Origin of the sequence: Enterobacter sp. ku-bf2, from assembly GCF_001742765.1 — a bacterium.
GTDB classification, from domain to species: Bacteria; Pseudomonadota; Gammaproteobacteria; order Enterobacterales; family Enterobacteriaceae; genus Enterobacter; species Enterobacter quasiroggenkampii.
This window is the reverse complement of record NZ_MDVW01000007.1, coordinates 1-83,125: the sequence shown is the minus strand read 5'-3', so window position 1 is coordinate 83,125 and position 83,125 is coordinate 1. Positions and strand designations below refer to the sequence as shown.

General features: G+C 56.5%; 75 protein-coding genes, 6 tRNA genes and 1 rRNA gene. 61 read left to right on the top strand and 21 right to left on the bottom strand.

Annotation, left to right across the window (positions count from 1 at the left end):
* Positions 1 to 33 precede the first annotated feature (33 nt).
* A tRNA-Asp gene (locus tag BFG58_RS11950) sits at positions 34 to 110 on the top strand.
* Between the two features lie 53 nt (positions 111 to 163).
* A tRNA-Trp gene (locus BFG58_RS11945) sits at positions 164 to 239 on the top strand.
* 97 nt (positions 240 to 336) lie between these two features.
* Here the strand turns inward: BFG58_RS11945 and hdfR are convergent.
* Positions 337 to 1,158: an HTH-type transcriptional regulator HdfR gene (gene hdfR / locus BFG58_RS11940; RefSeq protein ID WP_024907953.1), complete on the bottom strand. Its 822-nt coding sequence runs from the start codon at positions 1,156 to 1,158 to the stop codon at positions 337 to 339.
* Positions 1,159 to 1,276: 118 nt separating this feature from the next.
* Here hdfR and BFG58_RS11935 point away from each other — a divergent pair, with 118 nt between their 5' ends.
* On the top strand, positions 1,277 to 1,615 hold the full coding sequence (locus BFG58_RS11935) for a DUF413 domain-containing protein (RefSeq protein ID WP_008501577.1): 339 nt from the start codon (positions 1,277 to 1,279) through the stop codon (positions 1,613 to 1,615).
* A gap of 30 nt (positions 1,616 to 1,645) precedes the next feature.
* On the opposite strand, the gene BFG58_RS11930 is transcribed toward BFG58_RS11935, so the two are convergent.
* Positions 1,646 to 3,166: a YifB family Mg chelatase-like AAA ATPase gene (locus tag BFG58_RS11930; RefSeq protein WP_069719866.1), complete on the bottom strand. Its 1,521-nt coding sequence runs from the start codon at positions 3,164 to 3,166 to the stop codon at positions 1,646 to 1,648.
* Positions 3,167 to 3,507: 341 nt separating this feature from the next.
* Here BFG58_RS11930 and ilvL point away from each other — a divergent pair, with 341 nt between their 5' ends.
* The 7 genes from ilvL (at position 3,508) to ilvA (ending at position 10,058) form a co-directional block, all read left to right on the top strand.
* The gene (ilvL, locus tag BFG58_RS23215) at positions 3,508 to 3,606 is read left to right on the top strand and encodes an ilv operon leader peptide (RefSeq protein WP_001311244.1); all 99 of its coding nucleotides are present in this window, start codon (positions 3,508 to 3,510) and stop codon (positions 3,604 to 3,606) included.
* 86 nt (positions 3,607 to 3,692) lie between these two features.
* Complete coding sequence (gene ilvX, locus BFG58_RS24180; protein WP_166792073.1) at positions 3,693 to 3,743, top strand: peptide IlvX; 51 nt, start codon at positions 3,693 to 3,695, stop codon at positions 3,741 to 3,743.
* 2 nt (positions 3,744 to 3,745) lie between these two features.
* Positions 3,746 to 5,392 carry an acetolactate synthase 2 catalytic subunit gene (gene ilvG / locus BFG58_RS11925; protein WP_045909249.1) on the top strand — a complete coding sequence of 549 codons (1,647 nt, stop codon included), beginning with the start codon at positions 3,746 to 3,748 and terminating at the stop codon, positions 5,390 to 5,392.
* Complete coding sequence (ilvM, locus tag BFG58_RS11920) at positions 5,389 to 5,652, top strand: acetolactate synthase 2 small subunit (RefSeq protein ID WP_069719865.1); 264 nt, start codon at positions 5,389 to 5,391, stop codon at positions 5,650 to 5,652. Before ilvG ends, ilvM begins: the two co-directional genes overlap by 4 nt.
* 18 nt (positions 5,653 to 5,670) lie before the next feature.
* Complete coding sequence (gene ilvE, locus BFG58_RS11915; protein WP_023309654.1) at positions 5,671 to 6,600, top strand: branched-chain-amino-acid transaminase; 930 nt, start codon at positions 5,671 to 5,673, stop codon at positions 6,598 to 6,600.
* 60 nt (positions 6,601 to 6,660) lie between these two features.
* Positions 6,661 to 8,511, top strand: a complete 1,851-nt coding sequence (ilvD, locus tag BFG58_RS11910) for a dihydroxy-acid dehydratase (RefSeq protein WP_045909248.1) — start codon at positions 6,661 to 6,663, stop codon at positions 8,509 to 8,511.
* A 2-nt stretch (positions 8,512 to 8,513) separates the two neighbouring features.
* On the top strand, positions 8,514 to 10,058 hold the full coding sequence (gene ilvA, locus BFG58_RS11905) for a threonine ammonia-lyase, biosynthetic (RefSeq protein WP_045909247.1): 1,545 nt from the start codon (positions 8,514 to 8,516) through the stop codon (positions 10,056 to 10,058).
* 45 nt (positions 10,059 to 10,103) lie between these two features.
* Here the strand turns inward: ilvA and ilvY are convergent, their stop codons facing one another.
* Positions 10,104 to 10,994, bottom strand: a complete 891-nt coding sequence (gene ilvY / locus BFG58_RS11900) for an HTH-type transcriptional activator IlvY (protein WP_008501572.1) — start codon at positions 10,992 to 10,994, stop codon at positions 10,104 to 10,106.
* A gap of 152 nt (positions 10,995 to 11,146) precedes the next feature.
* Between ilvY and ilvC the strand changes: the two genes are divergently transcribed.
* Entirely contained in the window at positions 11,147 to 12,622 is a 1,476-nt protein-coding gene (gene ilvC / locus BFG58_RS11895; RefSeq protein ID WP_021242831.1) for a ketol-acid reductoisomerase, read from the top strand.
* Between the two features lie 88 nt (positions 12,623 to 12,710).
* Here the strand turns inward: ilvC and ppiC are convergent, their stop codons facing one another.
* Positions 12,711 to 12,992 (bottom strand): peptidylprolyl isomerase PpiC, encoded by a 282-nt coding sequence (gene ppiC / locus BFG58_RS11890; protein ID WP_008501570.1) that lies wholly within the window; start codon positions 12,990 to 12,992, stop codon positions 12,711 to 12,713.
* Positions 12,993 to 13,077: 85 nt separating this feature from the next.
* Between ppiC and rep the strand changes: the two genes are divergently transcribed.
* Positions 13,078 to 15,102, top strand: a complete 2,025-nt coding sequence (rep, locus tag BFG58_RS11885; RefSeq protein ID WP_008501569.1) for a DNA helicase Rep — start codon at positions 13,078 to 13,080, stop codon at positions 15,100 to 15,102.
* Between the two features lie 51 nt (positions 15,103 to 15,153).
* On the opposite strand, the gene gppA is transcribed toward rep, so the two are convergent.
* Positions 15,154 to 16,638, bottom strand: coding sequence for a guanosine-5'-triphosphate,3'-diphosphate diphosphatase (gppA, locus tag BFG58_RS11880; protein WP_063622989.1), 1,485 nt, complete (start codon positions 16,636 to 16,638; stop codon positions 15,154 to 15,156).
* A 6-nt stretch (positions 16,639 to 16,644) separates the two neighbouring features.
* Positions 16,645 to 17,913 (bottom strand): ATP-dependent RNA helicase RhlB, encoded by a 1,269-nt coding sequence (gene rhlB, locus BFG58_RS11875; RefSeq protein WP_021242834.1) that lies wholly within the window; start codon positions 17,911 to 17,913, stop codon positions 16,645 to 16,647.
* Between the two features lie 144 nt (positions 17,914 to 18,057).
* Between rhlB and trxA the strand changes: the two genes are divergently transcribed.
* From trxA to BFG58_RS11790, 17 genes are all read left to right on the top strand, one after another.
* Positions 18,058 to 18,387 (top strand): thioredoxin TrxA, encoded by a 330-nt coding sequence (gene trxA / locus BFG58_RS11870; RefSeq protein ID WP_006179218.1) that lies wholly within the window; start codon positions 18,058 to 18,060, stop codon positions 18,385 to 18,387.
* Positions 18,388 to 18,732: 345 nt separating this feature from the next.
* Positions 18,733 to 19,992, top strand: a complete 1,260-nt coding sequence (rho, locus tag BFG58_RS11865) for a transcription termination factor Rho (RefSeq protein WP_008501566.1) — start codon at positions 18,733 to 18,735, stop codon at positions 19,990 to 19,992.
* A gap of 238 nt (positions 19,993 to 20,230) precedes the next feature.
* On the top strand, positions 20,231 to 21,334 hold the full coding sequence (wecA, locus tag BFG58_RS11860) for a UDP-N-acetylglucosamine--undecaprenyl-phosphate N-acetylglucosaminephosphotransferase (protein WP_045909243.1): 1,104 nt from the start codon (positions 20,231 to 20,233) through the stop codon (positions 21,332 to 21,334).
* 13 nt (positions 21,335 to 21,347) lie between these two features.
* Entirely contained in the window at positions 21,348 to 22,394 is a 1,047-nt protein-coding gene (wzzE, locus tag BFG58_RS11855; protein WP_045909242.1) for an ECA polysaccharide chain length modulation protein, read from the top strand.
* Between the two features lie 56 nt (positions 22,395 to 22,450).
* Positions 22,451 to 23,581 (top strand): non-hydrolyzing UDP-N-acetylglucosamine 2-epimerase, encoded by a 1,131-nt coding sequence (gene wecB, locus BFG58_RS11850; RefSeq protein ID WP_048226919.1) that lies wholly within the window; start codon positions 22,451 to 22,453, stop codon positions 23,579 to 23,581.
* Entirely contained in the window at positions 23,578 to 24,840 is a 1,263-nt protein-coding gene (gene wecC / locus BFG58_RS11845) for a UDP-N-acetyl-D-mannosamine dehydrogenase (RefSeq protein ID WP_069719864.1), read from the top strand. Before wecB ends, wecC begins: the two co-directional genes overlap by 4 nt.
* On the top strand, positions 24,837 to 25,514 hold the full coding sequence (rffC, locus tag BFG58_RS11840; protein ID WP_069719863.1) for a dTDP-4-amino-4,6-dideoxy-D-galactose acyltransferase: 678 nt from the start codon (positions 24,837 to 24,839) through the stop codon (positions 25,512 to 25,514). The genes wecC and rffC overlap by 4 nt, the downstream gene beginning before the upstream one ends.
* Before the next feature lie 4 nt (positions 25,515 to 25,518).
* Positions 25,519 to 26,649: a dTDP-4-amino-4,6-dideoxygalactose transaminase gene (gene rffA / locus BFG58_RS11835; RefSeq protein WP_045909238.1), complete on the top strand. Its 1,131-nt coding sequence runs from the start codon at positions 25,519 to 25,521 to the stop codon at positions 26,647 to 26,649.
* 1 nt (position 26,650) lies between these two features.
* Complete coding sequence (gene wzxE / locus BFG58_RS11830) at positions 26,651 to 27,901, top strand: lipid III flippase WzxE (RefSeq protein WP_069719862.1); 1,251 nt, start codon at positions 26,651 to 26,653, stop codon at positions 27,899 to 27,901.
* Positions 27,898 to 28,977: a TDP-N-acetylfucosamine:lipid II N-acetylfucosaminyltransferase gene (locus BFG58_RS11825; protein WP_063622984.1), complete on the top strand. Its 1,080-nt coding sequence runs from the start codon at positions 27,898 to 27,900 to the stop codon at positions 28,975 to 28,977. Before wzxE ends, BFG58_RS11825 begins: the two co-directional genes overlap by 4 nt.
* Complete coding sequence (wzyE, locus tag BFG58_RS11820) at positions 28,974 to 30,326, top strand: ECA oligosaccharide polymerase (protein ID WP_048226907.1); 1,353 nt, start codon at positions 28,974 to 28,976, stop codon at positions 30,324 to 30,326. The genes BFG58_RS11825 and wzyE overlap by 4 nt, the downstream gene beginning before the upstream one ends.
* 12 nt (positions 30,327 to 30,338) lie before the next feature.
* A complete protein-coding gene (gene wecG, locus BFG58_RS11815; RefSeq protein WP_048226905.1) occupies positions 30,339 to 31,079 on the top strand; it encodes a lipopolysaccharide N-acetylmannosaminouronosyltransferase in 741 nt (246 codons plus the stop codon).
* A gap of 197 nt (positions 31,080 to 31,276) precedes the next feature.
* The gene (locus tag BFG58_RS11810; RefSeq protein WP_045909233.1) at positions 31,277 to 32,662 is read left to right on the top strand and encodes an amino acid permease; all 1,386 of its coding nucleotides are present in this window, start codon (positions 31,277 to 31,279) and stop codon (positions 32,660 to 32,662) included.
* A 102-nt stretch (positions 32,663 to 32,764) separates the two neighbouring features.
* Positions 32,765 to 32,841 (top strand) — tRNA-Arg (locus BFG58_RS11805).
* Positions 32,842 to 32,908: 67 nt separating this feature from the next.
* Positions 32,909 to 32,984, top strand: a tRNA-His gene (locus tag BFG58_RS11800).
* Between the two features lie 21 nt (positions 32,985 to 33,005).
* Positions 33,006 to 33,091 (top strand) — tRNA-Leu (locus BFG58_RS11795).
* Between the two features lie 46 nt (positions 33,092 to 33,137).
* Positions 33,138 to 33,214 (top strand) — tRNA-Pro (locus tag BFG58_RS11790).
* A 505-nt stretch (positions 33,215 to 33,719) separates the two neighbouring features.
* Here the strand turns inward: BFG58_RS11790 and BFG58_RS11785 are convergent.
* From BFG58_RS11785 to hemC, 5 genes are all read right to left on the bottom strand, one after another.
* On the bottom strand, positions 33,720 to 34,931 hold the full coding sequence (locus tag BFG58_RS11785) for an MFS transporter (protein WP_069719861.1): 1,212 nt from the start codon (positions 34,929 to 34,931) through the stop codon (positions 33,720 to 33,722).
* A gap of 172 nt (positions 34,932 to 35,103) precedes the next feature.
* On the bottom strand, positions 35,104 to 36,303 hold the full coding sequence (gene hemY, locus BFG58_RS11780; RefSeq protein WP_069719867.1) for a protoheme IX biogenesis protein HemY: 1,200 nt from the start codon (positions 36,301 to 36,303) through the stop codon (positions 35,104 to 35,106).
* Positions 36,304 to 36,305: 2 nt separating this feature from the next.
* A complete protein-coding gene (hemX, locus tag BFG58_RS11775; protein WP_045417670.1) occupies positions 36,306 to 37,502 on the bottom strand; it encodes a uroporphyrinogen-III C-methyltransferase in 1,197 nt (398 codons plus the stop codon).
* Between the two features lie 20 nt (positions 37,503 to 37,522).
* A complete protein-coding gene (gene hemD, locus BFG58_RS11770) occupies positions 37,523 to 38,263 on the bottom strand; it encodes a uroporphyrinogen-III synthase (protein WP_069719860.1) in 741 nt (246 codons plus the stop codon).
* Positions 38,260 to 39,201: a hydroxymethylbilane synthase gene (gene hemC, locus BFG58_RS11765; protein WP_069719859.1), complete on the bottom strand. Its 942-nt coding sequence runs from the start codon at positions 39,199 to 39,201 to the stop codon at positions 38,260 to 38,262. The genes hemD and hemC overlap by 4 nt, the downstream gene beginning before the upstream one ends.
* 349 nt (positions 39,202 to 39,550) lie before the next feature.
* On the opposite strand from hemC, the gene cyaA reads away from it, so the two are divergent.
* Entirely contained in the window at positions 39,551 to 42,094 is a 2,544-nt protein-coding gene (cyaA, locus tag BFG58_RS11760; RefSeq protein WP_045909229.1) for a class I adenylate cyclase, read from the top strand.
* A 69-nt stretch (positions 42,095 to 42,163) separates the two neighbouring features.
* Here cyaA and cyaY read toward each other — a convergent pair whose 3' ends face one another.
* Entirely contained in the window at positions 42,164 to 42,484 is a 321-nt protein-coding gene (gene cyaY / locus BFG58_RS11755) for an iron donor protein CyaY (protein ID WP_045909228.1), read from the bottom strand.
* A 135-nt stretch (positions 42,485 to 42,619) separates the two neighbouring features.
* Here cyaY and BFG58_RS11750 point away from each other — a divergent pair, with 135 nt between their 5' ends.
* From BFG58_RS11750 to corA, 8 genes are all read left to right on the top strand, one after another.
* Complete coding sequence (locus tag BFG58_RS11750) at positions 42,620 to 42,823, top strand: lipoprotein (RefSeq protein ID WP_032646076.1); 204 nt, start codon at positions 42,620 to 42,622, stop codon at positions 42,821 to 42,823.
* A 35-nt stretch (positions 42,824 to 42,858) separates the two neighbouring features.
* Positions 42,859 to 43,683: a diaminopimelate epimerase gene (dapF, locus tag BFG58_RS11745; protein ID WP_008501545.1), complete on the top strand. Its 825-nt coding sequence runs from the start codon at positions 42,859 to 42,861 to the stop codon at positions 43,681 to 43,683.
* Entirely contained in the window at positions 43,680 to 44,387 is a 708-nt protein-coding gene (locus BFG58_RS11740) for a DUF484 domain-containing protein (RefSeq protein ID WP_032646075.1), read from the top strand. The genes dapF and BFG58_RS11740 overlap by 4 nt, the downstream gene beginning before the upstream one ends.
* Entirely contained in the window at positions 44,384 to 45,286 is a 903-nt protein-coding gene (gene xerC, locus BFG58_RS11735) for a tyrosine recombinase XerC (RefSeq protein ID WP_069719858.1), read from the top strand. Before BFG58_RS11740 ends, xerC begins: the two co-directional genes overlap by 4 nt.
* Positions 45,286 to 46,002 carry a 5-amino-6-(5-phospho-D-ribitylamino)uracil phosphatase YigB gene (gene yigB / locus BFG58_RS11730; protein ID WP_045909227.1) on the top strand — a complete coding sequence of 239 codons (717 nt, stop codon included), beginning with the start codon at positions 45,286 to 45,288 and terminating at the stop codon, positions 46,000 to 46,002. The genes xerC and yigB overlap by 1 nt, the downstream gene beginning before the upstream one ends.
* A gap of 107 nt (positions 46,003 to 46,109) precedes the next feature.
* A complete protein-coding gene (gene uvrD / locus BFG58_RS11725) occupies positions 46,110 to 48,272 on the top strand; it encodes a DNA helicase II (RefSeq protein WP_023333805.1) in 2,163 nt (720 codons plus the stop codon).
* A 149-nt stretch (positions 48,273 to 48,421) separates the two neighbouring features.
* Positions 48,422 to 48,478, top strand: coding sequence for a YsgD/CorL family protein (ysgD, locus tag BFG58_RS24175; protein ID WP_212743980.1), 57 nt, complete (start codon positions 48,422 to 48,424; stop codon positions 48,476 to 48,478).
* Between the two features lie 150 nt (positions 48,479 to 48,628).
* Positions 48,629 to 49,579: a magnesium/cobalt transporter CorA gene (gene corA, locus BFG58_RS11720; RefSeq protein ID WP_008501540.1), complete on the top strand. Its 951-nt coding sequence runs from the start codon at positions 48,629 to 48,631 to the stop codon at positions 49,577 to 49,579.
* Positions 49,580 to 49,663: 84 nt separating this feature from the next.
* Here corA and rarD read toward each other — a convergent pair whose 3' ends face one another.
* A complete protein-coding gene (gene rarD / locus BFG58_RS11715) occupies positions 49,664 to 50,560 on the bottom strand; it encodes an EamA family transporter RarD (protein WP_045909225.1) in 897 nt (298 codons plus the stop codon).
* 51 nt (positions 50,561 to 50,611) lie between these two features.
* The gene (yigI, locus tag BFG58_RS11710) at positions 50,612 to 51,079 is read right to left on the bottom strand and encodes an acyl-CoA thioesterase YigI (RefSeq protein WP_008501538.1); all 468 of its coding nucleotides are present in this window, start codon (positions 51,077 to 51,079) and stop codon (positions 50,612 to 50,614) included.
* Between the two features lie 163 nt (positions 51,080 to 51,242).
* Between yigI and pldA the strand changes: the two genes are divergently transcribed.
* The 3 genes from pldA (at position 51,243) to rhtC (ending at position 54,714) form a co-directional block, all read left to right on the top strand.
* Positions 51,243 to 52,112, top strand: coding sequence for a phospholipase A (gene pldA / locus BFG58_RS11705; RefSeq protein ID WP_023615553.1), 870 nt, complete (start codon positions 51,243 to 51,245; stop codon positions 52,110 to 52,112).
* A gap of 90 nt (positions 52,113 to 52,202) precedes the next feature.
* Positions 52,203 to 54,032, top strand: a complete 1,830-nt coding sequence (recQ, locus tag BFG58_RS11700) for an ATP-dependent DNA helicase RecQ (protein ID WP_032644788.1) — start codon at positions 52,203 to 52,205, stop codon at positions 54,030 to 54,032.
* Positions 54,033 to 54,093: 61 nt separating this feature from the next.
* Positions 54,094 to 54,714 (top strand): threonine export protein RhtC, encoded by a 621-nt coding sequence (gene rhtC, locus BFG58_RS11695; protein ID WP_069719857.1) that lies wholly within the window; start codon positions 54,094 to 54,096, stop codon positions 54,712 to 54,714.
* On the opposite strand, the gene rhtB is transcribed toward rhtC, so the two are convergent.
* A complete protein-coding gene (gene rhtB / locus BFG58_RS11690) occupies positions 54,711 to 55,331 on the bottom strand; it encodes a homoserine/homoserine lactone efflux protein (RefSeq protein WP_008501533.1) in 621 nt (206 codons plus the stop codon). The two genes, rhtC and rhtB, sit on opposite strands and share 4 nt — an antisense overlap.
* 109 nt (positions 55,332 to 55,440) lie before the next feature.
* On the opposite strand from rhtB, the gene pldB reads away from it, so the two are divergent.
* The 3 genes from pldB (at position 55,441) to BFG58_RS11675 (ending at position 58,247) form a co-directional block, all read left to right on the top strand.
* Positions 55,441 to 56,433, top strand: coding sequence for a lysophospholipase L2 (gene pldB, locus BFG58_RS11685; RefSeq protein WP_045417641.1), 993 nt, complete (start codon positions 55,441 to 55,443; stop codon positions 56,431 to 56,433).
* A 31-nt stretch (positions 56,434 to 56,464) separates the two neighbouring features.
* Positions 56,465 to 57,265, top strand: coding sequence for a sugar/pyridoxal phosphate phosphatase YigL (yigL, locus tag BFG58_RS11680; RefSeq protein WP_021242854.1), 801 nt, complete (start codon positions 56,465 to 56,467; stop codon positions 57,263 to 57,265).
* 82 nt (positions 57,266 to 57,347) lie between these two features.
* Positions 57,348 to 58,247: a carboxylate/amino acid/amine transporter gene (locus BFG58_RS11675; RefSeq protein ID WP_045909224.1), complete on the top strand. Its 900-nt coding sequence runs from the start codon at positions 57,348 to 57,350 to the stop codon at positions 58,245 to 58,247.
* Here BFG58_RS11675 and metR read toward each other — a convergent pair.
* Complete coding sequence (gene metR, locus BFG58_RS11670; RefSeq protein ID WP_024907993.1) at positions 58,135 to 59,088, bottom strand: HTH-type transcriptional regulator MetR; 954 nt, start codon at positions 59,086 to 59,088, stop codon at positions 58,135 to 58,137. The genes BFG58_RS11675 and metR overlap by 113 nt on opposite strands.
* 115 nt (positions 59,089 to 59,203) lie before the next feature.
* On the opposite strand from metR, the gene metE reads away from it, so the two are divergent.
* Positions 59,204 to 61,465 carry a 5-methyltetrahydropteroyltriglutamate--homocysteine S-methyltransferase gene (metE, locus tag BFG58_RS11665; protein ID WP_069719856.1) on the top strand — a complete coding sequence of 754 codons (2,262 nt, stop codon included), beginning with the start codon at positions 59,204 to 59,206 and terminating at the stop codon, positions 61,463 to 61,465.
* Positions 61,466 to 61,513: 48 nt separating this feature from the next.
* Here metE and BFG58_RS11660 read toward each other — a convergent pair whose 3' ends face one another.
* Positions 61,514 to 62,977: a glycoside hydrolase family 1 protein gene (locus BFG58_RS11660; RefSeq protein ID WP_069719855.1), complete on the bottom strand. Its 1,464-nt coding sequence runs from the start codon at positions 62,975 to 62,977 to the stop codon at positions 61,514 to 61,516.
* Between the two features lie 38 nt (positions 62,978 to 63,015).
* A complete protein-coding gene (locus BFG58_RS11655; protein WP_048226889.1) occupies positions 63,016 to 63,822 on the bottom strand; it encodes a dienelactone hydrolase family protein in 807 nt (268 codons plus the stop codon).
* A gap of 255 nt (positions 63,823 to 64,077) precedes the next feature.
* Here BFG58_RS11655 and udp point away from each other — a divergent pair, with 255 nt between their 5' ends.
* The 9 genes from udp (at position 64,078) to tatD (ending at position 71,986) form a co-directional block, all read left to right on the top strand.
* A complete protein-coding gene (udp, locus tag BFG58_RS11650) occupies positions 64,078 to 64,839 on the top strand; it encodes a uridine phosphorylase (RefSeq protein ID WP_003860792.1) in 762 nt (253 codons plus the stop codon).
* Between the two features lie 140 nt (positions 64,840 to 64,979).
* Positions 64,980 to 66,437, top strand: coding sequence for a DNA recombination protein RmuC (gene rmuC, locus BFG58_RS11645; protein WP_048030775.1), 1,458 nt, complete (start codon positions 64,980 to 64,982; stop codon positions 66,435 to 66,437).
* 66 nt (positions 66,438 to 66,503) lie between these two features.
* Positions 66,504 to 67,259 (top strand): bifunctional demethylmenaquinone methyltransferase/2-methoxy-6-polyprenyl-1,4-benzoquinol methylase UbiE, encoded by a 756-nt coding sequence (gene ubiE, locus BFG58_RS11640; RefSeq protein WP_023309612.1) that lies wholly within the window; start codon positions 66,504 to 66,506, stop codon positions 67,257 to 67,259.
* Positions 67,260 to 67,272: 13 nt separating this feature from the next.
* Positions 67,273 to 67,878, top strand: a complete 606-nt coding sequence (gene ubiJ / locus BFG58_RS11635; protein ID WP_048030774.1) for a ubiquinone biosynthesis protein UbiJ — start codon at positions 67,273 to 67,275, stop codon at positions 67,876 to 67,878.
* A complete protein-coding gene (ubiB, locus tag BFG58_RS11630; RefSeq protein ID WP_045909219.1) occupies positions 67,875 to 69,515 on the top strand; it encodes a ubiquinone biosynthesis regulatory protein kinase UbiB in 1,641 nt (546 codons plus the stop codon). Before ubiJ ends, ubiB begins: the two co-directional genes overlap by 4 nt.
* Positions 69,516 to 69,591: 76 nt before the next feature.
* Complete coding sequence (gene tatA / locus BFG58_RS11625) at positions 69,592 to 69,846, top strand: Sec-independent protein translocase subunit TatA (RefSeq protein WP_020882874.1); 255 nt, start codon at positions 69,592 to 69,594, stop codon at positions 69,844 to 69,846.
* A 3-nt stretch (positions 69,847 to 69,849) separates the two neighbouring features.
* Positions 69,850 to 70,389, top strand: a complete 540-nt coding sequence (gene tatB, locus BFG58_RS11620; RefSeq protein ID WP_069719854.1) for a Sec-independent protein translocase protein TatB — start codon at positions 69,850 to 69,852, stop codon at positions 70,387 to 70,389.
* A gap of 2 nt (positions 70,390 to 70,391) precedes the next feature.
* Positions 70,392 to 71,162 carry a Sec-independent protein translocase subunit TatC gene (gene tatC, locus BFG58_RS11615; protein ID WP_045909218.1) on the top strand — a complete coding sequence of 257 codons (771 nt, stop codon included), beginning with the start codon at positions 70,392 to 70,394 and terminating at the stop codon, positions 71,160 to 71,162.
* A 41-nt stretch (positions 71,163 to 71,203) separates the two neighbouring features.
* Positions 71,204 to 71,986 carry a 3'-5' ssDNA/RNA exonuclease TatD gene (gene tatD, locus BFG58_RS11610; RefSeq protein ID WP_069719853.1) on the top strand — a complete coding sequence of 261 codons (783 nt, stop codon included), beginning with the start codon at positions 71,204 to 71,206 and terminating at the stop codon, positions 71,984 to 71,986.
* On the opposite strand, the gene rfaH is transcribed toward tatD, so the two are convergent.
* Complete coding sequence (gene rfaH / locus BFG58_RS11605; protein WP_028015881.1) at positions 71,983 to 72,474, bottom strand: transcription/translation regulatory transformer protein RfaH; 492 nt, start codon at positions 72,472 to 72,474, stop codon at positions 71,983 to 71,985. The genes tatD and rfaH overlap by 4 nt on opposite strands.
* Before the next feature lie 170 nt (positions 72,475 to 72,644).
* On the opposite strand from rfaH, the gene ubiD reads away from it, so the two are divergent.
* Together ubiD and fre are read left to right on the top strand one after the other, a co-directional pair.
* A complete protein-coding gene (ubiD, locus tag BFG58_RS11600) occupies positions 72,645 to 74,138 on the top strand; it encodes a 4-hydroxy-3-polyprenylbenzoate decarboxylase (RefSeq protein WP_045909216.1) in 1,494 nt (497 codons plus the stop codon).
* Positions 74,139 to 74,180: 42 nt separating this feature from the next.
* Positions 74,181 to 74,882, top strand: a complete 702-nt coding sequence (fre, locus tag BFG58_RS11595) for an NAD(P)H-flavin reductase (RefSeq protein ID WP_008501516.1) — start codon at positions 74,181 to 74,183, stop codon at positions 74,880 to 74,882.
* 161 nt (positions 74,883 to 75,043) lie between these two features.
* On the opposite strand, the gene fadA is transcribed toward fre, so the two are convergent.
* Positions 75,044 to 76,207 carry an acetyl-CoA C-acyltransferase FadA gene (gene fadA, locus BFG58_RS11590; RefSeq protein ID WP_069719852.1) on the bottom strand — a complete coding sequence of 388 codons (1,164 nt, stop codon included), beginning with the start codon at positions 76,205 to 76,207 and terminating at the stop codon, positions 75,044 to 75,046.
* A gap of 9 nt (positions 76,208 to 76,216) precedes the next feature.
* Positions 76,217 to 78,406, bottom strand: a complete 2,190-nt coding sequence (gene fadB / locus BFG58_RS11585) for a fatty acid oxidation complex subunit alpha FadB (RefSeq protein ID WP_069719851.1) — start codon at positions 78,404 to 78,406, stop codon at positions 76,217 to 76,219.
* 189 nt (positions 78,407 to 78,595) lie between these two features.
* Here fadB and pepQ point away from each other — a divergent pair, with 189 nt between their 5' ends.
* The 5 genes from pepQ to BFG58_RS11560 form a co-directional block, all read left to right on the top strand.
* Positions 78,596 to 79,927 carry a Xaa-Pro dipeptidase gene (gene pepQ, locus BFG58_RS11580; RefSeq protein ID WP_069719850.1) on the top strand — a complete coding sequence of 444 codons (1,332 nt, stop codon included), beginning with the start codon at positions 78,596 to 78,598 and terminating at the stop codon, positions 79,925 to 79,927.
* Positions 79,927 to 80,541, top strand: coding sequence for an IMPACT family protein (locus BFG58_RS11575; RefSeq protein ID WP_024908007.1), 615 nt, complete (start codon positions 79,927 to 79,929; stop codon positions 80,539 to 80,541). The genes pepQ and BFG58_RS11575 overlap by 1 nt, the downstream gene beginning before the upstream one ends.
* A gap of 39 nt (positions 80,542 to 80,580) precedes the next feature.
* Positions 80,581 to 82,032: a Trk system potassium transporter TrkH gene (gene trkH / locus BFG58_RS11570; RefSeq protein ID WP_023309600.1), complete on the top strand. Its 1,452-nt coding sequence runs from the start codon at positions 80,581 to 80,583 to the stop codon at positions 82,030 to 82,032.
* Between the two features lie 10 nt (positions 82,033 to 82,042).
* The gene (gene hemG / locus BFG58_RS11565) at positions 82,043 to 82,588 is read left to right on the top strand and encodes a menaquinone-dependent protoporphyrinogen IX dehydrogenase (RefSeq protein WP_045909212.1); all 546 of its coding nucleotides are present in this window, start codon (positions 82,043 to 82,045) and stop codon (positions 82,586 to 82,588) included.
* Between the two features lie 353 nt (positions 82,589 to 82,941).
* Positions 82,942 to 83,125: ribosomal RNA gene (locus BFG58_RS11560) — 16S ribosomal RNA — on the top strand; the annotation flags it as partial.

The window sequence follows — 83,125 nt, the reverse complement described above, 5'->3', positions numbered from 1 at the left end:
GCATTAATCCGGTGGTTACAAGCAGTCTTCGGTGGAGCGGTAGTTCAGTCGGTTAGAATACCTGCCTGTCACGCAGGGGGTCGCGGGTTCGAGTCCCGTCCGTTCCGCCACTTATTAAGACATTAAGCCTGCCTTACTGGCAGGCTTAATGGCAAAAAACTTTAGGGGCGTAGCTCAGTTGGTAGAGCACCGGTCTCCAAAACCGGGTGTCGCGAGTTCGAGTCTCTCCGCCCCTGCCATATATAATCCTTTGCTTCGGCAAAGGATTTTTTTTGCCTGTAATCCTGTAAAACGCCTCTTCTTACTATTCAGCCAGCATTCCTGCTGGCTGATGTATCAATCCATTACATTGATTTTTAACAGATCTTTTATCTGTGACTGCTTATCACTGTTTTGCAGCCAAATCGCATACAGCGGTCTGGTAAGCGTGGTGGAATCCAGCACCGTATGCAGCCCCGCTTTAGTGTCTGCCCAGCGAACAGGTAACCAGGTACAACCTCTCAGCAAGGGCAGTTGCTGACAGGCGATCTCCGCAGAGCTGGTTGTTAACTGTGGAACATCATCAGGTGCAATCAATCCCGTCTCATGCTGCTGAAAATCTGGCCCCCATTCGAGGCGCAAATAGGTCAGGTCTGCCTTCATCATCGACGGTTCAGAGGCATACAGCGCCAGGCCAAACTGACCGACGATCTGGCTGCTAAATTCGTCCATCTTGGGGGCTTCGGTTGTGATCAGAAGATCAAGCTGACGCTCATGAAGTTGCTTAACCAGCGACTGCCGTTGCGCAATCCTGGCTTCAAATTGCAGGTGGCTATGAGAGTGATAAAGCCGGGTAAGCCACTGACTTAGCATACATTCCCACAGGGAAGCGCTGGCCCCTATCGAGAACTCATTATGCCTCGAAGTATGTGCAACCTCTTTGCGTGCCGCCTGCCAGGTATTCATCAGCGTTTCTGCGTACGGCAGCAGTTTTTCACCGGCGGGCGTGAGGCGAATATTGTTGCGATGGCGGGTAAAAAGATTCACACCCAGTTGATTTTCCAGCTGTCGAATACGAAAACTGACTGCTGACTGCGTCAGGTAAAGGGCTTCCGCTGCTCGCCCAAAGTGGCGTGTTCTGCTCACTTCAAGAAAAGTTTTAAGCAATTCCGTATCCACATCTTTCTCCGCAAAATTATTTGTCGTTATGATTTAAATGTTTTGTTTTACACTCTGTCAAGCGTAACTAATACTCCGCGCCATAAATAGCTCGGCCAAAGAATTAGGAGCGTGTAGGATGGCGGAAAGCTTTACGACGACTAATCGTTTTTTCGACAATAAACATTATCCGCGCGGGTTCTCTCGTCACGGCGATTTCACCATCAAAGAAGCTCAACTGCTTGAGCGCCATGGTTATGCCTTTAACGAGCTGGATCTGGGTAAGCGTGAACCTGCAACCGAAGACGAAAAACAGTTTGTTTCTGTTTGCCGTGGTGAGCGTGAGCCGCAGTCTGAAGCGGAACGTGTGTGGATCAAGTATATGGCACGCATTAAGCGTCCAAAGCGCTTCCATACGCTGTCTGGCGGTAAGCCGCAGATGGAAGGTGCAGAAGACTACACCGAGTCTGATGACTAAGATGATAAGAAGGGGCTACGGCCCCTTTTTTTATGCCAGCAACTTCTGCAGATGCAGCAGCAAACGATCGATAGCGCGATAGCTCAGCGCCTCCTGCAAGTGTTTCCTCTTAATGTCAGTACATCCCTCCACGTCAGCAATGGTTCTGGCCACTTTTAGCAAACGCTGCCACGCACGTATAGATAGCCCAAAGCGCGTCAACGTCTCCTCCAGCCATACCGCATCCTCACTGTTAAGGGCACAAAACTGCCGGATCCCGGCATTATCCAGCCGCGCGTTTAGCCTGTTCTGGCGAGTGTACTGTCGTGCCTGGGCGGCGATCACCCGCTCGCGTACCTTCGCAGAGCTTTCACCCGTGATGCCCGTCTGCCTGAGCAGGCCCGGAGGAGGAAGCGGGATTTCGAGAGATAAATCGAAACGGTCGAGGAACGGACCGGATAACTTTCCCAGATAGCGCAGCGTCTGCTCCGGCGTACAGCGGTTATGGTTGCCCTGGTAGTGGCCCGTCGGGCTGGGATTCATCGCAGCGACCAGTTGAAACTGCGCGGGATAGCTTATTTTGGCCCGAGTGCGCGAGATATGTATTTCGCCAGATTCAATAGGTTCTCTCAGCGCATCAAGCACGCGGCGCTCAAACTCGGGCAGCTCATCGAGAAACAGAATGCCATTGTGCGCCAGTGAGATCTCACCCGGCCCGGGGATAGACCCGCCGCCGACCATCGCCGTCAGTGAAGCGCTATGATGTGGGGAACGAAAAGGACGACGGCGCCACTGTTTTTGCAACGATGCAGAACTGATGAGGCTATATATGGCGGCGCTTTCCAGCGCTTCATGGTTATTGAGCGGTGGAAGTAACCCGCTCAGCCTGCTCGCCAGCATCGTTTTCCCCGTACCTGGCGGGCCAATCAACAGAAGATTGTGTCCACCTGCGGCCGTAATCTCCAGCGCCCGCTTCCCTTGCTCCTGTCCCATAATCTCGCTGAGATCCTCCGGGACGTCGGCTATAACCTCGTCACACTCCTCCGGTTCGGACAGTTCATGTCGTCCTTCCAGCCAGGCACAAACTTCCTGTAAATGTCCCGCGATGAGGCATCCTTTTTCCGCGATAAGACTCACTTCTGATGCGTTTTCATTGGCCACAATGATTTGCCGGCCTGCTCGTAGGGCCTCCAGCGCTCCCGATATCGCGCCGGGAACGCCTCTCAGCGCGCCTGTGAGCGCGAGTTCACCCACGAACTCATACGAGCCTAGCCTTGTCGTATTAAGCTGCTCAGAAGCCGCGAGAAGGGCAATTGCGATAGGTAAATCGTATCGTCCCCCTTCTTTAGGCAGGTCGGCGGGAGCAAGGTTGATGGTGATCTTCTTCGCAGGGAAGGTATAACCGCTATTTATTATTGCGCTACGGACGCGATCCCTGGCTTCTTTAACCGTCGTTTCAGGTAACCCGACAAGCGTGAGTCCGGGCAGCCCATTACTCAAATGCACCTCTACGGAAACAAGCGGTGCCTTTACCCCGAGGGCCGCACGCGTATAAACAACTGACAGTGACATTTGCACTACCTCCTGGTGTGACTATGTCAGTGCTCGTTATGTTTGTTTATTGCCATTTCGTGAATTTACGCCGCTTGTTCAGGGATTTTAATGGCGCATTGCAACAATTTCATAATCGTGGAAAGCTCCTCGCAGAACGAAAAAAATCCTGTTTTGACGGTTAGCACCACAGTAAAAAAATGAAAAATATTCATTTTCTAATTTCCGTATATAAAACAACGCTTTTAAGAAATATGATTCGCGGGCTAACCAAATCCGTCATAAATAAATCTTGTGTTTAATTTGAAAACTGTGATACCTCTTTAGGTATTCCTTCGAACAAGATGCAAAAAGAACTGAAAATGACAGCCCTTCTACGAGTGATTAGCCTGGTCGTGATTAGCGTGGTGGTGATTATTATCCCACCGTGCGGGGCTGCACTTGGACGAGGAAAGGCTTAGAAATCAAGCCTTAACGAACTAAGACCCCCGCACCGAAAGGTCCGGGGGTTTTTTTATGACTAAAAAACGCAATTGAGGAGCAGAGAATGACGACTAGCACAAAATTCTGTTTCTCCCGATTTATGACGGGGAACTAACTATGAATGGGGCACAGTGGGTAGTACATGCGTTGCGCGCGCAGGGAGTCGAGACAGTATTCGGTTATCCAGGTGGCGCAATTATGCCGATTTACGATGCACTGTATGACGGCGGCGTGGAACATCTCTTGTGCCGACACGAGCAGGGCGCAGTGATGGCGGCCATTGGTTACGCCCGCGCGACCGGTAAAACCGGCGTGTGTATGGCGACGTCAGGCCCTGGTGCAACTAACCTGATCACTGGCCTGGCTGACGCGCTGCTGGATTCTGTTCCCGTTGTCGCCATCACCGGGCAGGTGGCGTCTCCGTTCATCGGTACCGACGCTTTTCAGGAGGTCGATGTACTGGGTTTATCGCTGGCCTGCACCAAACACAGTTTCCTCGTTCAGTCTCTGGAAGAGCTGCCGCGCGTCATGGCTGAAGCATTTGAGGTAGCCAGCTCCGGCCGCCCTGGCCCGGTTCTGGTGGATATCCCGAAAGATATCCAGGTCGCACTCGGCGAACTGGAGCCGCACTTCTCCACCGTTCGAAGCGACGACGCGTTTCCGCATGCGGCAGTTGAAGAGGCGCGTCAGATGCTGGCGCAGGCAAAACAGCCGATGCTGTACGTTGGCGGTGGCGTAGGCATGGCGCAGGCCGTTCCCGCCCTGCGTGAATTTATTGCGGTAACGCAAATGCCTGCCACCTGCACGCTGAAAGGGTTGGGTGCGGTAGATGCAGACTACCCGTACTATCTGGGCATGCTCGGGATGCACGGCACTAAAGCGGCAAACCTGGCGGTGCAGGCGTGCGATCTGCTCATCGCCGTCGGTGCCCGTTTTGACGACCGCGTTACCGGCAAGCTGAATACCTTCGCGCCGAACGCCAAAGTGATCCATATGGACATCGACCCGGCGGAGATGAACAAGCTGCGTCAGGCGCACGTCGCGCTGCAGGGCGATCTCAACGCGCTGTTACCGGCATTGCAGCAGCCGCTGGATATCAACGCATGGCGTCAGCACACCGCCGATATGCGCGCTGAACACGCCTGGCGTTACGATCATCCGGGCGAGGCCATCTACGCGCCGCTGCTGTTGAAGCAGTTGTCCGACCGTAAACCGGCAAACAGCGTGGTGACCACCGATGTCGGCCAGCATCAGATGTGGTCAGCCCAGCATATGACCTACACCCGTCCGGAGAACTTCATCACGTCCAGCGGGTTAGGGACGATGGGCTTCGGTCTGCCAGCCGCCGTTGGCGCACAGGTTGCCCGCCCGAACGATACCGTAATCTGTATCTCCGGTGACGGCTCCTTCATGATGAACGTTCAGGAGCTCGGCACCGTTAAGCGCAAGCAGTTGCCGCTGAAAATCGTCTTGCTCGACAACCAGCGTTTAGGGATGGTTCGCCAGTGGCAACAGCTGTTCTTCCAGGAGCGTTACAGCGAAACGACCCTTACCGATAACCCCGATTTCCTCACGCTGGCCAGCGCTTTTGGCATCCCTGGTCAGCACATCACCCGTAAAGATCAGGTTGAAGCGGCGCTCGACACCATGCTGAACAGCGAGGGGCCTTACCTGCTTCATGTCTCAATCGACGAACTCGAGAACGTCTGGCCGCTGGTACCGCCCGGTGCCAGTAACTCACAAATGATGGAGAAATTATCATGATGCAGCATCAGGTCGCCGTACAGGCTCGCTTCAACCCGGAAACCTTAGAGCGCGTTTTGCGTGTGGTGCGTCATCGTGGTTTTCAGATTTGCTCTATGAATATGGAGACGGCCAATGACGCCCAAAACATCAGTATCGAATTAACCGTTGCCAGCCCGCGGTCGGTCGACTTACTGTTTAGTCAGTTATCAAAGCTGGTAGACGTTGCCCATGTTGCCATCTGCCAGAGCACAACCACATCACAACAAATCCGCGCTTAAGCGTGACAGGACGAAAAAATGACGACAAAAAAAGCTGATTACATTTGGTTCAACGGTGAGATGGTTCGCTGGGAGGACGCGAAGGTCCACGTGATGTCCCACGCGCTGCATTACGGTACCTCCGTGTTTGAAGGCATCCGCTGCTACGATTCTCACAAAGGGCCAGTGGTGTTCCGCCATCGCGAACACATGCAGCGTCTGCATGACTCAGCCAAAATTTATCGTTTCCCGGTATCTCAGAGCGTGGATGAGCTGATGGAAGCCTGCCGCGACGTGATCCGTAAGAACAACCTGACCAGCGCCTATATTCGTCCGCTGGTCTTCGTGGGCGACGTCGGTATGGGCGTGAACCCGCCGGCGGGCTATACCACGGATGTGATCATTGCCGCGTTCCCGTGGGGGGCTTATCTGGGTGCAGAAGCCCTGGAACAGGGGATCGACGCAATGGTCTCTTCCTGGAATCGCGTTGCGCCAAACACCATCCCGACCGCGGCTAAAGCGGGCGGTAACTACCTTTCTTCCCTGCTGGTCGGCAGCGAAGCGCGCCGTCACGGCTACCAGGAAGGTATTGCGCTCGACGTGAATGGCTACATCTCCGAAGGCGCAGGTGAAAACCTGTTTGAAGTCAAAGACGGCATTCTGTTTACGCCGCCATTCACCTCGTCCGCGCTGCCGGGCATCACCCGTGACGCCATCATCAAGCTGGCGAAAGACCTCGGTATCGAAGTGCGCGAGCAGGTGCTGTCCCGCGAATCCCTCTATCTGGCCGATGAAGTGTTTATGTCCGGTACTGCGGCTGAAATCACGCCGGTACGCAGCGTAGACGGTATCCAGGTGGGCGAAGGCCGCTGTGGCCCGGTCACCAAACGCATTCAGCAAGCGTTCTTTGGCCTCTTCACCGGCGAAACAGAAGATAAATACGGCTGGTTGGATCAGGTTAATCACTAAATATAAATTTGGGACGGCACGCACCGTCCCATTACATAGTCAGACGGGAGTAAATAAAGCATGCCTAAGTATCGTTCAGCCACCACCACCCACGGCCGTAACATGGCGGGTGCCCGCGCACTGTGGCGCGCCACCGGAATGACCGACGCCGATTTCGGCAAGCCAATTATCGCCGTGGTGAACTCCTTCACCCAGTTCGTACCGGGCCATGTGCACCTGCGCGATCTGGGTAAGCTGGTTGCCGAGCAAATCGAGGCCTCCGGCGGCGTGGCGAAAGAGTTCAACACCATTGCGGTGGATGACGGTATCGCGATGGGCCACGGGGGCATGCTCTATTCACTGCCGTCGCGCGAGCTGATCGCCGACTCGGTGGAGTACATGGTTAACGCCCACTGCGCCGATGCGATGGTCTGTATCTCCAACTGCGACAAAATCACCCCGGGGATGCTGATGGCCTCCCTGCGCCTGAACATTCCTGTGATCTTCGTCTCCGGTGGCCCAATGGAAGCGGGGAAAACCAAGCTCTCCGACAAAATCATCAAGCTCGACCTGGTCGATGCGATGATTCAGGGTGCGGATCCGAAGGTTTCTGACGAGCAGAGCGATCAGGTGGAACGCTCCGCGTGTCCGACCTGCGGCTCCTGTTCCGGTATGTTCACGGCGAACTCCATGAACTGTCTGACCGAAGCGCTGGGTCTGTCTCAGCCGGGCAACGGCTCGCTGCTGGCGACCCATGCCGACCGTAAGCAGCTGTTCCTCAATGCCGGTAAACGTATCGTTGAACTGACTAAGCGCTACTACGAGCAGGACGACGCCAGCGCGCTGCCGCGCAGCATCGCCAGTAAAGCGGCATTCGAGAACGCCATGACCCTGGATATCGCCATGGGCGGTTCCACCAACACCGTTCTGCACCTGCTGGCCGCCGCGCAGGAAGCCGAAATCGACTTCACCATGAGCGACATCGACAAGCTTTCCCGTAAAGTGCCGCAGCTGTGTAAGGTCGCGCCAAGTACGCAGAAGTACCACATGGAAGACGTGCACCGTGCCGGTGGCGTCATCGGTATCCTCGGCGAGCTGGATCGCGCCGGGCTGCTGAACCGTGACGTGAAAAACGTGCTCGGCCTGACGCTGCCGGAATCGCTGGACCAGTACGACGTGATGCTGACCAAAGACGACGCGGTGAAAAAAATGTTCCGCGCCGGTCCTGCCGGTATTCGTACCACGCAGGCATTCTCGCAGGATTGCCGCTGGGACACCCTGGACGATGACCGCGCCGAAGGCTGCATCCGCTCGCTGGAACATGCCTACAGCAAAGACGGTGGCCTGGCCGTGCTGTACGGTAACTTTGCGGAAAATGGCTGCATCGTGAAGACCGCTGGCGTGGACGACAGCATCCTGAAATTCACCGGTCCGGCGAAAGTGTACGAAAGCCAGGATGAAGCGGTAGACGCCATCCTGGGCGGTAAAGTGGTGGAAGGCGACGTGGTGGTCATCCGTTATGAAGGGCCAAAAGGCGGCCCGGGTATGCAGGAGATGCTCTACCCAACCACTTTCCTGAAATCGATGGGCCTCGGTAAAGCCTGCGCGCTGATCACCGACGGGCGTTTCTCCGGCGGGACCTCTGGTCTCTCCATCGGTCACGTTTCGCCGGAAGCGGCAAGCGGCGGCAACATCGCCATCATCGAAGATGGTGACCTGATCGAAATCGACATTCCGAATCGCGGCATTCAGCTCAAGCTGAGCGATCAGGAGATCGCGGCCCGTCGTGAAGCGCAGGAAGCGCGCGGCGACAAAGCCTGGACGCCGAAAGACCGTCAGCGTGAAGTCTCCTTCGCCCTGCGCGCCTACGCGAGCCTTGCCACCAGTGCAGATAAAGGCGCGGTGCGCGATAAATCGAAACTTGGGGGCTAACGATGGCCGAGTCGCAACCCTTATCCGCCGCCCCTGAGGGGGCGGAGTACCTGAGAGCGGTGCTGCGCGCGCCGGTCTATGAAGCCGTGCAGGTCACCCCCCTGCAGAAAATGGAAAAACTCTCTTCGCGCCTCGACAACGTTATCCTGGTGAAGCGCGAAGACCGCCAGCCGGTGCACAGCTTTAAGCTACGCGGCGCCTACGCGATGATGGCCGGGCTGACCGACGAGCAAAAAGCGCGCGGCGTGATTACCGCTTCGGCAGGTAACCATGCGCAAGGCGTGGCGTTCTCGTCTGCTCGCCTGGGTCTGAAAGCGCTGATTGTGATGCCGGTTGCTACCGCAGACATCAAGGTCGACGCGGTGCGCGGTTTCGGCGGCGAAGTCTTACTCCACGGGGCCAACTTTGACGAAGCCAAAGCCAAAGCGATTGAGCTGGCGCAGCAGCAGGGGTTCACCTGGGTGCCGCCGTTCGACCACCCGATGGTGATTGCCGGGCAGGGGACGCTGGCGCTTGAACTGCTGCAGCAGGATGCCCATCTCGACCGCGTTTTTGTCCCGGTGGGCGGTGGCGGTTTAGCCGCAGGCGTGGCGGTGCTGATCAAACAGCTGATGCCGCAGATCAAAGTCATTGCCGTGGAAGCGGAAGACTCCGCCTGCCTGAAAGCGGCGCTGGAGGCCGGGCATCCGGTTGACCTGCCGCGCGTCGGGCTGTTTGCCGAGGGCGTGGCGGTGAAGCGTATTGGCGACGAAACGTTCCGCCTGTGCCGGGAATATCTCGACGATATCGTCACGGTGGATAGCGATGCTATCTGCGCGGCGATGAAAGATCTGTTCGAAGACGTGCGTGCGGTGGCGGAACCGTCCGGCGCGCTGGCGCTGGCGGGGATGAAAAAATACATCGCGCAGCACAACATTCGTGGCGAGCGTCTGGCGCACGTGCTTTCCGGCGCCAACGTTAACTTCCACGGCCTGCGCTATGTTTCCGAGCGCTGCGAGCTGGGCGAACAGCGTGAAGCGCTGCTGGCGGTGACCATTCCGGAAGAGAAGGGCAGCTTCCTGAAGTTCTGTCAGCTGCTGGGCGGTCGTTCGGTGACGGAATTTAACTACCGTTTTGCCGATGCCAAAGATGCCTGCATTTTTGTCGGCGTGCGTCTGAGCCGTGGCGTGGAGGAGCGCAAAGAGATCCTCAACCTGCTGCATGAGGGCGGCTATAGCGTGGTCGATCTCTCCGACGATGAGATGGCGAAGCTGCACGTGCGTTACATGGTCGGTGGCCGTCCTTCGAAGCCGCTCAAAGAACGCCTGTTCAGCTTTGAATTCCCGGAATCGCCGGGCGCGCTGCTCAAGTTCCTGCACACGCTGGGCACGCACTGGAACATCTCTCTGTTCCACTACCGCAGCCACGGCACCGACTACGGGCGCGTGCTGGCGGCGTTTGAACTGGGCGAGCACGAGCCGGATTTCGAAACGCGGCTGAACGAGCTGGGCTATGAGTGTCACGACGAAACCCATAACCCGGCGTTCCGCTTCTTCCTGGCAGGCTAGTGGTAGAGCTGCGCGTAGGCCGGGTAAGCGTAGCGCCACCCGGGTTCAGTGGTTCGGCAATATCGTCCAGAACGCATCAATAAGCGGCTCATGCAGCCGCTTTTTTTGTGCGCATACGCCAAGCTCAAACGGCGTCTTCTCGTCGCTGCGTTCCAGAATCATCACGCGATTGCGCACCGGTTCCGGGCTGTTTTCCAGCACCACTTCCGGCAGCAGCGCCACGCCGCAGCCGAGCGCCACCATCGACACCATCGCCTCATGACCGCTGACGGTGGCGTAAATCGACGGGTTGCTGATTTTCTGGCGGCGGAACCACAGCTCAATGCGACGTCGCACCGGCCCCTGATCGGCCATGATAAACGGCACCGTCGACCAGTCCGGTTTTTCCACCGACACCTGGTTACGCACCGGGCAGGGCAGCGCCGGGGCAATCAGCACCACCGCCAGATTCTCCAGCATCGAGAACGCTACCGCGCCCGGCAGGGTTTCCGGCTTCCCGGCAATGGCGAGATCCGCTTCGCCCGTCACCACTTTTTCCATTGCGTCGGCGGCGTCACCGGTAGTGAGCTTAATTTCAACGGACGGATGCGCCGCGCGGAAGCGGTCAAGGATGGGCGGCAGATGGCTGTAGGCGGCGGTCACGGAGCAAAAAATATGCAGTTCACCAGAGAGTGACGGCCCCTGTTGATCGATAGAGTGCCGCAGCTGCTGGTACTGCAACAGCGTCTGCTGGGCAAAAATGCGCAGCTCTTCGCCCGCTTCCGTGAGGGTGACGGTGCGGTTATCGCGCACGAACAGCGGCTGGCCAAGATCTTCCTCAAGGCGTTGGATCTGGCGTGAAAGCGTGGAGGGGCTGACGTGCATCGCCCGCGCGCTGCGGCCAAAATGACGGCTTTCCGCCAGGTGAAGAAACATTTTCAGATCGCGTAAATCCACCGATTCCACTCCCTCTTTTTACATTGCAAAAATTGCAATGTGATGTTGTGAATATATCAATTTCCGCAATAAATTTCCTGTTGTAATGTGGGTACATTCTCGCTGAAACGCGAACCGAACAATAAGACACACAACATCACGAGGTATCACCCATGGCTAACTACTTTAATACACTGAACTTGCGCCAGCAGCTGGCGCAGCTGGGCAAATGCCGCTTCATGGCGCGCGACGAATTTGCCGATGGCGCAAGCTACCTTCAGGGTAAAAAAGTGGTCATCGTCGGCTGTGGCGCACAGGGTCTGAACCAGGGCCTGAACATGCGTGACTCCGGTCTGGATATCTCCTACGCCCTGCGCAAAGAAGCGATTGCCGAGAAGCGCGCTTCATGGCGTAAAGCGACCGAAAACGGCTTCAAAGTGGGTACCTACGAAGAGCTGATCCCGCAGGCGGATCTGGTGGTTAACCTGACGCCGGACAAGCAGCACTCTGACGTAGTGCGTTCCGTACAGCCGCTGATGAAAGACGGTGCCGCGCTGGGTTACTCCCACGGCTTTAACATCGTTGAAGTGGGCGAGCAGATCCGTAAAGACATCACCGTGGTGATGGTGGCACCGAAGTGCCCGGGTACCGAAGTACGTGAAGAGTACAAGCGTGGTTTCGGCGTGCCGACCCTGATCGCGGTACACCCGGAAAACGATCCGAAAGGCGAAGGTATGGCGATTGCCAAAGCATGGGCAGCGGCGACCGGCGGCCACCGTGCGGGCGTGCTGGAATCTTCCTTCGTTGCCGAAGTGAAATCTGACCTGATGGGCGAGCAGACCATTCTGTGCGGCATGCTGCAGGCCGGTTCTCTGCTGTGCTTCGATAAGCTGGTGGAAGAGGGTACCGACCCGGCATACGCGGAAAAACTGATTCAGTTCGGCTGGGAAACCATCACCGAAGCGCTGAAGCAGGGCGGTATTACGCTGATGATGGACCGTCTGTCCAACCCGGCAAAACTGCGTGCTTACGCGCTGTCTGAACAGCTGAAAACCATCATGGCGCCGCTGTTCCAGAAACATATGGACGACATCATCTCCGGCGAGTTCTCATCCGGCATGATGGCTGACTGGGCGAACGACGATAAGAAACTGCTGACCTGGCGTGAAGAGACCGGTAAAACTGCGTTCGAAACCGCGCCACAGTATGAAGGTAAAATCGGCGAGCAGGAGTACTTCGATAAAGGCGTATTGATGATCGCGATGGTGAAAGCAGGCGTTGAGCTGGCGTTCGAAACCATGGTGGATTCCGGCATCATCGAAGAGTCTGCGTACTACGAATCACTGCACGAGCTGCCGCTGATTGCGAACACCATCGCTCGTAAGCGTCTGTACGAAATGAACGTGGTGATCTCTGATACCGCAGAATACGGTAACTACCTGTTCTCTTACGCCTGCGTACCGCTGCTGAAAGAGTTTATGACCACTCTGCAGACGGGCGATCTGGGTAAAGCGATTGCAGAAGGTGCCGTGGACAACGCGCAGCTGCGCGATGTGAACGAAGCGATTCGCAGCCACCAGATCGAGAAAGTGGGCCACAAACTGCGTGGCTACATGACGGATATGAAGCGTATCGCGGTAGCGGGTTAACAACTTTGTCGGGTGGCGCTTCGCTTACCCGACCTACAAAACCGTAAGATGTAGGCCGGGTAAGGCGTAGCCGCGCCACCCGGCTTTTTTATTTGCGATACAGCACTTTAATCACGTGGTAGCCGAACTGCGTGTGCAGCGGGCCGGTTGGCTCCAGCACCGGGCAGGAGAAGACCACTTTATCGAACGCCGGTACCATCTGACCCTGGCGGAATTCACCCAGATCGCCGCCGCGTTTGCCTGACGGACAGATAGAGTGCTTCTTCGCCAGTTTGCCGAAGTCGGCGCCGTTTTTGATCTGCTCCAGAAGATCCAGAGCCAGTTTCTCTTCTTTAACAAGAATATGCAGTGCTGCTGCTGTTTTTGCCATGATCGTGCCTTGAGTGGTATGGATTAGGCTCGCTATACTACCACGCTGTTATTCTCCCCTCCTGACTTTCATTGAGTGATCATTTATGCGTTTAAACCCCGGACAACAACAAGCCGTCGAATTTGTCACCGGACCGTGTCTGGTGCTGGCGGGGGCTGGATCCGGTAAAACCCGCGTGATCACCAACAAAATTGCGCACCTGATCCGCGGCTGTGGCTATCAGGCCCGGCACATTGCGGCGGTGACGTTTACCAATAAAGCGGCGCGTGAGATGAAAGAGCGTGTCGGCCAGACGCTGGGGCGCAAAGAGGCCCGGGGCCTGATGATCTCCACCTTCCACACGCTGGGGCTGGATATCATCAAGCGCGAGTATGCGGCGCTGGGCATGAAGTCCAACTTCTCCCTCTTTGATGACACCGACCAGGTGGCGCTGCTCAAAGAGCTCACCGAGGGGCTGATCGAAGATGACAAGGTGCTGTTGCAGCAGCTGATCTCGACGATCTCAAACTGGAAAAACGATCTGATGACCCCGGCCCAGGCCGCGGCGATCGCCAAAGGCGAACGGGATCGGATTTTCGCCCACTGCTATGGTCTGTACGATGCGCACATGAAAGCGTGCAACGTGCTGGACTTCGACGACCTGATCCTGCTGCCGACGCTGCTGCTGCAACGTAATGAAGAGGTTCGCGAGCGCTGGCAGAACAAAATCCGTTACCTGCTGGTGGATGAGTATCAGGACACCAACACCAGCCAGTACGAGCTGGTGAAGCTGCTGGTGGGGCAGCGTGCGCGTTTCACCGTGGTCGGCGATGATGACCAGTCAATTTACTCCTGGCGCGGCGCGCGTCCGCAAAACCTGGTGCTGCTGAGCAAAGATTTTCCGGCGCTGCAGGTGATTAAGCTGGAGCAGAACTACCGCTCCTCCGGGCGTATCCTGAAGGCCGCAAACATCCTGATTGCCAATAACCCGCACGTGTTTGAGAAGCGTCTCTTCTCCGAGCTGGGCTACGGGACGGAGCTGAAAGTGCTCAGCGCCAACAACGAAGAGCATGAAGCGGAGCGCGTCACCGGTGAACTGATCGCCCATCACTTCGTCAATAAAACCGAATATAAGGATTACGCGATCCTCTATCGCGGGAATCACCAGTCGCGCGTCTTTGAAAAGATGCTGATGCAGAACCGCATTCCGTACAAAATCTCGGGCGGGACCTCGTTCTTCTCACGGCCAGAGATCAAAGACCTGCTGGCCTATCTGCGCGTGCTCACTAACCCGGATGACGACAGCGCGTTTCTGCGTATTGTGAATACGCCAAAACGCGAGATTGGCCCGGCGACGCTGCAAAAACTCGGCGAGTGGGCGATGACGCGTAACAAAAGCCTGTTTACCGCCAGCTTCGACATGGGGCTAAGCCAGACATTAACCGGTCGCGGCTATGATTCGTTAACGCGATTCACCCACTGGCTCGGCGAAGTGCAGCGTCTCGCGGAGCGCGAGCCAGTGGCGGCGGTGCGCGATCTCATTCACGGCATCGACTATGAGTCCTGGCTGTACGAAACCTCGGCCAGCCCGAAAGCCGCTGAGATGCGCATGAAGAACGTTAACCAGCTCTTCAGCTGGATGACCGAAATGCTGGAGGGCTCTGAAATCGACGAGCCGATGACCCTGACGCAGGTCGTCACCCGCTTTACCCTGCGCGACATGATGGAGCGTGGCGAGAGCGAAGAAGAGGCCGATCAGGTACAGCTGATGACGCTGCACGCGTCAAAAGGTCTGGAGTTCCCGTATGTCTATCTGGTTGGTATGGAAGAGGGGTTGTTACCGCATCAGAGCAGCATTGATGAAGACAACGTCGACGAGGAGCGCCGCCTGGCCTACGTGGGGATCACCCGCGCGCAGAAAGAGCTGACGTTCACACTGTGTAAAGAGCGCCGTCAGTATGGCGAACTTGTCCGCCCGGAGCCGAGCCGTTTCCTGCTGGAACTGCCGCAGGATGACCTAATCTGGGAGCAGGAACGCAAAGTAATTACTGCGGAAGAGCGGATGCACAAGGGGCAGGCTAACGTGGCGAACATTCGCGCCATGCTGGCAAAAGCCAAAGAGAAAGGATAAGGATGAGTAGGCCGGGTAAGGCGAAGCCGCTACCCGGCAATGTTCAGCGTATTACTTCACTTCCAGCACCCAGTGCACATAGCTCTGCCACTGGCACTCCTGCTCGATCATCTCTGCCCCAAGTGGGTGACGTTCAATCCAGTTTTCCGGCAGCGTCAGCGACAGTTTTTCGTCATCGGCCACCAGGCCGATCGCTGGCAGCAAATCATCGCGACGTCGGCTGGCAAACAGAATCGCCAGACGCAGCAGGCGGCACAGATGTTCGGCCACACGCGGCGGTACGGCATTTTGCTGATGCAAAGACGAGAGATCAACGGCATTGGTCTGGTTCAGCAGCAGCGTTGCCAGCAATTTTTTCTGTGCGGGTGTATAGCCCGGTAAATCCAGGTTGCGCACCAGATACGCAGCATGAGCAGGAGCCTGCTTAAAATCAATACTCAGCCCCACTTCATGGAGCGCACAGGCGCTCAGCAGTAAATCGCGGCTCAGTGGTTCAAGATCCCAGACGTTAGCGACCTGATCGGCGAAGCGTGACGCCAGCTGCGATACGCGTCCTGCCTGATCGATATCAACCAGAAAACGACGCTGCACGTTGCGCAGGGTACGGCTGCGGATGTCCTGATCGACCGACAGATGCAGCATCCCGTAGACCAGACCTTCACGCAGCGCGCCGCCAGCCAGGGTCATACACTGGATGTTCAGTTCGGTAAAAATAGCGATCAGAATAGCCAGCCCGCTCGGGAAAACCAGCGCGCGTTCGAGCGTCAGGCCTTCAATTTCCAGCTCTTCAAGGCGTCCGCACTGAATGGCGCGCTGTTTTAGCTGCTGAAGCTTGGCAAGCGTAATCCGCTCGTCCATTCCCTGCGCCATCATGATTTCCTGCAGGGCCTGCACGGTACCCGACGCACCCACGCACACTTTCCAGCCGTGATAGCGCAGCTCGTCCATCACCGGACGTAACACCTCGCGCGCCGCATTTTCTGCCTCGTCGAAGTTCTCTTTACCCAGATTACGATCGGTAAAGTAGCGCTCAAGCCAGGTCACGCAGCCCATCGACAGGCTGAACAGCGAGGTTGCCTGCGCGCCGGTGCCGGTCACCAGCTCGGTACTGGCACCGCCGATATCCACCACCAGGCGGCGATCGTCACCCCCTGTGGTATGTGCAACCCCCTGATAAATCAGGCGAGCTTCTTCTTCACCGCTGATAACCTGAACCGGGCAACCGAGAATTTCCTGCGCTCTGGCAATAAAATCCACGGCGTTAACCGCCAGGCGGAGTGTCGCGGTGGCGACGACGGTGATTTGGGCATGCGGGATATCCTGCAGACGCTCGGCAAAGAGTCGCAGACACTGCCAGCCACGTTCCATGGCTTCAGGTGAGAGGTGATTGTCGCTGCTCAGGCCCGCCGCGAGGCGGACCTTGCGCTTAATGCGCGTCAGCGTTTGTATGCTTCCTGCCACCTCGCGCACAACCAGCATATGAAAACTATTCGAACCGAGATCGATTGCTGCATAAAGCGAGGTGGAGCTGAGCATATTTTCTTAACCTGAACGACGACGATTACGCGGTGCGCCGCCTGAACGACGCGGTCCATTGCCGGAGCGTGGGCGGGTTAGACGCTTAGGCGGCGGCAGTTCGCTTAACAGCGCTTCCGGATTGTATTTGCTCTGCGGAATAGAGTGACCGATGTAGGTCTCAATGGCCGGAAGATTCAGCGCATACTCTTCACACGCAAGGCTAATCGAATGACCGCTTGCGCCCGCACGACCGGTACGACCGATACGGTGTACGTAGTCTTCACAGTCGTCTGGCAGATCGTAGTTAAAGACGTGCGTTACGGCTGGAATGTGTAAACCACGTGCAGCCACGTCGGTGGCGACCAGAATATCGAGATCGCCACGGGTGAACTCTTCGAGAATTCGCAGGCGTTTTTTCTGCGCGACGTCACCGGTCAACAGGCCAACACGGTGGCCGTCTGCAGCCAGATGGCCCCAGATGTCTTCACAGCGGTGTTTGGTGTTCGCGAAGATAATGGCGCGATCTGGCCACTCTTCTTCAATCAGCGTTTGCAGCAGGCGCATCTTCTCTTCATTCGAAGGATAGAAGAGCTCTTCTTTAATGCGGTGACCCGTTTTCTGCTCCGGTTCCACTTCCACGTACTCGGCGTTGTTCATCTGTTCGAACGCCAGTTCGCGCACACGGTAGGAGAGGGTTGCAGAGAACAGCATATTCAGGCGCTGGTTAGCCGGAGGCATACGGCGGAACAGCCAGCGGATGTCTTTAATGAAGCCCAGATCGTACATGCGGTCAGCTTCATCGAGCACCACAACCTGGATGGCACCGAGGTTAATGTGGTTCTGTTTGGCGTAATCGATAAGACGGCCGGTGGTACCGATCAGGATATCCACACCGCTTTCCAGCACTTTCAGCTGTTTATCGTAGCCGTCGCCGCCATAGGCCAGGCCCAGCTTCAGGCCGGTAGCCTGCGCCAGGGGTTCAGCGTCTGCGTGGATCTGTACCGCCAGTTCTCGCGTCGGGGCCATAATTAGCGCGCGCGGCTGGTTAACTTTGCGGTCTGCAATCGCTGGGTGAGAAAGTAAATAATGAAACGTTGACGTTAAAAACGCCATCGTTTTGCCGGTACCGGTTTGCGCCTGCCCGGCAACATCGCGACCGGCCAGCGTCAGCGGCAGCGCGAGGGCCTGAATGGGCGTGCAGTTATGAAACCCTTTATTTTCAAGGGCTTCAATCACCTTCGGGTGCAGCGCGAAGTCGGAAAACTTCTGTTCTGTTAAATGTGTTTTGCTCATAGTGTGGTAGAATATCAGCTTACTATTGCTTTACGAAAGCGTATCCGGTGAAATAAAGTCAACCTTTAGTTGGTTAATGCGACATCAACACGTCGTTGGTGGAGACAAAACCAACGTACCAGGCTTATTCCTGTGGAGTTATATATGAGCGATAAAATTATTCACCTGACTGACGACAGTTTTGACACGGACGTACTTAAGGCTGACGGGCTGATCCTCGTCGATTTCTGGGCTGAATGGTGTGGTCCTTGCAAAATGATCGCCCCGATTCTGGATGAGATCGCCGACGAATATCAGGGCAAACTGACCGTTGCCAAGCTGAACATCGACCAGAACCCGGGCACCGCACCAAAATACGGTATCCGTGGCATTCCGACCCTGCTGCTGTTCAAAAACGGCGAAGTGGCGGCGACCAAAGTGGGCGCGCTGTCCAAAGGTCAACTGAAAGAGTTCCTGGACGCTAACCTGGCGTAAGGTTTCTCCGCTGCGCGTTCAGAGCTCCCGGCTAAATGATCTGGAACTCTGGACGCCCGGCTGAAGTCGTGCTAAGTTAGCTATGACTTCGTTTTAAACATATCTTGTTGTTTGAATCTTGTTTTACCCGATACTTCCCGCTGTTGACATATCCAGTGCGTGAAGTGGCTAAATTCCGGGCTTGTCACTCAATCCGTCTTGTCGTTTCAGTTCTGCGTTCTTTCCCTGTGACCAGACAGCGAACAGACATGAGTTGATGGCCGCTAAACAGGCATGGATGACCCTGCCATACCATTCACAACATTAAGTTCGAGAATCACCCCGAGTTTAAGAACCCACACCATTATGAATCTTACCGAATTAAAGAATACGCCGGTTTCTGAGCTGATCACTCTCGGCGAAAATATGGGGCTGGAAAACCAGGCTCGTATGCGCAAGCAGGACATCATTTTCGCCATCCTGAAGCAGCACGCTAAGAGTGGCGAAGATATCTTTGGCGACGGTGTGCTGGAGATATTGCAAGACGGATTTGGTTTCCTCCGCTCTGCAGACAGCTCCTACCTCGCCGGCCCTGACGACATCTACGTATCCCCCAGCCAAATCCGCCGTTTCAACCTCCGCACTGGTGACACCATTTCAGGTAAGATTCGTCCTCCTAAAGAGGGTGAACGCTACTTTGCGCTGTTGAAAGTCAATGAAGTTAACTTCGACAAACCTGAAAACTCGCGTAATAAGATCCTCTTTGAGAACTTAACGCCGCTGCACGCGAACTCTCGCCTGCGTATGGAACGTGGTAACGGTTCGACCGAAGACTTAACCGCGCGTGTTCTGGATCTGGCATCACCTATTGGTCGCGGCCAGCGTGGTCTGATTGTGGCGCCGCCAAAAGCGGGTAAAACCATGCTGCTGCAGAACATCGCGCAGAGCATCGCCTATAACCACCCAGACTGTGTGCTGATGGTGCTGCTGATTGACGAACGTCCGGAAGAAGTGACCGAGATGCAGCGTCTGGTTAAAGGTGAAGTGGTTGCTTCAACCTTCGATGAGCCAGCATCTCGCCACGTTCAGGTTGCGGAAATGGTTATCGAGAAGGCAAAACGCCTGGTTGAGCACAAGAAAGACGTGATCATCCTGCTCGACTCCATCACCCGTCTCGCGCGTGCCTACAACACCGTGGTGCCAGCGTCTGGTAAAGTGCTGACCGGTGGTGTGGATGCTAACGCCCTGCATCGTCCGAAACGCTTCTTCGGTGCTGCACGTAACGTGGAAGAGGGCGGCAGCCTGACCATCATCGCGACGGCGCTGATCGATACCGGTTCCAAAATGGACGAAGTGATTTACGAAGAGTTTAAAGGTACAGGCAACATGGAACTGCACCTCTCTCGTAAGATCGCTGAAAAACGCGTCTTCCCGGCTATCGACTACAACCGTTCCGGTACCCGTAAAGAAGAGCTGCTCACCACTCAGGAAGAGCTGCAGAAAATGTGGATCCTGCGCAAAATCATCCATCCAATGGGTGAAATCGACGCGATGGAGTTCCTCATTAACAAACTGGCGATGACCAAAACCAACGACGATTTCTTCGACATGATGAAACGCTCGTAACGCAAATAAAGCCAGCGAACGCCACGTTTTTACGTGGCGTTTTTCTTTTATGGACTATACGCTAGTACCACCTACTCCCAATTTTGACGTGTAGGTGTAACAATAAGACGATTCGTAGAGTAAAAACATTAATAGCTTGAATAATATACAAATGAGGTCACAAGAGGTTTACTTTTACCTTCGGGCTATGAGCCTTCATGGTTATACTTCCGAGACTAACATTTGTTGAGAATCCATTGTGAACCTATTCGATACGTTTACTGATCTAACCAGTATTTTTTTATTCACCACCTGTTTTCTGTTTATTGCGCGTAAGGTGGCGAAATACGTGGGGTTAGTGGATAAACCCAACTTCCGGAAACGTCATCAGGGTATGATCCCCCTGGTGGGTGGTATCTCAGTATTTGCGGGTATTTGCTATGCCTTCGCAATTGCTAACTACTATGTCCCACATGTCAAATTATACCTGATGTGTTCAACGGTACTGGTTATCGTCGGCGCGCTTGACGATCGTTATGACATCAGCGTTAAAATTCGCGCCTTTGTGCAGGCGGCAGTTGGCATTGCCATGATGGTCTCAGCAAAACTCTACTTGAGTAGCCTGGGCTATATTTTTGGCTCGTGGGAGATGGTGCTCGGCCCGTTCGGCTATTTTCTGACGCTTTTCGCCGTATGGGTGGCTATAAACGCATTCAACATGGTCGATGGTATTGATGGCTTGCTGGGGGGACTCTCCTGCGTCTCATTTGCCGCGATCGGTTTTATTTTGTGGTTTGACGGACAATATAGTCTTGCTATGTGGTGCTTCGCCATGATTGCCGCCATCCTGCCTTATATCCTGTTAAACCTCGGTGCGCTGGGGCGCCGCTATAAAGTCTTTATGGGTGATGCGGGCAGTACACTCATTGGGTTTACCGTCATCTGGATTTTACTGGAAACGACTCAGGGACAAGTCCATCCTATCAGCCCTGTTACCGCGTTGTGGATTATCGCTATCCCGTTAATGGATATGGTTGCGATAATGTATCGCCGCTTGCGCAAAGGGATGAGTCCCTTCTCAGCCGACCGACAGCATATTCATCATTTGATCATGCGAGCTGGATTCACCTCCAGACAGGCATTTGTTTTGATAACCGTAGCGGCTGCTATCCTTGCGGGAGTGGGTGTTGCCGCGGAGTATGCTCATTTTGTGCCAGAATGGGTCATGTTGGTATTATTCTTGCTAGCATTTTTCCTGTACGGCTACTGCATTAAGCGCGCATGGAAAGTGGCGCGGTTCATTAAACGTATTAAACGCAGGATGCGTCGTAACAGTGGCAAAAACACAACATTAACTAAGTAAAACCGGGACTATGATGACTCAACCGTTGGCGGGAGCGAAATCAGTGGTAACAGAGAATGAACTGGATATTCGGGGTTTGTTTCGCGTGTTATGGGCAGGCAAACTTTGGATTGCGGGGATCGCGCTGGGATTTGCACTGTTAGCGCTGGCCTATACGTTCTTTGCAAAACAGGAATGGAGCGCCACGGCAATCACGGACAAACCAACGGTTAACATGCTTGGGGGATACTATTCCCAGCAGCAATTCCTGCGAAACCTGGATATCAAAGCCAACCTTGCCACGCCAGATCAGGTTTCCGTTATGGATGAGGCCTACAAAGAGTTTGTGATGCAACTGGCTTCGTGGGATACGCGTCGCGACTTCTGGTCCCAGACGGATTACTACAAGCAGCGTCGGGTTGATAACACCAAAGCCGATGCCGCCCTGCTGGACGATCTGATTAACAATATTCAGTTTATGCCGGGCGACGCGCTGCGTAACGTGAATGACAGCGTCAAGCTGATTGCAGAAACCGCGCCGGATGCCAACAACCTGCTGCGTCAATACGTCGCGTTTGCCAGCCAGCGTGCCGCAAGCCATCTTAACGAAGAGCTTAAAGGCGCCTGGGCGGCCCGTACCATCCAGATGAAAGCCCAGGTGAAACGTCAGGAAGAGGTGGCTAAAGCGATTTTTACTCGCCGTGTACACAACATTGAGCAGGCGCTGAAAATTGCGGAACAGCACAATATTTCTCGTAGTGAGACGGACGTGCCGGCTGATGAACTGCCTGACTCTGAAATGTTCCTTCTTGGTCGCCCTATGCTGCAGGCACGCCTGGAAAATCTCCAGGCCGTCGGTCCTGATGTTGACCTCGATTACGATCAAAATCGCGCGATGCTCAATACGCTTAATGTCGGTCCCTCTCTGGACCCGCGTTTTCAGACCTATCGTTATTTGCGAACGCCTGAAGAACCTGTAAAACGCGACAGTCCGCGTCGTGCATTCCTGATGATCATGTGGGGGATTGTCGGTGCACTGGCGGGCGCTGGCGTGGCGTTAACGCGTCGTCGCACAAACTAAGAATGCCGTCTACGATGAAGGCTGCGGCCTTCATCGCCTAATCGAAGAGAATCGATGTGAAAGTACTAACCGTATTTGGCACCAGGCCGGAGGCCATTAAGATGGCACCTCTGGTTCATGCCCTGGCCAGCGATCCTGATATTGAAGCGAAAGTCTGCGTCACGGCCCAGCACCGTGAGATGCTTGACCAGGTCTTAACGCTCTTTTCCATCGTCCCGGATTACGACCTTAATATTATGAAACCGGGGCAAGGGTTGACGGAGATAACCTGTCGCATACTGCAAGATCTCAAGCCGATCCTGGAGTCATTCAAGCCTGACGTGGTGCTGGTACACGGAGATACCACCACGACCGTGGCGACCAGCCTGGCCGCGTTTTATCAACGTATTCCCGTGGGGCATGTCGAGGCGGGTCTGCGTACCGGCAATCTGTATTCGCCGTGGCCGGAGGAAGCCAACCGCACGCTAACGGGCCACCTGGCGATGTACCACTTTGCGCCAACGGAAAACTCGCGTCAGAACCTGCTGCGTGAAAATATCGCCGATAACAAAATCTTTGTGACCGGCAATACGGTCATCGATGCGTTAATTTGGGTACGTGACCGCGTCCTCGCAAACGACGATCTTAAGAAAGAACTCGCTGCCCGCTATCCCTTCCTGCACAACGGTAAAAAAACCATACTGGTGACGGGCCACCGACGCGAAAGCTTTGGCCGGGGCTTTGAGCAAATCTGTCACGCGCTGGCTGAAATCGCCGCGCAGAACGACGATGTGCAGATTGTCTATCCGGTCCATCTCAATCCTAACGTCAGCGAGCCGGTTAACCGCATCCTGGGTCATGTTGAAAATGTCCTTCTGATTGAACCTCAGGACTACCTGCCGTTTGTCTGGCTGATGAACCATGCCTGGCTGATCCTTACCGATTCCGGCGGCATTCAGGAAGAAGCGCCTTCTCTTGGCAAGCCGGTGCTGGTGATGCGTGAAACCACCGAACGTCCGGAAGCGGTGAAAGCCGGGACGGTGCGTCTGGTTGGCACCAACGCGCAGCTCATCGTCGAAGAGGTCACGCGCCTTCTGCATGACGATGAAACGTATCAGGCGATGAGCCGGGCCCATAATCCGTATGGAGACGGGCAGGCTTGTGGCCGTATTTTGCATGCACTTAAAAACAATCGGGTATCGCTATGAGTTTTACTACCATCTCTGTCATTGGTCTTGGCTACATTGGCTTGCCCACCGCGGCGGCGTTTGCCTCTCGTCAGAAACAGGTTGTCGGTGTGGATATCAACGCCCGCGCGGTGGAAACCATTAACCGTGGCGAAATTCATATTGTCGAGCCCGATCTGGATCGTGTAGTGAAAGAGGCGGTGGAGGGCGGCTTCCTGCGTGCCAGCACGACGCCCGTTGAAGCGGATGCCTACCTGATTGCCGTTCCAACGCCCTTTAAAGGCGACCATGAGCCCGACATGGTCTACGTCGAGGCGGCGGCGAAGTCCATTGCCCCGGTGCTGAAGAAAGGGGCGCTGGTGATTCTGGAATCGACCTCTCCCGTCGGCGCTACCGAGCAGATGGCGCAGTGGCTGGCCGACGCTCGCCCTGATTTAAGCTTCCCGCAACAGGCGGGGGAGCAGGCAGATATCAATATCGCCTACTGCCCGGAGCGCGTACTCCCGGGCCAGGTTATGGTCGAACTGATTAAAAACGACCGCGTCATTGGCGGTATGACGCCCGTCTGTTCCGAACGCGCCAGCGCGCTGTACAAGATTTTCCTGGAAGGCGAATGCGTGGTGACCAACTCCCGTACCGCCGAGATGTGTAAGCTGACGGAAAACAGCTTCCGCGACGTCAATATCGCCTTTGCGAACGAACTGTCGCTGATCTGCGCCGATCAGGGGATTAACGTCTGGGAGTTGATTAGCCTGGCGAACCGCCATCCGCGCGTCAACATTCTCCAGCCAGGCCCGGGCGTGGGTGGACACTGTATCGCCGTCGATCCGTGGTTTATTGTGGCGCAGAACCCAGCGCAGGCGCGCCTGATTCGCACCGCGCGTGAAGTCAATGACAGCAAACCTCACTGGGTGCTCAATCAGGTCAAAACCACGGTAGCGGATTGTCTGGCAGAGAGCGGCAAGCGCGCCAGCGAGCTGAAAATTGCCTGCTTTGGTCTGGCCTTCAAACCGAATATTGACGACCTGCGTGAAAGCCCGGCGATGGAAATTGCTCAGATGATTGCCGAATGGCACAAGGGTGAAACGCTGGTGGTTGAGCCGAATATTCATGAACTGCCGGCAAAACTGGCGGGGCACTGCACGCTGACAGCGCTGGATGAGGCGCTGGCGACGGCGGACGTACTGGTGCTGCTGGTGGATCATAAAGCGTTTAAAGCGACGCCTGGTGATGCGGTGCGTCAGCAATATGTGATTGATACCAAAGGCGTCTGGCGTTGAACAGCCTGAACGGGGTACTCGAGCCCCTGCAGTGGGAGAGTGCCTTTTTCGGCCTGCCGTCGGCCATTGTGCGCCTGCGCGATGATGCGCCGGTACTGGCTGAATCAGATTTGAACGCCTGGCAACGGATTCAGGCGAAGATCCCGGCGGACCGTACCGACCTGCTTGACGCGCTCCAGCAACGCGGCTTTCAGCTGGTTGAAGGTGAGGCAGACCTTTCCATAACCCTCACCCGGCACGATGCGCCCGGTGTGGAAATGGCAACCGAACAGGATATTCCCGTGCTGCGTCAGATGGCGGCTCAGGCGTTTGCGCAGAGTCGCTTTCGTACGCCCTGGTATGCTCCTGACGATAGCGGACGTTTCTATGCCCAGTGGATAGAGAATGCGGTTAAAGGCACCTTTGATCACGTCTGCCTGGTTTTCCGCGCAGGGGACGGTCAACTCCAGGGGTTCGTCTCGCTTCGCAAGCTCAACGCGTGCGAGGCGCGTATTGGCTTATTAGCCGGGCGCGGCATGGGTGAGAAGCTCATGCAGGCGGCGCTGCACTGGGCGCAGCAGCAGCAGGTTGAGACGCTGCGGGTGGCGACCCAGGTGGGCAACACCGCCGCGCTTAAACGTTATATTGCGAGTGGTGCCAACATCGACGCCACCGCCTACTGGTTATACAGGTGACAAGATGATTCCATTTAACGCACCACCCGTCGTCGGAACGGAACTCGACTATATGCAGTCTGCCATGGGCAGCGGCAAACTCTGCGGTGACGGCGGTTTTACCCGTCGCTGTCAGCAGTGGATGGAACAGCGTTTTCGCAGCGCCAAAGTGCTGCTGACCCCGTCCTGTACGGCATCGCTGGAAATGGCCGCGCTGCTGCTGGATATCCAGCCCGGCGATGAAGTGATCATGCCGAGCTACACCTTCGTTTCCACGGCGAACGCGTTTGTCCTGCGCGGGGCGAAAATCGTCTTTGTGGATATCCGCCCGGATACCATGAATATTGATGAGACGCTGATTGAAGCGGCGATCACCGACAAAACGCGCGCGATCGTGCCGGTTCACTACGCGGGCGTGGCCTGTGAAATGGACACCATCATGGCCATCGCCAAAAAACATAACCTGTTTGTGGTGGAAGATGCCGCCCAGGGCGTGATGTCGACCTACAAGGGACGCGCGCTGGGTACCATCGGCCATATCGGCTGCTTTAGCTTCCACGAAACCAAAAACTACACGGCTGGCGGAGAAGGTGGCGCGACGCTGATTAACGACCGGGCGCTCGTGGAGCGTGCGGAGGTGATCCGCGAAAAAGGCACCAACCGCAGTCAGTTCTTCCGCGGCCAGGTAGACAAATACACCTGGCGCGATATTGGCTCCAGCTATCTGATGGCGGATCTGCAGGCCGCGTACCTGTGGGCGCAGCTGGAAGCCGCGGATCGCATCAACCTGCAGCGCCTCTCCCTGTGGCAAACCTATTACGATGCGCTTGAGCCTCTGGCCAAAGCCGGGCGTATTGAGCTGCCGACTATCCCGGCAGATTGCGTCCACAACGCGCACATGTTCTACATCAAGCTGCGCGATAACGACGACCGGAGCGAGCTTATCGCCTGGCTGAAAGAAGCCGAAATTATGGCGGTGTTCCACTATATTCCGCTGCACTCCAGCCCGGCGGGCGAAGCGTTTGGAACCTTCGCGGGTGAAGACCGTTACACCACCAAAGAAAGTGAGCGGTTGCTTCGTCTGCCTCTGTTCTACAACCTCGCGCCAGTTAACCAGCGTACGGTGATTAATACCCTTCTGAGCTATTTCGGCTGATATGTCTCTGGCAAAAGCATCGGTGTGGACCGCCGCGTCCACGCTTGTAAAAATTGGCGCCGGGCTGCTGGTCGTCAAGCTGCTGGCTGTCTCATTTGGCCCCTCTGGCGTGGGGCTAGCGGGTAATTTCCGCCAGCTTGTCACCGTCCTTGGGGTGCTGGCCGGTGCCGGTATCTTCAACGGCGTGACCAAATACGTTGCGCAGTATCATGATGATGCGACCCAGCTTCGCAGGGTCGTGGGCACCTCCTCGGCGATGGTCACGGGTTTTTCGACCCTGATGGCGATTATCTTTCTGCTGGCGGCGGCGTCCATCAGCCAGGGATTATTCGGTCACACCCACTATCAGGGGCTGGTGCGTCTGGTCGCATTGGTTCAGATGGGGATTGCCTGGGCTAACCTGCTGCTGGCGCTGATGAAAGGGTTTCGTGATGCGGCCGGAAACGCGATTGCGTTAATCCTGGGCAGCGTTATCGGCGTGATTGCCTATTATTTCTGCTATCGCCTGGGGGGCTACGAAGGCGCACTGCTGGGGCTGGCGCTGGTTCCGGCGCTGGTGGTTGTGCCTGCGGCTTTTATGCTGATGCGTCGGGGCGTCATCCCCCTGAGCTACCTCAAGCCGCAATGGGATAAAGTGCTTGCCAGCCAGCTGGGTAAATTTACCCTGATGGCGCTCATCACCTCCGTCACGCTGCCGGTGGCCTACGTGATGATGCGTAACCTGCTGGCGGCGCATTATAGCTGGGATGAAGTGGGGATCTGGCAGGGCGTAAGCAGTATTTCCGACGCCTATCTCCAGTTTATTACGGCTTCCTTTAGCGTTTATTTGCTGCCAACCTTATCGCGTTTGACCTCCAGACAGGATATTACGCGTGAGATTTTCCGGTCGCTGCGCTTTGTATTGCCGGCTGTTGCGGCTGCCAGCTTTACCGTCTGGCTATTGCGCGATGTCGCCATCTGGCTGCTGTTTTCGGCGAAGTTCATCGCCATGCGCGATCTCTTTGCCTGGCAGCTGGTGGGTGATGTACTGAAAGTGGGGGCTTACGTTTTCGGCTATCTGGTGATAGCAAAAGCCTCCCTGCGGCTGTATATCCTGGCGGAAATTAGCCAGTTTGCATTACTGACCTCGTTCTCGCACTGGCTGATACCCGCGCACGGCGCGCTGGGGGCGGCTCAGGCCTACATGGCAACCTATATCGTTCATTTCGCCGCCTGTTGCGGTGTATTTTTATTGTGGCGTAAACGCGCATGACTGCACTGATTCACATCCTGGGATCGGATATCCCACACCATAACCAGACCGTTTTGCGGTTCTTCAACGACGAGCTGGCATCGGGGGATCCTGATGCGCGTGAGTTTATGGTTGCAGGTCAGGATAAGGGCCTGAGCGAGGCATTTCCGGCGCTGACGATTCGCTTCTGGCCAGATAAGGCAACGCTGGCAAAGGCGGTCGTTGCCAGGGCGAAAGCCGACCGCGAGCAACGATTCTTCTTCCACGGGCAGTTTAACACCGGCCTGTGGCTGGCGCTTCTCAGCGGAGGGATTAAACCCTCCCAGTGCAGCTGGCATATCTGGGGAGCCGATCTTTATGAAGTCTCCCGCGGCTGGAAATTCCGTCTTTTCTATCCATTGCGCCGCATGGCGCAGGGGCGCGTGGGCTGCGTTTTTGCTACCCGCGGCGATCTCAACTATTTTGCTAAACAGCACCCCAACGTGCGCGGCGAGTTGCTTTATTTCCCCACCCGCATGGATCCGGCGCTGAACGCCATGGCCAATGACGCGGTGCGTGAAGGCAAGCTGACGATCCTGGTGGGGAATTCCGGCGATCGCAGTAACGAACATGTCGCGGCGCTCAGGGCGGTGCATCAGCAGTTTGGCGACACGGTGAACGTGGTGGTGCCGATGGGCTATCCCGCCAACAATAACGCCTACATTGACGAGGTTCGCCAGCAGGGACTGGCGCTGTTTAGCGCAGAAAATCTGCACATCCTCAGCGATAAGCTGGAATTTGAGGAATATCTCGCACTGCTGAGAAAATGCGATCTCGGCTATTTCATCTTTGCCCGACAGCAGGGAATTGGCACACTGTGTCTGCTGATTCAGGCGGGGGTACCGTGCGTGCTCAACCGCGACAACCCGTTCTGGCAGGACATGGCCGAGCAGCATATTCCGGTGCTGTTTACCTCAGACACGCTGAACGTCGAGGTGGTACGTGAAGCTCAACGTCAGCTCACGCTGGTGGATAAAAACAGCATCGATTTTTTCAGCCCGAATTATCTCACGCCGTGGCACCGCGCGCTGCGTATCGCTTCAGGAGACAAAGCATGAGTCAGTTGCAATTCAGCGGCTTACTGGTTGTCTGGCTTCTGAGCGCCCTGTTTATCGCCACGCTCACCTGGTTTGAATTCCGCCGGGTGCGCTTCAACTTTAACGTCTTCTTCTCGTTACTGTTCCTGCTGACGTTCTTTTTCGGCTTCCCGCTCACCAGCATTCTGGTCTTCCGTTTTGACGTGAGCGTCGCGCCGCCGGATATTCTGCTCCAGGCGCTTCTGGCGGCGACCTGCTTCTATGCGGTCTACTACGTCACCTATAAAACGCGTCTGCGTTCAGCGCAGACAGCTGCCCCGCGTCGGGCGCTCTTTAACATGAATAGGGTGGAAACCCACCTGACATGGGTGATGCTGATGACCATCGCCCTGGTCAGCGTCGGCATCTTCTTCATGCATAACGGCTTCCTGCTGTTTAAGCTCCACTCCTACAGCCAGATTTTTTCGGCCGAGGTTTCGGGCGTGGCGCTTAAGCGTTTCTTCTACTTCTTCATCCCGGCGATGCTGGTGATCTTCTTCCTGCGCCAGGACAGCAAAGCGTGGCTGTTCTTCCTGGTCAGTACCGTCGCGTTTGGCATCCTGACCTACATGATTGTGGGCGGCACGCGCGCGAACATTATCATCGCCTTCGCCATCTTCCTGTTTATCGGCATCATCCGCGGCTGGATCTCGCTGTGGATGCTGGTTGCGGCAGGCGTGTTTGGCATTGTGGGGATGTTCTGGCTGGCGCTGAAGCGGTACGGAATGAACGTGGCGGGTGATGAGGCGTTTTATACGTTCCTCTACCTCACGCGCGATACGTTCTCGCCGTGGGAAAACCTGGCATTACTGCTGCAAAACTACGACAAGATTGATTTCCAGGGGCTGGCGCCGATTGTTCGCGACTTCTACGTCTTTATCCCTTCCTGGCTATGGCCGGATCGCCCTGGTGTGGTGCTCAATACCGCGAACTATTTTACCTGGGAAGTGCTGAACAACCATTCCGGTCTGGCAATTTCACCCACGCTGATCGGTTCCCTGGTGGTGATGGGCGGGGCGTGGTTCATTCTGCCCGGGGCGGTTGCCGTGGGGCTTATTATCAAGTGGTTCGACTGGCTTTACGTGCGTGGCAACGAAGAGACCAACCGCTATAAAGCGGCCATTTTGCACAGTTTCTGCTTTGGTGCCATTTTCAATATGATCGTTCTGGCGCGCGAAGGGCTGGACTCGTTCGTTTCGCGCGTAGTGTTCTTCATGGTTGTTTTCGGAGTCTGCCTGTTACTGGCCAAACTGTTGTACTGGCTGTTTGACAGCGCCGGGCTTGTGCACAAGCGCGAGCGGCAGGGCAGCACAACGCTGTCGCAAGTCTGAGTAAGGATAGTAATGACTGATAGAATTTCTGCACCGCGCTATGCGCTACGTGGCCTGCAGCTTATTGGCTGGCGCGACATGCAGCACGCGCTGGACTTTCTGTTCGCCGACGGCCAGATGAAATCCGGTACGCTGGTGGCCATCAACGCGGAAAAAATGCTGGCGGTTGAGGATAACGCGGAAGTCAAAAGCCTGATTGAAGCGGCCGAATTTAAATACGCGGACGGGATCAGCGTGGTCCGCTCTATCCGTAAAAAGTATCCTGACGCTAATGTTTCCCGCGTGGCGGGGGCCGATCTCTGGGAGCAGCTTATGGCCCGCGCAGGCGCGCAGGGTACGCCCGTGTTCCTGATTGGCGGGAAGCCGGAGATACTGGCCCAGACGGAGGAGAAACTGCGTCGTCAATGGAATGTTAATATTGTCGGCAGCCAGGATGGTTACTTCAAACCGGAAGATCGGCAGACGCTGTTTGAGCGCGTTCGTGACAGTGGGGCAAAGATTGTCACCGTGGCGATGGGGTCCCCGCGCCAGGAGATCCTGATGCGTGACTGCCGCCTGGTCTGCCCGGATGCCCTCTACATGGGCGTCGGCGGCACGTACGACGTCTTTACCGGCCACGTTAAGCGTGCGCCAACGGTCTGGCAATATCTTGGGTTGGAGTGGTTGTATCGTCTGCTATCGCAACCGACACGCATTAAACGACAGATCCGTCTGCTTCGCTACCTCGTCTGGCATTACACCGGAAAAATGTAATCAAAATGTAGCGCGATATGCTATTCGCGCTGCAACTCGCCTGCAAAACTGCTGATAATCTGTGCAATGCATTCATTTTTTTAATGCATCGTTTGCCATTTGGCAGATTTTAAGAAACCATTCGCTCCGTATTTTAGTCCCCCTAAAAAACAATACCCGGTCTTAAGCCGGGAAACAGCAAACACAATCGAGGATCTATGGCAGAGAAAAAACCGGAGCTGCAGCGTGGGCTGGAAGCTCGTCATATTGAACTGATAGCGCTGGGCGGCACTATCGGCGTGGGCCTGTTTATGGGCTCCGCAAGCACGCTCAAGTGGGCAGGCCCTTCCGTATTACTGGCGTACATTATCGCCGGGCTGTTTGTTTTCTTCATCATGCGTTCCATGGGCGAAATGCTCTTCCTGGAGCCGGTAACCGGCTCTTTCGCCGTTTACGCGCATCGTTATATGAGCCCGTTCTTCGGCTACCTGACGGCCTGGTCATACTGGTTTATGTGGATGGCGGTGGGCATCTCAGAAATCACCGCGATAGGGGTCTACGTCCAGTTCTGGTTCCCGGATATGGCTCAGTGGATACCCGCGCTCATTGCCGTGGGGCTGGTGGCGCTGGCAAACCTGGCCGCCGTGCGTCTTTACGGTGAGATCGAGTTCTGGTTTGCGATGATCAAAGTCACCACCATCATCGTGATGATTGTCGTCGGCCTGGGCGTGATTTTCTTCGGCTTTGGCAACGGTGGACATGCTATCGGCTTTGGTAACCTGACCGAAAACGGCGGCTTCTTTGCCGGCGGCTGGAAGGGCTTCCTGACGGCGCTGTGTATCGTTGTAGCGTCGTACCAGGGCGTAGAGCTGATCGGTATTACCGCCGGTGAAGCGAAAAATCCACAGGTCACGCTGCGTAGCGCGGTGGGCAAAGTGCTGTGGCGCATCCTGATTTTCTATGTGGGCGCCATCTTCGTTATCGTGACCATCTTCCCGTGGAACGAAATAGGCTCGACGGGCAGCCCGTTTGTTTTAACCTTCGCCAAAATTGGTATCACGGCGGCGGCGGGTATCATCAACTTTGTGGTCCTGACGGCCGCGTTGTCAGGCTGTAACAGCGGGATGTACAGCTGTGGGCGTATGCTCTATGCGCTCTCGAAGAATAACCAGCTGCCTGCGGCAATGAGTAAAGTTTCACGTGCCGGGGTGCCGGTGGCGGGCGTGGCGGTCTCCATTGCAATCCTGCTGATTGGGTCTTGCCTGAATTACATCATTCCTAATCCGCAGCGGGTGTTCGTTTACGTCTACAGCGCCAGCGTCCTGCCGGGCATGGTGCCGTGGTTTGTTATTCTCATCAGCCAGCTGCGTTTCCGTCATGCGCATAAAAAGGCGATTGAAAGCCATCCGTTCCGTTCAATTCTGTTCCCCTATGCGAACTATTTGACGATGGCGTTCCTGATTTGCGTATTAATCGGAATGTACTTTAATGAAGATACCCGCATGTCGCTGTTTGTCGGGGTGATCTTCCTGGCCGCCGTGACGGCTGCCTATAAGCTTTTTGGCCTGGGTCGCCGTGCCACCACGCAGAAAGTGGAGGAATAAGCGGCAAAATGTGCAAACCATAACCAAACGCGCATTTTTTTCAAAAAAGCACTAGACAGCGGGGACGGAGGTACGTAATATCCAGCCCCGCAACGGCGCTAAGCGCCCGTAGCTCAGCTGGATAGAGCGCTGCCCTCCGGAGGCAGAGGTCTCAGGTTCGAATCCTGTCGGGCGCGCCATTTTAGTCCCGGCGCTAGAGCTGCGGTGGTCTGAGAAGTAGTCAGTACCGCGTGAAAGAATACAGTGGTGGCTATAGCTCAGTTGGTAGAGCCCTGGATTGTGATTCCAGTTGTCGTGGGTTCGAATCCCATTAGCCACCCCATTATTGAAAGAGTTGTGAATTGCGAAGGTGGCGGAATTGGTAGACGCGCTAGCTTCAGGTGTTAGTGTCCTTAGGATGTGGGGGTTCGAGTCCCCCCCCTCGCACCACGACTTTTTAAATGAATTGAACTAAAAATTCAAAAAAGCAGTACATCGGCGAGTAGCGCAGCTTGGTAGCGCAACTGGTTTGGGACCAGTGGGTCGGAGGTTCGAATCCTCTCTCGCCGACCAATTTTGAACCCCGCTTCGGCGGGGTTTTTTGTTTTCTGCCATTTTCATCCCTGTAGTGATTCCCCGACAGCGTCCGGTTTCATTGTCGCGATTCAGCGACATACAATGCATTGAAAATAAAAGAATTACTCATACTTCCATTTTGCTGTCTCCTCCTGGCGACAGAATTCTGTCCTTACCGATACATTGTGGGGCTTAAGACGGCGCTTAACAGCATAATTTCCTTTTATCTTAAAATGTTGCGTCATGTAAACGTTTTGGGTGCGAACCTGGCACGTTACGTGCAATAATATGCGTGTAGATGCTCATTCCATCTCTTATGTTCGCCTTCGTGCCTCATAAACTCAGGAATGACGCAGAGCCATTTACGGTGCTTATCGTCCACTGACAGATGTCGCTTCGGCCTCATCAGACACCATGGACATAACGTTGAGTGAAGCACCAAATATGTTGTCTTACAGACCTGTTTTAACGCCTGCTTTTATAGCAGGCGTTTTTTTATGCCTTATTCCTGATACCGACGTACGATCAGGGCAACCAGCACCAGGGCCGCTGACGAGACGGCATAGAGTGCCGTTACTGAGCCAAACCCGGCAGCCACTGCCGCAGCGATGCCGGTGAAAAGAGAGGCGCTGAGCGTTTGCCAGCGCCAGGCTTTCCCACTGGCTGAAGCGGTTTGCGTGAGATGAAAACTACTGAGTACGCCAAACGTCCCGGCAGCGAAGAGAATATTCGAGGCCAGATGTGCGATAAAAATCGCCCCCAGTGCACATGCCATCCATCCGGACAACAACGGTAGCGTTCCATAAGCGGCCAGAAAGATGCCGAGACAAACGATGATGCGCGGCGTGTGAGCGGCAAAACGCGTCAGGCTCTCTTTCTTTAGCAGCATAGGACCGCAAAGCTGACCCATGCTTCTTGCGAAAAGCAGCGGCAGAGCAAGGCCCGCGGCATCCTGAGGATGGATTTGCTGTGCCAGCGCCGGAAGCAGCGCCATAGCCGGTGAGCCGACGGCCGCCAGCGACGGCAGCAGGAGCAGACTGCGTTTCTGCCGAACGGTCAACGTCCGCCAGCGTAATGCCGCAGGGGCTTCCTCTTCCCCGGAGGACGGGAGTGATGGCGCAGAAAACCGGCGTCCAGCCAGCCATAGCATGAGCAGTGACCCGAGAAAGCTGGCGGCATCAATGGCCAGCAGGGTAAACACGGACGTCTTCTGGAACAGCACCACGCCCAGGCCAGTCCCTAACAATACCTGCGAAGCAAAAATCACATTTTCCAGACAGGTCGCAGCAGGCAGCTCTGCTTCGCTAAGTCCGCGCTTAAAGAGCAACGTCAGCGCGGGCCAGCTCATCCCGCTGAGCAGCGCTTCTGTGGATTGTACGGCGAGTAATGCGGCAACGCTGTGATAACCCACACCAAGCAGGGGAAAGAGCAGGGCGAGCAGGCCCAGCCCTTCGGTCAGTATCAGCAGGGATATCGGAGACCAGCGTGAGCATAGCTTTTCGCCGATCGTACTGCCGATAAATCCTGGTACCGTCGCGAAAAGAAAAGCAAGGGTAAGCAGAGCGGGCGGAGCTGACCACGCTAACAGCAAGCCGAAGACCACAACCTGGGTTAAGCCATTCCCCAGCGAAGAAAAGATAAAAGCACAGGCAAGCAGGCGCAGCCAGCGGTGGCGGCGCAGCGCTTCAATAAGCGCATATAAAAGTGAGTTCATGACGATTTCCTTTCAAAAACGATTTAGTCCACGCTGCAGCAAGTGCGCATGTGTGAAAAAAAGTTAATGAAAAGACATCGTTACATTGGCGGGTTCGTTTGCAGATGCGGGTGTAAAGAATGTAGCAGGAGAAAGGCGATAAAAAAAGGAGGCCATCTGGCCTCCTGATGAATTACTGCTGCGTACCGTTATTTTGCAGCGTCAGCAACAGCCCATCACGGCGCATGGCGGCCGCCTCTTCCGGCTTATGCTGCTTGTCCAGCGTATCGGCAAGCCATGCGTAGTCGAAGGCATCCGGACGCTGCTTGAGTGCGGCGCGGAAGGCGAGGCTCGCCTCCTGCCATTCGCCGTGCTTCATCAACGACTGACCGAGCGTGCTCCATAGCAGCGGGCGATCGCCAACGGTTTTAATCTGCTGGCGCAGCACTTTTTCGATTTGCTCAGGATTGTTGGTTTTCAGGCGCGGGATCACCATCACCAGACGATCGTCGTACTGGCGCTTCAGACCGTCGAGGAGGATCTCTTGAGCCGTGTCGTGATCGTCACACTCGATGAGATGTTCCGCCATCGCCACCTGCAGAGGAACCTGTTGGCGTGTTTTACGGCTCTGATTCTTCCACCATGTTTTCAGACCGTCGCTGCCCAGGTCAGCGCGCGCCTGATCCATCAGGCCTATCCACGCCAGACGCTGAAGCTCGTCACGATGTTCATCGTCGCCCACCTCGGCCTTCGCCATCGATGGAATGATGTCCAGCAGTGAGCCCCAGGCGCCGGTACGAATATAGGCCTGCTCGGCAAGACGCAGCACTTCCGGATGACGCGGCGCGACTTCCAGCAGACGGTCGATGCCGTGGCGAGCCGCGTGATTCTCATTGCGTGCCAGCTGCAGACGAACGCGCGTGATTTCCACTGGAATCGGGTCGCCGTGAGCCAGCTCAGCCGCTCGCTCCAGGTGCTGATTAGCGCGGGCTTCGTCACCGCGCTGCTGCGCTGCTTCGGCCGCCAGCAGATAGTTCACCACCGGCTGTTCGGCGTGGTCGGCGTTTTTCGACATCAGCTTTTCTACCTGCTGATAATCACCCTCTGCGAGCTTAAGCAGCGCCTGCTCGGTCTGTTTACGGGCGCGGCGGCGCTTACGGCCAACGAACCAGCCGCGGGTATGCGCACCGGTACGGAAAATACGGCGCAGGATCCACTCGATCGCAAACAGCACCACCATGCCGAGGATCAGAATGATCGTCAGACCCGTTACGCTGGTTTCAATGTTGTAGTTATCGGTCTGGATCAGGACGTAACCCTGATGACCCGCAAGCATAGGCCCCAGGACGATCCCGGCGATCAGCAGGATGAAGAGTAAGAGGACTTTTAGCATCATTACTCTCCCTGCGGTGCGCTTTCAGGCGCAGGAGCCGGAGCAGGTGCTGCTCCGCTCGTCTGCTCAGCCGGTACGCCCGGCTGTGCCAGCAGGTTACGTACGCGCGTCTGCATCAGTTTCTCCAGAATCGGCTGGCTGGCCAGCTTATCCGGCACGTTCATGGTGATGTTCTGCTGGCTGAGCTTATCAATGTCTTCGAGGAAGGCGGTGGTCGTCGCATCATCGGTGTTGTAGTAGGCGCGTACCCACGTTGAGACGTTATCCAGCGCCTGTTTGTAGGTCTCTTCCTGATGACGCGGCACGGCCTGGGCAGCGACCAGCAGGCGGGAACGAATGTTCTCGCGCAGATAGATGTCCTGGTTCGGGGCGAGCAGCGGTACGGCAGTTTCGTCGCGACGGCGGACAGTGATAAAGCTGTCCATAAAGTTCTGCCAGCTTTTTTGCAGGTTAATGCGCCATTCGCTCAGGGAGCTCGAAAGCTCGGTACCGTCGGAATCCATCGGGGAGTCGTCGTCGTTATTATCCGCCAGCTGAAGGTTATCAATCTGATTCGACAGCTGATTCACTTTAAGGATAATGCCGTCGTAATCCACCTGCGAAACGGCGGAGAGGCTGGCGATGTCTTCGGTAATCGCGCGACGGGCGGTAATAAGGCTTGGGTCGTTCATGTCCGCCAGGCTTGCATCGGCGCTTTTCAGCAGCGCGGCAGCGGTGGTGACGTCCTGATCGCTCCAGAGCTTACGTCCGGCGAGCTTCACCAGGAAGTCAGCCTGCGAGAGCAGCCAGGTTTTGGCATCGGTACCGGAAATGGTGGCGACTTTCTGCTGTACTTCACCCAGCTGTTTGGTCAACTCTTCCTGTTTGCTGTTCGCTTCGGCGAGCGCCGCGGCCTGCTGCTTAATCACGGCTTCCAGCTCGGTTTTCTGCGTCTCCTGCTCTTTTTGCAGGGCAGTGAGCTGATTCACCAGCGCGTCGCTGGTAGACGTCTGGTTAGCGCTCTGTTGCTTCACCAGCCCGTACAGGCCAACCCCCGCTGCCAGCGCAATGGCGATGGCAATCGCGCTCAGCGTGAGGCTTGTTTTGTTGCTGCCGTTTTTCTTCTCAGCGGTTTTCTCAGTCGTCTCTGGCTGTGGCGTCGTCTCCACAGTCTCCCTGGTCTCTTCAACCACGGCGGAGGATTTGTCGTGTTCCGTCATTATGGCTTCCCATTTGAGAGTTATTGTAATGCGCGCAGCAGCGCATCGTTGTCGGCGTTATCAGCGATCCGAATATCCTGCCAGCCCAGTTCCCGGGCCTGGTTCGCCAGACGCTCACTGACGACCAGAAGCCGACAGCGGAGTAACCAGTTTTCGCGATACCAAAGCGGTATCAGCGTCCAAAGCTGTTGTAACATTTCACCGCTGGTGACCACCAGCGTATTGATGCCTCGCGCGTGCCAGCGCATCGCCTCTTCCGCACCATCATAGTGTTTTGCACAGCGCTGATAGCACTCAACGAACGTCACGTTCGCACCACGTTCACGCAGCGTTTCGCCCAGCAGCTCGCGGCCCCCATTGCCGCGCAAAATGAGCGCACGCTTGTCGGCAACAGTTTGTAATTCAGGTAATTGTAGCAAGACTTCACTGATTTCCCGATCTAACGGGTAACGAACGTCCGCGCTGCTTACGGTATGCAGTGCCAGTGCCGTGGTACGGCCAATCGCGAAATAGCGGGGGGCGGTTGGCCAGGCCTGTCCCTGCTGCTGCAGCTGTGCGTGGGCAAATTCCACGGCATGCTGCGACAGCGCAAACAGCAGGTCACCGTCCTGAAGGGTATTCATCTGGTCGGCGAGCGCAGAGAGCTCGCGACCGGGGGAGAATTCAATGAGCGGAAAACTCCAGGCCACCTGCCCCAGTGTGCGCAGACGGCTCACTAACTGCTCTCCTGCGGGAGAAGGGCGGGTGACGAGAATACTCATGCAGGGGGTTCTCCATTGTAAACGTCAGCCAGAATCTCGCGGGCGCCGTTATCCAGCAATTCTTCCGCCAGCGACACGCCAAGCTGCTCGGCATCTTGCGCTTTTCCGCGACGTTCGCCGCGCACCATCTGCGAACCGTCCGGGGCGCCTACCAGCGCGCGCAGCCACAGTTCGCCATTCGTCAATTCAGCATAGCTGCCAATCGGAACCTGGCACCCGCCTTCGAGGCGGGTATTCATCGCCCGCTCCGCTTTTACGCGGATAGCGGTTTCGTCATGATTCAGTGGAGCAAGCAGCGCGCGGGTACGTGCATCGTCCAGACGGCACTCGATGCCGACAGCACCCTGACCAACAGCCGGCAGCGACAGCTCTGGCGGCAGCGCCACGCGAATACGTTCCTCCAGCCCCAGACGCTTCAGGCCGGCAACGGCGAGAATAATGGCATCGTAATCGCCGTTATCCAGCTTGCCCAGACGCGTGCCGACGTTACCGCGCAGCGAGCGAATGATCAGATCGGGACGACGCTCCGCCAGCTGACACTGACGGCGTAAACTGGACGTGCCAACCACGCTACCCGCTGGCAGAGCGTCGAGCGAGTCATAGCGGTTAGAGACAAACGCATCGCGCGGATCTTCGCGCTCGCAGATGGTCACCAGCCCCAGCCCCTCCGGGAACTCGACGGGCACGTCTTTCATCGAATGTACGGCGATATCGGCGCGGTTCTCAAGCAATGCCAGTTCCAGTTCTTTGACGAACAGGCCCTTACCGCCCACTTTCGCCAGCGGCGTATCGAGGATCACGTCACCGCGCGTGACCATCGGCACCAGCTCGACGCGCAATCCGCTGTGGCAGGCTTCCAGGCGCTGCTTCACATAATGTGCCTGCCAGAGCGCGAGAGGGCTTTGGCGTGTGGCAATTCTCAAAACATTGTCTAACATGCTTGTTACCGTCATTATCAATCGCTAACCATCCTAACATTGTTGACTCTGGGATGGCAGTTTTACGGTTGATGAAGCGCGAGAGGGACAAGGCGGCGTATTCGTCAGCCATAGCCGTATTCAGGAATTTACACGTACAGAACGGTGCTACACTTGTATGTAGCGCATCTTTCTTTACGGTCAATCGGCAAGGTGTTAAATTGATCACGTTTTAGACCATTTTTTCGTCGGTACCACTAAAAATGATAAGGGCGAAAAAGGGTAACGGTTATCTTTTTGAAATACTGCGGGTCCGCTGTTACTCGTGTTTTGAATAGCTGCGACACCCGGAAACATCAGGCGATACGTCTTGTACCTCTATATTGAGACTCTGAAACAGAGACTGGATGCCATAAATCAACTGCGTGTGGATCGCGCGCTTGCTGCTATGGGCCCTGCTTTCCAGCAGGTATACAGTCTGCTGCCGACATTATTGCACTATCACCACCCGCTGATGCCTGGCTACCTTGATGGTAACGTTCCCCAGGGCATTTGCCTTTTCACGCCTGATGAAACCCAACAGCATTATTTGAACGAGCTGGAACTCTACCGTGGCATGCCGCCGCAGGAGTCCCCAAAAGGTGAACTGCCGATTACAGGTGTTTACTCAATGGGGAGCACCTCATCGGTAGGGCAAAGCTGTTCTTCGGACCTGGACATCTGGGTCTGCCATCAGTCCTGGCTCGATAACGAAGAGCGTCAGCTGCTGCAGCGTAAATGCAGCCTGCTGGAGAGCTGGGCGGCATCGCTCGGTGTGGAAGTGAGCTTCTTCCTGATTGATGAAAACCGTTTCCGCCATAACGAAAGCGGCAGTTTGGGTGGTGAGGACTGCGGCTCGACCCAGCACATCCTGTTGCTGGATGAATTCTACCGTACTGCTGTGCGTCTGGCCGGGAAGCGTATTCTGTGGAATATGGTCCCGTGTGAAGAGGAAGAGCATTACGATGACTACGTCATGTCGCTTTATGCGCAGGGCGTACTGACGCCAAACGAATGGCTGGACCTCGGCGGTCTCAGCTCTCTGTCTGCGGAAGAGTACTTCGGCGCAAGCCTCTGGCAGCTCTATAAGAGTATCGACTCGCCGTACAAAGCGGTGCTCAAAACGCTGCTGCTTGAAGCCTATTCCTGGGAATACCCGACGCCGCGCCTGCTGGCGAAAGACATCAAGCAGCGCCTGCACGACGGGGAAATCGTCTCCTTCGGGCTCGACGCCTACTGCATGATGCTGGAACGCGTGACCGAATACCTGAAAGCCATTGATGACACCACGCGTCTTGACCTGGTGCGTCGATGTTTCTATCTCAAAGTCTGTGAGAAGTTGAGCCGCGAGCGCGCCTGCGTGGGCTGGCGTCGTGAAGTGGTCAGTCAGTTAGTCAAAGAGTGGGGATGGGACGAAGCGCGTCTGTCCATGCTCGACAACCGGGCCAACTGGAAAATCGATCAGGTGCGTGAAGCACACAACGAACTGCTCGATGCGATGATGCAAAGCTACCGTAACCTGATCCGCTTTGCGCGCCGTAACAACCTCAGCGTTTCCGCCAGTCCGCAGGACATCGGGGTGTTGACCCGTAAGCTGTACGCCGCGTTTGAAGCGCTGCCGGGTAAAGTCACGCTGGTTAACCCGCAGATTTCGCCTGACCTGTCAGAACCGAACCTGACCTTTATCTACGTGCCGCCGGGCCGTGCGAACCGCACCGGGTGGTATCTGTATAACCGTGCGCCAAGCATGGATTCCATCATCAGCCATCAGCCGCTGGAATATAACCGCTATCTGAACAAGCTGGTGGCCTGGGCCTGGTTTAACGGCCTGCTGACCTCGCGCACGCGCCTGTTTATCAAAGGCAATGAGGTGGTCGATCTCGCTAAGTTGCAGGAGATGGTCGCGGATGTGTCGCACCACTTCCCGCTGCGTTTGCCTGCGCCGACGCCAAAAGCCCTCTACAGCCCGTGCGAGATTCGCCATCTGGCGATCATCGTCAACCTGGAATATGACCCGACGGCGGCCTTCCGCAATCAGGTGGTCCATTTTGACTTCCGCAAGCTGGACGTCTTTAGCTTTGGCGAGCAGCAAAACTGCCTGGTCGGCAGCGTGGACCTGCTCTACCGCAACTCGTGGAACGAAGTGCGTACCCTGCACTTCAACGGCGAGCAGGCGATGATCGAGGCGCTGAAAACCATTCTCGGCAAGATGCACCAGGATGCCGCGCCGCCGGACAGCGTGGAAGTGTTCTGCTACAGCCAGCACCTGCGTGGATTGATTCGTACCCGCGTGCAGCAGCTGGTCTCGGAATGTATCGAACTGCGTCTCTCCAGTACCCGTCAGGAAACCGGGCGCTTTAAGGCGCTGCGCGTCTCCGGTCAGACCTGGGGCCTGTTCTTTGAACGCCTCAACGTGTCGGTACAGAAGCTGGAAAACGCCATCGAATTCTACGGCGCGATTTCGCATAACAAGCTGCATGGCCTGTCGGTGCAGGTGGAAACCAACCACGTTAAGCTTCCGCAGGTGGTGGACGGCTTTGCCAGTGAAGGGATTATTCAGTTCTTCTTTGAAGAGTCGGGTGATAACGCCGGGTTTAACATCTACATTCTGGATGAGACCAACCGCGCCGAGGTGTATCACCACTGTGAAGGCAGTAAAGAGGAGCTGGTGCGCGACGTCAGCCGCTTCTACTCCTCTTCGCATGACCGCTTTACCTACGGCTCAAGCTTTATCAACTTTAACCTGCCGCAGTTCTACCAGATTGTGAACGTCGACGGTCGTACGCAGGTGATTCCGTTCCGCACCCAGGCCGTCACGCCTGCCGCGCCTGCCAATCAGGACACCGCGCCGCTGTTGCAGCAGTATTTCTCCTGAGCCTTTTCGCCGGGTGGCGCTTACGCTTACCCGGCCTACGGTTCGAGTCGCTGTTGCCGGGCGACAAAACTACCTGAAACTCACCGCCTCACCCGCCTGTGCAGTCGCGGCCTGTTCCAGCAGATCCCAGAACGGCACGCCGCTGCGGTCGCAAACCCATTCCCCGTCTTTCAGATCGAAATGATAGCCGCCCTGTTTAGCGGCCAGCCAGACCTGGTGAAGTGGCTCCTGGCGGTTAATAATAATTTTGCTGCCATTTTCGAAGCTCAGGGTCAGAATACCGCCGTTGATTTCACAATCGATATCGCTGTCGCCGTCCCAGTCATCAATACGCTCTTCGATGGTCATCCACAGGTTGTCGGCAAGGCGATGGAATTCACTGTCGTTCATGGTTTTGTTCCTGTTTTTCGTGATGCCGGCAGTATAACCCTAAATAATTCCCGTTGCAGGAAAGCGGCAAACTCTTGCTTTTGTGTCTTCTCCTGCGATGATAGAAACAGATTTGAACTTACGGGCAACTTTATAATGAAAAACGCTTTCCGAACGCTTGCCGTTCTCATCACGCTGTTTAGCCTGACTGGCTGCGGACTGAAGGGACCACTGTACTTTCCGCCTGCGGATAAAACCGCACCGCCGCCGACGAAACCGGTTAACAGCGGCATTGAGTCTTCCACGCCAAACACTAACGACCGTGGCGACAACGGCGGCCCGACTCAGGTTAATCTCTGACGACAACGTTCTGTACCCGCGCAATGGAGCAAATGATGCAGTTCTCTAAAATGCATGGCCTTGGCAACGATTTTATGGTCGTCGACGCGGTAACGCAGAATGTGTTTTTCTCCCCGGAACTGATCCGTCGTCTGGCGGATCGGCATCTGGGCGTGGGGTTCGATCAGCTGCTGGTGGTTGAGCCGCCGTACGATCCCGACCTCGATTTCCACTACCGTATTTTTAACGCAGACGGCAGCGAAGTGAACCAGTGCGGCAATGGCGCGCGCTGTTTCGCCCGCTTTGTCCGTCTGAAAGGGCTGACCAACAAACGTGATATTCGCGTCAGCACGGCCAATGGTCGCATGGTGCTTAGCGTCACCGATGATGAACTGGTGCGCGTGAACATGGGCGAACCTAACTTCGAGCCCTCCGTCGTGCCGTTTCGCGCAAACAAAGCGGAAAAGACCTATATTATGCGGGCGGCCGAGCAGACAGTATTGTGCGGCGTCGTCTCAATGGGTAACCCACACTGCGTGATTCAGGTTGATGATGTGGAAACCGCGGCGGTCGAAACGCTCGGCCCGGTGCTGGAAAGCCACGAACGTTTCCCGGAGCGCGCGAACATCGGTTTTATGCAGGTAGTGAAGCGCGAGCACATTCGTCTGCGGGTTTATGAGCGCGGCGCGGGCGAGACGCAGGCCTGCGGAAGCGGAGCCTGTGCGGCAGTGGCCGTGGGCATCTCCCAGGGGTTACTGGCAGAAGAGGTTCGCGTGGAATTACCGGGCGGTCGGCTTGATATCGCCTGGAAAGGACCGGGTCATCCACTGTATATGACTGGCCCGGCGGCACATGTCTATGACGGGTTTATCCATCTATGAAACAACCAGGGGAAGAACTGCAGGAAACAGTGACGGAACTGGACGACAGAGCTGTTGTTGATTATCTGCTGCGCAATCCTGAGTTTTTTATTCGCAATGCACGCGTCGTCGAAGAGATGCGCGTGCCGCATCCGGTTCGCGGGACCGTGTCGCTGGTGGAATGGCACATGGCGCGCGCGCGCAACCATATCAACCAGCTCGAAGAGAACATGACGCTGCTGATGGAGCAGGCCAGCACCAACGAAAGCCTGTTCTATCGTCTGCTGCATCTGCAGGCGCGTCTGGCGTCGGCGCACAGCCTTGACGAGTTCCTCAGCCGCTTCCATCGCTGGGCGCGCGAGCTGGGGCTGGCGGGCGCAACGATTCGTCTTTTCCCTGACCGCTGGCGCATCGGCGCGCCGTCGGGATTTACCCATCTGGCACTGAGCCGTCAGGCGTTTGAGCCGCTGCGCATACAGCGTCTGGGCCATGAGCACCACTATCTGGGGCCGCTTAACGGGCCTGAGCTGCTGGTGGTGTTGCCAGAGGCCAAAGCGATTGGATCGGTGGCGATGTCGCTGATGGGGCGCGATGGCGATCTGGGCGTCATCTTATTTACCAGCCGCGACGCGCATCACTATGAGCAAGGGCAAGCCACGCACCTGCTGCAGGAGATCGCCCTGATGCTGCCTGAGCTGCTGGAGCGCTGGATTGAGCGCGTATGACGGACGGACTGCTCGCCACTGACGTCTCGCGTTTTCTGCGCTATCTCGGCGTGGAGCGTCAGCTTAGCCCCATTACGCTGCTTAACTATCAGCGTCAGCTTGATGCCATCATACAGATCGCCGACGAAATTGGCCTGAAAAGCTGGCAACAATGTGATGCTGCGACGGTACGCGGGTTTGTTGTGCGTAGCCGTAAAAAAAACCTCAGCCCGGCGAGCCTGGCGCTCAGGCTCTCAGCGCTGCGCAGCTTCTTCGACTGGCTGGTCAGCCAGGGGGGCTTAAAAGCCAACCCGGCAAAAGGGATCGCCACGCCGAAGGCGCCGCGCCATCTGCCTAAAAATATTGACGTTGACGACGTAAACCGCCTGCTGGATATCGATCTGAACGATCCGCTGGCCGTGCGCGACCGCGCGATGCTGGAGGTGATGTACGGAGCCGGGCTGCGTCTGTCTGAACTCGTTAATCTTGATCTCAAGCATCTCGATCTGGAATCGGGCGAAGTGTGGGTAATGGGTAAGGGCAGCAAAGAGCGCCGCCTGCCGATTGGCCGCAATGCGGTCTCCTGGATTGAGCACTGGCTTGACCTGCGCGGGCTGTTTGGCTCCGACGAAGATGCGCTGTTCCTGACGAAACTCGGCAAGCGGATCTCGGCGCGTAACGTGCAGAAGCGCTTTGCGGAGTGGGGCATTAAGCAGGGTCTAAACAGCCACGTGCATCCGCACAAGCTGCGCCACTCCTTTGCAACACACATGCTTGAGTCGAGCGGCGATCTGCGCGGCGTGCAGGAACTGCTTGGCCATGCGAACCTGTCGACCACACAAATTTATACCCACTTAGACTTCCAACACCTTGCCTCGGTGTATGACGCGGCGCATCCACGCGCCAAACGGGGGAAATAATGCGTTTTTACCGCCCACTCGGTCAGATCTCAGCCCTGACGTTTGACCTTGATGACACTCTTTATGACAACCGCGAGGTGATCCTGCGTACCGAGCAGGAGTCTCTGGCGTTTGTGCAGAACTACCATCCCGCGCTGAAGGCGATACAGAACAAGGATTTCCAGAAGCTGCGCCAGTCCCTGCGGGAGACCGAGCCGGACATTTACCACGACGTGACCGAATGGCGTCGTCGCGCGGTTGAGCAGGCGATGCTGAATGTGGGCCTGAGCGCGCAGGATGCCGCCATTGGGGCAGAAGCGGCCATGGAAAACTTCGCCAAATGGCGCAGCCGTATCGACGTGCCGCAGGAAACCCACGACACGCTGGCGAAGCTTGCCGAAAAGTGGCCGCTGGTGGCCATCACCAACGGCAATGCCCAGCCGGAGCTGTTTGGCCTGAGCGATTACTTTGAATTCGTGCTGCGTGCGGGTCCTCACGGGCGCGCGAAGCCATTCAGTGACATGTACCATCTGGCGGCAGATAAGCTTAACCTGCCGCTGGGTGAGATCCTGCACGTGGGGGATGACCTGACCACAGACGTGGCGGGCGCTATCCGCTGCGGCATGCAGGCCTGCTGGATCAAGCCGGAAAACGCTGACCTGATGATCGCCTCCGATAGCCGTCTTCTGCCGCACGTGGAAATTTCGCGGTTGGCATCCCTCACGACGCTGATATAATCACCAGTAATATTGTATAAATTACCAGGGTTTTGCTGTTGTAGGCCCGGTAAGCGAAGCGCCACCGGGCGTTTTGCTCTGTTCCTGAATACTATGTGACGGTGCCAATGGACGTTTCTTACCTGCTCGACAGCCTTAATGACAAACAGCGTGACGCGGTTGCCGCCTCGCGCACCAACCTGCTGGTGCTGGCTGGAGCGGGCAGTGGTAAGACGCGCGTGCTGGTTCACCGTATCGCCTGGCTGCAGAGCGTGGAAAACTGCTCGCCGTACTCCATCATGGCGGTCACGTTCACTAACAAGGCGGCGGCGGAGATGCGCCACCGCATCGCGCAGCTGATGGGCACCAGCCAGGGCGGCATGTGGGTCGGTACCTTCCACGGTCTGGCGCATCGCCTGCTGCGTGCGCACCACATGGACGCCAACCTGCCGCAGGATTTCCAGATCCTCGACAGCGAAGACCAGCTCCGTCTGCTGAAGCGCCTGATCAAGGCGATGAACCTCGATGAGAAGCAGTGGCCGCCGCGTCAGGCGATGTGGTACATCAACGGCCAGAAAGACGAAGGGCTGCGTCCGCACCACATTCAGAGCTTCGGCAACCCGGTCGAGCAGACCTGGCAGAACGTCTACAAGGCCTATCAGGAAGCGTGCGATCGCGCCGGTCTGGTGGATTTTGCCGAGCTGCTGCTGCGCGCCCACGAGCTGTGGCTCAACAAGCCGCACATTCTGCAGCACTACCGTGAACGCTTTACCAATATCCTGGTGGACGAATTCCAGGATACCAACAATATCCAGTACGCATGGATCCGTCTGCTGGCCGGTGATACCGGCAAGGTGATGATCGTGGGCGATGACGACCAGTCGATCTACGGCTGGCGCGGGGCGCAGGTGGAGAACATCCAGCGCTTCCTCAACGATTTCCCCGGCGCGCAAACCATCCGTCTGGAGCAGAACTACCGCTCAACCAGCAACATTCTGAGCGCGGCCAACGCCCTGATTGAGAACAACAACGGGCGTTTGGGTAAAAAGCTGTGGACCGACGGCGTCGATGGCGAACCGATTTCGATTTACTGCGCGTTTAACGAACTCGACGAAGCGCGCTTCGTGGTCAACCGCATCAAAACCTGGCAGGACAACGGCGGCGCGCTGGAGCAGTGCGCCATTCTCTATCGCAGCAACGCCCAGTCGCGCGTGCTGGAAGAGGCGCTGCTGCAGGTGAGCATGCCGTACCGCATTTACGGCGGCATGCGCTTCTTCGAACGTCAGGAAATCAAAGATGCGCTCTCGTATCTGCGTCTGATTGCCAACCGTAACGACGACGCGGCGTTTGAACGCGTGGTGAACACCCCAACCCGCGGGATTGGCGACCGTACGCTGGACGTGGTGCGTCAGGCCTCGCGCGACCGCCAGCTGACGCTGTGGCAGGCGTGCCGCGAGCTGCTGCAGGAAAAGGCCCTTGCCGGACGCGCGGCCAGCGCCCTGCAGCGCTTCCTTGAGCTGATTGACGCCCTGGCGCAGGAAACCGCCGACATGCCGCTGCACGTGCAGACCGACCGGGTGATTAAAGACTCGGGCCTGCGCACCATGTACGAGCAGGAAAAAGGCGAGAAGGGCCAGACCCGTATTGAGAACTTAGAGGAACTGGTCACGGCAACGCGCCAGTTCAGCTACAACGAAGAAGACGAAGACCTGATGCCGCTGCAGGCGTTCCTCTCTCACGCCGCGCTGGAAGCGGGGGAAGGGCAGGCGGATACCTGGCAGGATGCGGTTCAGCTCATGACCCTGCACTCTGCCAAAGGCCTCGAATTCCCGCAGGTGTTTATCGTCGGCATGGAAGAGGGGATGTTCCCGAGCCAGATGTCGCTGGATGAAGGCGGGCGTCTGGAAGAGGAGCGTCGTCTGGCCTACGTGGGTGTGACGCGTGCGATGCAAAAGCTAACGCTAACCTACGCCGAAACCCGCCGTCTGTACGGTAAAGAGGTCTATCACCGTCCGTCGCGCTTTATCGGTGAACTGCCGGAAGAGTGCGTGGAGGAGGTACGTCTGCGGGCGAGCATCAGTCGTCCGGTCAGCCATCAGCGCATGGGCTCGCCGATTGCGGAAACCGACACCGGCTACAAGCTGGGCCAGCGCGTGCGCCATTCGAAGTTTGGCGAAGGTACCATTGTGAATCTGGAAGGCAGCGGCGAGCACAGCCGCCTGCAGGTGGCGTTCCAGGGGCAGGGGATCAAATGGCTGGTGGCAGCCTACGCGAAGCTGGAAACAGTCTAACATTCAGAAAAATATCATTATTTTGCAATAATCTGCTAGCCTTATACAGTGAAGGTCAATTAATGCCCTTCAGCGTTCCGTTGCGTGTTGACGCCACAGTTATAGCTGGCGTAACATGCGCGCACGATTACGCTAAGAGGACATTCGCCTTGGACACACCCAGTAGATACTGGCTCAATTCCCTGTCATCCAGGAACAACTCCTAAGGCTATCTCCTCTTGCTGATGGCCTTAGTGGTTGTCAGCGACTGCTCTATTCCCGTCGCGCTGAGTCAGGCTGTTTAATGGTCTGAAACCCAATTTGTTTCTGTGTGCCCACCGAACTGTCCGATATTTTTTGCATTGGGAGTCCCGGTCATGTTGAGCGCATTTCAACTCGAAAATAACCGACTGACTCGGCTTGAAGCCGAAGAGTCACAGCCCCTCATTGATGCCGTATGGGTGGATCTGGTCGAGCCGGACGACGATGAGCGCCTTCGCGTACAATCTGAGCTAGGGCAAAGCCTGGCAACGCGCCCGGAACTGGAAGACATCGAAGCATCCGCGCGTTTTTTTGAAGACGAAGACGGTCTGCACATTCACTCCTTCTTCTTCTTTGAAGATGCCGAAGACCACGCGGGTAACTCCACCGTGGCGTTTACCATTCGCGACGGTCGTCTGTTTACCCTGCGCGAACGTGAGCTGCCGGCATTCCGTCTCTACCGCATGCGCGCCCGCAGCCAGGCGATGGTAGACGGCAACGCGTACGAACTGCTGCTCGATCTGTTCGAGACCAAAATTGAACAGCTGGCGGATGAAATTGAAAACATCTACAGCGATCTGGAAAAGCTGAGCCGGGTGATCATGGAAGGCCATCAGGGCGACGAATATGACGAAGCGTTGTCCACGCTGGCAGAGCTGGAAGATATCGGCTGGAAGGTGCGTTTGTGTCTGATGGATACCCAGCGCGCGCTGAACTTCCTGGTGCGCAAGGCGCGTCTGCCGGGCGGTCAGCTGGAGCAGGCGCGTGAGATCTTACGAGATATCGAGTCCCTGCTGCCGCACAACGAATCTCTGTTCCAGAAGGTCAACTTCCTGATGCAGGCGGCGATGGGCTTTATCAACATCGAGCAGAACCGCATCATCAAGATCTTCTCGGTGGTGTCCGTGGTGTTCCTGCCGCCGACGCTGGTGGCCTCCAGCTACGGGATGAACTTCGAGTTTATGCCGGAGCTGAAGTGGAGCTTTGGTTACCCGGGGGCGATTATCTTTATGATCCTCGCGGGCCTGGCGCCGTATCTGTACTTTAAGCGTCGTAACTGGCTTTGAGAATCCGCCCGGTGGCGCTACGCTTACCGGGCCTACAGATCCTGTAGGCCGGATAAGGCGCAGCCGCCATCCGGCAAAAAGGCACTACAGCCCTTTACGCACTCTGCGTTGGGTATAAATCGCATCCGCAACGAAAATCGCCAGCGCCACCCAGATAAAGGCGAACGTCACCATCTTATCTGCCCCCGGCACTTCGCCGTAGAACACCACTGCCAGCAGGAACATCAGCGTCGGGCCAATGTACTGGAAGAAGCCCAGCGTGGAGAGACGCAGGCGCGTCGCTGCACCGGTGAAGCACAGCAGTGGAATGGTAGTTACCACGCCCGCCGCCATCAGCATCAGGTTCAGCGACCACGGGTTGCTGCCCATGTGGCTGGTTGGGCTGTCGGCGATGCCGAAGAGGTAAATCGCCGCCACCGGCAGCAGCCAGAGGGTTTCAAACAGCATCCCCGTCTGCGCTTCCACCGCAATCTTCTTGCGTACCAGGCCGTAGAAGGCAAAGCTGAACGCCAGGCCGAGGGCGATAATCGGCAGCGAGCCGAATGTCCACAGCTGCACCAGCACGCCGCAGAAGGCCAGAATCACCGCTAACCACTGCATACGACGGAAGCGTTCGCCGAGGAAAATCATCCCCAGCACAATATTCACCAGCGGGTTAATAAAGTACCCCAGGCTCGCCTCGAGCATGTGATGGTTATTCACTGCCCAGATAAACAGCAGCCAGTTACCACCAATCAGCACGGCAGAGAGTGCCAGCAGGAAGATCTTCTTCGGGGTCTGCAGCAGCGTTTTGACGCCCGACCACTGACGGCTGAGGCTCATCAGCGCAATCATAAAGAAGAACGACCAGATGACGCGGTGAGTGAGGATCTCGTCAGCCGGAACGTAGGCGATAAGCTTGAAGTACGCCGGGGCGATACCCCAAATAAAATAAGCGGCAAGGGCGAGTAAAACGCCCTGCCGCGTCTGTTTAGCATCCATCGGGAAAATCCGTTACAAAAAAGTGAATCAATTTTACCCGATTTTGCCGCCTCAACCCACCATATAAGTGGCGGTTGCGCTGGCAATATAAACCTGTTCTTCGTTGTGTAACTCAACGCGCGCCACGGCAACTTTATTCCCCGCGCGCAGCAGGCTGCTGGTACAGGTAAAGCGATTTCCGCGCCCCGGACGAAGATAGTCGACGCGCAAATCAATGGTGCCCATGCGCGCCAGACGCTGGCGAAGTTCGTCTTCATTAATGGTGTCATGGCGCGTCAGCGTACTGCCCACGCAGACCAGTCCTGCCGCCACGTCCAGCGCGGAGGCAATCACCCCGCCGTGCAAAATACTTTGCGCCCAGTTCCCTACCATCATCGGCTGGTTGTTGAAGCTCAGTTGGGCAAAGTCCTTCTCGTAACGCTCCAGCTCCAGTCCCAGCGCGCGGTTAAACGGCATATGGTAAACAAAAATCTCGCCCACGAGTTTTAACACTTCTTCGGCGGTAAGCATGGCTGACATGAGGCATCACATCCTTATTGTTAACGAAATGTTGATTTTATGCCTCAGCAACGAGGAATGCCACTTTCAGAAACGAGGATGCAGCAGTTGTCGCAGAAGTCTGTAGAATGTTCGCCACATAACTATTCAATCAATTTTACTCTTTTGCAGGAGAACACCACCGATGCGGACGTATCTGGCCTGGTTACTGGCGGCGGTTTCGCTGCCCCTCACAGCCTATGCGCAGGAAGCGACAATCAAAGAGGTGCACGATAAGCCTGCCGTTCACGGTAGCATTATCGCGAACCTTCTTCAGGAGCATGACAATCCGTTCACGCTCTATCCGTATGACACCAACTACGTGATTTATACCCAGACCAGCGATCTCAACAAAGAGGCGATAAGCTCCTATAACTGGTCTGATAATGCGCGTAAAGATGAGGTGAAGTTCCAGCTCAGCCTCGCCTTCCCGTTCTGGCGCGGCATTCTGGGGCCGAACTCGGTGTTTGGTGCCTCTTATACGCAGAAGTCCTGGTGGCAGCTCTCTAACAGCGGGGAATCCTCGCCGTTCCGCGAAACCAACTATGAGCCGCAGCTGTTCCTCGGCTTCGCAACGGATTATGAATTTGCCGGCTGGACGCTGCGCGACGTCGAAGTGGGCTTTAACCATGATTCTAACGGCCGTTCCGATCCGACATCCCGTAGCTGGAACCGCGCCTATACGCGCCTGATGGCGCAGAACGGTAACTGGATGGTGGAAGTGAAGCCGTGGTATGTGGTCGGCAGCACGGATGACAACCCGGACATCACCAAATATATGGGCTACTACCAGCTTAAAGTCGGCTACCAGCTAGGTGATGCCGTGCTGAGTGCGAAAGGCCAGTACAACTGGAACACCGGCTACGGCGGTGCGGAAGTGGGCTTAAGCTATCCGGTAAGCAAGCATGTTCGCCTTTATACGCAAGTCTACAGCGGCTACGGCGAGTCGCTTATCGATTACAACTTCAACCAGACCCGCGTCGGGGTGGGCGTGATGCTGAACGATATTCTCTAGGTTGCTCGAATGTTTTTGCGTTAAACGTTGAAGTTTCTCTCTCAGGCGCTGAAAATAGCGCCTGTTTCATTTCAGGCATATGGGGTTAATGTGGCGCAGGCGGAAGTATTGAATCAGGAGTCGCTGGCTAAACAGGTTTTGCATGAAACCTTTGGCTACCAGCAGTTCCGCCCTGGCCAGGAAACCATTATTGAAACGGTGCTGGAAGGCCGTGACTGCCTGGTGGTGATGCCGACCGGCGGCGGTAAATCCCTCTGTTATCAGGTGCCCGCGCTGGTGCTTAACGGCCTGACGGTCGTGGTATCCCCGCTCATTTCGCTAATGAAAGACCAGGTTGACCAGCTGCTCGCCAACGGCGTGGCGGCGGCCTGCCTTAACTCGACCCAAACCCGGGAGCAGCAGCAAGAGGTGATGGCCGGGTGCCGCACCGGGCAGATCCGCCTGCTGTATATCGCGCCGGAACGCCTGATGCTGGATAACTTCCTCGACCATCTCGCGCACTGGAATCCGGTCCTGTTGGCGGTGGATGAAGCGCACTGTATTTCCCAGTGGGGACACGATTTCCGCCCGGAATACGCCGCCCTCGGCCAGCTGCGTCAGCGCTTCCCCGAGCTGCCGTTTATGGCGCTTACCGCCACGGCAGATGATACCACCCGTCTGGACATCGTTCGTCTGCTGGGGCTGAACGACCCCTATATTCAGGTCAGCAGCTTCGACCGCCCCAACATCCGCTACATGCTGATGGAAAAATTCAAGCCGCTGGATCAGCTCCTGCGCTACGTCCAGGAGCAGCGCGGCAAGTCCGGCATCATCTACTGCAACAGTCGGGCGAAGGTGGAAGACACCGCCGCGCGGCTGCAAAACCGCGGCTTTAGCGCCGCCGCGTATCATGCCGGGTTAGAGAACCACATCCGCGCTGACGTGCAGGAGAAATTCCAGCGCGATGATCTGCAGATCGTGGTTGCGACGGTGGCGTTCGGGATGGGCATCAACAAGCCGAACGTGCGCTTTGTGGTGCACTTCGACATTCCTCGCAATATCGAATCCTACTATCAGGAAACTGGCCGCGCCGGGCGTGACGGCCTGCCTGCGGAAGCGATGCTGTTTTACGATCCGGCCGATATGGCGTGGCTGCGCCGCTGTCTGGAGGAAAAACCGCAGGGGCAGTTGCAGGATATCGAACGCCACAAGCTCAACGCGATGGGCGCGTTTGCCGAAGCGCAAACCTGCCGTCGTCTGGTGCTGCTCAACTACTTTGGCGAAGGGCGACAGGAGCCGTGCGGTAACTGCGATATCTGCCTGGATCCGCCGAAACAGTACGATGGTCTGATGGACGCACGTAAGGCACTCTCGACCATTTACCGCGTGAACCAGCGCTTCGGGATGGGCTACGTGGTGGAGGTGCTTCGCGGTGCCAACAACCAGCGTATCCGCGACATGGGCCACGACAAGCTGCCTGTCTACGGTATTGGCAAGGACCAGAGCCACGAGCACTGGGTCAGCATTATTCGTCAGCTGATCCACCTCGGCTTTGCCACACAGAACATTGCTCAGCACTCCGCGCTACAGCTGACTGAAGCGGCGCGTCCGGTCCTGCGCGGTGACGTTGAACTGAAGCTCGCCGTGCCGCGCGTGGTCGCCCTCAAGCCGCGGGTGATGCAAAAATCGTACGGCGGCAACTACGACCGCAAGCTGTTCGCCAAACTGCGCAAGCTGCGTAAAGCCATCGCCGATGAAGAGAATATCCCGCCTTACGTGGTGTTCAACGACGCGACCCTGATTGAGATGGCCGAGCAGATGCCGCTCAGCGCCAGCGAAATGCTCAGCGTCAACGGCGTCGGCACGCGCAAGCTGGAGCGCTTCGGTAAAGAGTTTATGGCGCTCATCCGTTCTCACGCCGACGGTGATGATGAGGAGTAGTCAGCCGGGCGAAAAAGTGCCAGGATGATGACTCACTGAATTATTTCCCCGCGAGTTAATTATGTTGATGCTATTTCTCACCGTGGCGTTAGTGCACATTGTTGCGCTGATGAGCCCGGGACCTGACTTTTTCTTCGTGTCACAAACGGCCGTCAGCCGCTCCCGCAAAGAGGCGATGATGGGCGTGCTCGGTATCACCATGGGCGTTATGGTCTGGGCGGCCGTTGCGCTGCTTGGTCTGAACCTGATCCTGGCGAAGATGGCCTGGCTGCATAACATCATTATGGTCGGCGGCGGGCTGTACCTGTGCTGGATGGGCTACCAGATGCTGCGCGGGGCGCTGAAGAAAGAAGAGAAAAAACCGAAAGAGCCAAAGGTAGAGCTGGCAACGGGCGGCCGCAGCTTTGTAAAAGGGCTGCTGACCAACCTGGCGAACCCGAAAGCGATTATTTATTTCGGCTCCGTGTTCTCGCTGTTTGTGGGTGATAGCGTCGGTGCGGGCGCACGCTGGGGCATCTTCCTGCTGATCGTTGTGGAAACCTTTGCCTGGTTTACCATCGTGGCCAGCCTGTTTGCCTTACCGGCGATGCGCCGTGGCTACCAGCGTATCGCGAAGTGGATTGACGGCTTCGCCGGCGCGCTGTTCGCCGGCTTCGGCATTCATCTTATTATTTCTCGCTAAGCATGACGCGCTGACGCAAGCAGCGCGCCAACCAGCATGAACAGCGAACCAAAGACTTTATTCAGGGCCTTCATCTGCTTAGGCCCTTTAATCCACGCCGCAATCCGCTGCGCCAGCGTCGCGTAACCAATCATTACGATGATATCGACAATAATGGTGGTCGCGCCCAGCACCACGTACTGCATCACCTGGGGCTGATGCGGCACGATAAACTGCGGGAACAGCGCGGCGAGGAACACAATGCTCTTCGGGTTGGTCAGGTTGACGAACACCGCGCGCTTAAACAGATGACCGCGGTTTTGCGTCTGCGCGAGCGTGTTGAGGTTGATGGAGCCTGCCGCGCGCCACTGCTGGATGCCGAGCCAAATCAGATACGCCGCCCCGGCCCATTTCAGCACTTCAAAGGCCAGCACGGAGCGGGAGAACAGGGTCCCCAGACCAATCCCGACCAGCACGATATGAATGCCCAGCCCGGTCTGCAAACCGGCAATGGATGCCGCCGCACCGCGATAGCCGTGGTTGATGGAGGTGGTCATGGTGTTAATGGCGCCCGAGCCCGGTGAAAGGCTAAGGATGATGGATGTCAGCAGGTAAGCGAACCACCACTCGAAGGTCATTTGAAACTCCCGAAACGTCTGTTTTTATGCCACAATACGCTATTGTTGAGTCATTTTGTGACCGGTTACGAAAAAACGATATTCCTTGGCTTAGGTGAGTAGAAACCCGATGTTTCAGCAGAAAAAGGACTGGGAAACACGAGAAAACGCATTTGCTGCTTTCTCCATGGGGCCGCTGACCGATTTCTGGCGCCAGCGTGAGGAAGATGCGTTTACGGGCGTCGGGGGCATCCCGGTGCGCTTCGTTCGTTTCCGTAATGAAAAAAATGATCGGGTCATCGTGGTCTGCCCGGGGCGTATTGAAAGCTACGTTAAATACGCCGAACTGGCCTACGACCTGGTCCATATGGGGTTCGATGTGCTGATCATCGACCATCGAGGACAGGGGCTGTCCGGGCGCATGCTTCCGGACACGCACCGTGGGCACGTCGATCGCTTCAGCGATTACGTCGACGATTTTGCCGCGTTCTGGCAGCAGGAAGTTCAGCCCGGTCCCTGGCGTAAGCGATACATCCTTGCGCACTCCATGGGGGGCGCGATATCGACGCTGTTTTTGCAGCGTTATGAACACCAGTGCGATGCCATTGCGCTGACCGCGCCGATGTACGGTATCGTCATACGTTTCCCGGACTGGATGGTGCGCCATCTTCTCGACTGGGCTGAGGGCCATCAGCGCATTCGTGAAGGCTATGCCATCGGAACCGGACGCTGGCGCGCGCTGCCGTTCGCCATCAACGTCTTAACCCACAGTCGGCAGCGTTATCGCCGTAACCTGCGCTTTTATGCCGATGAACCACGCTTACGCGTCGGCGGCCCGACCTGGCACTGGGTGCGGGAAGGTATTCTGGCCGGTGAGCAGGTGCTGGCAGGCGTGGGCGATGATGACACGCCGACGCTTCTGATCCAGGCGGAAGAAGAGCGTGTGGTGGATAACCGCATGCATGACCGCTATTGTGAACTGCGCGCGGCCGCCGGTCACCCTTGTGAAGGGGGTAAACCGCTGGTCATCAACGGCGCGTACCATGAGATCCTTTTTGAAAAGGACGCTATGCGCTCAGTCGCGCTCAACGCCATTGTTGAATTTTTCAACAGGCATAATTGATTATCGTTTTCCACCAGAGGTTGAAATCCCTATGTACCAGGTTGTTGCATCTGATTTAGATGGCACGCTGCTTTCCCCTGACCACACCCTGTCGCCTTACGCGAAAGAGACCCTAAAGCTGCTGACGGCACGGGGCGTGAACTTTGTGTTTGCCACCGGCCGCCACCACGTCGACGTGGGGCAGATCCGCGATAATCTTGAGATCAAATCGTACATGATCACCTCCAACGGTGCGCGCGTACATGATACCGACGGCAACCTGATCTTCACCCACAACCTGGATCGCGATATTGCCGCCGATCTGTTCGGCGTGGTGCACAACAACCCGGCTATCGTCACGAACGTTTACCGTGACGACGACTGGTTCATGAACCGCCACCGTCCGGATGAAATGCGTTTCTTCAAAGAAGCGGTATTTAACTACTCCCTGTACGAGCCGGGCCTTCTTGAGCCAGAGGGGATCAGTAAGGTGTTCTTCACCTGCGACAGCCACGAAGAACTGCTCCCGCTGGAACAGGCGATCAACGCCCGCTGGGGCGATCGCGTTAACGTCAGCTTCTCAACGCTCACCTGTCTGGAAGTGATGGCGGGAGGTGTCTCCAAAGGCCACGCCCTGGAAGCGGTCGCGAAACGTCTGGGCTTCGAGCTGAAAGACTGTATCGCCTTTGGTGACGGCATGAACGATGCCGAAATGCTGTCGATGGCGGGCAAGGGCTGCATCATGCAGAACGCGCATCAGCGTCTGAAAGATCTGCACCCGGAGCTGGAGGTGATTGGTTCTAACGCTGACAACGCGGTACCGAAATACCTGCGCAAGCTGTTCCTTGAATAATCTTCATTTGATTGTTTATTGCTCAGATGTCAACTAAAGAGTTCGCTACAATGCCTGTCCTTCTTTCTGAGAGACAAGCATTGTGGCGCTACTCATTATCACCACTATCCTGTGGGCCTTCTCCTTTAGCCTGATTGGCGAATACCTTGCCGGTTCAGTCGACAGCTACTTCTCGGTGCTGATGCGCGTAGGGCTGGCGGCGCTGGTGTTCCTGCCGTTTCTGCGCACGCGCGGACAGTCGCTGAAAACGATTGTGCTGTACATGCTGGTGGGGGCGATGCAGCTCGGCATCATGTACCTGTTCAGCTTCCGGGCTTACGTCTATCTGTCCGTCTCGGAATTCCTGCTCTTTACCGTGCTGACGCCGCTCTACATCACGCTGATTTACGATCTGCTGAGTAAACGCCGTCTGCGCTGGGGATACCTGCTGAGCGCGGCGCTGGCGGTGATCGGCGCGGCGATTATTCGCTACGACAAAGTGAGCGATCACTTCTGGACCGGGCTGATGTTCGTCCAGCTCGCCAATATCAGTTTCGCCATTGGCATGGTGGGCTACAAACGCCTGATGGAAACCCGTCCGATGCCGCAGCATAACGCGTTCGCCTGGTTCTACATGGGGGCCGCGATGGTCGCGGTGGCGGCGTGGTTTATGCTCGGTAACCCACAAAAGCTGCCGACTACCCCCGTGCAGTGGGGCGTGCTGATCTGGCTGGGCGTCGTAGCTTCCGGGTTGGGGTACTTCATGTGGAATTACGGCGCGACGCAGGTCGACGCCGGTACGCTGGGGATCATGAACAACGTGCATGTCCCGGCTGGGTTGTTGGTCAACCTTGCCATCTGGCAGCAACAGCCGCACTGGCCGAGCTTCCTTATTGGGGGAGCGGTGATCCTGGCTTCGCTGTGGGTCCATCGCCGCTGGGTCGCTCCGCGCTCCGCACAAACGGAAGATGGTCGCACGCGTGGTTCCGCGCTGAGCGAATAAACGCCTCCGTAATCGGCTGACGCTGCTCGCCATCGCGCACGGCGGCGTACAGTCGGCTCCACAGTCCTTCACCCAGGGTTTTGGTCACCACCAGACCCTGGCGTTCAAAGCTCTCTACCACCCAGTGCGGCAGCGCCGCGATACCCATTCTGGCCGCCACCATCTGAATCAACAGCAGGGTGTTATCCACGCTTTTTAGCTGCGGACTGATGCCCGCGGGCTGCAGGAAGTGTCGCCAGATATCCAGACGACTGCGCTGAACCGGGTAAATCAGCAGCGTTTCCGTCGCCAGGTCTTCCGGCGTGATGCGCGTTTTGGCCGCCAGCGGATGATCCGGCGCCAGTACCAGGCGTACTTCATAATCAAACATCGGCGAATAGTGCAGGCCGCTGCGCGGCAGAATATCGGACGTCATCACCAGATCCAGCTCGCCCTGCTGCAGCGAGGGCTGCGGGTCGAACGTCACGCCGGATTTAAAGTCCATCTCCACCTGCGGCCACTTCTGGCGGAAGTTCTCAAGCGCGGGGGTCAGCCACTGAATACAGCTATGGCACTCAATGGCGATACGCAGCGTGGTCTGCTGCGGTTCGTTGCACGCCTGGAGCGCGCTGGCGATCTGCGGCAGGACCTGATTCGCCAGCTGCAACAGGATCTCGCCCTGGGGCGTAAAGCGCAGCGGCTGGCTCTTGCGCACAAAAAGACGGAAGCCGAGGCGTTGTTCCAGATCGCTGAACTGGTGAGAAAGGGCGGACTGGGTCTGGTGCAGCGTGGCCGCCGCCGCCGCGAGCGAGCCGCAGTTCCGCAACGCTTGTAGCGTTTTCAGGTGTTTTATCTCGATCATGAAAGTCCTTCACTTCGCCATGAACATTTTGCGCTTGAGGAATATACAGTACCTGCCAATTATAGATGTGTAAACATCTGGACGTCTAAATAACGAATTTCACAAGGGGCACACCATGACAATCCGCAATCACACACTCGGTTTCCCTCGCGTTGGCCTGCGTCGCGAGCTGAAAAAAGCGCAAGAAAGCTACTGGGCGGGTAACGCCACCCGTGAAGAACTGCTGGCGGTGGGACGCGAGCTGCGCGCCCGTCACTGGGAGCAGCAAAAACAGGCGGGGATTGACCTGCTGCCGGTGGGCGATTTCGCCTGGTACGACCATGTTCTGACGACCAGCTTGCTGCTTGGCAACGTGCCGGCTCGTCATCAGAACAAAGATGGATCGGTAGATATCGATACTCTGTTCCGCATCGGCCGTGGCCGTGCGCCAACGGGTGAGCCAGCGGCAGCGGCGGAAATGACTAAATGGTTTAACACTAACTATCACTATATGGTGCCGGAGTTCGTAAAAGGTCAGCAGTTCAGGCTGACCTGGACGCAGCTTCTGGATGAAGTGGACGAAGCGCTGGCGCTGGGCCACCAGGTGAAACCCGTGCTGCTTGGGCCGGTAACGTACCTGTGGCTGGGCAAAGTAAAAGGCGAGCCGTTTGACCGGCTCAGCCTGCTGAAGGATATTCTGCCGGTCTATAAACAGGTGCTGATTGAGCTGGGCAAGCGCGGCATTCAGTGGGTGCAAATCGACGAGCCGGCGCTGGTGCTCGAACTGCCCAAGGTTTGGCTCGATGCCTTCAAACCGGCGTATGACGCGCTGGCGGGGCAGGTGAAGCTGCTGCTGACCACCTATTTTGAGGGCGTCACGCCGAACCTGAACACCATTACCGCGCTGCCGGTGCAGGGCCTGCACGTTGACCTGGTTCACGGCAAAGACGATGTCGCGGAACTGCACAAGCGACTGCCCGCAGACTGGCTGCTCTCCGCGGGTCTGGTTAACGGTCGTAACGTCTGGCGCGCCGATCTGACCGAGAAATACGCGCAGATTAAGGACATCGTCGGCAAACGTGAGCTGTGGGTGGCCTCGTCCTGCTCCCTGCTGCACAGCCCGATCGATTTGAGCGTGGAAACCCGTCTTGATGCTGAGGTCAAAAGCTGGTTTGCCTTCGCCCTGCAAAAATGTGAAGAGCTGGCGCTGCTGCGCGATGCGCTGAACAGCGGCGACACGGCGGCAATCAGTGCATGGAGCGCGCCGATTCAGGCACGTCGTCACTCGGCGCGTGTGCATAACCCGGCGGTGGAAAAACGCCTGGCGGCCATCACCGCCCAGGACAGCCAGCGTCAGAGCCCATATGAGGTGCGCGCCGAAGCGCAGCGTGCCCGCTTCAACCTGCCTGCGTGGCCGACCACCACCATCGGTTCCTTCCCACAAACCACCGAAATCCGTGGCCTGCGTCTGGACTTCAAAAAGGGCAACCTGGATGCGAATCACTACCGCACCGGTATCGCCGAACACATCAAGCAGGCGATTATCGAGCAGGAGCGGCTGGGGCTGGACGTGCTGGTGCACGGTGAGGCCGAGCGTAACGACATGGTGGAGTACTTCGGTGAGCATCTCGACGGCTTTGTGTTTACCCAGAATGGCTGGGTGCAGAGCTACGGCTCCCGCTGCGTGAAGCCGCCGGTGGTGATCGGCGACGTCAGCCGTCCGGAAGCGATCACCGTGGAGTGGGCGAAATACGCGCAGTCTCTGACCGACAAGCCGGTGAAAGGTATGCTCACCGGTCCGGTGACCATTCTTTGCTGGTCCTTCCCGCGCGAAGACGTCACCCGTGAAACCATCGCGAAGCAAATCGCGCTGGCGCTGCGTGATGAAGTGGCAGATCTGGAAGCTGCAGGCATAGGCATCATCCAGATTGACGAACCGGCCCTGCGCGAAGGTCTGCCGCTGCGCCGCAGCGACTGGGATGCCTACCTGAAGTGGGGCGTGGAGGCATTCCGCATCAACGCCGCGGTGGCGAAGGACGACACGCAGATCCACACCCACATGTGTTACTGCGAATTTAACGACATCATGGATTCGATTGCCGCGCTGGACGCTGACGTGATCACCATTGAGACGTCGCGCTCAGACATGGAGCTGCTGGAGTCGTTCGAAGAGTTCGAGTACCCGAACGAAATCGGGCCGGGCGTGTATGACATTCACTCCCCGAACGTGCCGAGCGTGGAGTGGATTGAAGCCTTGCTGAAAAAAGCGGCCCAGCGCATTCCGGCTGAGCGCCTGTGGGTGAACCCGGACTGCGGCCTGAAAACCCGCGGCTGGCCGGAAACCCGCGCCGCGCTGGCGAACATGGTGAAGGCAGCACAGAATTTGCGTCAGGCATAATTGTGACGCGCGATGGCCGGGCGTCTGCCCGGCCTGGAATGCGCATGCTTAGCGCAGATCTGCGCCGTTGCTGGCAATCACTTTTTGGTACCACCAGAAGGAGTCTTTTTTCAGCCGTTTCAACGTACCGTTGCCTTCATCGTCCTGATCGACATAGATAAAACCGTAGCGTTTGGACATCTGCGAGGTGCCCGCGCTGATGATGTCGATACAGCCCCACGTGGTGAACCCCATCACCTCCACGCCTTCATTAATCGCGGCCAGCGTTTGCGCGAAGTGTGCGCGGAAGTAGTCGATTCGATAGCTATCGTGGATCTTGCCGTTTTCGACCACATCCTTCGCGCCCAGACCGTTTTCAACGATAAACAGCGGCTTCCGGTAACGGTCATACAGCTCCAGCAGCGAGATTTTCAACCCAAGCGGATCAATCTGCCATCCCCATTCGGACGCAGGCAGATACGGGTTTTTCACACCGAGAACGGTATTCCCGGGAATGCGTTCGGCGTCAGGCTGCGTGGATTCGGTCATCGACATGTAATAGCTGAAGGAGACGAAATCGACGGTATGCGCCTTTAAAATACGCCGATCGTCAGGGTGCATTTCAATATGGATATTTCGTCGTTCCAGATCGCGCAGGATCAGCGGGGGATAGTCGCCAAATACCTGCACGTCGGCATAAAAATAGTTTTCCAGGTTTTTCTTGAGCGTGGCTTCAACGTCTTCCGGACGGCAGCTGTGCGGATAGGTCGTCAGTTTGGTCAGCATGCACCCGACCTGGCTGCCCGGAATTTTGGCATGGCAGTCGCGCGTGACCAGTGCAGACGCGACAAACTGATGGTGCAGACCCTGATAGATATCCTGTTTCGCGTTGCCCGGCGCGCTTTTCTCTTCGCGAATGCCCGCGGTCGTAAAGGGATGGCGGTGAATACTGTCTATTTCATTGAAGGTTAGCCAGTAACGCACCAGCTCTTTGTAGCGGTCGAAACAAACATTGCTGAAGCGAACGAAAGCATCGACCACATTGCGGTGCACCCAGCCGTTATATTTTTCGCTCAGCGCCAGCGGCATTTCGTAGTGGGAAAGTGTGACCAGCGGCTCGATGTTATGACGACGCAGCTCGCGAAACAGTTCTTCATAAAACTGCAGCCCGGCCTCGTTTGGCTCGGCGTCCTCTCCGGTCGGGAAAATACGTGACCAGGCAATAGATACGCGCAGCACCTTAAAACCCATCTCAGCAAACAGCGCGATGTCGTCTTTATAGTGGTGATAAAAATCGATGCCGCGGCGTTTCGGATACAGCGCATCATTTTTACCTTCAAACGCGTCGCGAATATTCTCGTTCGTCAGGGCCATGTGGCCGCTGTAATCTTTCACGGAGAGGTTGGGTTTCCAGGCGACAGCGTCGGCAACGGACGGCCCTTTGCCGTCCACGTTCCAGGCGCCTTCGGCCTGGTTGGCGGCAATCGCGCCGCCCCATAAAAAACCGTGTGGAAACGCGAGGGAATTGTCCATAACACGCACTCCTTATGCGTCATGATGATGGGAAAGGCTTACCCTTTTTTACCACCGTACTGACGGAACCACGTAAGCATCCGCTGCCATCCATCTTTAGCCGATTCAGCGTGATAGCTCGGACGATAGTCGGCGTTAAACGCATGCCCGGCATCCGGGTATACCACGATCTCCGCCTTCGCATTTGCCGCGCGGAGCGCATGGCGCATGGTTTCTACCGAATCCAGCGAAATACCGGTGTCCTGACCGCCGTAAAGCCCTAACACGGGGGCATTTAACTCGGTGGCGATATCAACCGGATGTTTTGGTGAATTCAGCGTTTTTTCACCCACCAGTTTGCCGTACCAGGCGACAGCGGCTTTGAGCTGCGGGTTATGCGCGGCATACAGCCAGCTAATGCGTCCGCCCCAGCAGAAACCGGTGACCAGCAAACGATGGGGATCGCCCCCGTTGCGCGCCGCCCAGCTGGCGACGTGGTCGAGGTCGGCCAGAACCTGCGCGTCCGGGACTTTGCTGACCAGGTTGCTGAGCAAGGTGGGGATATCGCTGTAGTCGTTCGGATCGCCCTGACGGAAGTAGAGCTCTGGCGCAACGGCCAGATAGCCTTCCAGCGCCAGCCGGCGGCAGAGGTCGCGAATGTGTTCGTGAACACCAAAAATTTCCTGAACCACGATCACGATGGGCAGCGGGCCGTCTGCCGATTTTGGTCGTGCGTGGTAAGCAGGCATGTTCTCTCCCTGCGTGGGAATAGAGGTCTCACCCGCGGTGATGGCATCTTCAGACGTTGAGACGATGGTTGAGGCATGCGGGGCCGCAGCAGGTGCAAAACCGGTTTTTTCAGTCATGGCATTCTCCGTACCAATCAGTTAGCGCAAAGGTAAATATAGACACCAGGTTAACAACTCACAGTGCCTTAAACGGTCTATCTTTTGTGCAGCACCTGACGATATAACTTGTTAATGTGATGTAAATCACTTTTTGATGGAAATTCGATGCAATCATTTTCATTCATGGTGAGATGCGTCACGAAATTATGCTTACTGCTTCTGTAAAGTACCGTTTTACTTCTTCTGACTAACCGACCCACAGAGGAGTCACCTATGTCTAAGTCTGATGTTTTTCATCTCGGCCTCACTAAAAACGATTTACAAGGGGCTACGCTCGCTATCGTCCCTGGCGATCCGGAGCGTGTGGAAAAGATCGCCGCGCTGATGGATAAGCCGGTTAAGCTGGCAGCCCATCGTGAATTTACCACCTGGCGCGCAGAGCTGGATGGTAAAGCCGTGATTGTGTGTTCTACCGGTATCGGTGGCCCGTCTACTTCGATTGCTGTTGAAGAGCTGGCACAGCTGGGCATTCGTACTTTCCTGCGTATCGGTACCACTGGCGCTATTCAGCCGCATATCAACGTCGGCGACGTGCTGGTGACGACCGCGTCTGTGCGTCTGGATGGCGCAAGCCTCCACTTTGCACCGATGGAGTTCCCGGCGGTGGCAGATTTCGAGTGCACCACCGCGCTGGTTGAAGCCGCGAAATCCGTGGGCGCAACCACCCACGTGGGCGTGACCGCTTCGTCCGATACCTTCTACCCGGGCCAGGAGCGTTACGACACCTTCTCTGGCCGCGTGGTAAGCCGCTTCAAAGGCTCCATGGAAGAGTGGCAGTCGATGGGCGTGATGAACTACGAAATGGAATCCGCCACGCTGCTGACCATGTGCGCAAGCCAGGGTCTGCGTGCCGGTATGGTGGCGGGCGTCATCGTCAACCGTACCCAGCAGGAGATCCCGAACGCCGAAACCATGAAGCAGACCGAAAGTCATGCGGTGAAAATCGTGGTAGAAGCGGCGCGTCGTCTGATCTAGTCCCCTCCCTTCGAAATCAAAGGCCGACACGTTCGGCCTTTATTTTTTGCGTAGCGCCTCGCAGGAAAACCCTTTCAAACTGGACGTTTATACAGCACAATTCTATTTTGTGCGGGTAATACGTTGATGCAGGGGGCATTGTGGATATCTCAATCCTGATTTATGCGGTGATTGCGCTGGCGGGCGTGGCGATAGGCTGGCTGATGTCCAGCTATCAGCATGCGCAGCAGAAGGCCGATCAGCTGGCTGAACGCGAAGAGATCGTCGCCGATTTAAGCGCGGCCAGGCAGCAGCTTGCCCTGAGTGAACACTGGCGCGACGAGTGTGAACTGCTCAACAACGAGCTGCGCAATCTCCGCGATATCAACACCTCGCTGGAGGCCGATCTCCGTGAAGTGACCACCCGCCTGGAATCCACTCAGCTGCATGCGGAAGATAAAATCCGCCAGATGATCAACAGCGAGCAGCGCCTCAGCGAACAGTTTGAAAACCTCGCGAACCGCATTTTTGAGCACAGCAACCGCCGCGTTGACGAGCAGAACCGCCAGAGCCTGAACAGCCTGCTGACGCCCCTGCGTGAACAGCTGGACGGCTTCCGCCGTCAGGTACAGGACAGCTTTGGTCAGGAAGCCCGCGAGCGGCATACCCTGGCGCATGAAATTCGCAATCTCCAGCAGCTGAATGCCCAGATGGCGCAGGAGGCGGTCAACCTCACCCGCGCGCTGAAAGGGGATAACAAAACCCAGGGCAACTGGGGAGAAGTGGTGCTGACCCGCGTCCTGGAAGCTTCAGGCCTTCGGGAAGGGTACGAATACGAAACGCAGGTGAGTATTGAAAATGATGCCCGCTCGCGAATGCAGCCGGATGTGATCGTGCGGCTGCCCCAGGGTAAAGATGTGGTGATTGACGCCAAGATGACTTTGGTGGCGTATGAGCGTTACTTCAATGCGGAGGACGACTACACCCGCGAATCGGCGCTGCAGGAGCACATTGCCTCCGTGCGCAATCATATTCGCCTGCTTGGCAGAAAAGACTATCAGCAGCTGCCTGGCCTGCGATCGCTAGACTATGTCCTGATGTTTATCCCGGTAGAGCCCGCGTTTCTGCTGGCACTCGACAGGCAGCCTGAACTCATCACCGAAGCGCTCAAAAATAACATTATGCTGGTCAGCCCCACCACGCTGCTGGTGGCCTTACGCACCATTGCGAACCTGTGGCGCTATGAGCACCAGAGCCGCAACGCGCAGCAGATTGCTGACCGCGCCAGCAAGCTGTACGACAAAATGCGCCTCTTCGTGGACGACATGTCCTCCGTCGGGCAGAGCCTGGACCGTGCGCAGGATAACTACCGTCAGGCGATGAAAAAACTCGCCTCGGGACGTGGCAATCTGCTGGCGCAGGCCGAATCATTCCGCAGCCTGGGGGTAGAGGTTAAACGCGAGATTAATCCGGAATTGGTGGAACAGGCCACCGCCCAGGACGACGAGTTTCGCCTGCGTGAAGGGGCGGACGAACAAAAGACAAACAGTGAAGACAACACGTTAGCGGTGGATTTATCACCAGGCGAGACTCCGGCGCGTTTCTTTCGCGGTGGTTGAAACGTAGGGCAAACGCGCCCAATCTGTTACACTTCACGAACATTTTACTGATAAGCAGGCTCTAAGATGGCTGACGATTCACAAGACACAACGCACTTTGGCTTTCAGACTGTCGCCAAAGCGCAGAAAGCTGACATGGTGGCCCACGTATTTCATTCCGTGGCGGCGAAGTACGATGTGATGAATGACCTGATGTCGTTCGGCATTCATCGCTTGTGGAAGCGCTTCACCATTGACTGTAGCGGCGTGCGTCGCGGACAAACGGTGCTGGATTTAGCCGGTGGTACGGGCGATTTAACCGCGAAATTCTCTCGTCTGGTGGGCGAAACCGGGCGCGTTGTCCTCGCCGATATTAATGACTCCATGCTGAAAATGGGCCGCGAAAAGCTGCGTAACATCGGCGTGGTGGGGAATGTGGAATATGTGCAGGCAAATGCCGAAGCGCTGCCGTTCCCGGACAATACCTTTGACTGCATCACGATCTCCTTCGGTCTGCGTAACGTGACCGACAAAGAAAAAGCGCTGCGCTCCATGTATCGCGTGCTGAAGCCGGGTGGACGCCTGCTGGTGCTCGAATTCTCCAAACCGATTATTGAGCCGCTGAGCAAAGCTTACGACGCCTATTCCTTCCACGTCCTGCCGCGCATCGGTGAGTTGGTGGCCAACGATGCGGAAAGCTACCGCTATCTGGCGGAATCTATCCGTATGCACCCGGATCAGGACACATTAAAAGCCATGATGCAGGATGCAGAATTTGAGAACGTTGAATATTTCAACCTGACGGCGGGTGTCGTCGCGCTGCATCGCGGTTACAAGTTCTGAGTGGAGGTGTCCCGTGCCCTTTAAACCCTTAGTCACCGCAGGTATCGAAAACGTACTGAATGCTTTTCTCTATCGTGCTCCGGCGCTTAAAGCAGCGCGTCAGCGGCTAAACGGGAAGGTATTACGTATTGTTTTAAAAGAGTTCTCGACGCCGCTTGTGCTGGTCTTCAGCGAACGCCAGCTTGACGTTCTGGGGGCGTGGGAAGGTGACGCCGACTGCTCGGTCATCACGCACATGAGTGTGCTGCCAAAACTGCGCGATCGCCAGCAATTAACGGCGCTTATCCGCAGTGGTGAGCTGGAAGTGGAAGGCGACATTCAGGTCGTGCAGAACTTCGTTGCGCTCACCGATCTGGCGGAGTTCGACCCGGCAGAACTGCTCGCGCCCTTTATCGGCGACATTGCCGCTGAAGGTATCGGAAAAGTCCTTCAGGGTGGCACCTCCTTTGCGCGTAAAAGCCTGCAACGTCAGCAACGCTATGCGGCGGAAGTGCTGACGGAAGAGTGGCGAATGGCGCCCGGTCCACTGGAAGTGGCATGGTTTGCGGAAGAGACCGCGGCTGTTGAACGTGCGGTTGATGCCTTAACCAAACGGCTGGAAAAACTGGAGGGCAAATGACGCCTGGTGAAATTCGGCGCCTCTATTTCATTATTCGCACCTTTTTGAGCTACGGGCTCGACGAGCTTATCCCCAAAATGCGTATCACGCTGCCGCTTCGCATCTGGCGGCGGATGCTCTTCTGGATGCCTAATCGCCATAAAGGTCAACCGCTGGGTGAGCGTCTTCGCCTGGCGCTGCAGGAGCTCGGTCCGGTATGGATTAAGTTCGGGCAGATGCTCTCGACCCGCCGCGATCTCTTCCCGCCGCTGATTGCTGATGAACTCGCGATGCTGCAGGACCGCGTCGCACCGTTTGACGGTGCGCGCGCGAAAAAGCAAATTGAAGAGGCGATGGGCAACATTCCCATTGAGACCTGGTTTGACGATTTCGATATTCAGCCACTGGCATCGGCCTCTATCGCTCAGGTACACACCGCGCGCCTGAAAGAAAATGGCAAGGAAGTGGTTATTAAGGTCATTCGTCCGGACATCCTGCCCATCATCAAAGCAGACATGAAGCTGATTTATCGTCTGGCGCGCTGGGTGCCGCGTCTGCTTCCGGACGGACGTCGTTTGCGTCCAATGGAAGTGGTGCGGGAATATGAAAAAACGCTGATTGATGAGCTTAACCTGCTGCGTGAATCGGCAAACGCCATTCAGCTGCGTCGCAACTTTGAAAACAGCCCGATGCTCTATGTCCCTGAAGTCTATTCTGACTACTGCAGCCAGAACATGATGGTGATGGAGCGTATCTACGGTATTCCGGTTTCGGATGTGGTGGCCCTGGAGAAGCAGGGAACGAACATGAAGCTGTTGGCCGAGCGTGGCGTTCAGGTCTTCTTCACCCAGGTGTTCCGCGACAGCTTTTTCCATGCGGACATGCACCCGGGCAATATCTTCGTGAGCTACGAGCACCCTGAGGATCCGAAGTATATCGGTATCGACTGTGGGATTGTGGGGTCGCTGAATAAAGAAGATAAACGCTATCTGGCCGAGAATTTCATCGCGTTCTTCAACCGCGACTACCGTAAGGTGGCCGAGCTCCACGTCGATTCCGGCTGGGTGCCGCCGGACACCAACGTCGAAGAGTTCGAGTTTGCGATCCGGACCGTTTGCGAACCGATTTTTGAAAAACCGCTGGCGGAAATCTCCTTCGGACATGTGCTGTTGAATCTGTTCAACACGGCTCGCCGCTTTAATATGGAAGTTCAGCCACAGCTAGTTTTACTTCAGAAAACATTACTTTACGTTGAGGGTGTAGGCCGACAGCTCTATCCTCAGTTAGACTTGTGGAAGACCGCGAAACCTTTCCTTGAATCCTGGATTAAGGATCAGGTGGGTATTCCGGCGCTGGTTCGCTCGCTGAAAGAGAAAGGCCCGTTCTGGATAGAAAAAATGCCTGAAATTCCTGAACTGGTTTATGACAGTTTGCGTCAGAGCAAGAACCTTCAGCACAGCATGGATAAAATCGCTCGCGAACTTCAGTCCAGCCGTGTTCGTCAGGGGCAGTCACGCTATCTCTTTGGGATTGGCGCAACGCTGCTGCTGAGCGGTACGCTGCTGCTAATCAACCGCCCGGAGTGGCAGATGATGCCCGCCTGGCTGATGGCCGCCGGGGTGGTTGTCTGGCTTGCCGGATGGCGAAAAACGCGCTGAGTTTGCGTCGCTATCGACGGGTCGCATACGTATAATGCGACCTGACTCATTAATCATCTATCCCTGAGGAACGTGTATGGGTGGTATCAGTATCTGGCAATTGTTGATCATTGCCGTCATCGTCGTGCTGTTGTTTGGCACCAAAAAGCTCGGTTCTATTGGTTCCGATCTGGGCGCGTCTATCAAAGGCTTCAAGAAAGCGATGAGCGATGATGAGAGCAAGCAGGATAAAACCAGCCAGGACGCTGACTTTACTGCTAAATCCATCTCCGACAAGCAAGAAGAAGCCAAAAAGGAAGACGCTAAACGCCACGATAAAGAGCAGGTGTAAGTCGTGTTCGACATTGGTTTTAGTGAGCTCCTGCTGGTCTTTGTGATTGGCCTGATCGTGCTGGGGCCTCAGCGTCTGCCGGTGGCGGTGAAAACCGTTGCGGGCTGGGTTCGTGCGCTGAGATCGCTGGCATCGACCGTTCAGAATGAACTGGCTCAGGAGCTTAAGCTGCAGGAATTTCAGGAAAGCCTGAAAAAGGTTGAGAAGGCGAGCATGGATAACCTGACGCCGGAACTGAAAGCGTCAATGGATGAGCTGCGCGAAGCGGCGGAATCCATGAAGCGCTCCTACAGCATTAACGATCCTGAAAAAGCGAGCGATGAAGCGAACACCATCCATAACCCGGTGGTGAAGGGCAGCGAAGAGCAGCGTGAGGGCGTAACGCCTGCCAGCGCTGAACATCAGGCTGCTGCGCCTGAACAGACGCCGCAGGAAACCGAAGTGAAAAAGCAGGTGCAGCCGGAAAAGCCCGTGGTTAATGCTGCCGAGGCAAAACCCGCCGCGCCCGTTTCCGAATCCCCCTCGTCGAGTGATAAAGCGTAAACATGGCTGTAGATGATACTCAACCGCTGATTACGCACCTCATAGAGCTGCGTAAGCGCCTGTTAAACTGCATCATTGCGGTTCTCGTTATTTTTCTATGCCTGGTCTATTTCGCCAACGATATCTACCAGGTGGTTTCTGCGCCGCTGATCAAGCAGATGCCGCTGGGCGCAACGATGATTGCAACAGACGTTGCTTCTCCGTTCTTTACCCCCATCAAGCTGACCTTTTGGGTGTCGTTGATTGCCTCTGCGCCCGTGATTCTGTACCAGGTGTGGGCCTTTGTGGCGCCAGCACTGTATAAGCACGAACGTAAGCTGGTCATCCCGCTGCTGGTGTCCAGTTCGCTGCTGTTCTATATCGGCATGGCGTTTGCCTATTTCGTTGTCTTCCCGCTGGCCTTCGGCTTCCTGACGCATACCGCGCCGGAAGGCGTCCAGGTGTCGACGGATATCGCCAGCTACCTCAGCTTTGTGATGGCGCTGTTTATGGCGTTCGGCGTGGCCTTTGAAGTACCGGTGGCCATTGTGCTGCTCTGCTGGGTAGGGGTCACCACGCCGGATGACCTGCGTAAGAAGCGTCCGTATATCCTGGTCGGCGCATTTGTGGTCGGCATGCTGCTGACACCGCCGGATGTGTTCTCCCAGACGCTGCTGGCCATACCGATGTACTGCCTGTTTGAGGTCGGCGTCTTCTTCTCACGGTTCTACGTGGGTAAAGGACGTCGGTCGGATGACGAAGACGCGACGTCCGACAAGACCACTGAAGAGTAAAACCAGCCGCCCGTCAGGGCGGTTGTTATATGGGGATTCGCATGTTTGATATCGGACTTAACCTGACCAGCTCGCAGTTTGCGAAAGATCGCGATGAGGTGGTTGCGCGCGCGTTTGCCGCAGGGGTGAAAGGACTGCTGCTGACGGGCACCAACCTGCATGAGAGCGAGCAGGCGCAGCAGCTGGCGCAACGCTACGAACGCTGTTGGTCTACCGCGGGCGTACACCCACATGACAGCAGCCAGTGGACCCCGGAAAGCAGTGAAATCCTGCGCAGGCTGGCGAAGACACCGGAAGTGGTGGCGATTGGCGAATGCGGCCTCGATTTCAACCGTAACTTTTCCACGCCTGAAGAGCAGGAAAAGGCGTTCACTGCCCAGCTTGCGCTGGCGGCAGAGCTTGAAATGCCCGTATTTATGCATTGTCGCGACGCGCATGAGCGTTTCCTGACTCTGCTGGAGCCGTGGCTTGAGAAACTGCCGGGCGCAGTGCTGCACTGTTTTACCGGCTCACGGCAGGAGGCGCTGGAGTGCCTGGAGCGCGGGCTTTATCTGGGGATTACCGGCTGGGTTTGCGATGAGCGCCGCGGGCTTGAGCTTCGGGAGCTGTTGCCGGCGATCCCGGCTGACCGGTTGCTCCTAGAAACGGATGCGCCTTATCTGCTGCCGCGCGATATGAAACCCAAACCGGCATCGCGACGCAATGAACCCGCTTATCTGGGGCACATTGTTGAGCGCGTCGCGTCGTGGCGCGGAGAGGATCCGCACTGGCTTTCCGTACAGACGGATGACAACGTGCGTAAGCTGTTCGGGATAAACGTTTAAAGTTTACGGAAGTCGGTGTTTTTAACGCTCTGCAGCACCTGTTTGTTCAGCAGATTAAGCAACAGCATGGAGCGCGCTTCCCCGTCCGGCTCGGCAAAAATCGCCTGCAGGCCTTCGAAAGCCCCTTCAGTAATCACGACGCTATCGCCCGTGTAGGGCGTTTCCGGGTCGGTAAGGCCTTCGGGCTGCTGATAAATCGACAGCTGGTGGATCACCGATGAGGGAACCGTCGCAGGGTGAGCGCCAAAGCGAACAAAATGGCTGACGCCGCGCGTGGCGCTGATGGTGGTGGTGTGGATCACCTCAGGGTCGAACTCCACGAACAGGTAGTTCGGGAACAACGGCTCGCTCACGGTTGTGCGCTTCCCGCGCTGCATTTTTTCAAGCGTGATCACGGGCGTCAGGCAATTGACAGACTGACGTTCAAGATGTTCCTGCGCGCGCTGAAGTTGCCCGCGTTTGCAATACAGTAAATACCAGGCCTGCATAATCACTCTTTCCCTTAGTTCGGGGCGCAAGCATATCAAAACCCTGGCGGGATCGCTAAGTTGATTATAATGGGCGAAAATGGGACAGAACGCATAACTTCACGCTAATTTAACAAAATTACAGCATCAAGCAGGCTTACGCCGTATAATGAAGCGCTTACAGAGAGGCCATGATTAACTGCATGAAATACCACGATCTCCGCGACTTCCTGACGCTGCTGGAAAAGCAGGGTGAACTCAAACGTATTACACTTCCTGTTGATCCTTATCTGGAGATGACAGAAATTGCTGACCGCACCCTGCGTGCCGGTGGCCCCGCGTTACTGTTTGAAAATCCGAAAGGGTACGCCATGCCGGTGCTGTGCAACCTGTTTGGTACACCGCGTCGCGTCGCACTGGGGATGGGGCAGGAAGACGTCACGGCCCTGCGCGAAGTCGGTAAGCTGCTGGCCTTCCTGAAAGAGCCGGAGCCGCCGAAAGGCTTCCGCGATCTCTTCGACAAGCTGCCGCAGTTTAAGCAGGTGCTGAACATGCCCACTAAACGCCTGCGCGGCGCGCCGTGCCAGCAGAAGGTGCTGGAAGGCGATGCAGTTGATTTGACTAAAATCCCTATCATGCAGTGCTGGCCGGAAGATGCCGCGCCGCTGATCACCTGGGGACTGACCGTCACGCGCGGCCCGCACAAAGAACGCCAGAATCTCGGTATTTACCGCCAGCAGTTGATTGGCAAGAATAAGCTCATTATGCGCTGGCTGTCGCATCGCGGCGGCGCGCTGGATTTCCAGGAGTGGTGTGCTGCGCATCCGGGTGAACGTTTCCCTGTGTCCGTTGCGCTGGGCGCCGATCCGGCCACCATTCTCGGGGCCGTCACGCCCGTACCGGATACGCTCTCGGAGTATGCCTTTGCTGGCCTGCTGCGCGGAACGAAAACCGAAGTCGTGAAGTGTATCTCTAACGATCTTGAAGTCCCGGCCAGTGCAGAAATTGTGCTGGAAGGTTACATTGAACCGGGTGAAATGGCGCCGGAAGGCCCTTACGGCGACCACACCGGCTATTACAACGAAGTGGATAACTTCCCGGTGTTTACCGTGACGCACATTACGCAGCGTGAAGATGCGATTTATCACTCCACGTATACCGGGCGTCCACCGGATGAACCGGCGGTACTGGGCGTGGCGCTGAACGAAGTGTTTGTGCCGATCCTGCAAAAGCAGTTCCCGGAAATTGTTGATTTTTATCTGCCGCCTGAAGGATGCTCGTATCGCATGGCGGTGGTCACGATGAAGAAGCAGTATCCAGGTCATGCTAAACGCGTGATGATGGGCGTGTGGTCTTTCCTGCGCCAGTTTATGTATACCAAATTTGTTATTGTCTGCGATGATGACGTTAACGCCCGCGACTGGAATGACGTAATCTGGGCCATTACCACGCGAATGGACCCGGCGCGCGATACGGTGTTAGTCGAAAACACGCCGATTGATTATCTGGATTTTGCCTCGCCGGTTTCCGGTCTTGGCTCAAAGATGGGACTGGATGCCACAAATAAATGGCCTGGCGAAACCGACCGTGAATGGGGTCGCCCGATCAAAAAAGATCCTGCTGTGACCGCGCGCATTGACGCGATCTGGGACGAGCTGGCCATAATGAATAACGGTAAACCCTGAGCTGACCGTTAAGCCCTATAGACTTCCCGACAGAGAGAGCGAATGACAACCTTAAGCTGTAAAGTGACCTCGGTAGATGCCATCACCGACACCGTATATCGCGTCCGTTTAGTGCCAGAAGCGCCATTCTCTTTCCGCGCGGGTCAGTATCTGATGGTCGTGATGGATGAGCGTGATAAGCGTCCTTTCTCCATGGCCTCAACGCCAGCGGAGCAGGAATTTATTGAGCTTCATATCGGTGCGTCAGAGCTTAACCTGTATGCGATGGCCGTCATGGACCGCATTCTGAAAGAGCGCGAGATCGTAGTGGATATTCCGCACGGTGATGCGTGGCTGCGCGATGACGAAGACCGTCCGCTGATCCTGATTGCCGGTGGTACAGGCTTCTCCTACGTGCGCTCCATTCTGTTGACCGCCCTGGCGCGTAATCCCGACCGTGATATCACGATCTACTGGGGTGGCCGTGAAGAGAAACACCTGTATGACCTGTCTGAACTGGAAGCGCTGAGCGTTACCCATCCTAACCTGCGCATTGAGCCGGTGGTTGAGCAGCCGGAAGAGGGCTGGCGCGGGCGTAGCGGGACGGTGCTGACGGCAGTGCTGCAGGATCACGGTACGCTGGCGGGGCATGATATCTACATTGCAGGGCGTTTCGAGATGGCGAAAATAGCCCGCGATCTGTTCTGTAACGAACGTGATGCGCGTGAAGACCGCCTGTTTGGCGATGCGTTTGCCTTCATTTAAATAAAAAACCCGCCCCTGACAGGCGGGAAGAACGGCAACTAAACTGTTTCTCTTCGCCAGTGACACGACTGGCGGTGAGGTACCTCTCGTAGGCCGGGAAAGCGCAGCGCCTCCCGGCAAAAGCCCGATGGCGCGATGCTTATCGGGCCTACGTTATAGCCTTACACTCTCTCAAACACCGTCGCGATACCCTGACCCAGCCCGATACACATCGTTGCCAGACCAAACTGGGCATCTTTGCGTTCCATCAGGTTGATCAGCGTCGTGCTGATACGCGCCCCGGAGCAGCCCAGCGGGTGACCGAGGGCGATCGCGCCGCCGTTGAGGTTAATCTTCTCGTCGATCTGCTCCATCAGCCCCAGATCTTTAATGCACGGCAGGATCTGCGCGGCGAACGCTTCGTTCATCTCAAAGAGATCGATGTCGCTGGCGGTTAAGCCCGCTTTTTTCAGCGCCAGCTTTGAAGCCGGAACCGGGCCGTAGCCCATGATCGACGGATCGCAGCCCACGACCGCCATCGAGCGTACCCGAGCGCGAGGCGTTAATCCCAGCTCGCGGGCGCGGCTTTCGCTCATTACCAGCATCGCGGCGGCGCCGTCGGACAACGCCGACGAGGTCCCTGCCGTGACCGTACCGGTGACGGGGTCAAACGCCGGACGCAGCGTGGATAGCGCTTCGACGGTGGTTTCCGGACGAATGACTTCGTCGTGGCTGAACTGCTTCAGTACGCCGTCTGCATCGTGGCCGCCGGTAGGGATGATCTCGTTCTTAAAGGCACCAGACTGCGTGGCGGCCCATGCGCGAGCGTGAGAGCGCGCGGCAAAGGCATCCTGCATTTCGCGGCTGATGCCGTGCAGGCGGGAGAGCATCTCGGCGGTCAGACCCATCATCCCCGCAGCTTTCGCCACGTTGCGGCTCATGCCCGGGTGGAAATCGACCCCGTGACTCATCGGGACGTGACCCATATGCTCGACGCCACCGACCAGGCAAGCCTGAGCATCGCCGGTCATGATCATGCGGGCCGCGTCGTGCAGCGCCTGCATTGACGAACCGCACAGGCGGTTCACGGTGACCGCGGGAACCGAATGTGGGATCTCCGCCAGCAGCGACGCGTTGCGGGCGATGTTGAAGCCCTGCTCCAGGGTCTGCTGCACGCAGCCCCAGTAGATATCGTCGAGCGCAGCCGGATCCAGCGCCGGGTTACGCGCCAGCAGGCTACGCATCAGGTGCGCGGAGAGGTCTTCCGCACGCACGTTACGGAACGCGCCGCCTTTTGAACGGCCCATCGGGGTGCGAATCGCATCAACAATGACAACCTTTTCCATTGTGACTCCTTAAGCCGTTTTCAGCTCGCCAACCGGACGGGCTGGCTCAACTGCGGGATAGTAGGGTTCGTTATGGCGCGCTTTGTTACGCAGCCCTTCCGGCACTTCATACAGCGGGCCGAGGTGCTGATACTGCTGAGCCATATCGAGATAGCGGGCGCTGCCGAGTGTGTCCAGCCAGCGGAACGCGCCGCCGTGGAACGGAGGGAAGCCCAGGCCGTATACCAGCGCCATATCCGCTTCCGCCGGGCTGGCGATAATGCCTTCTTCGAGGCAACGCACCACTTCGTTGATCATTGGAATCATCATGCGGGCGATGATTTCATCGTCGGTGAAGTCGCGTTTCGTCTGACTGACATCGGCCAGCAGGCTATCCACCGCCGCGTCTTCTTCTTTCTTCGGTTTGCCCTTGCTGTCTTCTTTATAGCGCCAGAAGCCCAGACCGTTTTTCTGACCGAAGCGGTTAGCGTCGAACAGCGCGTCAATCGCGTCGCGATAGTCTTTCTGCATGCGCTGCGGGAAGCCTGCCGCCATTACCGCCTGGGCGTGGTGGGCGGTATCAATGCCCACAACGTCCAGCAGATACGCCGGTCCCATCGGCCAGCCGAACTGTTTTTCCATCACTTTGTCGATTTTGCGGAAGTCCGCGCCGTCGCGCAGCAGCTGGCTAAAACCGGCGAAATAAGGGAACAGCACGCGGTTGACGAAGAAGCCCGGACAATCGTTAACGACGATCGGCGTTTTGCCCATCTTGCTGGCCCAGGCCACCACTTTGGCGATGGTGTCGTCAGAGGTTTTTTCCCCACGGATCACTTCGACCAGCGGCATACGGTGTACCGGGTTGAAGAAGTGCATACCGCAGAAGTTTTCCGGACGCTTCAGCACGCTCGCCAGTTCGCTGATTGGAATGGTGGAGGTGTTAGAGGCCAGCACGGTATCCGGGCGAACCTTGTCTTCCGTTTCCGCCAGCACCGCTTTTTTAACCTTCGGGTTCTCGACGACGGCTTCGACCACCACGTCGACACGATCAAAACCGCTGTATTCCAGCACGGGCTGAATGGTGGAAATCACGCCTGCAAGCTTCAGACCGTCAATTTTCCCGCGCTCAAGCTGTTTATTCAGCAGCTTGGCCGCTTCGGTCATGCCCAGCGTCAGGGATTTCTCGTTGATGTCTTTCATCACCACCGGCACGCCTTTCCAGGCTGACTGGTAAGCGATGCCGCCACCCATAATGCCCGCGCCGAGTACCGCCGCATGTTTTGGCGTCTCAACGTTTTTGGTCAGCTGTTTGGCTTTGCCTTTCACGAACTGATCGTTGAGGAAGATACCGACCAGCGCACGAGCCTCATTGGTGTGCGCCAGCGGGACAAAGCTCTGATTTTCGAGCTTCAGCGCTTCATCGCGTCCGAGACGGGCAGCCGCTTCAATGGTTTTCACCGCCGTGATCGGCGCCGGGTAGTGTTTACCCGCCGTCTGCATCACCATGCCTTTGGCGATGGTGAAGCTCATGGTGGCTTCAATCTTGCTGAGTTTTAACGGTTCCAGCTTCGGCTGGCGTTTGGCTTTCCAGTCGAGATCGCCGTTAATCGCCTGACGCAGAATGGCGAGTGCGCCTTCAACAAGCTTCTCAGGTTTTACAACGCCGTCGACCAGGCCAATTTTCTGCGCCTGTTCTGCGCCGACATCTTTACCCGCGGCAATGATCTCCAGCGCGCTGTCGGCACCGAGCATGCGCGGCATACGAACGGAGCCGCCAAAGCCCGGCATAATGCCCAGCTTGGTTTCCGGCAGGCCGATGCGCAGGTCCGGCGTCGCCAGGCGATAGTCGGTCGCCAGCACGCACTCGCAGCCACCTCCCAGCGCATAGCCGTTAACGGCGGAAATAGTCGGGACAGGCAGATCTTCCAGACGATTAAAGACGCTGTTGGCAAAGTGCAGCCACTGGCTCAGCTGTTCTTCCGGGACCAGGAACAGCGAAAGGAACTCGGTGATATCGGCACCGACGATAAAGGCCGCTTTGTTCGAACGCAGCAGCAGCCCTTTTAATTCAGGTTGTTTTTCAAGAACATCCAGCGCCTGGCCAAGACTGGCCACCGTCGCGGTATCAAGCTTGTTCACTGAGCCGGGGGCATCGAACACCAGTTCGGCAATGCCATCTTCCAGCCAGTTGAGGTACAGGGTGTCGCCTTTGTAGAGCATGTCAGTCTCCTGAATCCAGCAATTGGATCTGGTCATACCAGATGAATCGGAGTGTGGGATTTATGTTAATAAAATGCAAATTACTCATTAAGAAATTGCTGCATTGATCACGGTCGGTGGAAATCACGCAGGCGGAGTGAGGTGTGCTAAGATGCGATGACTTGAGGTCAAAAAACGAAAGGAATAATGATGGACTCACTGGCTTCGCTTTATAAAAATCATATCGTTACCCTACAGGAACGTACCCGCGATGTACTGGCCCGCTTTAAGCTGGATGCGCTGCTGCTCCACTCCGGCGAGCTGATGAATACCTTTCTGGATGACCACGCTTATCCGTTCAAGGTGAACCCACAGTTTAAGGCGTGGGTGCCGGTGACGCAGGTGCCCAACTGCTGGCTGCTGGTGGATGGCGTGAACAAGCCGAAACTGTGGTTCTACCTGCCGGTCGATTACTGGCACAACGTTGAGCCGCTGCCGACCTCTTTCTGGACGGAAGAGATTGAGGTCATTGCGCTGCCAAAAGCGGACGGTATTGGCGGCCAGCTGCCTGCCGCACGTGGCAACATCGCCTATATTGGCCCTGTTCCGGAGCGTGCATTGGGCCTGGATATTGCGGCAGACAAACTCAACCCGAAAGGGGTGCTGGATTACCTCCACTATTACCGCGCGTATAAAACCGACTACGAACTTTACTGCATGCGTGAAGCGCAAAAGACCGCGGTGAACGGTCACCGTGCGGCGCATGAAGCCTTCCAGTCCGGCATGAGCGAGTTCGATATCAACCAGGCGTACCTGACCGCCACCGGTCATCGCGATACCGACGTGCCGTACAGCAACATTGTCGCGCTCAACGAGCACGCGTCCGTCCTGCACTACACCAAACTGGATCACCAGGTTCCGTCGGAAATGCGCAGCTTCCTGCTGGACGCAGGGGCAGAGTACAACGGCTACGCGGCCGACCTGACCCGCACCTGGGCGGCGAATGCGGACACCGAGTTCGCGCAGCTGATCAAAGACGTGAACGATGAACAGCTGGCGCTGATTGCCACCATGAAGGCGGGCACCAGCTATGTGGATTACCACATCCAGTTCCATCAGCGCATCGCCAAACTGCTGCGTAAGCACCAGATTGTGAAAGACATGAGCGAAGAGGCGATGGTCGAGAACGATCTGACCGGGCCCTTCATGCCGCACGGCATTGGTCACCCGCTGGGCCTGCAGGTGCACGACGTTGCGGGCTTTATGCAGGATGATACCGGTACACACCTGGCGGCACCGTCTAAATATCCTTACCTGCGCTGCACCCGCATTCTGGAACCGCGCATGGTGCTGACGATTGAACCGGGGATCTACTTTATCGAATCCCTGCTGGCGCCGTGGCGTGATGGCCAGTTCAGCAAGCACTTCAACTGGGAAAAAATTGACGCGCTGAAGCCGTTTGGCGGTATTCGTATCGAAGATAACGTGGTGATTCACGAAAACGGTATCGAGAATATGACGCGAGACCTGAAGCTGGCCTGATGGAAAGCTGGCTAATACCGGCTGAACCGGTCACCTTTGTTGAGGAAATCAAGAAAAGCCGCTTTATTACGCTGCTGGCGCATACCGACGGCGTAGAGGCGGCAAAAGCGTTTGTCGAATCCGTCCGGGCTGAGCATCCTGACGCCCGTCACCACTGCGTGGCGTGGGTAGCAGGGCCGCCGGACGATTCGCAGCAGCTGGGGTTTTCCGATGACGGTGAACCGGCGGGCACGGCCGGTAAACCCATGCTCTCCCAGCTAATGGGCAGCGGCGTGGGCGAAATAACCGCCGTAGTGGTGCGCTACTACGGCGGCATTTTGTTAGGCACCGGTGGGCTGGTTAAAGCCTATGGCGGGGGCGTGCAGCAGGCGCTTAATATGCTGGTCACTACCCGCAAAACGCCGCTTACCGAATATACTTTATTATGCGATTACGCCCAGCTATCGGGTATTGAAGCGCTGCTGCGGCAGTTTAACGGTGTCATCGCACACAGTGAATATCAGGCAATGGTGCAATTACGCGTGGCGCTTCCTCAGGCGGAACTGGCTGCTTTTTCAGCAAAACTCGCTGATTTTAGTCGTGGTTCGTTGCAATTGCTGCCGATTGAAGAATAATCCCCACCTCACTTTTGAATACCAAAGGAAGCGGCAGAGATGCATTTTCGTGCCATAACCCGAATCGTTGGACTGCTGGTCATACTCTTTTCCGGGACGATGATTCTCCCTGGACTGGTGGCGCTTATCTACCGGGACGGCGCGGGGCGGGCATTTACCCAGACCTTCTTTGTCGCGCTGGCGATCGGCTCCCTGCTGTGGTGGCCGAACCGTCGTCAGAAAGGTGAACTGAAATCTCGCGAAGGGTTTCTGATCGTCGTGCTGTTCTGGACGGTGCTGGGGAGCGTCGGTTCGCTGCCCTTTATCTTCTCTGAACAGCCTAACCTGAGCATCACGGATGCCTTCTTTGAATCTTTCTCCGGCTTAACGACGACCGGGGCGACGACGCTAGTAGGACTGGATTCGCTGCCGCATGCGATTCTCTTTTATCGTCAGATGCTGCAGTGGTTCGGCGGTATGGGGATCATCGTCCTGGCGGTAGCTATCCTGCCTATACTGGGCGTCGGCGGGATGCAGCTTTATCGCGCGGAAATGCCCGGGCCGCTGAAAGACAATAAGATGCGGCCGCGTATTGCCGAGACGGCGAAAACCCTGTGGCTGATTTATGTCTTGCTGACTGTCGCCTGTGCGCTGGCGCTATGGTTTGCCGGGATGCCCGCGTTTGATGCTATCGGGCACAGTTTTGCGACGATTGCGATTGGCGGGTTCTCTACCCACGATGCCAGCGTCGGCTACTTCGACAGCCCAACGATTAACACTATCATTGCCATTTTCCTGCTGATCTCTGGCTGTAACTACGGTCTGCACTTCTCTTTACTGAGCGGGCGCAGCCTGAAGGTGTACTGGCGTGACCCTGAGTTCCGCATGTTTATTGGCGTCCAGCTGACGCTGGTGATCATCTGTACCCTGGTGCTCTGGTTCCATGATGTCTATAACTCCGCGTTGACCACGCTAAACCAGGCTTTCTTCCAGGTGGTGTCGATGGCGACGACCGCCGGGTTTACCACGGACAGCATCGCGCGCTGGCCGCTGTTCCTGCCGGTGCTTTTGCTCTGTTCCGCGTTTATCGGCGGCTGTGCGGGGTCGACGGGCGGTGGTCTGAAGGTGATCCGTATTCTGCTGCTGTTCAAGCAGGGCAACCGTGAGCTGAAGCGTCTGGTCCACCCGAACGCGGTCTACAGCATCAAGCTGGGGAACCGCGCGCTGCCGGAACGTATCCTCGAAGCGGTGTGGGGATTCTTCTCGGCGTATGCGCTGGTCTTTATCGTCAGTATGCTGGCGATTATCGCGACGGGAGTGGATGATTTCTCCGCCTTTGCGTCCGTCGTCGCAACATTGAATAACCTCGGGCCTGGCCTGGGCGTGGTGGCGGATAACTTTGCCAGTATGAACCCTGTCGCGAAATGGATCCTCATTGCCAATATGCTGTTTGGTCGTCTTGAGGTCTTTACGCTGCTGGTGCTGTTTACCCCTACATTCTGGCGCGAGTAAGGAGCCGTTGATGAAAACACTGATTCTTTTCTCTACGCGAGACGGGCAAACGCGTGAGATTGCCGCCTATCTGGCATCTGAACTCAAAGAGCTGGGGATTTACTCGGATGTGGTTAACCTGAACCGTGCGGATCAGATTACCTGGCAGGATTACGATCGCGTGGTGATTGGTGCATCTATTCGTTACGGGCATTTCCATCCGGCGCTGGATCGCTTTGTGAAAAAGCATACGGCGAAGCTCAATACGTTGCCCGGCGCGTTCTACTCGGTCAATCTGGTCGCGCGTAAACCCGAGAAGCGCACGCCGCAGACCAACAGCTACACGCGCAAGTTTTTACTCAACTCGCCGTGGCAGCCAGAACTGTGCGCCGTCTTTGCTGGCGCGCTGCGCTACCCTCGCTACCGCTGGTATGACCGCTTTATGATCCGCCTGATTATGAAGATGACCGGGGGCGAAACCGATACGCGTAAAGAAGTGGTTTATACCGACTGGTCGCAGGTAGCCAGTTTTGCGCGAGAAATCGCACATTTAACGGGCGATTCGCGACATAAATAAGCGTTAAGTTTGAAAAGTGAGCGAACGAAAAGTTTTTTGTATTTTGTGCTTGTCACTTCAGAATAACTCCCTATAATGCGCCTCCACTGACACGGAACAACGGCACACACGCCGCCGGGTCAGCAGAGAAAAGCGAAAATAAACGCTTGACTCTGAAGCGGGAAAGCGTAACATGCACACCCCGCGCCGCAGCGAAAACGAAGCGGCACTGCTCTTTAACAATTTATCAGACAATCTGTGTGGGCACTCAAAGTGACATGGATTCTTAACGTCCTCGGACGAAAAATGAATACCAAGTCTCTGAGTGAACATACGTAATTCATTACGAAGTTTAATTCACGAGCATCAAACTTAAATTGAAGAGTTTGATCATGGCTCAGATTGAACGCTGGCGGCAGGCCTAACACATGCAAGTCGAGCGGCAGCGGAAAGTAGCTTGCTACTTTGCCGGCGAGCGGCGGACGGGTGAGTAATGTCTGGGAAACTGCCTGATGGAGGGGGATAACTACTGGAAACGGTAGCTAATACCGCATAACG

What these genes read in the sequence shown, in the direction of transcription:
- BFG58_RS11935 (WP_008501577.1), top strand. Translation starts at nt 1,277, where the DNA reads ATGGCGGAAAGCTTTACGACGACTAATCGTTTTTTCGACAATAAACAT.
- BFG58_RS11930 (WP_069719866.1), bottom strand. Translation starts at nt 3,166, where the DNA reads ATGTCACTGTCAGTTGTTTATACGCGTGCGGCCCTCGGGGTAAAGGCA.
- ilvL (WP_001311244.1), top strand. Translation starts at nt 3,508, where the DNA reads ATGACAGCCCTTCTACGAGTGATTAGCCTGGTCGTGATTAGCGTGGTG.
- ilvG (WP_045909249.1), top strand. Translation starts at nt 3,746, where the DNA reads ATGAATGGGGCACAGTGGGTAGTACATGCGTTGCGCGCGCAGGGAGTC.
- ilvM (WP_069719865.1), top strand. Translation starts at nt 5,389, where the DNA reads ATGATGCAGCATCAGGTCGCCGTACAGGCTCGCTTCAACCCGGAAACC.
- ilvE (WP_023309654.1), top strand. Translation starts at nt 5,671, where the DNA reads ATGACGACAAAAAAAGCTGATTACATTTGGTTCAACGGTGAGATGGTT.
- ilvD (WP_045909248.1), top strand. Translation starts at nt 6,661, where the DNA reads ATGCCTAAGTATCGTTCAGCCACCACCACCCACGGCCGTAACATGGCG.
- ilvA (WP_045909247.1), top strand. Translation starts at nt 8,514, where the DNA reads ATGGCCGAGTCGCAACCCTTATCCGCCGCCCCTGAGGGGGCGGAGTAC.
- ilvC (WP_021242831.1), top strand. Translation starts at nt 11,147, where the DNA reads ATGGCTAACTACTTTAATACACTGAACTTGCGCCAGCAGCTGGCGCAG.
- ppiC (WP_008501570.1), bottom strand. Translation starts at nt 12,992, where the DNA reads ATGGCAAAAACAGCAGCAGCACTGCATATTCTTGTTAAAGAAGAGAAA.
- rep (WP_008501569.1), top strand. Translation starts at nt 13,078, where the DNA reads ATGCGTTTAAACCCCGGACAACAACAAGCCGTCGAATTTGTCACCGGA.
- gppA (WP_063622989.1), bottom strand. Translation starts at nt 16,638, where the DNA reads ATGCTCAGCTCCACCTCGCTTTATGCAGCAATCGATCTCGGTTCGAAT.
- rhlB (WP_021242834.1), bottom strand. Translation starts at nt 17,913, where the DNA reads ATGAGCAAAACACATTTAACAGAACAGAAGTTTTCCGACTTCGCGCTG.
- trxA (WP_006179218.1), top strand. Translation starts at nt 18,058, where the DNA reads ATGAGCGATAAAATTATTCACCTGACTGACGACAGTTTTGACACGGAC.
- rho (WP_008501566.1), top strand. Translation starts at nt 18,733, where the DNA reads ATGAATCTTACCGAATTAAAGAATACGCCGGTTTCTGAGCTGATCACT.
- wzzE (WP_045909242.1), top strand. Translation starts at nt 21,348, where the DNA reads ATGACTCAACCGTTGGCGGGAGCGAAATCAGTGGTAACAGAGAATGAA.
- wecC (WP_069719864.1), top strand. Translation starts at nt 23,578, where the DNA reads ATGAGTTTTACTACCATCTCTGTCATTGGTCTTGGCTACATTGGCTTG.
- rffA (WP_045909238.1), top strand. Translation starts at nt 25,519, where the DNA reads ATGATTCCATTTAACGCACCACCCGTCGTCGGAACGGAACTCGACTAT.
- wzxE (WP_069719862.1), top strand. Translation starts at nt 26,651, where the DNA reads ATGTCTCTGGCAAAAGCATCGGTGTGGACCGCCGCGTCCACGCTTGTA.
- BFG58_RS11825 (WP_063622984.1), top strand. Translation starts at nt 27,898, where the DNA reads ATGACTGCACTGATTCACATCCTGGGATCGGATATCCCACACCATAAC.
- wzyE (WP_048226907.1), top strand. Translation starts at nt 28,974, where the DNA reads ATGAGTCAGTTGCAATTCAGCGGCTTACTGGTTGTCTGGCTTCTGAGC.
- wecG (WP_048226905.1), top strand. Translation starts at nt 30,339, where the DNA reads ATGACTGATAGAATTTCTGCACCGCGCTATGCGCTACGTGGCCTGCAG.
- BFG58_RS11810 (WP_045909233.1), top strand. Translation starts at nt 31,277, where the DNA reads ATGGCAGAGAAAAAACCGGAGCTGCAGCGTGGGCTGGAAGCTCGTCAT.
- BFG58_RS11785 (WP_069719861.1), bottom strand. Translation starts at nt 34,931, where the DNA reads ATGAACTCACTTTTATATGCGCTTATTGAAGCGCTGCGCCGCCACCGC.
- hemY (WP_069719867.1), bottom strand. Translation starts at nt 36,303, where the DNA reads ATGCTAAAAGTCCTCTTACTCTTCATCCTGCTGATCGCCGGGATCGTC.
- hemX (WP_045417670.1), bottom strand. Translation starts at nt 37,502, where the DNA reads ATGACGGAACACGACAAATCCTCCGCCGTGGTTGAAGAGACCAGGGAG.
- hemD (WP_069719860.1), bottom strand. Translation starts at nt 38,263, where the DNA reads ATGAGTATTCTCGTCACCCGCCCTTCTCCCGCAGGAGAGCAGTTAGTG.
- hemC (WP_069719859.1), bottom strand. Translation starts at nt 39,201, where the DNA reads ATGTTAGACAATGTTTTGAGAATTGCCACACGCCAAAGCCCTCTCGCG.
- cyaY (WP_045909228.1), bottom strand. Translation starts at nt 42,484, where the DNA reads ATGAACGACAGTGAATTCCATCGCCTTGCCGACAACCTGTGGATGACC.
- BFG58_RS11750 (WP_032646076.1), top strand. Translation starts at nt 42,620, where the DNA reads ATGAAAAACGCTTTCCGAACGCTTGCCGTTCTCATCACGCTGTTTAGC.
- dapF (WP_008501545.1), top strand. Translation starts at nt 42,859, where the DNA reads ATGCAGTTCTCTAAAATGCATGGCCTTGGCAACGATTTTATGGTCGTC.
- BFG58_RS11740 (WP_032646075.1), top strand. Translation starts at nt 43,680, where the DNA reads ATGAAACAACCAGGGGAAGAACTGCAGGAAACAGTGACGGAACTGGAC.
- xerC (WP_069719858.1), top strand. Translation starts at nt 44,384, where the DNA reads ATGACGGACGGACTGCTCGCCACTGACGTCTCGCGTTTTCTGCGCTAT.
- yigB (WP_045909227.1), top strand. Translation starts at nt 45,286, where the DNA reads ATGCGTTTTTACCGCCCACTCGGTCAGATCTCAGCCCTGACGTTTGAC.
- uvrD (WP_023333805.1), top strand. Translation starts at nt 46,110, where the DNA reads ATGGACGTTTCTTACCTGCTCGACAGCCTTAATGACAAACAGCGTGAC.
- corA (WP_008501540.1), top strand. Translation starts at nt 48,629, where the DNA reads ATGTTGAGCGCATTTCAACTCGAAAATAACCGACTGACTCGGCTTGAA.
- rarD (WP_045909225.1), bottom strand. Translation starts at nt 50,560, where the DNA reads ATGGATGCTAAACAGACGCGGCAGGGCGTTTTACTCGCCCTTGCCGCT.
- yigI (WP_008501538.1), bottom strand. Translation starts at nt 51,079, where the DNA reads ATGTCAGCCATGCTTACCGCCGAAGAAGTGTTAAAACTCGTGGGCGAG.
- pldA (WP_023615553.1), top strand. Translation starts at nt 51,243, where the DNA reads ATGCGGACGTATCTGGCCTGGTTACTGGCGGCGGTTTCGCTGCCCCTC.
- rhtC (WP_069719857.1), top strand. Translation starts at nt 54,094, where the DNA reads ATGTTGATGCTATTTCTCACCGTGGCGTTAGTGCACATTGTTGCGCTG.
- rhtB (WP_008501533.1), bottom strand. Translation starts at nt 55,331, where the DNA reads ATGACCTTCGAGTGGTGGTTCGCTTACCTGCTGACATCCATCATCCTT.
- pldB (WP_045417641.1), top strand. Translation starts at nt 55,441, where the DNA reads ATGTTTCAGCAGAAAAAGGACTGGGAAACACGAGAAAACGCATTTGCT.
- yigL (WP_021242854.1), top strand. Translation starts at nt 56,465, where the DNA reads ATGTACCAGGTTGTTGCATCTGATTTAGATGGCACGCTGCTTTCCCCT.
- metR (WP_024907993.1), bottom strand. Translation starts at nt 59,088, where the DNA reads ATGATCGAGATAAAACACCTGAAAACGCTACAAGCGTTGCGGAACTGC.
- metE (WP_069719856.1), top strand. Translation starts at nt 59,204, where the DNA reads ATGACAATCCGCAATCACACACTCGGTTTCCCTCGCGTTGGCCTGCGT.
- BFG58_RS11660 (WP_069719855.1), bottom strand. Translation starts at nt 62,977, where the DNA reads ATGGACAATTCCCTCGCGTTTCCACACGGTTTTTTATGGGGCGGCGCG.
- BFG58_RS11655 (WP_048226889.1), bottom strand. Translation starts at nt 63,822, where the DNA reads ATGACTGAAAAAACCGGTTTTGCACCTGCTGCGGCCCCGCATGCCTCA.
- udp (WP_003860792.1), top strand. Translation starts at nt 64,078, where the DNA reads ATGTCTAAGTCTGATGTTTTTCATCTCGGCCTCACTAAAAACGATTTA.
- ubiE (WP_023309612.1), top strand. Translation starts at nt 66,504, where the DNA reads ATGGCTGACGATTCACAAGACACAACGCACTTTGGCTTTCAGACTGTC.
- ubiB (WP_045909219.1), top strand. Translation starts at nt 67,875, where the DNA reads ATGACGCCTGGTGAAATTCGGCGCCTCTATTTCATTATTCGCACCTTT.
- tatA (WP_020882874.1), top strand. Translation starts at nt 69,592, where the DNA reads ATGGGTGGTATCAGTATCTGGCAATTGTTGATCATTGCCGTCATCGTC.
- tatC (WP_045909218.1), top strand. Translation starts at nt 70,392, where the DNA reads ATGGCTGTAGATGATACTCAACCGCTGATTACGCACCTCATAGAGCTG.
- tatD (WP_069719853.1), top strand. Translation starts at nt 71,204, where the DNA reads ATGTTTGATATCGGACTTAACCTGACCAGCTCGCAGTTTGCGAAAGAT.
- rfaH (WP_028015881.1), bottom strand. Translation starts at nt 72,474, where the DNA reads ATGCAGGCCTGGTATTTACTGTATTGCAAACGCGGGCAACTTCAGCGC.
- ubiD (WP_045909216.1), top strand. Translation starts at nt 72,645, where the DNA reads ATGATTAACTGCATGAAATACCACGATCTCCGCGACTTCCTGACGCTG.
- fre (WP_008501516.1), top strand. Translation starts at nt 74,181, where the DNA reads ATGACAACCTTAAGCTGTAAAGTGACCTCGGTAGATGCCATCACCGAC.
- fadA (WP_069719852.1), bottom strand. Translation starts at nt 76,207, where the DNA reads ATGGAAAAGGTTGTCATTGTTGATGCGATTCGCACCCCGATGGGCCGT.
- fadB (WP_069719851.1), bottom strand. Translation starts at nt 78,406, where the DNA reads ATGCTCTACAAAGGCGACACCCTGTACCTCAACTGGCTGGAAGATGGC.
- pepQ (WP_069719850.1), top strand. Translation starts at nt 78,596, where the DNA reads ATGGACTCACTGGCTTCGCTTTATAAAAATCATATCGTTACCCTACAG.
- BFG58_RS11575 (WP_024908007.1), top strand. Translation starts at nt 79,927, where the DNA reads ATGGAAAGCTGGCTAATACCGGCTGAACCGGTCACCTTTGTTGAGGAA.
- trkH (WP_023309600.1), top strand. Translation starts at nt 80,581, where the DNA reads ATGCATTTTCGTGCCATAACCCGAATCGTTGGACTGCTGGTCATACTC.
- hemG (WP_045909212.1), top strand. Translation starts at nt 82,043, where the DNA reads ATGAAAACACTGATTCTTTTCTCTACGCGAGACGGGCAAACGCGTGAG.